Annotated in this window: 93 protein-coding genes, 3 tRNA genes and 1 other RNA gene (2 of these 97 cut by a window edge); 52 read left to right on the forward strand and 45 right to left on the reverse strand. The window is 40.4% G+C overall.

The annotated features are described in order from the left end of the window. From M3P07_RS07515 to M3P07_RS07545, 7 genes are all read left to right on the forward strand, one after another. Positions 1-3,426, forward strand: the 3' portion of a protein-coding gene (locus tag M3P07_RS07515) for a hybrid sensor histidine kinase/response regulator transcription factor (protein ID WP_249969281.1). 576 nt of this gene lie to the left of the window's left edge; only the last 3,426 of its 4,002 coding nucleotides appear in the window; its start codon lies beyond the left edge, outside the window; its stop codon occupies positions 3,424-3,426. Between the two features lie 268 nt (positions 3,427-3,694). Continuing rightward, on the forward strand, positions 3,695-6,856 hold the full coding sequence (locus tag M3P07_RS07520) for a SusC/RagA family TonB-linked outer membrane protein (protein ID WP_249969282.1): 3,162 nt from the start codon (positions 3,695-3,697) through the stop codon (positions 6,854-6,856). Between the two features lie 15 nt (positions 6,857-6,871). After that, on the forward strand, positions 6,872-8,371 hold the full coding sequence (locus M3P07_RS07525) for a RagB/SusD family nutrient uptake outer membrane protein (protein ID WP_249969283.1): 1,500 nt from the start codon (positions 6,872-6,874) through the stop codon (positions 8,369-8,371). Positions 8,372-8,389: 18 nt separating this feature from the next. Further along, positions 8,390-10,843, forward strand: coding sequence for a glycoside hydrolase family 53 protein (locus M3P07_RS07530; protein WP_249969284.1), 2,454 nt, complete (start codon positions 8,390-8,392; stop codon positions 10,841-10,843). A gap of 111 nt (positions 10,844-10,954) precedes the next feature. Beyond that, on the forward strand, positions 10,955-11,698 hold the full coding sequence (locus M3P07_RS07535; protein WP_249969285.1) for a GDSL-type esterase/lipase family protein: 744 nt from the start codon (positions 10,955-10,957) through the stop codon (positions 11,696-11,698). Between the two features lie 105 nt (positions 11,699-11,803). After that, positions 11,804-14,113 (forward strand): glycoside hydrolase family 2 protein, encoded by a 2,310-nt coding sequence (locus M3P07_RS07540; protein ID WP_249969286.1) that lies wholly within the window; start codon positions 11,804-11,806, stop codon positions 14,111-14,113. A gap of 34 nt (positions 14,114-14,147) precedes the next feature. Then, positions 14,148-16,763, forward strand: a complete 2,616-nt coding sequence (locus M3P07_RS07545) for a glycoside hydrolase 5 family protein (RefSeq protein WP_249969287.1) — start codon at positions 14,148-14,150, stop codon at positions 16,761-16,763. A gap of 253 nt (positions 16,764-17,016) precedes the next feature. Here M3P07_RS07545 and M3P07_RS07550 read toward each other — a convergent pair. The 3 genes from M3P07_RS07550 to M3P07_RS07560 form a co-directional block, all read right to left on the reverse strand. Next, a tRNA-Arg gene (locus M3P07_RS07550) sits at positions 17,017-17,093 on the reverse strand. A gap of 198 nt (positions 17,094-17,291) precedes the next feature. Then, positions 17,292-18,380 (reverse strand): serine hydrolase domain-containing protein, encoded by a 1,089-nt coding sequence (locus M3P07_RS07555; protein ID WP_249969288.1) that lies wholly within the window; start codon positions 18,378-18,380, stop codon positions 17,292-17,294. Continuing rightward, positions 18,377-19,813, reverse strand: a complete 1,437-nt coding sequence (locus tag M3P07_RS07560; RefSeq protein ID WP_249969289.1) for a S41 family peptidase — start codon at positions 19,811-19,813, stop codon at positions 18,377-18,379. The genes M3P07_RS07555 and M3P07_RS07560 overlap by 4 nt, the downstream gene beginning before the upstream one ends. A gap of 222 nt (positions 19,814-20,035) precedes the next feature. Between M3P07_RS07560 and M3P07_RS07565 the strand changes: the two genes are divergently transcribed. The 8 genes from M3P07_RS07565 to M3P07_RS07600 all read left to right on the forward strand — a co-directional run bounded on the left by M3P07_RS07565 (position 20,036) and on the right by M3P07_RS07600 (position 28,170). Next, complete coding sequence (locus tag M3P07_RS07565) at positions 20,036-21,091, forward strand: sensor histidine kinase (RefSeq protein WP_249969290.1); 1,056 nt, start codon at positions 20,036-20,038, stop codon at positions 21,089-21,091. 6 nt (positions 21,092-21,097) lie between these two features. Further along, entirely contained in the window at positions 21,098-21,820 is a 723-nt protein-coding gene (locus M3P07_RS17825; RefSeq protein ID WP_249969291.1) for a LytR/AlgR family response regulator transcription factor, read from the forward strand. Between the two features lie 194 nt (positions 21,821-22,014). Beyond that, a complete protein-coding gene (locus M3P07_RS07575) occupies positions 22,015-23,778 on the forward strand; it encodes a serine hydrolase domain-containing protein (RefSeq protein ID WP_249969292.1) in 1,764 nt (587 codons plus the stop codon). 11 nt (positions 23,779-23,789) lie between these two features. Further along, on the forward strand, positions 23,790-24,617 hold the full coding sequence (locus M3P07_RS07580) for a LytTR family DNA-binding domain-containing protein (protein WP_249969293.1): 828 nt from the start codon (positions 23,790-23,792) through the stop codon (positions 24,615-24,617). A 688-nt stretch (positions 24,618-25,305) separates the two neighbouring features. Continuing rightward, on the forward strand, positions 25,306-26,133 hold the full coding sequence (locus tag M3P07_RS07585; RefSeq protein WP_010519647.1) for an RteC domain-containing protein: 828 nt from the start codon (positions 25,306-25,308) through the stop codon (positions 26,131-26,133). A 116-nt stretch (positions 26,134-26,249) separates the two neighbouring features. Beyond that, on the forward strand, positions 26,250-26,537 hold the full coding sequence (locus M3P07_RS07590; protein ID WP_010519648.1) for a helix-turn-helix domain-containing protein: 288 nt from the start codon (positions 26,250-26,252) through the stop codon (positions 26,535-26,537). Then, a complete protein-coding gene (locus M3P07_RS07595; protein ID WP_249969294.1) occupies positions 26,534-27,649 on the forward strand; it encodes a hypothetical protein in 1,116 nt (371 codons plus the stop codon). The genes M3P07_RS07590 and M3P07_RS07595 overlap by 4 nt, the downstream gene beginning before the upstream one ends. Before the next feature lie 2 nt (positions 27,650-27,651). Then, positions 27,652-28,170 (forward strand): ORF6N domain-containing protein, encoded by a 519-nt coding sequence (locus tag M3P07_RS07600; protein WP_249969295.1) that lies wholly within the window; start codon positions 27,652-27,654, stop codon positions 28,168-28,170. 5 nt (positions 28,171-28,175) lie between these two features. On the opposite strand, the gene M3P07_RS07605 is transcribed toward M3P07_RS07600, so the two are convergent. Together M3P07_RS07605 and M3P07_RS07610 are read right to left on the reverse strand one after the other, a co-directional pair. After that, positions 28,176-28,613 (reverse strand): hypothetical protein, encoded by a 438-nt coding sequence (locus M3P07_RS07605; RefSeq protein ID WP_249969296.1) that lies wholly within the window; start codon positions 28,611-28,613, stop codon positions 28,176-28,178. 154 nt (positions 28,614-28,767) lie between these two features. Next, complete coding sequence (locus M3P07_RS07610) at positions 28,768-29,397, reverse strand: N-acetylmuramoyl-L-alanine amidase family protein (RefSeq protein WP_249969297.1); 630 nt, start codon at positions 29,395-29,397, stop codon at positions 28,768-28,770. Between the two features lie 203 nt (positions 29,398-29,600). On the opposite strand from M3P07_RS07610, the gene M3P07_RS07615 reads away from it, so the two are divergent. The 8 genes from M3P07_RS07615 to M3P07_RS07650 are packed head-to-tail and all read left to right on the forward strand — an operon-like array spanning position 29,601 to position 36,412. Continuing rightward, on the forward strand, positions 29,601-29,888 hold the full coding sequence (locus M3P07_RS07615) for a hypothetical protein (RefSeq protein ID WP_010519653.1): 288 nt from the start codon (positions 29,601-29,603) through the stop codon (positions 29,886-29,888). Between the two features lie 30 nt (positions 29,889-29,918). Continuing rightward, positions 29,919-30,203: a hypothetical protein gene (locus M3P07_RS07620; protein WP_249969298.1), complete on the forward strand. Its 285-nt coding sequence runs from the start codon at positions 29,919-29,921 to the stop codon at positions 30,201-30,203. Further along, positions 30,190-32,604, forward strand: a complete 2,415-nt coding sequence (locus M3P07_RS07625) for a TraG family conjugative transposon ATPase (protein ID WP_116185410.1) — start codon at positions 30,190-30,192, stop codon at positions 32,602-32,604. Before M3P07_RS07620 ends, M3P07_RS07625 begins: the two co-directional genes overlap by 14 nt. 14 nt (positions 32,605-32,618) lie before the next feature. Beyond that, on the forward strand, positions 32,619-33,179 hold the full coding sequence (locus tag M3P07_RS07630; RefSeq protein ID WP_470299675.1) for a TrbJ/VirB5 family protein: 561 nt from the start codon (positions 32,619-32,621) through the stop codon (positions 33,177-33,179). Between the two features lie 3 nt (positions 33,180-33,182). Continuing rightward, on the forward strand, positions 33,183-34,025 hold the full coding sequence (locus M3P07_RS07635; protein WP_116185408.1) for a hypothetical protein: 843 nt from the start codon (positions 33,183-33,185) through the stop codon (positions 34,023-34,025). A gap of 29 nt (positions 34,026-34,054) precedes the next feature. Further along, positions 34,055-34,672: a conjugal transfer protein TraK gene (locus tag M3P07_RS07640; protein WP_116185407.1), complete on the forward strand. Its 618-nt coding sequence runs from the start codon at positions 34,055-34,057 to the stop codon at positions 34,670-34,672. After that, positions 34,662-35,603: a conjugative transposon protein TraM gene (traM, locus tag M3P07_RS07645; RefSeq protein WP_116185406.1), complete on the forward strand. Its 942-nt coding sequence runs from the start codon at positions 34,662-34,664 to the stop codon at positions 35,601-35,603. Before M3P07_RS07640 ends, traM begins: the two co-directional genes overlap by 11 nt. Before the next feature lie 11 nt (positions 35,604-35,614). Continuing rightward, the gene (locus M3P07_RS07650; protein WP_181899530.1) at positions 35,615-36,412 is read left to right on the forward strand and encodes a DUF4138 domain-containing protein; all 798 of its coding nucleotides are present in this window, start codon (positions 35,615-35,617) and stop codon (positions 36,410-36,412) included. A 58-nt stretch (positions 36,413-36,470) separates the two neighbouring features. Here M3P07_RS07650 and M3P07_RS07655 read toward each other — a convergent pair whose 3' ends face one another. From M3P07_RS07655 to M3P07_RS07740, 18 genes are all read right to left on the reverse strand, one after another. Then, on the reverse strand, positions 36,471-36,683 hold the full coding sequence (locus tag M3P07_RS07655) for a GDCCVxC domain-containing (seleno)protein (protein ID WP_116185404.1): 213 nt from the start codon (positions 36,681-36,683) through the stop codon (positions 36,471-36,473). Continuing rightward, the gene (merTP, locus tag M3P07_RS07660) at positions 36,683-37,285 is read right to left on the reverse strand and encodes a mercuric transport protein MerTP (RefSeq protein ID WP_181899528.1); all 603 of its coding nucleotides are present in this window, start codon (positions 37,283-37,285) and stop codon (positions 36,683-36,685) included. Before merTP ends, M3P07_RS07655 begins: the two co-directional genes overlap by 1 nt. 1 nt (position 37,286) lies before the next feature. After that, positions 37,287-37,658: an ArsR/SmtB family transcription factor gene (locus tag M3P07_RS07665; RefSeq protein WP_116185403.1), complete on the reverse strand. Its 372-nt coding sequence runs from the start codon at positions 37,656-37,658 to the stop codon at positions 37,287-37,289. Positions 37,659-37,802: 144 nt separating this feature from the next. After that, positions 37,803-39,755, reverse strand: a complete 1,953-nt coding sequence (locus M3P07_RS07670) for a heavy metal translocating P-type ATPase (protein WP_116185402.1) — start codon at positions 39,753-39,755, stop codon at positions 37,803-37,805. Further along, positions 39,752-40,108, reverse strand: coding sequence for a DUF3703 domain-containing protein (locus M3P07_RS07675; protein ID WP_116185483.1), 357 nt, complete (start codon positions 40,106-40,108; stop codon positions 39,752-39,754). Before M3P07_RS07675 ends, M3P07_RS07670 begins: the two co-directional genes overlap by 4 nt. A 56-nt stretch (positions 40,109-40,164) precedes the next feature. Then, positions 40,165-40,578: a Fur family transcriptional regulator gene (locus M3P07_RS07680; RefSeq protein ID WP_116185401.1), complete on the reverse strand. Its 414-nt coding sequence runs from the start codon at positions 40,576-40,578 to the stop codon at positions 40,165-40,167. 1 nt (position 40,579) lies between these two features. Beyond that, positions 40,580-41,782 carry an efflux RND transporter periplasmic adaptor subunit gene (locus M3P07_RS07685; RefSeq protein ID WP_116185400.1) on the reverse strand — a complete coding sequence of 401 codons (1,203 nt, stop codon included), beginning with the start codon at positions 41,780-41,782 and terminating at the stop codon, positions 40,580-40,582. A gap of 1 nt (position 41,783) precedes the next feature. Beyond that, a complete protein-coding gene (locus M3P07_RS07690; protein ID WP_116185399.1) occupies positions 41,784-46,127 on the reverse strand; it encodes a CusA/CzcA family heavy metal efflux RND transporter in 4,344 nt (1,447 codons plus the stop codon). Between the two features lie 124 nt (positions 46,128-46,251). Then, a complete protein-coding gene (locus M3P07_RS17830) occupies positions 46,252-46,563 on the reverse strand; it encodes a DUF6660 family protein (RefSeq protein ID WP_319946565.1) in 312 nt (103 codons plus the stop codon). A gap of 41 nt (positions 46,564-46,604) precedes the next feature. After that, positions 46,605-48,371, reverse strand: coding sequence for an efflux RND transporter periplasmic adaptor subunit (locus M3P07_RS07700; protein ID WP_116185398.1), 1,767 nt, complete (start codon positions 48,369-48,371; stop codon positions 46,605-46,607). Continuing rightward, entirely contained in the window at positions 48,368-49,084 is a 717-nt protein-coding gene (locus M3P07_RS07705) for a PepSY domain-containing protein (RefSeq protein ID WP_116185397.1), read from the reverse strand. The genes M3P07_RS07700 and M3P07_RS07705 overlap by 4 nt, the downstream gene beginning before the upstream one ends. A 2-nt stretch (positions 49,085-49,086) precedes the next feature. Beyond that, positions 49,087-51,810, reverse strand: a complete 2,724-nt coding sequence (locus M3P07_RS07710; protein WP_249969299.1) for a heavy metal translocating P-type ATPase — start codon at positions 51,808-51,810, stop codon at positions 49,087-49,089. A gap of 77 nt (positions 51,811-51,887) precedes the next feature. Continuing rightward, positions 51,888-52,445, reverse strand: a complete 558-nt coding sequence (locus M3P07_RS07715; RefSeq protein ID WP_319946566.1) for a helix-turn-helix domain-containing protein — start codon at positions 52,443-52,445, stop codon at positions 51,888-51,890. Continuing rightward, a complete protein-coding gene (locus M3P07_RS07720; protein ID WP_249969300.1) occupies positions 52,442-53,164 on the reverse strand; it encodes an acetolactate decarboxylase in 723 nt (240 codons plus the stop codon). Before M3P07_RS07720 ends, M3P07_RS07715 begins: the two co-directional genes overlap by 4 nt. Before the next feature lie 6 nt (positions 53,165-53,170). After that, entirely contained in the window at positions 53,171-53,656 is a 486-nt protein-coding gene (locus tag M3P07_RS07725; RefSeq protein ID WP_249969301.1) for a DUF3347 domain-containing protein, read from the reverse strand. A gap of 44 nt (positions 53,657-53,700) precedes the next feature. After that, positions 53,701-54,918 (reverse strand): TolC family protein, encoded by a 1,218-nt coding sequence (locus M3P07_RS07730; RefSeq protein ID WP_249969302.1) that lies wholly within the window; start codon positions 54,916-54,918, stop codon positions 53,701-53,703. Further along, the gene (locus M3P07_RS07735; protein WP_249969303.1) at positions 54,915-58,694 is read right to left on the reverse strand and encodes an efflux RND transporter permease subunit; all 3,780 of its coding nucleotides are present in this window, start codon (positions 58,692-58,694) and stop codon (positions 54,915-54,917) included. Before M3P07_RS07735 ends, M3P07_RS07730 begins: the two co-directional genes overlap by 4 nt. A gap of 103 nt (positions 58,695-58,797) precedes the next feature. Further along, complete coding sequence (locus tag M3P07_RS07740; protein WP_249969304.1) at positions 58,798-59,220, reverse strand: HYC_CC_PP family protein; 423 nt, start codon at positions 59,218-59,220, stop codon at positions 58,798-58,800. Positions 59,221-59,678: 458 nt separating this feature from the next. Here M3P07_RS07740 and M3P07_RS07745 point away from each other — a divergent pair, with 458 nt between their 5' ends. The 10 genes from M3P07_RS07745 to M3P07_RS07790 all read left to right on the forward strand — a co-directional run bounded on the left by M3P07_RS07745 (position 59,679) and on the right by M3P07_RS07790 (position 72,718). Further along, entirely contained in the window at positions 59,679-60,182 is a 504-nt protein-coding gene (locus M3P07_RS07745; protein ID WP_249969305.1) for a single-stranded DNA-binding protein, read from the forward strand. A gap of 88 nt (positions 60,183-60,270) precedes the next feature. Then, positions 60,271-60,720, forward strand: coding sequence for a JAB domain-containing protein (locus tag M3P07_RS07750; protein ID WP_249969306.1), 450 nt, complete (start codon positions 60,271-60,273; stop codon positions 60,718-60,720). A 10-nt stretch (positions 60,721-60,730) separates the two neighbouring features. After that, positions 60,731-60,928 (forward strand): hypothetical protein, encoded by a 198-nt coding sequence (locus tag M3P07_RS07755; protein ID WP_249969307.1) that lies wholly within the window; start codon positions 60,731-60,733, stop codon positions 60,926-60,928. Positions 60,929-61,295: 367 nt separating this feature from the next. Next, positions 61,296-61,859 carry a BfmA/BtgA family mobilization protein gene (locus M3P07_RS07760; protein ID WP_249969308.1) on the forward strand — a complete coding sequence of 188 codons (564 nt, stop codon included), beginning with the start codon at positions 61,296-61,298 and terminating at the stop codon, positions 61,857-61,859. Beyond that, positions 61,859-62,938: a MobB family relaxase gene (mobB, locus tag M3P07_RS07765; protein ID WP_249969309.1), complete on the forward strand. Its 1,080-nt coding sequence runs from the start codon at positions 61,859-61,861 to the stop codon at positions 62,936-62,938. Before M3P07_RS07760 ends, mobB begins: the two co-directional genes overlap by 1 nt. Before the next feature lie 13 nt (positions 62,939-62,951). Continuing rightward, on the forward strand, positions 62,952-64,532 hold the full coding sequence (locus M3P07_RS07770) for a type IV secretory system conjugative DNA transfer family protein (protein ID WP_249969310.1): 1,581 nt from the start codon (positions 62,952-62,954) through the stop codon (positions 64,530-64,532). Positions 64,533-64,740: 208 nt separating this feature from the next. Continuing rightward, entirely contained in the window at positions 64,741-66,258 is a 1,518-nt protein-coding gene (locus M3P07_RS07775; protein WP_249969311.1) for a ComEC/Rec2 family competence protein, read from the forward strand. A 21-nt stretch (positions 66,259-66,279) separates the two neighbouring features. Continuing rightward, a complete protein-coding gene (locus M3P07_RS07780; protein ID WP_249969312.1) occupies positions 66,280-70,077 on the forward strand; it encodes an SEC-C metal-binding domain-containing protein in 3,798 nt (1,265 codons plus the stop codon). Between the two features lie 17 nt (positions 70,078-70,094). Further along, positions 70,095-72,239, forward strand: coding sequence for a KAP family P-loop NTPase fold protein (locus M3P07_RS07785; protein ID WP_249969313.1), 2,145 nt, complete (start codon positions 70,095-70,097; stop codon positions 72,237-72,239). Between the two features lie 110 nt (positions 72,240-72,349). Further along, positions 72,350-72,718, forward strand: coding sequence for a hypothetical protein (locus M3P07_RS07790; protein ID WP_249969314.1), 369 nt, complete (start codon positions 72,350-72,352; stop codon positions 72,716-72,718). A gap of 187 nt (positions 72,719-72,905) precedes the next feature. On the opposite strand, the gene M3P07_RS07795 is transcribed toward M3P07_RS07790, so the two are convergent. From M3P07_RS07795 to M3P07_RS07810, 4 genes are all read right to left on the reverse strand, one after another. Then, positions 72,906-74,138 carry a site-specific integrase gene (locus M3P07_RS07795; RefSeq protein ID WP_249969315.1) on the reverse strand — a complete coding sequence of 411 codons (1,233 nt, stop codon included), beginning with the start codon at positions 74,136-74,138 and terminating at the stop codon, positions 72,906-72,908. 236 nt (positions 74,139-74,374) lie between these two features. Then, positions 74,375-74,449, reverse strand: a tRNA-Pro gene (locus M3P07_RS07800). A gap of 370 nt (positions 74,450-74,819) precedes the next feature. Further along, positions 74,820-74,903: transfer RNA gene (locus M3P07_RS07805), tRNA-Ser, on the reverse strand. Positions 74,904-75,055: 152 nt separating this feature from the next. Beyond that, positions 75,056-77,092: an HD family phosphohydrolase gene (locus M3P07_RS07810; RefSeq protein WP_249969316.1), complete on the reverse strand. Its 2,037-nt coding sequence runs from the start codon at positions 77,090-77,092 to the stop codon at positions 75,056-75,058. 110 nt (positions 77,093-77,202) lie between these two features. Here M3P07_RS07810 and M3P07_RS07815 point away from each other — a divergent pair, with 110 nt between their 5' ends. Continuing rightward, positions 77,203-78,378, forward strand: a complete 1,176-nt coding sequence (locus M3P07_RS07815) for an acetyl-CoA C-acyltransferase (protein ID WP_249969317.1) — start codon at positions 77,203-77,205, stop codon at positions 78,376-78,378. A gap of 20 nt (positions 78,379-78,398) precedes the next feature. After that, on the forward strand, positions 78,399-79,148 hold the full coding sequence (locus M3P07_RS07820; RefSeq protein WP_249969318.1) for a C40 family peptidase: 750 nt from the start codon (positions 78,399-78,401) through the stop codon (positions 79,146-79,148). A gap of 49 nt (positions 79,149-79,197) precedes the next feature. Here M3P07_RS07820 and M3P07_RS07825 read toward each other — a convergent pair whose 3' ends face one another. Both M3P07_RS07825 and gyrA read right to left on the reverse strand, forming a co-directional pair. Next, positions 79,198-80,460, reverse strand: coding sequence for a tetratricopeptide repeat protein (locus M3P07_RS07825; RefSeq protein WP_249969319.1), 1,263 nt, complete (start codon positions 80,458-80,460; stop codon positions 79,198-79,200). Positions 80,461-80,488: 28 nt separating this feature from the next. Next, the gene (gene gyrA, locus M3P07_RS07830) at positions 80,489-83,020 is read right to left on the reverse strand and encodes a DNA gyrase subunit A (RefSeq protein WP_249969320.1); all 2,532 of its coding nucleotides are present in this window, start codon (positions 83,018-83,020) and stop codon (positions 80,489-80,491) included. Between the two features lie 261 nt (positions 83,021-83,281). Here gyrA and M3P07_RS07835 point away from each other — a divergent pair, with 261 nt between their 5' ends. Together M3P07_RS07835 and M3P07_RS07840 are read left to right on the forward strand one after the other, a co-directional pair. Continuing rightward, a complete protein-coding gene (locus M3P07_RS07835) occupies positions 83,282-85,837 on the forward strand; it encodes an ATP-dependent Clp protease ATP-binding subunit (protein WP_249969321.1) in 2,556 nt (851 codons plus the stop codon). A 155-nt stretch (positions 85,838-85,992) separates the two neighbouring features. Further along, positions 85,993-86,412 (forward strand): STAS/SEC14 domain-containing protein, encoded by a 420-nt coding sequence (locus M3P07_RS07840; RefSeq protein ID WP_249969322.1) that lies wholly within the window; start codon positions 85,993-85,995, stop codon positions 86,410-86,412. On the opposite strand, the gene M3P07_RS07845 is transcribed toward M3P07_RS07840, so the two are convergent. Then, positions 86,409-87,944, reverse strand: a complete 1,536-nt coding sequence (locus tag M3P07_RS07845; RefSeq protein WP_249969323.1) for an NAD(P)H-hydrate dehydratase — start codon at positions 87,942-87,944, stop codon at positions 86,409-86,411. The genes M3P07_RS07840 and M3P07_RS07845 overlap by 4 nt on opposite strands. Before the next feature lie 247 nt (positions 87,945-88,191). On the opposite strand from M3P07_RS07845, the gene thrA reads away from it, so the two are divergent. The 10 genes from thrA to M3P07_RS07895 all read left to right on the forward strand — a co-directional run bounded on the left by thrA (position 88,192) and on the right by M3P07_RS07895 (position 98,834). Continuing rightward, entirely contained in the window at positions 88,192-90,636 is a 2,445-nt protein-coding gene (gene thrA / locus M3P07_RS07850; RefSeq protein WP_249969324.1) for a bifunctional aspartate kinase/homoserine dehydrogenase I, read from the forward strand. 1 nt (position 90,637) lies between these two features. Further along, positions 90,638-91,558, forward strand: coding sequence for a homoserine kinase (locus M3P07_RS07855; protein ID WP_249969325.1), 921 nt, complete (start codon positions 90,638-90,640; stop codon positions 91,556-91,558). Between the two features lie 6 nt (positions 91,559-91,564). After that, on the forward strand, positions 91,565-92,860 hold the full coding sequence (gene thrC / locus M3P07_RS07860) for a threonine synthase (protein ID WP_249969326.1): 1,296 nt from the start codon (positions 91,565-91,567) through the stop codon (positions 92,858-92,860). 101 nt (positions 92,861-92,961) lie between these two features. Continuing rightward, a complete protein-coding gene (gene gcvT / locus M3P07_RS07865; RefSeq protein WP_249969327.1) occupies positions 92,962-94,047 on the forward strand; it encodes a glycine cleavage system aminomethyltransferase GcvT in 1,086 nt (361 codons plus the stop codon). After that, the gene (locus M3P07_RS07870) at positions 94,047-94,961 is read left to right on the forward strand and encodes a glutaminase (protein ID WP_249969328.1); all 915 of its coding nucleotides are present in this window, start codon (positions 94,047-94,049) and stop codon (positions 94,959-94,961) included. Before gcvT ends, M3P07_RS07870 begins: the two co-directional genes overlap by 1 nt. Before the next feature lie 3 nt (positions 94,962-94,964). Beyond that, on the forward strand, positions 94,965-95,786 hold the full coding sequence (locus tag M3P07_RS07875) for a sugar nucleotide-binding protein (protein WP_249969329.1): 822 nt from the start codon (positions 94,965-94,967) through the stop codon (positions 95,784-95,786). 295 nt (positions 95,787-96,081) lie between these two features. Continuing rightward, on the forward strand, positions 96,082-97,185 hold the full coding sequence (locus M3P07_RS07880; protein ID WP_249969330.1) for a serine hydrolase domain-containing protein: 1,104 nt from the start codon (positions 96,082-96,084) through the stop codon (positions 97,183-97,185). 35 nt (positions 97,186-97,220) lie between these two features. Next, positions 97,221-97,508: a 4a-hydroxytetrahydrobiopterin dehydratase gene (locus M3P07_RS07885; protein ID WP_249969331.1), complete on the forward strand. Its 288-nt coding sequence runs from the start codon at positions 97,221-97,223 to the stop codon at positions 97,506-97,508. Positions 97,509-97,556: 48 nt separating this feature from the next. Beyond that, the gene (locus M3P07_RS07890) at positions 97,557-98,267 is read left to right on the forward strand and encodes a YebC/PmpR family DNA-binding transcriptional regulator (RefSeq protein ID WP_249969332.1); all 711 of its coding nucleotides are present in this window, start codon (positions 97,557-97,559) and stop codon (positions 98,265-98,267) included. Positions 98,268-98,339: 72 nt separating this feature from the next. Then, complete coding sequence (locus M3P07_RS07895; RefSeq protein WP_249969333.1) at positions 98,340-98,834, forward strand: hypothetical protein; 495 nt, start codon at positions 98,340-98,342, stop codon at positions 98,832-98,834. Here M3P07_RS07895 and M3P07_RS07900 read toward each other — a convergent pair. Genes M3P07_RS07900 through M3P07_RS07925 form a run of 6 tightly spaced genes read right to left on the reverse strand, consistent with a single transcriptional unit; the run spans position 98,831 to position 104,011 of the window. Then, on the reverse strand, positions 98,831-99,370 hold the full coding sequence (locus M3P07_RS07900) for a 1-acyl-sn-glycerol-3-phosphate acyltransferase (RefSeq protein ID WP_249969334.1): 540 nt from the start codon (positions 99,368-99,370) through the stop codon (positions 98,831-98,833). The two genes, M3P07_RS07895 and M3P07_RS07900, sit on opposite strands and share 4 nt — an antisense overlap. Before the next feature lie 38 nt (positions 99,371-99,408). Next, positions 99,409-100,536 (reverse strand): iron-containing alcohol dehydrogenase family protein, encoded by a 1,128-nt coding sequence (locus tag M3P07_RS07905; RefSeq protein WP_249969335.1) that lies wholly within the window; start codon positions 100,534-100,536, stop codon positions 99,409-99,411. Beyond that, positions 100,536-101,240 carry an HAD family hydrolase gene (locus tag M3P07_RS07910; RefSeq protein ID WP_249969336.1) on the reverse strand — a complete coding sequence of 235 codons (705 nt, stop codon included), beginning with the start codon at positions 101,238-101,240 and terminating at the stop codon, positions 100,536-100,538. The genes M3P07_RS07905 and M3P07_RS07910 overlap by 1 nt, the downstream gene beginning before the upstream one ends. Next, complete coding sequence (gene kdsB / locus M3P07_RS07915; protein WP_249969455.1) at positions 101,231-101,944, reverse strand: 3-deoxy-manno-octulosonate cytidylyltransferase; 714 nt, start codon at positions 101,942-101,944, stop codon at positions 101,231-101,233. Before kdsB ends, M3P07_RS07910 begins: the two co-directional genes overlap by 10 nt. A 36-nt stretch (positions 101,945-101,980) precedes the next feature. Then, entirely contained in the window at positions 101,981-102,547 is a 567-nt protein-coding gene (locus tag M3P07_RS07920) for a DUF4126 domain-containing protein (RefSeq protein ID WP_249969337.1), read from the reverse strand. Between the two features lie 30 nt (positions 102,548-102,577). Continuing rightward, on the reverse strand, positions 102,578-104,011 hold the full coding sequence (locus tag M3P07_RS07925) for an ATP-dependent DNA helicase (RefSeq protein WP_249969338.1): 1,434 nt from the start codon (positions 104,009-104,011) through the stop codon (positions 102,578-102,580). 194 nt (positions 104,012-104,205) lie between these two features. Between M3P07_RS07925 and M3P07_RS07930 the strand changes: the two genes are divergently transcribed. From M3P07_RS07930 to M3P07_RS07940, 3 genes are read left to right on the forward strand one after another with little or no spacing between them, the layout of a single operon-like run. Beyond that, positions 104,206-104,850, forward strand: coding sequence for a hypothetical protein (locus tag M3P07_RS07930; protein ID WP_417952495.1), 645 nt, complete (start codon positions 104,206-104,208; stop codon positions 104,848-104,850). Beyond that, on the forward strand, positions 104,834-105,667 hold the full coding sequence (locus M3P07_RS07935) for a DUF3822 family protein (RefSeq protein WP_249969340.1): 834 nt from the start codon (positions 104,834-104,836) through the stop codon (positions 105,665-105,667). Before M3P07_RS07930 ends, M3P07_RS07935 begins: the two co-directional genes overlap by 17 nt. After that, positions 105,667-106,212 carry an RsmD family RNA methyltransferase gene (locus M3P07_RS07940; protein ID WP_249969341.1) on the forward strand — a complete coding sequence of 182 codons (546 nt, stop codon included), beginning with the start codon at positions 105,667-105,669 and terminating at the stop codon, positions 106,210-106,212. Before M3P07_RS07935 ends, M3P07_RS07940 begins: the two co-directional genes overlap by 1 nt. A 36-nt stretch (positions 106,213-106,248) precedes the next feature. Here M3P07_RS07940 and rnpB read toward each other — a convergent pair. Further along, positions 106,249-106,551: RNase P RNA component class A (rnpB, locus tag M3P07_RS07945), an RNA gene on the reverse strand. 108 nt (positions 106,552-106,659) lie between these two features. On the opposite strand from rnpB, the gene M3P07_RS07950 reads away from it, so the two are divergent. Then, positions 106,660-108,402 (forward strand): DNA polymerase III subunit gamma/tau, encoded by a 1,743-nt coding sequence (locus M3P07_RS07950; protein WP_249969342.1) that lies wholly within the window; start codon positions 106,660-106,662, stop codon positions 108,400-108,402. A gap of 68 nt (positions 108,403-108,470) precedes the next feature. After that, positions 108,471-109,052 carry a MiaE family protein gene (locus M3P07_RS07955; RefSeq protein ID WP_249969343.1) on the forward strand — a complete coding sequence of 194 codons (582 nt, stop codon included), beginning with the start codon at positions 108,471-108,473 and terminating at the stop codon, positions 109,050-109,052. Here M3P07_RS07955 and M3P07_RS07960 read toward each other — a convergent pair. The 8 genes from M3P07_RS07960 to M3P07_RS07995 all read right to left on the reverse strand — a co-directional run. After that, positions 109,049-109,936: a Ppx/GppA phosphatase family protein gene (locus M3P07_RS07960; protein ID WP_249969344.1), complete on the reverse strand. Its 888-nt coding sequence runs from the start codon at positions 109,934-109,936 to the stop codon at positions 109,049-109,051. The two genes, M3P07_RS07955 and M3P07_RS07960, sit on opposite strands and share 4 nt — an antisense overlap. An 11-nt stretch (positions 109,937-109,947) precedes the next feature. After that, entirely contained in the window at positions 109,948-112,029 is a 2,082-nt protein-coding gene (ppk1, locus tag M3P07_RS07965; protein WP_249969345.1) for a polyphosphate kinase 1, read from the reverse strand. After that, entirely contained in the window at positions 112,030-112,518 is a 489-nt protein-coding gene (locus M3P07_RS07970) for a SixA phosphatase family protein (protein WP_249969346.1), read from the reverse strand. An 11-nt stretch (positions 112,519-112,529) separates the two neighbouring features. Beyond that, the gene (pdxH, locus tag M3P07_RS07975; protein ID WP_249969347.1) at positions 112,530-113,177 is read right to left on the reverse strand and encodes a pyridoxamine 5'-phosphate oxidase; all 648 of its coding nucleotides are present in this window, start codon (positions 113,175-113,177) and stop codon (positions 112,530-112,532) included. A gap of 113 nt (positions 113,178-113,290) precedes the next feature. After that, the gene (locus M3P07_RS07980; RefSeq protein WP_249969348.1) at positions 113,291-114,196 is read right to left on the reverse strand and encodes a ribonuclease Z; all 906 of its coding nucleotides are present in this window, start codon (positions 114,194-114,196) and stop codon (positions 113,291-113,293) included. Between the two features lie 55 nt (positions 114,197-114,251). After that, entirely contained in the window at positions 114,252-114,608 is a 357-nt protein-coding gene (locus M3P07_RS07985; protein WP_249969349.1) for a four helix bundle protein, read from the reverse strand. A gap of 37 nt (positions 114,609-114,645) precedes the next feature. Continuing rightward, positions 114,646-114,978, reverse strand: coding sequence for a ribonuclease Z (locus M3P07_RS07990; RefSeq protein WP_249969350.1), 333 nt, complete (start codon positions 114,976-114,978; stop codon positions 114,646-114,648). Between the two features lie 4 nt (positions 114,979-114,982). Beyond that, positions 114,983-115,343, reverse strand: partial view of an aspartate carbamoyltransferase catalytic subunit gene (locus M3P07_RS07995; RefSeq protein WP_249969351.1) — the 3' portion only. It continues 563 nt past the right edge of the window; only the last 361 of its 924 coding nucleotides appear in the window; the start codon falls outside the window, past its right edge — the gene reads right to left on this strand; its stop codon occupies positions 114,983-114,985.

The raw sequence follows: 115,343 nt of genomic DNA on the forward strand, positions 1-115,343 counted from the left end.
TATAATCAAGAAAATCAGATTTTAGAGGATATTCTATGGGACAATGCAAATTTGAATTTTATACACACCATTGCAAAGTTCGATAATAATGAATTTTTGGTTGGCACAAGTGGTTCCGGCTTATTATTGTTAGATATTGAGGGAAAACGTGTCTCGGATTTTTTAGGGGATCAATTGAGCAATGAAAAAAGTGTCAAAATAATTCGAACAATCAGAAGGGATAAGGATGGAGATTTTTGGATTGGAACGGATGGCGATGGTCTAATGCGCATCAACAACCCCAATGGCGACAATCCCACGGTCGCAAGGTATGTTCACAATTCCCAAGTAGCATCTTCATTGTCTGGTAATGCCATTTTTGACATATTCATTGATGTTCAAACCAACATTTGGGTTGGTACCGCTTGGAATGGTATAAACTACTTGAGCAGAACCAATAACTTCAACATTATTCTAAGCGATATTGAGGGGGAGAGTACTTCTCCCGTGCTATCAATCTACAAAACATCTGATAAGTTACTAATGGGGCTTGATGGTAAGGGGTTGACCATACATGAAAGCCCATCCGGCACTACGCACTTACTTAAAGAAAATGATTTGGGTGCAAGCTACGTGCAGCATATTATGGAGGCTACAGACGGCACTTTATGGCTTGGGACTTTTACAAGGGGCTTGATAAATATTGATTCCAATGGAAGAATATTGAAAAGTTTTAATAATGAAAATGAGCATAGTGCATTAAAATATAATGACATCAGATATATCGTTGAAGACCATAGGAAAAACTTTTGGATTGCCTCTTGGGAAGGTGGATTGAGTTATCTGGATACTGAAACCAATGAATTTGCGCACTATACCAAACAAAGTGAAAAGATAAATTCTTTAAGCAGTAATAATATTGTTTCGTTAGCAAAGGACGGCCGGCATTTATGGATTGCAACCTTTGGGGGCGGCATCAATTTACTGGATACCAAAACAAAAAAATTCCGGCACTTTAGGTACGAAGAAAACAATGAAAACTCAATAAGCTCGGACAACACTTTCTCGCTTCTCAAGGATTCTAGGGGGTTTTTATGGATTGGAACGGCCGGGAATGGGGTCAACCGGTATGATCCCAAGGAAGACTGTATGGAAAGGTTTGATCATGACGAGGTAATTAGATATGCCTCAGTGGTGTCCATTGTTGAAGATAATCATGGTAAAATCTGGTTTGGTACCAAGGATGGTGTATTCAATTTTGATTATGATAAGTACAAATTCAGCAGCTTTCCAAGTTTACATGATGAATTCCATATAAATTCTTCTTTTGTGGATAGCACCGGGACGCTATATTTTGGTGGGCTACAAGGGGTCACATCATTCAACCCCGACGAAATTTCGAATACCTCTGCGTCACCGGAAATCGTCATAACCGATTTCAAATTATTCAATAAATCCCTTCCGATTGAACCATCCGGGGTTCTTGACAAAAGTATATTGTTAACTGATAAATTATCATTAAAATACAATCAGGATGTGGTGACTTTTAACTTTTCGGCTTTGCAATTCCCATTTGCTTCAAGAATGGAATATGCGATAAAAATGGAGAATTTCGATCCTGAATGGCGAAATATTGGGGAAGAACGCAGTGCCACTTATACTAACCTGAGGAGCGGGGACTATATTTTTAGGGTCATAGGAAGGGAGAAAGGAATGGATTGGGGGGATAATGAGGCTTCAATTGAAGTGGAAGTGCTCAAACCACTTTGGTTCGAGTGGTGGGCATATTTCCTATATGCTATGCTATTGCTGTTCATCCTTTATTGGCTAAGGCGGTATACGGTTGCCTGGGAGCGAATGAAAGCCAATTTAAGATTGGAACAGATTACCAATGAAAAAAATGAGGAAGTCCACAATATAAAACAGCGTTTTTTCATGAATATCTCACATGAAATACGAACCCCTTTGACATTGATTATGGGGGCCCTAAACGGACTTGGAAAAGAAGCTCTTTCCTTAAAGGACCAGAAGCGCCTCAAAACCGTTAATAAGAATGCGTCCAGATTGATGAACTTGATGGAAGAGTTGCTCAACTTTAGAAAGCTAGAATCCGGGTCCATAAATCTGGAAGTTTCCGAAAATGATGTTGTCGGCTTTATAAGAGAGATTTATCTGGCGTTTGGCCAGCAGGCGATAGACAACGCTATAGATTTCCAGTTTGTTGCCACAAACGACACAATATGGCTATGGTTTGATAAAAGGCAGTTGGAAAAGACCGTAGTAAACCTTGTTTCCAATGCATTCAAATTCACCCCAGTAAATGGAAAAATCAAAATAGAAATCAGTACCCAAAAAAAACAAGTGCGTATTAGAGTTTCTGACACTGGCGACGGTATTCCTGAAGAAAAATTGTCAAAGATATTTAACAGGTTTTATCAAAATAGTGTTACTGAGAAATCAGGTTTCGGTATAGGACTGTCAATTGCCTATGAAATCATCAAACTTCATAGTGGGGAGATAAAGGTTGATAGCATTGAGGGAAAGGGTAGCGAATTCACGATTTTACTTCCAACTGGGAGAAACCATTTTCCCAAGGAATCTATTGTGTTGCCCTCATCCCAACAACCTATATACTCATTGGAAGACCCGGAGGATATTGATGAATTGTTGGAGATGATGGATTCGGATCCAGTTGAAACTGTCCTGATTGTTGAAGATCATGAAGAATTGAGAGGGTACGTCCGCGGGGTTTTGGAAGCCCACTATAAGGTAATCGAAGCTTCCAATGGAGAAAATGGACTGAAAGTTGCTCTGAAGCAGATTCCCGATTTGATAATCAGTGATATTATGATGCCCGGAATGGATGGGATGAAATTTTGTAGATCATTGAAATCAAGTGTTGTGACAAGTCATATTCCCATTATTTTGCTCACAGCACTTAGCTCCATGGATGATAAACTAAGGGGCTATGAGATTGGTGCCGATGATTATGTTACAAAACCATTCAGTGAAGAACTGCTCTTGGCCAAAGTAAAAAGCCTTCTTCATAATAGGGAACTGATACGAAGGAAGTTCAACACGGATGGCTTGCTCCTGCCAAGAGACCTTGCATTGAACAGTACAGACCAAGGATTTTTGGAAAAACTCACAGAATTGATTGAAACGCATCTGGATGCCCCGGATTTTGGGGCAAATCAACTTTCTAGGGAAATGGGCATGAGCCATTCTGTTCTGTATAAAAAAATTAAGGCCCTCTCCGGCATGAATATGGTTGAATTTATCCGGGATTATAAATTGAGGATTGCGAAAAAACTTTTAGAAAACCAATCCAATTCCGTTACCGAAGTCTGTTACAAAGTAGGCTATTCAGACAGGAAATACTTCAGTAAACTTTTCAAGCAACGATTTGGCGTACCACCCTCCAGTTTTTTAAGAAAAACAGAATAACCTTCGCATTTCTCTTACATGAATTATTGTTGGCTCGCCATCAATAGGATCGTGTTATTCCAATAGATAAGGTTAGTATGGAGAAAATGAAATTGTACCCCCTATTAAACTGAATCTTTCCCCTCCTTAAATCTCATTTAGGGATTAATTGCAGCATAAGTTTTGAGTTAGTTAATTTTTGGAAAGGGAGCATTTCCTGACATAAATGTTCCCTTCTATTAACTACCCTGGGACTAAGCTCACTATTTACAAAAACTAACTGAACATTATGAAAAAAAACAAACTTAAAATTAATGGCTCAAATAGGCTGGAACCAAGGTTCTTGCCAATTTTATTTGCTGTTGGGCTAGCAATGCTTTTTGGACAATCAGCCATTGCCAACACCAAAAAGAATGCCCCTTTAGGGGAGCAAAAGTTACAGCAGGAGATTAATGGAGTGGTACTTGATGAAACTGGCAACCCTCTCCCCGGGGCTAGCGTTGTGGAAAAAGGAACTGCTAACGGAACACAAACGGATTTTGACGGAAACTTTTCTTTGAGGGTCGCCAATGATAATGCAACCTTAGTGATTTCATATATCGGATTTGAAACCAAAGAAGTATTATGGAATGGTCAGTCGAATGTTGCCATAACTCTTCAAGAAAGTACTTCACAACTGGATGAGGTAGTCATAATAGGGTACGGATCCACAACGCTAAAAGAATCTACCGGTGCAGTAGCCAATATTAAAGTTGAAGATATAAGACAAGCAGCAAATACCTCGGTAGATCAAATGCTACAAGGTAGAGTTGCGGGCTTGAATTTAGGCTTAAGCACGGCTCAACCAGGTGCTAGGGTAAGCGCCAACATTAGGGCGGATATCTCACCTAGAGGTAGCGGTGAACCCCTTTATGTGGTAGATGGTGTTCCCATTATTAACAGTTCTCCGGAACCAAGTCTAAATTCTTCTGATTTAGGTTTTTTTGGAGGTGTGGACCGAAGTCCTTTGTCAACAATAAATCCTGCGGATATTGAGTCTGTGGATGTGATAAAAGATGCAAGTACCACAGCAATATATGGTTCTGCAGCTGCTAATGGTGTAATTTTTATTACGACCAAGAAAGGGAGGGTAGGCAAGGCAACTGTTGACTACCGGGTGTCCACAACAGTCCAAACGCCGAAGGACTACTTAGAATTTCTTGATGCTGAAAACTTCATGCAGCAACATAATCGTCTTGCTTTTGACAGATACTTGTTTGATAACAAATTTGCTCCCTATGGCGCACAAAACGCTCCAGCTAATGGCTTTACTCCCTTTTTTACCCAGGGAGATATAGCAAATGCCGGTAGGGGAGTTGATTATGTAGGCGCATTGATCAAATCTGGGTTCATACAAGAACATAACCTTTCCATTAACGGTGGAACCGAGAATACACGGATTTATACCTCGTTTAATTATTACGATAATGAGGCAATTTTAAAGGGTTCGGACTTTCAAAGGTTCACCGCAAGATTCAATCTTACCCAAAAACTTGGAGAAAGATTTAATCTTAACTTAAAAACCAATCTTAGCCAGATTAACAGCAACAATGCTTCTACCGGAGCAAATTCAGGAGGTAGTGAAAAGTTTAACATGCTTCAATCGGCATACGCATTTGCTCCCACCATTCCCATTTTTGAAGAGGATGGCAGTTTTTCTAGAACATACAACACACTGATAGTTAACCCACTTGCCTTTCTTACCATTGATGATGAGTTACGCACGAATAGATTTTCAATTACACCAAAGTTGGATGTTCAACTGTTCAATGAGCTTACTTTGTCCTTGTTAGGAAGTATGGACAGGACCACATCCACTAGGAAATTCTTTATTCCTTCAATAGCAGAACATTCTCTTCTCCCAACTGGTATGGCACAGTTGGCCACAAACAGAAATGATGCATATACAGGGGAGGCGTATTTCACCTACACCAAATCGTTTGAAAATAGTACCATTTCTGCAGTATTGGGAGCAGGAGTTTATAAAACTTTGGGTGACGGTTTTAGTTTACAGGCAGTTGGATTTTTTACCGATGCACTGGGCTTTGATAACGTAGGGGTTGCAGATGAGCTCCTAAGGAACACCCAAGATTCATTTAGATTTGAAACCAATAGGCTTTCCCAATTTGCCAGAATCAATTATACAATCAATGGAAAGTATGTACTAAACGGAGTAGTTAGACGAGATGGGGCCAGCAATTTTGCGACCAACAACAAATGGGGCGTATTTCCCGGTATCTCTGCCGCATGGAGAATCAGTGAGGAACCATTTCTAAACAACTCCAAAGTATCAAATCTCAAACTTCGGGTAGGTTATGGAGAAGTTGGCAACGTTGTTTTAGCGGATAACGCATTACAACTATATGCGGTAAATGGAGAGTTTACCTTTGGAAATACGGTTCAACCCGGTGTAGTACTATCCCAGGTTGAGAATCCAGACTTTAGATGGGAAACAAATACCAGTATCGATATGGGTCTGGATTTTGGATTTTTCAACGACAGAATTAGCGGTAGCCTTGAAGTATATGAAAAGAAGGCAAAAGATCTAATCGACTTCGATCCATTACCTTCAAATAACGCTGTGGGACGTGTGGTAACCAATATTGGTTCCACTCGAGCACGGGGAATTGATATAGCCCTTAGAACCACCAACATATTGTCTGAAAATTTTGAATGGGGCACCAATTTTACCTTTACCTCTAGCAGGTCTGAATGGTTGGAACGCAATCCAAACGTTCCACTTCCCAGCTATATAGGACCAAATGATGATTTAAATGCTTTCTACGGATGGGAGACTGATGGATTAATACGATCGCTTGAAGAAGTGCCGAACCACATGGCAGGTGCTTTCCCGGGCAATGTCAGGTTCATTGACCAAAACAATGATGGATTATTGGATGAAAACGATGTTGTCAACTTAGGGACTTGGGGTCCCAGGGTCAATTTTGGTATTGGTACAAACCTTAGAATCAAGAACTTTACATTTAGTGCATTTGCCTATGGCAATGCAGGTGCCCCTAGAGGTTTTGGCTTTTTCCCAAATAGCTTCAGGCTGTCAAACTCTTCACCTTCAAATACGTTGACCAGCGCAAGGGATGTTTGGTCTTTTGACAATCCGGATGGAATTCTTCCGGGAATTGCTTCTAACCCATTCAGTGGTAACAATCCAACAGGGATAACCGACTTTTTATTAAAGAAATCGTGGTTTCTAAGGATCAAAAACATAAATCTTGGATATGACCTTCCCATTTCTGGGAATTCGGGGGTGCCCATCCAAAAAATGAGAATCTTTCTAGACTTTCAGAACGTGGCATTATTTTCAAATTTCGATGGATTCGACCCTGAACTTGATACTACCAACCCCTTTCCCCAGGCTCTTTCTTCCACCTTGGGGGTTGATATACAATTTTAACTCAAAAAAAATATTATGAAAAGCATATTAAAGAACACTCGATTTTTCGCACTCTTCCTGTTCCTGGTTCTAGCAATAACAGGTTGCGAGGATGAACTGGACTCTAAGGTATTTAGTGATTTAACACCTGAAAACTTCTTTCAAACGGATAAAGATTTCAATGCAGCCTTAGTTGCACTATACAGCTCATTTTCCATTGACTGGGGGGGTGAGGATCCAGGTATTGGTATTTGGTATACCTACCTGTTTAACGCAAATAACAGAACCTATCTTTTAAGAAGCGAACTTACTACCGACGAATTGTGGAATGACTGGGACGCCAACATTTTAAACTTTACTTGGGGACCTGCCACCTACTCCGGAACAGGAGCTTCTACCTATTCAAGGATTCGGTATGTGGCTAGAGCAACAGATGTAATTGATAAAATTGAAAATTCTTCAGTTGATGATGTGGTTAAAAATAGGTACTTGGGAGAAGCAAAGACCCTTCGGGCTTGGCTTATGTACATCATGTACGACTTCTTCGGACCTGTTAATGTCAAGGTGGACCCCTCTACATTGAGTGATACATCAATTACCCCAAGATTGTCCGTTGAAGAATACACTCGAATTATTGAACAAGATTTATTGGATGCAATTGCCACCGATGAATTACCGGAAAAATACAACGGGACAGCAGATTGGGGTAGGGTTTCCAAAGGTGTGGCCAGGATGTTACTGCTTAAGTTATACATGCATCAAAAGGAATGGGCAAAAGCCGAAGATATAGGCAAGGCCATTATAAGTTCTGGTTCTTACGGACTTCTTGCAAACTATGATGATGTTTTCATCCAAACCGGCAATGACGAACTTATCTATGCCATTGCAAGTAATGAGGCGGTCCCAAATTGGTATATGCAGCATTTGTTTCCAGGCAATTACGCCAAAGGATTTGCTGGAACCAAACTGATTGAACGAGGCGGTGGATGGTATGGATATTCCATGCCTTGGGAGTTTTATGACAAATTTGAGATTGGAGATTTAAGGACTAACACAATTATAACGGAGTTTGAGAGCGGAGGAGGAGCGCTCGTTGACCGGGACAATGGATTACGCGGGGCTATTCCATTAAAGTATACGAGTATAGAAGGACAAGGTAGTGGGCCAAGCTATTCAATTGATTGGGTAATATTTAGATATGCTGAGGTGTTACTGTCAGTAGCAGAGGCCATTAATGAACAGCGGGGGCCAGCTGATGCCTATCAATATGTGAATCAAGTACGAGAAAGGGCAGGCGTGACACCATGGAGCGGTTTAACCCAAGAAGAATTTAGAGATGCAATATTGGATGAAAGAGGACGCGAACTTTTTTGTGAAGGACATAGAAGACAAGATTTGGTACGCCACGGAAAATTTATTGAAAAGGCAATAGAACGTGGAGCCACGAGCGCAAGTTCTAAACACCTTCTTTTTCCCATACCTGCAGACGTTATTCTTGAGGGCGGAGGAACAATAGAACAAAATCCTGGATATTAATTTGTAAGCACCATTAAAATGAAAAAAGCAATAATTTATTTTTTTTCCTTCCTATTCCTAGGATTGTTTTTAGGATGTGAAGAAACATACGAGGTAGCCAATCTAGAAGAATTTGATATTGAGGAGGTCCGGAATCCATTTGAGCAACAATTTTATGCAGGTTCGGATCTTTCATACCTAAATGAAATGATAGACTGTGGAGCCAGTTATAATGGCTTGGCTGGAAGTAATGCAAATCCTTTTGAAATATTTAAAAATGCGGGTAATGATTTGGTAAGGGTACGATTGTGGAACGATCCATCAGAATGGACCGCATATTCCAATATTGAAGATGTAGAAAAAACCATAAGTAGCTCTAAGGAACAGGGTATGGATATATTGCTGGATTTCCACTATTCTGATACCTGGGCTGACCCTGGAAATCAAATAATACCCGCAGCTTGGCTGGATGTGGTAGACAATACGGAAGCACTGAGTCAAAGGCTTTATGATTATACATATGAAACCTTGGACAATCTAGCGGAGAAAGACCTGCTTCCTGAAATTGTTCAACTGGGCAATGAAATCAATGGGAATATTTTGAACAGGGAAAGTGGATGGTTTGAAATTGATTGGGAACGTAATGCATTCCTTATCAACCAGGGAATTCAAGCCGTTAGGGACATTTCCAAAAAACATGGGGCCAGAGTACAAATCATGCTTCATATTGCCCAACCAGAAAACGCCTTATGGTGGTTTGAACAGGCAAAAGAAAATGGGGTCGTCAATTATGATTGGATTGGGGTATCATATTATCCTGTTTGGTCAGAATACGAAGTAGCCGATATTTCGGATGCTGTCTCGGCGCTGGGATCAACTTACAACAAAAAAGTGATGATTGTTGAAACCGCTTATCCATTCACCACGGAAAATGCGGATGCCGCAAATAACATTCTTGGCAAGTCCGTATATCCTGCCAATCAGCAAGGGCAATTGGATTTCCTGCTGGATTTAAAACGCGAAATTAAAGAAGGGAATGGGTTTGGCTTGGTCTATTGGGAACCGGCATGGGTGTCAACTGCTTGTTCAACATTGTTCGGGGAAGGTTCGCACTGGGATAATGCTACCCTGTTCGACAATTCTGGCAATCCTACCCTTGGCATGAATATATTTAACGATAATTTTGACCCCGAATACCACTGTGAGTCCATATGGGCTCTAGGTGATGGTGTTCCAGATGCCTTGTGGAATTGGGATAACGCAATAGAAGTCTCTTGTGATGCCAATAAAAATGTTGTGGCGCTGAATCTGGCAGAAAATAAGTTCAGATTTTTTCAAACTGAAGGGGATTGGACATCTGGAATTGGTTATCAGTATTTCGTAAACCGGGGATATACCATAGATTCAAAATTGAAGGATGCCAATGATAATGATGATAATTTCGTTTTTGAGGGCACTCCTGGTCTTTATACTTTAGAGATTGATGGTGAAGGAAAAACCATTCAACTTAATCCGGTCATCTCAGAGACCTACTATGCTCTTGGTGATGCTTTGCCGGGCGGATGGAGTTTTGATGATGCTACTTTGGTGGAATCCCCAATTTTCGGAATTAGAAGGGCAACCGTAAATCTTTCTCCAGGCACTTTCAGGTTCTTTACACAAAAGGATGACTGGGCAAGCGGCCTCAATTATGCATACTTTGCCGATCAGGGATATACGATTGATTCCAATCTGGAAAATGCTGGTGATGGAGATCAGAACTTCAGGTTTGTGGGCAATACAGGAGAATATGTACTGGAGATAAATGATAATGATAAAACCATTACTTTACTTGGTTCAGGACCATTCCCTTCAATTTGGGCGGTTGGCGATGCAGTTCCTGGTGGATGGGGTTTCAATGATGATACTATTGAGTTCACTCAAACTTTTAGTGGAGTATGGACTGCGAATCTGGAGTTGAATGCTGGAGTCTTTCGTTTTTTCCAAACCTTTGGAACATGGGATACCAATAATAACTATGCCTATTATGCTGGTGAAGGCTTTGAGATAGATGCAAATCTTGAAAATGATGGAAGTGGCGATGAAAACTTTAGGTTTATTGGAGTACCAGGTGCCTATACCTTGACCATCAATGCGAATAGCAAAAGAATTACGTTGGAAGAGTATGAGACCCTACCCTCTCTTTGGGCAGTGGGTGATGCTGTTCCTGGGGGTTGGGGCTTTAACGACGATACGGTTGAGTTTATCCAGGTTACTGAAAATGTCTGGACCGCAGAAATAGCTTTGAACAATGGTGGTATTTTCCGCTTTTTCCAAATCTATGGTACTTGGGATACCAATAACAACTATGAATTTTATGCCGGTGAAGGTTATACCATAGATTCCAACTTTTCTGAACAGGATGCTGCTGACAAAAACTTTTTGTTTACAGGTTCTTCTGGCTCTTATGTTTTGACCATAAACGGGAATGATAAAACAATAACCTTGGAGTAATCAACATTTCAAATACTTATCGGGAAGGAATGTCTTGGTTCTTTCCCGATAATTAAATTAACCAGAAGTATTCAGTTTTCTGTAATTGTATGCTTTCCCTAAAAACATGTCATGTATAAATCTATGATTTCAGCAGTGCTGTTTTTAATCACCATTAATTTGTTTAATTCATGTAAAGAATCCAGTAAGGCTGCGGAAGAGAGGTTCAAACGGCCGATTCCAATGGCAACTTTGGAAAGCATATATCCATCTGGTGATTTGGTAATCCCATCCCATTCAGAATTCACCAAAGAACATTATCCTGAAAGAATTGCTGAGTTTATGAGCGACCCGCTCCAACCAAATGACATTGTTTTTATGGGGAATAGTATTACTGAACAAGGTGGCATGTGGAATGAAAAGCTCGACAAGCACAATGCGAAAAATAGAGGGATATCCGGCGACACATCGGAAGGGGTACTGGCAAGATTAGGGGAATTGGTTTATTTCAAACCATCCCAAGTTTTTATTTTAATAGGTATAAATGATCTTTTCCATAATGACATAAATCCCGAAAATGTATATGAAAACATCGTCAAAACTGTTGATAAATTAAACAAAGAAAGTCCACAAACCGAGATTTTTGTCCAAACAATATTACCAACCACTTCCGTCGATCTAGTTGAAAAAATTCAAATAACCAACCAACTTATAAAATCAAATGCAGGTAAAGTGGGTTATAACTTGATTGATTTATACCCCCTTTTTAGATCAAAATCCGAATTTTTGAATATGGATTATTCGTATGACGGAGTGCATTTGAACGAAAAAGGATATGCAGTTTGGGTTAATAAGGTAAAACCATTTGTTAAATAGAAATTCAGTGTGCCTATGGTATTGAAAGAATTAACTAAAAACAGTTTCAAAATATTTTTTTTAACCCTTTCATTATTAATGGTATTTGGATTGTTAGCCCATGTTTTGAAAAAGGAATCTAACACAACTTTCAACACTCCAGAAAGGATTGGCTTCAATAAGGATTGGGAATTTAGCCTTGATAGTACCTTTTCAAAAAGCGCTTCTATAAATGTGCCACATATTCCAAGAATAGAGCCCTTGGTTGTAAATAATCAATGGCAGGGAACCATGTGGTACAAAAAGGAATTTGAATGTGACATTCGTGGCAGCGAAAAGATCTTCTTAAAATTTGAAGGAGTCATGCACGAATCGGATGTATGGTTGAACGAAAAACATGTAGCGCATCATAAGGGGGGATATTTGCCTTTTACTATAGATATAACCAATCATCTTAATAATGGAAAGAATGTAATAAAGATGAAGGTGAGCAATACTGACAATCCAGTAATTCCACCAGGTAAACCATTAAAGGATTTAGACTTTAACTACTATGGCGGGATTTACAGAGACGTCGCATTGATTACTAAAAACAGCGTTTATATTTCGGACCCTTTGGAAGCTGATAAGATTGGTGGGGGCGGTATACATGCACATTTTTTAGAGGTAACCAAGAAATCTGCCAAATGTAATGTGAAAATTCACGTGGTGAATGAATCTGGAAAAGAGAAAGAAGTGTATGTCGAAGTTATGTTAACGGACCCTTGTGGAAAAACGGTTAGTCAAAAATCGACTGTCTTGTCAATTAACTCAGGCTACGATACTGAATTTACCATCTCCTTGGATGTGGACAGGCCAAAGTTATGGAGCACCACTATGCCACATTTATATGCTCTTACGGTAAAGTTGTTTGGCAACAGAGAAAAAGTGGATAGTGTAACCCAGACAGTTGGAATTAGAAAAATCGATCTTAATAAGGATGGTTTCTTCCTAAACGATGATAAACAGTTTATAAGGGGAACCAACAGGCACCAAGAATATCCCTATGTCGGATATGCCATTTCCAACGAGGCCAATTACAGGGATGCAGTCAAGATAAAACAGGCAGGATTTGACTTCGTTAGATTATCCCATTACCCCCAAGATGAATCCTTCTTGAATGCATGTGACGAGTTGGGGCTGTTGGTGATGAATGCAATTCCAGGTTGGCAGTTCTATCAAAAAGGTGAGTTTGAAAAGAACTCTTTTAAGGATATACGGGATATGATACGAAGAGATAGGAATCATCCAAGTGTTGTGTTTTGGGAAACATCCCTTAACGAGTCCGGTATGACCGAGGAATTCATGATAAGGGGAAATGAAATATTGAGGGAAGAACTTCCTTTTTCGGACACTTATAGTGCAGGATGGATAGACCATCCATCATTTGATCTTTATATTCCAGCTAGGCAACATGGCAAGCCACCAAATTATTGGACGGACTACGACAAGGGAAGTAGAAAAGTATTAATAGCGGAATATGGTGATTGGGAGTATTTTGCACAAAATGCTGGGTTCAACCAAAAAGAGTTCAAGGATCTAAAAGAAGAAGAAAGGACTAGCCGTCAATTGAGGGAACATGGAGAAAAGAGACTGTTGCAACAGGCACTCAACTTCCAGGAAGCAGCTAATTCCAATAGGCAAGGTGATAATACCATTGGACATGCAAATTGGGTTATGTTCGACTACAACCGGGGCTATGCGGATGATCTTGAAGCATCCGGAATCAGTGATATATTTAGGATTCCAAAGTTTGCCCAGTACTTTTATCAAAGTCAAAGACCGCCTGGCGAATCCATTAATTTTAGAGGAGTTCAAATTGGTGGACCCATGGTAAAAATTGCAAGTTTTTGGGGCAAAAATTCATCAACTGAAATAAAAGTTTATAGTAATTGTGAGGAGGTGGCCCTGTATCTTAACGGTAATTTAATTGACAAAAAAAAGCTGGAAATCGATTCTTACTCCTCCCACTTGGAACATCCACCTTTCCATTTTGAAGTTCCCAAATATATACCTGGAACATTGGTGGCCAAAGGGTACCTTGAAAACCAAGAGGTTGCCATTGATACGGTAGTAACTCCAGAAAAGGGTAAAAAAATAAAATTATTTGCTGATAAATCTGGTATAGGGATTGGGGAGTTTGGTGATGAAGACATTGTCATCCTCAACGCCAAGGTTTTGGATTCTTCCGGCAACTTGGTCTCAAGTGATAATTTTTCCAAAGTATTTTTTGAGATTGAAAGTGGAAATGCCGAGCTAATTGGAGAAAACCCAAGCATTTCTAAAGCAGGAATTGCCTCCATCCTTGTCAAAGTATCAAGTGTGGACAAACCTTTATACATCAGTTCGCACAACGAGTTGCTTGGAAAATACACTTTCGAAATCGCCCCAGAATAGAACTATCAATCAATTATTTAAAACGAGAACTAAGATGATTTTGGAAACAATGAAAACTTCGATGAAAAACAGGGTCTTTATTCTGTGTATAACGTTTTTACTCTCAAGCCAAGGTTTTACCCAGGAATTGAATTCCTCCAACGATGCATATGTTGATTCCCTTGGGGTTTTGCGCTGGAACACTGATAACAAAGAAATTAAAGGATTTGGGGTAAATTATACTCTCCCTTTTGCCCATGCATATCGAATGGCCAACAGATTTGGTTTAGACCCAAAAGAGATTATTGACAATGACGTTTACCATTTTACACGCCTAGGGTTTGACTTATATCGAGTTCATGTGTGGGACACTGAAATTTCAGATGCCAAGGGAAACCTTATTGAAAATGATCACTTGGACACTTTTGATTATCTCCTTGATGTTCTGGGCAAGAACAATATCAATTATGTTATAACACCAATTGCCTATTGGGGCAATGGCTGGCCTGAACCCAATGAGCCAACTTCTGGGTTTTCCCAAAAATTTGGAAAGGCAAATTGTTTAACCAATGTGGATTGTATTGAAGCCCAAAAGAAATATCTCTATCAATTTTTAAACCATGTCAACCCATATAATGGAAAAAAGTATGGGAACGATCCAAACCTTATTGCCTTTGAAGTAAGCAATGAACCCCACCACTGGGGCGAACCAAAAAAAGTTACTGAGTTTGTTGCAGGAATGGTAGACGCCATGAGAAAAGCAGGAACCAAAAAACCAATTTTTTACAATATAAGCCATGGTATTCATTTTGCGGATGCATACTTTGACGCAAAAATCCAAGGGGGCACATTTCAATGGTATCCAACCGGCCTGGTGTATCAAAAAGAAATTCCAGGCAATGTGCTTCCCAATGTGGATGATTACAATATTCCATTCAACGGAATTATAAAAGAACGAAAAGGGGCAAAACTAGTCTATGAATTTGATGCCGCTGATGTTGGAAGTTCCTATGTTTATCCGGCCATGGCAAGAAGTTTTAGGGCAGCGGGGATTCAAATAGCAACGCATTTTGCATATGACCCTACTTTTTTAGCTCCCTATAACACCGAATACAATACCCATTATATGAATTTGGCATATACTCCCAGTAAGGCCTTGGCACTAAAAATATGTTCAGAAATTTTCCATGAAATCCCTATGTATTCCGATTTTGGTAAATATCCTGACAACAAGACTTTCTCTGACATTTCTTTGGATAATGAGACTAATTTGGCTGTTTACAATACTGGACATAAGTTTATTTACACCAATGCAACCTCGATTAACCCTAAAAATGAAATTAATCTGAAACATGTGTCTGGGTATAAGAGTTCTCCAATCATAAAATACGAAGGAATGGGAGCTTATTTTCTGGATAAAATTGAAGAAGGTGTCTGGAGACTGGAATTAATGCCTGATGCCTTGCCCTTGACCGACCCCTATGGTAAAAATAGTGTTGACCGAAAGTTAACTGCAATCAAGTGGAATATACACAAGATGAGGGTGTTACTTAAAGAATTGGGTGCAAACTTCAATGTTGTCGCTATAAAGGAGGGTAACAGCTTAGTCTCAACTGCTAAACAAGGAGTATTTGATGCCTCTCCAGGAGTATATATTCTTAGTAATTCCGAAAATCGAGGAAAATGGTCGATTAATGATGACTTTGGTGCATATAAAATAGGGCATTATTATGCACCCAAACAAAATGTTGAATGGTTAACACTCATACATGAACCTATATCTGAAATATCTGATGAAAATTTCCTAAAGATAGAGGCCAAAATAGCGAGTCAAGATAATCCTAAGAGGGTCAATGTGGTTTTACAGGGTAAGGGAGGTGTCAAAACAATACAAATGGAATCCAAGGACAAGTTTCATTACGTTGCCACAATACCATCTCAAGAAGTGGAAGTAGGTATTCTAAATTACTATATAACCGTGACAATGGAAAATGGGGATAACTACACGTTTCCAGATAAACGAAAAGGTCTACCAAATGATTGGGATTTTGATGATAATAACAGGTTCAGAACTAGAGTAGTTCCGGCCTCTTTTCCCATACATCTCTTTGAAGCCTCCGAGGATTCCAAATTTTTAGTTCATCCTTGGAGAAAGAACGCCTTCAAATTACTGCCGACAGAGGAAAAAAATGAATCCATTTATGAAATTGAAATTGAAGAGTTGTTTGTTCCTAACAACGAGAATATAAATGCAACACCTATTTTTGATTTCAGTTTCAAACATTTCATTCTAGATAAGGTTAAGGGGCGAAAAAAAGATCTAGACAAGAAAGTCGAAATGATTGTAAAGGGACGAAGTACGAGGAAGAAAAATTGTAAAGTTCAAGTCGCTTTGGTTATGGTTAATGGATCTTCATTTGGTGCCACAATAGAGCTTTCTCCTGAAGAAAAGGAGTATAGAGTGAAGTTAAGTGATTTCATTCCTGTTAAAACAGTTTTATTGCCACGACCGTATCCTTCATTTTTACCTTACTATTTTAACAATGATAACAAGGCAAAATTTGATATTGAAAAAATTGAGGCCGTGCAATTCTCATTAGGCCCAAATATGTCTGAACCTGAATTAAAAGCCCCCCACGGGATAGGAATTATTTCAATTAGATTAGAATAAGGGTAGTAGAGTTAGAATAATTTCATTATTGTTAACCCGAATTAATTTGGTATTTGAGCCAGATTGATCGGTTTAGCTCACTTACTGTTTTTTAATACTGTTATTCAGTTTAACTAATATCTTCATAAAGGGTCGGAAAAAAGTCCGGAATAATTCCGTTTAAAGGCATGTTTAAGCGGAATTGGACCGTTTATTGAAGATGTAAAAAAATACTCGGAAATTAAAAAACCCCAGTAATACTGGGGTTTCGAGGTGGTGATCGCGGAAGGATTCGAACCTTCGACCGTCTGCTTAGAAGGCAGATGCTCTATCCAGCTGAGCTACGCGACCTTGCTATTTCATGTCGCGTGGCGAAGCTGCCAGTCCCGATTTATTTTTCGGGACGCTACACGACCTATTTTGCGGGTGCAAATATACAATTAACCTCAGTTAATTTCCAATATTTTCCAGCCAAATGCAAAATTGATCTAAAAACCTTTGTTCTCTATCTTTTCCGTAATTATCCACGAACAGCTTTTAGCCAGTACTTTAGACACCCGTAATTCGAAGTCTCCTCATTATTTCCGATGCCGTAGGCGGGTCATAATTGCACATCACAATGACCAAATGTTGGGTATCTGTATCAAAAAAGACGGTGGAATTGATACCATAACTGCCTCCTCTTACCGCATAAACAGCATTCCTGGTCTTGGCTTCTCTAAAATGATTGATGACCATATCGGTGGATGCTTTGGACAACAATTGATTTGACGTCAGTGCTTTTACAAATTTTCGCAGGTCGTCCAAAGTTGAATATCCCCCTCCCGCGGCGGTACCCTTAACCGGAGACCTATCATTCACGTTGTAAATAAATGGCTTGTTCTTTTTCTCATCCGTACCTGGCCCCATTGGTTCCCCGTTTTTGTACTTCGAATACCCATGGGCCCTGTTGGGTACCTCCATATCCCTTTCAAAAGCATCTGTATCCTTCATCCCTGCTTTATGATATACGTTTTCACGAACATAATCATAGTAATTCTGACCTATTACCCGCTGCACCAGCACTCCCAAAAGTTCATAACTGGAATTGCTATAGGCCCGTTGGGTACCCGGTTTTGAATTCAACTGGTATTCTGCAATGATCGGAACGTAGTCCTCCATGTCCTTTAAAGTGGCGTATGCAGCCAAAAACCGCTCTGAATCCCAATAGGAACCCAATCCGGATTTCATTTCCAACAAATTCATTACAGTGATTTCATCGGCCATATCCATTTGCAACTCTGGAATGTAGTCCACAATCTTGTCCGTTAATTTTATCTTTTGAGCATCCACCAGTTGCATTACGGACACCGCTGTAAATGCTTTGTTGATAGATCCAAGATTAATCTTGGTATCTGTTTTCATAGGAGTTTGGTATTCCACATCTGCCATCCCATAGGCTTCCTTGGTGAGTTCCTTACCGTATCGTTCTACCAAAACAGCTCCAGAGAACTGTCCTTCCGCCTCCTGAGATTCAAGGAAAGATTTGGCCGCCTCGTAACTTTCAAACGGTACTGAAGGCTTAAAGGGTCGCATCTGACCCAAAAGGGATGTGTTGATCCCCATTACAATCACACAGGTAAATAGCAATTTTTTCATTTTGTACGTTTTATTTGTTTATCCTTTTTTGGATAATAATCCCAGATGATATTTGCAATGCTCCACGTATCATTCAATCTACAGAGATGGATATATTCTATCCATTCCATCCTACCAGGGTATCCCGTTGCCACTCTAACTGTTGCCGTATTGTGGAACACATCCAAAATCTCAATCGCATGCTGTTGTTTGTCCTTGGGAAAGGGCGGCTTTCTTTGAAGCATTGCCGTAAGTTGTTCCCTCGTAATATCCTCAAAGAACAAGGTTGATTCTCCCCGCTTTTTCGAAATACCCCGTTTTGCCAATTGTGGGTGCAGGTACTTGAACATTTCTTCCGTGTTGTTTTCAAAAAAGTTTTCCAAATACCCTAACACGGTTTGCTCAATATCGGACTTATCCCCTTTTCTGAGTGCTACCTCTGGCTGTCCAATTTTGGAAATCAAGGTTGCATACTTTTCATCCCTTTCAGGATATTTGGCTTGAAGGTTAAGCAATGCGTTAATATGGGCCTGATCCAAGGCATTGTGTTCAGGTGTAATCAAATTGGGCTGTACCCCAACCCCTTGAAATTGCTTGCCGTTTGGCGTTACAGAATTTCGGACAGATACGGAAAGGTCAAAGTGCTCCCCAATTGGAAAAAACTCATTGGAACGCCCTCCTCCAGCACTGGACTTCCCAACCACGGAAATCCTATCCAATTGCTGTAGATAAAAGGCAAATCCCTCAGCTGCTGAACCTGTCCGGTTTCCAACCAATACATAAACCTCCTTGTCCTTGTTGATTTTTCCATGTTTGGTCTCAAAAGAAAAAAGCTCGTCAGAACCTTCTTGGCTGTAGTAGGTGGTCAGGTGTGCTGACTTTGGCATAAACCCCCCGGCCAGATAAGCCAAGGTCTCACCATAACCTCCAGGGCACTCCCGTACATCTACAATTAAGGCATCGGCATCAAGACTCAGTTCCAAAAAACTATCGATATCCGCCTTTACATAATCCAATGGTCCAAACAAGGGAACCTTCAAATACGCGATGTTACCTTCCAACATTTCATAGGTCAATAAACCTTTAAAGGCTTCCGGATCTGGAGCACTACGCATCATCTGCCTTCTAGGTCTTGCATTCACTTGCTCATCTTTACTTTTTGCCACTAGGTATAAATGGAAGTCATCGCTCAGGCTCCGTAGATCGTTGGTCAGGCTTTTGGCTAGATCCCGCCGGTTTACAAACTGATTGTATTTCCCAGCTTCATGACTATTCCTTAATCCGGTTATTACCTTTTCCTTGATTTTTGGAACGATATAATTCCGATCAATGGTTTTGATGGATTCCAAAACCACCTTGTCAATATCTGCTTTCGATAATTCCTGTGCATCTACCGTATTAAACCCCAAACAACAGAGCAATAGATAAAGAAAGATGTTTACATACTGTTTCATTTTTTGATTTGTTTTGTTTTTGGGTCAAATGAACTTGATTGGAGTTCAGATTTCAAACCAAATGTTTAAAACTGGATACTTCCTTTTCAAGTAAGCCGAATCTCGATTTGAATCCATTTACATAGGAAATGATATAACACACATAACAAATTTGAAGTTTGGTCAATTAAAATTTGGACGCGTCAGCTATTTTCTACCTTTGGCTATGGCAAGTGCAACCGAATGAAAAAATACATTGAACCCTTTTTGCATATCCTTTTCTGGATTCTTGTATTATACATTACCTATACCAACTTTGGGGTTAAGGTGAGGATGATCAAGGTAGGGGCTGACTTGGAGTACACCAAAGAATACAACCCTGTATTTTTTGCCCTCATATCTGTCTATATCGGTTTGGCCATGATATTGTTCTATGGGAACCTAGGGCTGCTTTTACCCAAATGGATTAAATCTAACAACAAGAAAAATGCAACTGTAGCAATTGCAGCTCTCTTTGTCACTACGCTCGCCTTGTCCCTGCTTATCAATTACTTTATAGCCAAGGAGTATTTTGCATATGAAATGCACAAAGGAACCGCGCTGATAGCGTACAGTGTTTTTCTTCATTTTTTATTTCTGTTCCTTTCCATTGGCTATAGACTGACCAAGGATTGGTACAAAAATGAAATTATCAGAAAACAAATACTTCAGGAGAAATTGGAGACCGAGCTCAACTTTCTAAAGGCCCAAATCAATCCGCATTTTCTGTTCAATACCCTGAACAATCTCTATGCGGAATCCAGAAAACATGAGGACAAAAAGGTGGCCAACGGAATAGCCAAATTATCTCACATGATGCGTTATATGATCTATGACAGCAATGTGGAACTGGTGAGCTTGGACAAGGAAATTAATTATTTGGAAAGCTATGTAGAACTTCAAAAACTCCGTGTCTCGGAGAATGACCCCTTGGATCTTAAGGTAGACATAGGCCCTGTTGACACAAGTTTCCAGATTGCACCTATCCTTTTCATCCCATTTGTTGAAAATGCATTTAAGTATGGTATCCATCTGGAACAGGCATGTTTTATACATATACAGCTCAGCACTTCCAATAATGAACTTTTATTTACCATCTCCAATAGCAAATTCAACAATGTCAGTATAAATGAGCATTCCGGGGTGGGACTTAGTAACGTAAAAAGAAGATTGTCTTTGTTATACCCCAATCAACATGAATTGCGTATTGTGGATGGGGATGACCATTACGATCTATCTTTGAAAATACAATTGAATTAGAAGGGTGTGGAACTAAAGTGTATCATAGTTGATGATGAGCCAAGGGCCATTGAGGTCATGAAGGAATATGTGGAGCAAATTTCCACTCTAAGTTTGGTCAACACCTTTAGAAACCCGCTCAAGGCATTCGATTTTATTAAACAGCACGAAGTTGACCTTGTTTTTTTGGATATCAACATGCCCCATCTTTCAGGGATACAATTCATCAAATCCCTCTCCAATAAGCCTTTTGTTGTATTAACCACAGCATATTCCGAATACGCAGTGGAAAGTTACCAATTGGATGTGGTGGACTATCTGTTAAAGCCCATTGAGTTTGAACGCTTCATAATCTGTATGAACAAGGTGTATGATAAAATAAAACAAAGAAATGCGTCTTATTCCTCTAGTGGTTCAGATAATGAAAGTAAGCCTATTCCCAAGGAATACATTTTTGTGAAAAACGGCACCAAAATTGATCGCATCGATTTTAACGACATCCTTTATATTGAAGGTTCCGGAAACTATGTCTCCTACCAATTGAAAGGTCGTAAAATCATGTCCTTAGGTAAAATGAGTGAAGTAATCAAGCTTTTGCCCCAGGATAGATTTGCCCGAATCCATAAGTCCCATATTGTCCAGATCAATCAGATAAATGTCATAGAAAACAATAGGGTGCATATTGGTGATGTCCAGTTGTCCATTAGCCAAACCTACAAAGCAGCTTTTTACCACTTGATCGATTCCTAAACCAGTCATACAATCTGAATTACCCTCGAATATTCCAATATGTTTAGCCTGTCAAAACCTATCGCGAAATTCTACTATTGCGATTGGACCTAAATTTTATAGCGATTCACTTTGTTTTGAATGGTTTTATGCGATTCTGCCATCGAATCACTACTACTTTCGCCCAACATTTAATCAAAAAACGAATTAGAATCATGAAAAATTATCAAAACACCTTATTAGTGCTTGGGATGCTTTTTTTAGGAACCCTGAATGCCCAAAAAAAGTTTTCACAAGAGGAACTGTCCAGCTTTAAACAAGATTTCAAAAAGCACATCCTCAAAAAAATGAAAAAGCACGATGTTACCGGTGTAAGCATTGCCATGGAAATTGAAAATCAGTTGGTCTTGTCGGAAGGATTTGGATTCTCGGACAAATCCAAAAATACCAAGGCAACCAAGGACACTGAATACCCCATTGGCTCGGTATCCAAAATTATTACCTCCACTGCTGTACTAAAACTGTGCACCGATGGGCTTGTCGATTTAGATCAGGCGTATTCCCATTACGTGACAGATTTTGCCATGAAATCCCACTTTGGCAAGGACAGTGAAATCACCATTAGGCATATGCTTTCCCATTATGCTGGCCTGCCTCGGTTACGTGCAAAAGGATTCATGAAGAAAGAGCCGGAACCATTAGAGCATCTTTTACAAAATTCCAAGGACGAATATCTGATTTCCACACCAGGGAGGGTTTATCAATATTCCGATTGGGGGGTTGACCTATTGGCTTTGCTTATAGAACGTGTCTCGGGAATGCCCTTTGAGGATTATGTTGAAAACAACATTTTTAAACCGCTGCAGATGACACATTCCTATTTTGGCCCAGCTAAAAACACAAAGGGTTATGTTCGTGAGGTAGAAACGGATACCTACAAATACAGCTATTCTGGGTCAGATGGGGTAACATCCAGCGCTGCCGATATGCTCAAAATAGCCCGGTTGTACACCAAAACAGGAAGGAAAAGCACACACGGATTTCTTAGCAATGCCGTGGTTGAGGATGCACTCCACAAGCAGTTTACCAATGCTCCATTGGCCTTTGACACAGGAATAGGACTGATGTGGGAACTGCTGCCCTTAAAATCCGGGCATACCCGAGTTAAAAAAGCTGGAGTCCACGAACCTTTTTATTCTTACATCTTTTTCATCCCAGAACTGGATACTTCCATAGTGATATGCAGCAACTCCAATTCCAGTAGCGCAATACATTGGGACAGCTGGGGAAAGTTATATGCCTTTATGGGTAAAAAGTACAAGGCCTCCAAATTCAATAATGTGAAAAAACCAAAGGTTAACTATAAAAAAGTTACCCTTAGCGCAGAGGATTTCAAAAAAATTGAAGGCTCCTATAGCACCTCCATTGGAATATTAAATTTCAAGAGAAATGGTGATGCGTTTGATGTTGACCTCAAAGCGGAGAACAAAAAAGGGGTGGGTGTGCCCTACTCCAATGGGCTTATCAAGTTATATGTAAAAGTCATGGGGGTAAAAATTCATGCTATGGATGTTTTTTGGAAAGAATCCGAAGGAGAGATGATCATTGGTGAACAATTTGAAAGTGGAACTCGGCATGTGTTGGGTTCCAAAATACAGGCCAAAACCATACCCAATTCGTGGAAAAAAGCGATAGGCACCTACACTGTGGCCAATTATAGTGATAATGACTACCAAACCTTTGACAAGCTTCAGTTGCTTATTAATTCAGAAAATGTCTTGGAGATTCAAGGAACCGCCAAATATCCAAGGGAAATGGGAATTCAATTAGGTTTATCACCTGTATCGGAAGAGCTGGCCATAATTCCTGGCTATAATTTTGATTTCTTTGGCGGAGAAACTGTTAAATTGAAAAAAGAATCGGACGGTACTTCTTCACTGTATCTATCTGGATATCGATTTAAGCGCATTGGTAAATGATGCATAAGAACATGAGAGAGGCAACAAAAACAAACCAGGATTTGCTTTTTAAACGACCCTACATTTGGATCGTTACCCTATCTGTTACCTCTCTCAATTTTCTGATTACCTACAATTTTGAAAACTTGGATGTGCAACATATCTACTATTATCTGGTAGATGTGTTGACCACCTATTTGTGCATTGAATTTTATGCAATGGGTATTCACTGGATGAACAAACGGGTACCGCTGTATAAAGATTTTGTAAAAAGGGTGACCTTTCAGCTTACCCTTCACACGTTGAGTGTTATCATATGCACACTATTGTTGAACGAGTTGTTCGATCATCTCTTTTTTGAGGGGCAACGGCTTTCTCTATCTTTTGTTTTTTATACTAAGGATACCCTTGTTGCCCTACTGTTTATCCTGCTTTTGCATATGATTTACTTTGGTTTGTTCTTACTGTCGAACAAACAAAACCAGGAATCTTTGCATCTTGCTCCAGATACCCGAATCAAGCTGAAGGATGCCTTTACCTTTAAGTTGTTGGACCAGAAGGAAATCATTGGAGTTTACTCCTTGCTGGGGATTACCTATGTGGTGGATACCGGATACAACAAATTTTCTTCGGAATTGACCTTGAAGGAAATGGAAGCCCTATTGGGCAATCGTTTTTTTAGGGCGAATAGGAAGTTTATACTATCCAAAACGATTATAGATGCTTTTGAAAGTGGAAGCTATGGCAAAATTGAAGTTTCCCTTAAAACCCACAATATCGTTGACCTACCTCAAAAAATAGTGGTAAGTAGGGACAAGGCTGCACAATTCAGGACTTGGATAAGTGGAGATTCTTATTAGTTTTCAGAAACATCGTGATTTTTGAGGTCCCACTAATTTTTAGTGGGATTCTTAAAGACACCGAAATATGAAAGTTACCCTCTAGGTGGCCTTTTTGTCCATTGAAATTACTCTGTGGCCAGAAGGGTAATAATCCATTATCATCATATTTTAGGTGATCCGAATGAGTCCCGCAGCGCTACCAAAGGTTGGGCATGATGCCTAAAACCTAAATTTTCAGACTCGAATTGAACATTCAAGGGTACTTAATAAAAAAAGCACCGTCAATCGATTGACAGTGCTTTTATATCCATTTGAAAATGGTTTGTCGGGGTGGCAGGACGGAAACCCTGTCACGCTATCCCTTCAAATTCAATACCTTATAAGTTTTTCAACTTTGTAGGTAACCGAATAGGTAACTTTTTATTTGATCTAACTTGCGTTAAATTGGGGGCAAAGATATACAAAGCGGAAATCTAAAGCAACTGAATTTTCGAATAAAAATGCAACGATAACTCACTGAAGTTGGTGCTACGCTCAATACCACTTTCAACTTTCCTTCAATTGAATTAGATTATACTATTAACAAGAATTAAGGCACAATAATTGCAGTTAATTTTGGTATATGGTCTGACCTCTAAATAAAGCGTAGCCCCAATTCAATATTCGCTTTGACCTACAATGGTAACTAACGCTCAAAGGTCAGCTTATGGAACTACATTTACTATCTCAAGAACTTTCGGAAGAATTAGCAAGAATTGAATCAATCACAAAGGATGTCGTCAAAAAAAGTGATCTGTCCATTGTGCTCTGTAGAAACCTGCTGACCAAACTAAAAAGATTTATCTCAAAAAAGAAATTTGAATCACCCGCCAAAGAAATTCTTTTTTTCAAATACACCAAACAGGTACCCCTGTCGAACCTGGTCTATTTCTTTGAGCTCAAATCCTTTGAAATTCATTATCCCAAAGGGGATGGCTCAACCAAAAGGAAATACACCACAAGGAAGTTGAAAAAGTTAAATGATTTTTTTTCTCGAAACCTTGATTTCATTCAATATATAGACCAAGGAAAGACCTATTTGGATACCCATTATTTTACCCGGGAATACTTTAATGAATTCAATATCACCCATGCGAGATACTACTTTCGAGATCCCGATTTCAGTACCTCACATGATTTGTTGTTGGCAAAACTAAGTGCGAATCGAAGATTGATTACTTATCTGGACCATCGATTGAAAAATATTGATCGACCCAACGGACATCCATTCATCCCCTTGACCCAACTCAATTGGACGGCGAGCAAGACCGACATGACGGAATTGGCCTATGCACTAAAAAGTAGTCGTGCCGTAAATGACGGTAAAGTAAGTATTCGCGAAATTATTAAAACGCTTGAACAGGCGTTTCGCTTTAAGAGCGGCGATCCTTACCGAAACTACGGGGAGATTCGAATACGGAAAAAAAGCCGTACAAAATTCTTGGATGATTTGACCACCAGTTTGCTCTTTGATTTGGAAAAAGGAGACGAATAAAAAGGTGTTATTCCCTCTTAAAGAGGTTGTTAAAATTTCCCCTTACCTAGGGAAACCTTGTGAATTTATTTTTCATCATCGACTCATATTTGCTGTATAATATTAAAACTAAGGATATGCCAGCAAATATTATTACCGCAGATGACCTGCAGGAGTTTAAGGAAGAACTTATCTCAGATATTAAGGAACTCTTGACAAACTATGAAAGGGTCACCATTGACAAATGGATAAAATCAAATATCGTAATGAAGAAATTGGGCATCAGTCCTGGAACATTGCAAAACTTTCGCATCAATGAAACCATCCCTTTCTCAAAATTGGGAGGTATTATTTACTACGATGAAGAAGAAATCGATGAGATTCTTAAAAACAACAAGAATTTCTTTCTAAAGAAACAGCTATGATCATTGCAACCTATAACATCCAGAATATCTTCCATAGGGACAGAGCGCTAATAAAAAAATACCGTGAAGAAAATCGGGAACTTTGGATTGAAGAATTTGAACGGCTTATGGTCATGGGGATGCGCACCAATAAGGAATTCAATAGACTCAGAACACTATCAAAACTTTTGGGTTTTGAAGATGCCCAGAACGGTCCTTACCTCACCATGGTACATAAAGCCGGACAACTATTCCTAAAAAAGGATGCAGCCTCAGAGGCCAATAAAGCAAGCCCTTTAACCAATTGGAACGGGTGGGTCAGATTAAACTCAACCCCCATAAATGAAGTGGCCATAGCAAACAAAGCGAAGGTCGTTGAGGAAGTTTCACCAGATATACTGATCTTATTGGAGGTCGAGGACAGGTCATCGCTACTGGAATTTAACAAGAGTTTTTTATCTGACACCTATACCCATATCCTGTATTTGGAGACCAATGACCTGTACGGTAGAGGTATCGGGTTGTTGACCAAATCCGGTTATGAAGTACTTGCAATGAAATCCCATGTCAATGATTTTGATGAAAATGGCAATCCCATTTTTGATATGGACCTACAGGAATATAAAATCAGTACCCCCAATGGTAAAATCGTAAGCATACTGTCAACGTGCTTTTTGGATAACTTGGAACACCATAAGGATGCTAAAAGCAAAATTGAAGTTCAATCCAAAAAGATAGCAGAAGTATATAAGGATAAAGATGGTCCCAATGAATTGATCGCTGTTGTAGGCACACTAAATGTCCCGTCCTACAGTAAACTTCTTGCGCCGTTAACCCTAGGAACCGATTTAAAGGATATTTCAAAACATCACACTTTTGAAGTGGATTTGGACAAAGGAAAAGACTCAAAATATTATCGTTTGGGAGCCTATAAAATGGGCGTTAACTTGAAGCAAAGCGACTATTTGATGCTTTCCAGCAAATTGTACAGAACGGTAAAGGCCGGTGGATTGATAAGAAAAGGGATTTGGTTTAAAAAAAGGCCTCAATGGAATATCCTAAAAAGCATCAAAAATGAACTGCATAGTGCCAGTGAACATCCCATGGTATGGTCGGAACTAAAAATCCGTTAAAAATGGAGTTACAGACAATACAAAACAGGATTTATGAAATACGTGGACAAAGAGTACTCTTAGATTTTGACCTGGCTTTACTTTATGAAACCGAAACTAAACGCCTTAAAGAAGCGGTACGGCGCAATAAAGACCGTTTTCCATCAGATTTTATGTTTGAATTGACAAACGAAGAATACAACTCTTTAAGGACGCAATTTGCGACCTTAGAAAATACAGGTAGAGGAAAACACAGTAAATACAATCCTTTTGCATTTACCGAACAGGGCATTGCAATGTTGGCCAGTGTGTTGCGAACCTCCAAGGCCATAGAAGTCAATATACAGATTGTTCGTGCCTTTGTTTTTCTTAGAAAATATGCTTTATCACATACGGAGTTAACCCAAAAGTTACAGGAGCTGGAAACTAAATACAACCAACAATTTACCGACATTTTTGAGGCCATTAATTACTTGCTGCAAAAAGATAAAAAGCAACTTGCGCAAAGCAAAAGAAAACCTATCGGATATAAGAAGGAATAAGAGAATTAACCAACTAACTCGTAAACAAATTTACTCTTTGCATCACCGATCTTCTGCATCAATTCCAATTTGTTCGGCAATATAATACTAGGTATACGATCCAATCCCTGTAAGTATTCTCCCAATTCTTTTTTGTTTTCAAAAATAGTCCGTATTCCATTCTTACCATATTTCTGAAGTCTGGAAATCGTTTCGCCTCCAACACTCGCCGATGATACCAGAGGTATGTTGAAATAAACATCACAACTTATAGCTACGTGCTCTTGGTCAGCCAAACTAAAGTCTTTACTAATTGCACTTCTGAGCATGGCACAATGCGTTAGTAGTACATCTAAAAATTTACCGCCTACATCAGCCTTAATTGGCTTTAGGGCAACTTTTAGTTGTCTAAAATTATCCAATTGTCTCAATGGACTTGGTTTTGATTCAATTCTAAATTTCATAATCTATCGTTTTTATATTACTAATTCTTTTGACGAAACTTCTTTTTTTAGCCTTATTTAAAGTTGTTTTACGAATACCAACAATTCTTTACCGACTGCAATAACAATTTCTTTTAGTACTTTATACAGGTTCACAAATAACGCTTTCATCATCCTACATTTTAATTGACATGAGCACAGCCAGTGCTAGGGCCATACTATTGTTTTCTATTTCCAAATAGGCTGCCTCATCATGATTTGACAGGAAACCCAACTCCACCAAAATTGCTGGGCATACCGCTATCGATTCGCGTAGTACTTGAAAGTTTGCTCTTTTAAGCCCCCTACTTCTATATCCCAATTTTTGAGTAAGCGTTTCTACTATGGATTGGCCCAAGCGCATTGATTCCACTTGGTTTTTGGTCGTTATGCTTGTTTTGCTATGCAGGTAAATTTCAACGCCCGTAGCCCTTTCATTTTTAGCATGATTGCAATGCAACGATATAAAAAGGTCGGGTTGAATTGCCTTTACCAGTTTAGTCCGATGCCGCAGTGAAATAAGTGTGTCCGTGTATCTTGTCAAATACAAATCATATTCATTATTGAGGACTTTCCTATTAAACTCTAGCATTGCTTTTGCAATGGCCAGTGTGATATCTTTCTCTTTTATATGATTGGTTCCTATAGCTCCAGAATCCATTCCACCATGTCCGGCATCAATTATGATTACCTTTTTATGTTGTGCTACGGGCATATGTAAAGGCATCAAAAAAAGTAGCGTTATCAACAGTTTTACTGGTTCCATATTTACTTGCATTTAGGTAACTATCCATTGCACAATTTTTAAAGATTTCAACCAATGCATAACTATACTTCAAAATTTAACGCTGATTACCGTTAATATTTTCAGTTTTTCTCCCTTTCCATGCATTCCCTTATAGATTTCGTAAAAAGTTATTTCAAACAGGTTCCCTAAGCGCATTGGAGAACCATAAAAACGTAAGCGTTATGAAAAAAACAGTTTATCCTTTGTGGGCCATGCTCCTAATGAGCCTACCCACATTTGCACAAATCGGAGGTATTGAAGATTCGGTAAATGATGTTTCCGATACCATTAGGTCTATTTTCCCTCTACTATTGGGGGTCATTTTCCTCATCGGATTCTTATTTAATGCAGGTCATTTCTTCGGCGAAAATGCAGACCTCAAAAAGGGAATTACCCGTGTTTTGGTTTTTGTACTCATAGCAGGGGCGGTAGTGGGCATCTTTACCTATCTCATTGGAATAGTAGTCTAAGGTCGATAATCGACATTAAAAAACTATACAATGAAAAGGTATGAAGTTTATAAAAACATTCGCAAAGGGGCAATGATATGGGGGCTTCCCATATCCCTCTTTGCAATGATGATGCTCTTAATACTGGGATCCCTGCTGATAATCATTTTTTCATTCAGCCTTTGGGTCATCATCGGAGCATTCTTACTAAACGGTACATTCTATATCGTTCTGACCAAAATTGCCCGTAAAGCAATAACCCTAAACATCGTTAAGATATTTCCTAAAATCATAAGCAACAAGAAAGAAAACATACAATACTATGTCGATTATTAATACAGCATCATATAACCCCATCATAGAAATACGGGATAATTTAATATTTGCCAACAATGGCAATATCATAGCCTGTTATCGTGGAGAACTCCCTGAGATCTATTCTTTATCGGAAAAGGATTTCGAGGACTTACACAGTATTTGGTTTCAAGCACTAAAGTCTTTGCCCGTTGGTTCCGTTATTCATAAGCAAGATGTTTACCTTAAGAAAGGGTTTAGCTCGGAATACCTACCCAATAATACTTTTCTTGGAAAAGCAACACACGACCATTTCAAAGGAAGGGAATACATAGAACATCGTTGCTATCTATTCCTCACATTGGCAGGAAACAAAACATTTAACAACCCCAAATATGTAAACCCATTTCGGAAAATAAGTAAAGGGATTTACCAAGAATTAAATCAGAACGTTCACAGTTTCATTGGTTCGGTAAATGATTCCATTTCCTATATCAACAATAGCCGCAAAGTTCAATTTCTACCTTTAAAGGAATCCGAAATACTCAATTTTTCACAAACCTTTTTTAACGGTTTCAATCTCAATTTTGATACCGATATGCTTTTGGAGAAATCCAAAATTACCATAGGCAATAATCATTTTGACGTATTGGCCATCAATAGTGAATCCTGTTTTGGCGAAAACGTACAAACAAGTAAAATCAACGAACGTTTTACTTCGGATGATTTTGTATTTCATCAAGGGTATATCGATGGTTTGGGACTTTCCCTGAATGAAAATCATATCGTTAATCAAATCCTTTATTTAGATGATAAACAGAAATGGCGAAAACTCTTAGAAAAGAAGATTGAGGAACTTAAAAAGAGTTCGAATTTTGGTACGCAGAACAAAGTCATTCTTAAAAAAATTGAGCATATCGTTGACCAAATCAACAATGATGATAGCGCAAGAATCATAAGAGGACATTTGAATATTGTCTATTGGGACCGGGAAGCCCAACAGCTGGAAAGCATAGGCTCACAAATAAAATCGGAATTTAAGGAACTGGATATTACTCCATACTATCCAAGGGGTGAGGAACGTAAAAATTATATTCTAAATAGCCATCCCTGTTTTTCTTCCAATTTTTCAAATGAGGATTTGTACGTGACCGATTTGAAACATGCGCTTTGCCTTTTCATAAACAACACCAGCTACAGGACGGATAGGCAAGGAATTATATTCAATGATAGGGAACATAACATCCCCGTGTTAAAGGATGTTTGGGACGAGAAAAAGAAACGTATCAAAGCGAGGAACTTTGCCATTTTTGCGCCTACGGGAGAGGGGAAATCCTTTTTGGCAAACAACATATTACGGCAGTATTTTGAAATGGGTGTGCGCCTTGTCATTATTGACTTGGGAGGTTCCTACACCAAGTTTGCCAGTCTGTATCCCGAACAATATACTGTACTGCGCTATGAAAGCGGCAAGAGCCTTGGTATCAATCCCTTCTTTATAACAAAAGGTGACGATGTCACCCCAGAGCGGTTAGAGGATCTATCTGTATTCCTATTTGAACTGATTGGGGAAGGCACCAAGCCAAAAAAGGAACAGTCCGTAGCCCTCAAGAAAATATTACACGCTTATTATAAAAAAAATGCAGAGGGGCATTCCCTCGATAGTTTTTATACCTATATCGAATCGCAACGGGAAAATCTATTGACCCAACTGCATATTCATTCTGATTACTTCAATATTGAAGGGTTCTTGCATATCCTATCTGAGTATGTACGTGATGGATTGTATAGTTTTTTATTTGAAACAAGTGAAGACCAATCCTATAAGATTGAGGACAAGCGATTGATTGTATTTGAACTGGATGAGGTAAAGGACAATAAAGAAATTCTTTCCGTAATGCTCAAACTGATCAAAACAGCAATACAACGAACCATTTGGCAAAATAAAGAAGAAAAGGGTATTATCCTTTTTGATGAGTTCGCCAAACAATTAAAATTCGATAACGTGCTGGAATCGGTGGAATTCTATTACCAAGCTATCCGAAAACAAGAGGGAGCAATCGGCATCATACTACAGTCCATTAATCAATTGCCAGACAATTCCACTTCGGCAAGTATTCTGGAAAATACACAGGTCATTTACAGCCTTAACAATGAAAAGGGCTATAAAGAATTAAAAAATAGGCTTAGCCTGTCCAGTCACGACCTGAATCAATTAAAATCCATCAAAAATAACTTATCAGGGAAACGTAAGTACACAGAGATTTTTATCAAAATCGGAAAGGAAAGCAACATTTTCAGACTGGAAGTACCCCAAGAAGTTTTCGCTGCTTATCTCACTGATGGCGCCGATAACGAGGCCATAATGGCCTTTTATAAAGAAAGTGGCTGCATGGAGATGGCCATTAAACAATTTGTTCAATTAAAATCAAAAGAGTTATGAGAAGATTCATTTTTATGTGCCTTTTGGCACTCGGATTATTATTGTTGCCCGCACGTACTGCGTGCCAGGGAATGCCCGTGTATGATAACACCAATTTTATCACTCTGGGAAAACAAATTATTGAAGCCGCCAAACAAACAGAAAACCTGATAAAAACGGTGGAGTTTATGAAGCAGCAAAAAGACCGTATCGAGAAGGTCAGCAATGTTGTAAAACAGTTAAAAGCGGTTCGGGAACTTGCCCGAAACAACCAACGTCTTTTTGAAGTGGTAAGGGGTGACGTGAGGAATATTTTGAATTCCCCATATATCAAACCCGAAGAAATTACAAGAGTATCGCAATCCTTTGAAAATATTATCGAAAACTCTTTGGAGGATTTGGATTTTGTACAACAAATCCTATCCAGTGACTATTTAAAAATGACCGATGCAGAAAGGGCTGCTGTATTAAAGGACCGGGAAACAAGCTCCAAAGAAATGGTCGCTGAAATAGAGCGTAAGACCAAGCGATACAATGACATCATTTCCTTTCGGGAAATGCAAGACAGAATTAATAGCAGGGCAACAAATTATTAGGCTATGCAGTTGGCTATCCCATTAATCGGAGGATTGGAATATGTAGACACTGTTTTTCAAACAATTAAAGACAGTGATTTTCTACAGTATACCATTGTAGGTATGAAAGCCCTTGCCATCCTATTCTTCCTAATCAACGTCTTAAAAAAGTACAATGAAGGAGTCGCCAATAGGGATGGATATACGTGGGGGCTTACCCCAACCGAACTGATAAAGAATTTCATCATAGTGATTCTGGTCATTTTTTCAAGTCAGGTACTTGAGGTATTTGATAGTATCCTGGTGGCCATTGAAGGACAGTACAGAAATACCGCACCATCACTTTTGCCACTACAATTACAAGATGTGGAAATTGAGGATGATGTAAGTGGACTGGAAGCCGCTAGCAAGGGGTTGGCTTTATTATATGAGGCATTGACCACACCACTATATGGATTAAAGATATTAGCATTTATATTGAGTGTTTTTCTTTGGTTGTTAGACCTCTTTATTTACCCCCTGTTCTTGGCGGAACGATTCTTTTTGCTGGGGATAATGCAAGCCTTTTTTCCCTTGGTCATAAGCCTTGCCGTGTTTGAAAAGTTTCGGTCAATGGCTTATACTTTTTTCAAATTATACGCGGCTGTTTATATGTTGGTTCCTGCCTTTTTTCTGGTGAATGTATTCGTGAATGCACTCTACACAGAGTTCACTACCAATTTTTGGGTAAACCTTTTCGGCTTTGATTTTGGAAGTTCATTTTTTGCACCCATTATCGAGTTGGGCACCATAGGCTTTATCGTCTTTTTGAAATTCAAATTGTACAAACGGGCAACCTCATTCACCTTCAAACTATTTAGTGCCTAAGGCTCTTTTAATTAAAAAAGTAATGAAAAATGAAAACACCATATAAAAACATATACGAGGTCCTGAAAACGAACCGGTTTATAGTTCTGACCGTTGTTACAATGGCGATGCTGTCCACGATTGCTTCAAGTATCATTTCCTTTAAGATGTACCACAAGTCATTGGATGGTTCTTTTGCCATCGGTAAGAATGGCGAAGTGATACCCCTGCAATGGGTACAGCAAAAAGAGAATTTAAAGGTAGAAACCTTAGAACATTTGCGTCTATTTCATACCTATTTCTACGATATAGATGCTACTAATTTTGAAATGAATATTGAAAAAGCCTTATGGCTTGGAAATAGTACAGTGGATAACGTATACAGACAGAAAAAAGCCGATGGTGTGTATAACAGATTGATGCAATACTCCTTAGTTCAAAAGGTAATCAGTATCGATTCTGAAATAGACCTTAAAGCAGAACCCTATCCCTTTAGAACAACTACAGTTTTTCAAGTCAATAGGGGGTCGATAATCGACACTTATGAATTGGTGACTACGGGTAAAATTTTACATCTGGAAAAACGAAACTTCCCGAAGAACACGCACGGGCTTTTGATTACGGATTACTTTGAGAACACTTTAAAAAAAATAGACTATGAAAATTGATAAGAAGAAAATCACTTTTGCCGTAGTCATTGGAGCGGTGGTAATTTTCATTGTTGCCTATTCCATATTGACTTTTGGCGGTGATAAAGACGAACAAGATGAACTGCTACAACCCTTAGTACCCACATTAGAAACGGTAAAAGATGATTATACATCTAGGCTTGATGCTGTGGACGATTTAAAGGAAATTAGGGAAACCAACGCACCAAGTATCTATGATGAGAAGTATTTGGATTCAACGGGAGTCTATGACCCTGATTTTATAGAAAAGAAGAAAATGCGTCTTGTCGATAGTATCTACTCCAATAGTCAAATTGATTATAGCACCGGTGCATTTAGAAAACGCACCTCCAATGTAGATAATGCCATAAAGGGTATTATAGGTAAAAAAGTAGAAGAGCCTGAAGATGACAAGAGCAAGTCTACAGCAATCTTAGCAAAAGAAATGGCTTTGGAACAACAATTGTTTTTTGCTTCCAACCCTTTACCGAATTCGGCTGCGGAATCAATACCCAGCGTAAATGTAGTTGTCGATTCCAAAGAAGTTATAAAAGCAAATGACCGTTTGGAAATGCGTACCCAAAACGATGTTACCATCAAGGGGTATTTCATTCCAAGAAACACCCTTCTTTTTGGTATTGTCAGCTTTCAGCCGAATCGAGTTTTATTGAAAATAGAGAACATTAGAAACATCCCACTAGCTTTTAAAGCCTATGACTACAGAGATAATTTAGAAGGAATCTATATCAAGAATAGTTTTCGGGAAGAACTGAGACAACAAGTACTTGGAGATGTTATAAACGAAGTTAATGTACCTGGCATTCCACAGGTTAGGGGGGTAAAGAGAATATTTCAACGTTCTAACCGTCAGGTAAAAGTAACGGTAAACAATAATTATGTGCTGACCTTAAAGGTCGAGACAGAACAATAAAAATGAATACTATGAAAAAGTTAATAGTCATGATGAGTCTAGGGCTTATGCTATCAGCTCATGCAAAAAATAAAATTCAGTTAGATACTCTATATGCTAATTCAACAATGACAATGGCGTTGTTTTTCCCTACGGATATTAAACAGGGCATCACAGGATCGGACAATTTTGTTTTTACCTACGATAGAGAAAAAGAACAGAATCTGGGTTTATTAAAAGCGGTAAAAGGAGACCTTAGTAACTTATTGGTAATTACCGCAGATGGCACAGTGTATTCCTATATTTTGAAATATTCGGAACATCTGGAGAACCCCAATCGTTTTATAACAAAGAATGAAAGCATTGGAAACGTCAAGCAAGTTCAAACTGAGCGGACAATTACAAAACAGAGCTTTTCAGTTAAAGATTCGCTGGGACTACTGCGCAGATCTTGTGAATCATTATTAAAACTTCCTGAAGAAAAGAATATCAAGACGAAAATGAGTGATATAAAGTTGAGCCTTAAAAACTTCAAATATCACGGAGATAATGTTTATCTACAGTTTGAGATTGAAAATAAATCCGGTGTACGATTCGATTTTGATTATCTCAATGTTTTTAAGGTAAATAGAAATAAAAAGCGGAATGCATCCTATCAGGAAATTCCCTTAAACCCTATTTATGTTCACAACAAACCCTATCAAATATTACCCAATACAAAAGCGAAGTTGGTTTATGTTGTTCCGAAATTTACTATTGGTGACAGTGAAAAGATGGAGGTAAGGTTACAGGAATTAAACACGACAAGAGCTGTGAATTTAATTTGGTGATAATAAAAAAAGCCCTGATTCCATTATCAGGGCTTTTTTATACGCTCTTATATGTTTCCTAATTATTGCAGCAATCTTTGTTTTGTTGAATAGGTGGGCAAGCCACCGTGCCATACGAACAGAATACACAGCAATCTCCCTCTTTAGGGCGTAATACTTCTTTACAATTTTCACAATCATAAAAGAACTGGCAAGCTGTTGTTGGCATTTCTTCTTCTTTCCTATGTCCACAGTTTGGACACCTAATTGTAGATTCTAAAATAGCTTCCATCACTCTATGATTTTATATCCTGTTTTTCCAATAGCGCCTACTATCTCATTAGCAGTTACTCTACTTTTATCAAACTTCACAAAAGCTTTGGATGTTTCATAATTTGCATCTACCTCCAAAATGCCTTCTAGTTTATTTACCTCGTTTTCAATATGGGCTTCGCAACCTGCACACGTCATTCCCTGTATGGAATAGTTCACTTCACTTACGTTACTTTCAGATACATAAACGACTTGCTTTTCAGCATTTGAGTTGGGGTAAAACATATGCGAGAAATATGGAAATGCCAACATTATACCTGCAAAAATAGTCACCAAAAAAAGAAATTTTTTGGATTGTATAAATTTAGGTTTGTCATCTTCACAGTCGCAATCAATATCCTGTGTACGTGGTTTTAATTTTTGATACCAAGCAAAACCAAGAATCAAAACGGTCAAACCTATCAAAATAGGCCTATAGGGTTCTACCCAAGAAAAAGTAGAGGCAATTCCTGTAGTTCCCGAAATCAAGGCCAACACAGGAGTAATACAACATAGAGATGCTGCGATAGCTGAAAACAATCCGGCATAAGCAGTTCGATTAGAGGTCATTGTTTTTTTCATCCTATGCAATTTTTCTTTCAGATGTTACATTACTTAAAATAGCAGTTAAAAAATCTTCATTTTTCTTCGAAATACGATAAAAGATGGTTTGACCATCTCTACGGGTAGTAATTACATTTACATCCTTCATCTTGCGTAAATGTTGGGAAATAGCAGGAACACTCATTTCTAAAATATCAGCAAAGTCACAAGGGCACAATTCGGTTTCCCTCTTCAACAAAAACAATATTTTAAAACGGACTTCATTACCAGCCAGTGCCATAATTTTACTTATGCCTTCAATGGAAGTTGATACCATATTCAAATCTTCTTTACAACGAAGTATTTGGGTGTGGTCGGCCTCTGCCCTGATACAGCTAGTTTCAAGTTTCATATAACTTATTTTGGTCAAAAATATAGATATGTAATTATTTAAGCAAATACTTAAATAAAAACTTGAGTTAAAATAAGTTTGACTCTGAAGATTTGAAAATAAAGAAAGGAATGCCTACTGATAAAAAACAGCTTGGTTTACAGGCTATGACCAATTCATTCTTTGTAACCGTATAGCATTCAAGATAGCCAATAGGGCTACGCCAACATCAGCAAAAACAGCTTCCCACATTGTGGCCAGACCGCCTGCTCCTAAAATCAAAACGATAACTTTAACGCCAAATGCTAATATGATATTCTGCCAAACAATTTTACGTGTGGAACGACTTATTTTAATGGCTCTAACTACTTTTGAAGGTTGGTCGGTTTGTATGATAACGTCTGCTGTTTCTATTGCGACATCACTACCTAGGCCACCCATCGCAATACCAACGTTACTTGCTGCTAAAACTGGTGCATCATTAATACCATCACCAATAAAGGCTACTTTGTTTTCAGAATTTTGTTTTAAAGTTTCTACCTCGTTTAATTTATCTTCTGGTAGTAAACCACCTTTAGCATTTTCAATATTTAACTCCTTGGCGACTTGTTGGGTAATAGAATCTTTGTCACCAGAAAGCATCATAATATTTTTAATGCCTACTTTGTGTAAATCTATAATTGTTTCTTTTGCATCCTCCTTTAATTCATCTGCTATCACGACATAACCAGCAAATTGATTATCGATTGCCACTAAAACTATCGATTCTACAATAGATTCCGTTTCAGTTGGAACATCAATATTATTGGCAGTCATTAAGGCTTTATTTCCTACTAAAACCGTTTTGCCATTGACAATGCCTTTTAATCCTTTGCCTGCGATTTCAGAAACGTCTTGTGCTTCAAAATCTTCTCCATTTTCTTTATACTCCATTATGGCTTTTGCAATGGGATGTGTGGATTGCTCTTCCATAGCCATTAGGTATTTCATAAACTCGGATTCTTCCCAACCAATAGCTTTTATGTTTTTGATTTTAAAAACACCTTTAGTCACGGTTCCTGTTTTATCCATTACCAATGTATTTATTTTGGTCATTGCATCTAAAAATGAAGCCCCTTTAAACAAAATTCCATTTTTTGAAGCTGCCCCCAATCCACCGAAATAACCCAAAGGAATAGAAATCACCAACGCACAAGGGCAAGAAATAACCAGAAAAATTAAGGCTCTGTACAACCAATCCCTAAGGACATAATCTTCCACAAAAAAGTATGGTAGGAATGTAACGCCAATAGCCAAAAACACAACAATTGGTGTATAGATACGTGCGAACTGCCTGATGAAAAGTTCTGTTTTTGATTTACGCGCTGTTGCATTTTGAACCAAGTCCAATATTCTTGCAATAGAACTATTTTCAAAGGAATTGGTAACTTCTACTTCAATGACACTTTCTAAATTGATACTTCCTGCGTAAACTTTGGATTCTTTCAATATAGAATCGGGTTTACTCTCGCCTGTCAAAGCAGCAGTATTTAATGATGCTTTTTCAGATAATAAAATACCATCCAAAGGAATTTTTTCACCTACTCGGACTTGAATTTTTTCTCCAATCAATACATCTTCTGGTGATACGCTTATGTAATTACCATCACGGAAAACAGTAGCTTCTTTTGGACGAACATCCAACAATGCTTTTATATTTCCCTTTGCTCTGTTGACTGCTGCATTTTGGAATAATTCACCAACAGCATAAAACAACATAACAGCAACACCTTCAGGATATTCCTTAATAACAAATGCCCCAATTGTGGCGATGGACATTAACAGAAATTCAGTAAAGAAATCTCCTCGTACAATACTTTTCCAACCTTCTTTTATTACGGGAAAACCTACAGGTAAATAGGCAATACTGTACCAAATAATGCGAATCCAATCCTTAAAAAAGGCAACATCAAAGTAGTCTAATGCTATTCCAGTAATTAGCATTACAAAGCTTATCAGTGCAGGAATGTATGTTTTAAATGCACTTCCATCTCCGTGGTCGTGATTGTGACCATCATCGCGAGTATGTTCCTCAGAATTTGGTTTTAAGTCTTTTAAGTTTACTTTCTTTTTTTTCATCTAATCAATCCTTTAATATCCTCTGGAATAGGCATACGTTTTAATGGAGGCACGTTTGCGCCACCGGTATTACCAAGCGGTACGTGATTAATAAACGATTTCCAACCTCCGACAACTAGCCTTAGTATTTGCCCAATAACTTCTTTGGTATCTTTTTGTCTAAATCCAAATTTTAGCATTAGCCAATGGGAATAGGTATGTTCTATCGGGTAAGACTGACCTAAAATATGACTCCGTTCCAAATGATTCCAAGCATTATCATATTCCTTTTTTAAAAGGTAATGTCTATAATATTTTAACTCCGAATTATAAGCTTCTTTTAGATGTCTCGGTATTTTTACATTAAACTTCATATCCATCTATTTTGGATAAAAGTAGCTTAATCGTTCGTGCAACGGAAGTGCATTTATTAGGCACTGCATTTATCACAAATACCTTTTATCACCAAGTTTACATTTTCTGAAACAAAACCATCAGGGACTTTTATTTGCGGGATTTTATGTTCAGTTAAACACACGGTTTCCCCACAATTGTTACAATGAAAATGAAGGTGTAAATCCCGTTCCATTTCACAATTACAACCTTCTTCACACATCGCATATTTAGTAATGCCCGTGCCATCATCGATTTGATGTACAATAGCTTTTTCCTCAAATGTTTTAAGAGTTCTATAAAGGGTGGTTCTATCTGCTTTCGCGAAAGCATTTTCTATATCACTCAAAGTAACTGCCATCTTTTTTTCCGCAAGGAATTTGGATATCAACAGACGCATGGCGGTAATTCGAATTCCCTTTGATTCTAATAATTCTTCTATAGTTTTCATATTAATGTTCGTCTTCTTCAGATTCGCCTTTTTTCATTTCTGCCATTAAATAGTAGGCATTGTTAAAGGCGTATTCTGCATTTAATTTTTGTTCTGTTAGGAAGTCAATGGCAATCCATTCACCATCTTGGGTACTCTTTATAATTTCATAGGGTATAAAAGTCCAATTTTCCTTCTCCTTTTCAGCAGAGAAAACATAGAACCTGTCGCCGTCAGAAGCTATAGCACTTTCGGGCATTGCCAATATTTTGGAATTGTCAGTTTGGATGCGCCCTTCGATATACATTCCGGGGATCAGGTTACCCTCCTTATTTTCAATTTCAGCGTGTATATGTATTGCTTTTGGATTCTGTTCAAAAGTCTTTCCCACGGAATAGATTTCTGCGATAAGTTCCTTGCCAGGAATGGATTGGACATTGAAAATCACTTTTTGCCCTTCCTTTACCTTGTATACATCTTTTTCAAAGACCATTAAATCAGCGTGTACGTGGTGTGTATCTACAATATCCATTAGGTCTGTCTGTGGTTGTACATACTGTCCTGTTTTAATCTCTACCTTTTGTACAAATCCTTCAATCGGACTTCTGAGTGCTACGCGTTGATAAATCGTTCCATTTCTAACTCCAGCAGCATTAATGCTCAATTGTTTTAGTTGTGCTTGAAGACCATTTGCCATACTTCTGGATGCCTGATATTCCGCTTCTGCTTTTTGAAAATTAGCACCGCTACCAACGCCAGCATCGTATAATGTTTTTTGTCGTTCATATTCCTTTTTAAGAAACTGGCTGTTGCTATATGCATTAAGGTATTCTGTCTGTTTCTCAATGATATTAGGATGTGAGAGATAAGCAACCGTTTGTCCCTTCTTAACCTTATCGCCTTCGATAACCTCAATAGATACCACATTGGCACCTACTACGGTCGTGATGGTCGCTTCGTTTTGTGGTGGAACTTCCAGCTGACCGTTAGCTTTCACGTACCCACTCATATTTCGCATTTGCAAAGTGTCTATTTGCATTTGTAATGCATCAAACTGCTTTTCGGTCAATAGTACTTCCTCAGCTTCACCTTCGGAATGTTCTTCTTTCATTTCGGAGTCTACCGCTTTCACCTCTGAAGCACCATTCTTAGAATCGCCACAAGAAGACAACCCTAATAGTACTATTAACAGTGCGATAGCTTTATATTCAGATAGATTTTTCATTTTATTGCTTAAAATATTGTAGTTCAAAAACTGATTTTAGATAATTGTCAAGCGTTTCCAACGCATCCATTTCGGTCTGTATGGCATCCCGTATAATTTGAGTAAAAGCAGCATAATCAACTGCCCCTTCTTTATAGGCTAACAATGCTCCCCGTCGCTGTTCTTCTGCAAGTGGCAAGGCTTTGTATTTATAAAATTGCCAAGATGCTTCCCATTTTTGATACGCTTGTACAGCTTGTTGATATGTTGATAGTAATTGACGTTTTACATAGTCTGCATTAATCTCGGCAATTTCACTGTCTATTTTAGCAGATTTGGCTTGACTGCGTTTTGTGCCAGAGAGTAGCGGAACGGATATTCCTGCCTGATAGGTGTAGAACCCTTCACTTCCGTTTACTTGCTGTAATCCCCCTTGAAGGCTAAAGTTGGGCAGCAAATTAGAACGAGCGGCTTTGTAGCTAGCTTTTGCTTCCTCGATTCGCTTTTGTGAAAGTTCCAGTTCAGGGTGAACGTTTATAGTTTCAGGAATTCCCAATATGGTAATTTCACTTTCATCCAACGTGTCGGGAACCGCGTAATACGTATCTGAGACCAACCACAAATTAAGCTTTTGTAAAGCAATAGCATAGTCGCTCTCGGCTTGTTGCAGTTTATTATTGATTTGCAACGCCTGATTGGTTGCAGATGAATATTCCAATCGTGAAATAGCCTCTACTTTGAAATTGAGTTCGATTGCTTTTTCAAACTGTGAATAGATAGAATCCAGTTCACGGTAGAGCATAAATTTTTGTCGTTGCTGATAGGCTTGCGACCACGCCTTTTTCAATTCTTGTTCCACTTGCAGTCCAGAAAGGTCAAGAGCAGTTTCTGCCAGAGCAATGCGCTGTTGCTGCAAACGTTTCCTTGCACCAATACTGAAAAGATTGATGTTCTGCTGACCTACACCCACCAAAGTGTAGATGCCTTGACCATCGTTTATTTCTTCACCGCCCGTGAATACTTGGGTATTCCCTAAGTCATACGCCGTCCCTTTGAGAACGTTCTGTTTTTGGATTTCCAATTGTTTTGTTTTCAATAATGGATAATTTTTCTTCGAAATCTCCACTGCCTGTTCTAACGATACAATTGGTAATACATCACTATTTTGAACTTGTTGCGCTTTTGCGAAAGTTGAGGTCAGCAGCAAACAAACTGCCGCTGTTGCCGTCACGATTTTAGGATTGAACTTCAAGTTACGTTCCGAACGCTTTTCTACCCATTGATAAAAGATGGGAAGGATAAAAAGGGTCAATAATGTAGAAGTCAATAATCCACCTATAACAACGGTTGCCAATGGTCGCTGTACTTCCGCTCCTGCGGATGCAGAAATTGCCATTGGCAGAAAACCAAGAATATCGGTAAATGCGGTAAGCATAATGGGACGTACCCTGCGTTTAGTTCCCTCTAAAATGCGGTCTTTGAGATTAGTAACACCTTCCTCCTTTAACTCATTAAGTCCACTAATCATTACCAAGCCATTCAATACCGCAACACCAAATAATACAATAAAGCCGACCCCTGCGGAAATACTAAAGGGCATACCCCTAAGCCATAAGGCAAACACCCCGCCTATGGTCGCCATAGGTATAGCCAAATAAATCATCAAGGTTTGCGGAAAAGATTTTAGGGCAAAATAAATCAGGATGAATATGAGCAATAATGCAATAGGAACAACAGTCTGCAATCGGTTACTTGCCCTTTCTAGGTTTTCGAATGCACCACCATAACGAATAAAGTAGCCTGGCGGTAAATCAAGGTTTGCATCAAGTTTACCCTTAATCTCATTAACCAATGATTCTACATCACGTCCACGTACATTAACACCTACATAAGTTCTACGATTGGTATTGTCTCGGCTTATTTGCATCGGTCCTGGTGTGTATTCGATACTCGCCAATTCTTGAAGTGGAATCTGCGAACCGTTTGACAAATTGATATATAGGTTTTTGATGTCATTGATGTCCGTGCGATTCTGCTCATCCAGTCTAACAACCAAGTCGAAACGCTTTTCACCCTCAAAGATGACACCCGCATAACCACCTGCAAAAGCAGATTGAACTATCCTATTGAGCTGGTCAATGCTCACACCGTATTGTGCCAGTTTACTGCGATTATACCTAATGGTCATCTGTGGTAGACCTGAAGTGGCTTCCGCCCTCATATCTCCTACACCCTCAGTTCCCGCGATGATTTTGGTAATCTCATCCGCTTTGGCAGCTAGTACATTGATATCCTCACCATAGATTTTAATGGCAACATCTTCACGAATACCTTCCAACAATTCATTGAACCTCATTTCGATAGGTTGCGAGAACTCATAGTTGACACCTGGTATTATGCTCACAGCATCTTTTATTTTGTCGATAAGTTCATCCTTGGATGTTGCGGACACCCATTCGTCCTGTGGTTTCAGAATAACAAACACATCGGCAAAGTCCATTGGCATTGGGTCGGTAGGTACTTCGGCAACACCGATACGACTCACAATTTTTTCCACTTCAGGAAATTCTGCCTTTATAATACGCTCTACTTTGGTTGTGGTTTCAATAGTTTCACTGAGCGAGCTACCAGGTTTAAGAATCGTATGGAAGGCTATATCGCCTTCGTCCAATTGTGGGATAAACTCACCGCCCATTTTAGAAAATGCAAATACGGCTATTCCAAATGTGACAACAGCACTTCCCACGACCCACTTTCCATTTGCCAAGGCTTGTATTAAAAGTGGTTCATACTTTCTTTGTACCCAATGCACAAAACGGTCGCCCCAAGATTTTTTTTCCTTTTCGGGTGGTTTTAAAAATAAGGCTGACATCATAGGTACATAGGTGAGACACAGAATCATTGCCCCTATCATAGCAAATATGAATGTTAGTGCCATTGGCTTGAACATCTTTCCTTCTACACCTTCCAATGCTAAGATGGGCAGGAAGACAATTAGAATTATCAATTGCCCGAAAAAAGCAGCGTTCATCATTTTTTTGGATGCATTGGCAGCGATTGCGTCCCGGTCTTCACTTTTTAAAGTTTTCTTTTTGAGGATATAGCCGCCCATAACAAATACGCTAGCTTCCACAATGATGACCGCCCCGTCTACGATGATTCCGAAGTCGATTGCACCCAAACTCATCAGGTTTGCCCATACATCAAAAACATTCATCAATATAAATGCGAACAATAAGGATAGGGGAATAGTCGAAGCCACAATTAACCCACCGCGCCAGTTACCTAGAAGGAAAACCAGAACAAAAATTACGATGAGTGCCCCCTCAAGTAGATTGTTGCGCACTGTTCCCGTGGTTTCACTAATAAGCTTACTTCTATCCAATAAAGGCTGAATGACAACCCCTTCTGGAAGCGATTTCTGGATTTCTACCATTCTATCCTTAACAAGACCAATAACCTCGTTTGAGTTTGCTCCTTTAAGCATCATTACCAATCCTCCAACGACTTCGCCTTCGCCATCCTGTGTCAATGCTCCATAGCGAACGGCTGAACCATAACGTACATCGGCAACATCACTTACAGTAATTGGCAGCCCATTCTCGTTCTTGATAATGATTTGTTCAATATCCTCAAGACTGCGTACCAAACCTTCGCCACGGATAAAGTTGGCTTGGTGGTTTTTTTCGATATAAGCACCCCCCGTATTTTTATTGTTGGCCTCCAAAGCCTCAAAAACATCTGTAATTGTAAGACCAATAGCCTTCAGCTCATTAGGGTCAACAGCTACCTCATATTGCTTTATTTTTCCGCCAATGGCATTGATTTCAACAACGCCTGGAACCATTGCCATTTGGCGTTGTACAATCCAGTCTTGAATCGTACGCAAATCGGACAAGGAATAAGTGTCTTTGAACTCTGGTTGTACTTTTAAGGTGTATTGATACACCTCACCGAGACCTGTTGAAATAGGTCCCATAGATGGGCTACCTAGTCCTTCGGGAATCTGCTCACGCACTTCAGTCAGTTTCTCGGAAACGAGCTGACGAGGTAAGTAAGTTCCCATATCATCCTCAAATACAACCGTAACCACGGAAAGTCCAAATCGTGAAATCGAACGGATTTCTTTTACTTTAGGTAGGTTGCTCATGGCAATTTCTACAGGATAGGTTATGAATTGCTCAATATCCTCCGTACCCAGATTGGGTGATTGTGTGATGACCTGTACTTGATTATTGGTAATATCTGGCACGGCATCAATGGGAACTTGGGTCATACTGTAGATCCCTGCACCAATGAGTGCCAACGTTAGCAGCCCAATTATAAATTTATTATTGATTGAAAAATCAATGATTTTGTTAATCATAGATAAGGGTATTAATTCAGTTAAAATTTGCGTCAAGTGCATTGGCTAAAAGGCAATGCACGACATTGAAGTATCAAATATTGGATACATCGAAACAGGATATAGCTATCCTATGAAAACTGAATTATGCCCGAGGTGGCTGTAAAAGGGAAAGTGAAATATCCTTGCCCAAACTGTCGACGTGGGCAAAATTTTCTAGCGAAATGGTGGGCTGGATCGGTTCAAAAATAGCCAACTGGAAATCGATGGTATGCGAATGACAGCAGTGGCATTGGCAGAAAGGGGAACACAGTTCACAGTCTTGGCCGTGTTCGCCATCAAAATCCATTACAGAAACGACCTCTGTGCCTTCATCAACACAGCTGGCATCGCTACAAGGCACAAAATTGAGTGCCAAAAAGTAGATGGATAATATGGTTGCCAAAAATTTCACCACACAAAGATAAAAAGATTTTCGTGCAACTGGGTTGCAAATAACTATCGCAATGAATCAATGACACTCCCGCAAGTCAACATAGCATCCCCGTAATAGGGATTGCGAATCTCTTTTTCAGCACTTAACCAAACCGCGCCATTATTACTGTTTGCCATAGGACATTGCTGCACATAAAGTGTATTACCCAAATCCTTTAGCTCACCTGCAATAGCGACCATATTCGCATTAAGAATTACGAAATGGGAACGTTGGTCTTCTAATTTTCCCGCTGTAGTGATAGCTTCCAACATTTCAATACTCTTGTCCAAATGTCCTCTTTCCATTGTACCCAAGTCAGAAAAATTTGGCCTTTGCCATATTTCCAAAGTAGCTTTTGCATGTATTGCTGCCTGCTTTGAATTACTGGCCACCAATGCATCTTTTAATTTTAAATAGGCTGGAAATCCTTTTTCAAACTCCTTTTGAAAGGTGTCCGGCAATGTCATTTTCATCTGGTCTTCCGAACTATTGGAATCTTCCTGAGGTTGCATTCCCAGATGGCCTTCATGACCCGTCATCGTCTTGCCGCCAGCTTTGTTCATCATACTTTTTTTACCCTGTAATTGTGCAGCCGCATCAACTGAAAAAGTTCCATTGGCCACAATTTCTTCGCCTGAATTAAGGCCAGAAATAACTTCCAATTGTTCTCCATTTCTTACCCCTAACATTACCTCCCTCATTTCAAAGACTGGCTCATCTGGTTTGACTTTTATATAGACCAAAGAACGTTCTCCTGTCCACATCACAGCTGAGGAAGGTACCCACAGTTTCGATTCATAACTAAAATTTTTATCATTCTGAATCTTCCCAGTTACGAACATCCCAGGCTTGAATTGTTCATTTTGATTTGCAAGTGTTGCACGCACTGTTACGGTTCTAGTAGCATTGTTAAGTACAGGGTCCACAAATGAAATTTTACCATTAAACGTTTTATTTGGATAGGCATTGGTGGTTATGCTTATTCTTTGCCCTTTTTTTAGTTGTGACAACTGAGTTTCATAGGCATCAAACTCGGCCCAAACCGTGTTTAAATTACTCACCTTTACAATAGGCTGCCCTTTCTTTACATAATCACCTTCCGCGCTCATGACCTCCGAAACCGTACCGGAAACCGTTGCATAAACAGGAAAGTATTCCGTCACCTTAGTGGAGCTTTCTATGGCGTTGATTTGATTTTCCGATAATTTCCAGAGCTTCAATTTGTTACGGACAGCTTGGTACAATTGCGGTTGCGACTGCTTTAAAGATACCGTGGTCAATAGTTCTTGCTGTGCCGCTACCAGTTCAGGAGAATAGATAGTTCCCAGTAATTGTCCTTTTCGAACTTCTTGCCCTTCATAATTAACGTTCAATCGCTCAATCCTTCCGTCAAAATAACTGGCCTGTACGGCAACAGCTTCTTCGTTTACTGCAATTTTACCCGATAGGGAAATGGAATTGTCGTCACCTGCGGATTTAGTGCCGACCACAATGGTCTGTACATTCGCCAAGGCAAGCGCATTATCCGTCATTGAGAATTGTTCAGGCGAAAGACCTCCAGTACCGACTTCAGCAGGAATCAGGTCCATTCCACAAATAGGACAGTCACCCGGTTCAGGCTGCATGATCTGGGGATGCATGGAGCATGTCCACATTTGGTCTTCTGATGCTGTTGTATGGTCATGCACCGTAGCTTCCATAGTATCGGCATCGGATGTCCCAAAAAGAACATACCCTACTCCCAATCCAATAATAGCCGCGACTACAATTAAAATTATGCGTTGTTTCATTTCTTTATTTTTAATCGTTTTTTTAATGTAATAATTGAAGGCGAACTGATATACCAGAGGAGAAATCCACTTAATACCGTAATCAGACCTAAAAGTGAAAATGCTCTCAAAACTGTTGTATTGAAGTTATCCCTACCTTCATAATCCATAGTGTGGGTCATCCATAGAAAATCGAAAATTCGCCAATCCCTATGGCGAACCGTTTGAAATTTTCCATCACTAACGGAAACATAGGCCTTTAAGGCTTCATCTGTTTTGTATGAAATGACATAAGCAGGTAATAACTTTTCGCGATATTCGTGGTGCTTTCCAGTTTCAGTAATCTGCTCAATAGATTCCACGATCAAATCATTTCTCATACGGTTTTTGGCTATAGATAGTGCTTCATCCTTCGTAATACTGTTCTTTGGTTTTCCATTAATGGCACTGTACAATTGTTTGTTATTTATCCAGTAATAGGGTCTATTGCCAATATCCCTCAATTCAATGGTTTTAACTCCATTTGCAACATCAAGTTGGGATGGGCTTATTAAATCTCTATAAGGTTTAGTTTGATGCTCCAAATTTTTAAAATGGTCACCGTGTATTTCATCGATGTCTGTCCAACTAAAGTATAAACCACTAATGGTCCAAAACAGGAACTGAATGCCTAAAAAGAGACCCAAATACCTGTGCGTTTTTCTGATTTTTAAAGCTGTATTCCTGCTTACCATAATTATATCGTTTTGCTTCTTAAACGTAGTGCGTTTGCTATTACCGAAACAGAGCTAAAACTCATTGCTAAAGCTGCTATCATTGGTGAGAGTAATATTCCAAAAATTGGGAATAAGACCCCTGCGGCGATAGGTATACCTAAGGTGTTATATATCAATGCAAAAAATAGGTTTTGCTTAATGTTTTTCATTACAGAATCGCTTAGATTCCTTGCTTTTACAATTCCGTTTAAATCACCTTTTACCAAGGTTATCATTGCACTTTCTATGGCTACGTCCGTTCCCGTCCCCATTGCTATTCCAACATCGCTTTTTGCCAAAGCCGGTGCATCATTTATGCCATCACCTGCCATTGCCACTACTTTCCCATTTTCTTGTAGCTTTTCTACTTGTTTGAGCTTGTCTTCTGGTAGCATGCTGGCCTTAAAATCTGCCAGAGCCAATTCAGATGCCACCGCCTGAGCGGTATCATGATTATCGCCTGTTAGCATTATGACATTAATATTTTTGTCTTGTAATGCTTTGATAGCTTTGGCACTTGTTTTCTTGATTTTATCGCCTATAACAACATATCCTACGACTTTTCCCTTGATGGCCAGGTACGAAACCGTTTTACCTTGCTTTTGATAGGATTGAGCTTCGTTTTCCATTACCTTGGATAGTGCCGCATTAGCCTGTTCCATCATTTTAGAATTCCCCAGATATACTTTCTTTTGATTTACATCGCCTTCAACACCCTTGCCTGTAATTGCGCTAAACCCATCAGCTTTTAAAAATTCCGTTTGTTGTTCCTTCCCGTATTTAACTGTAGCTTCAGCCAATGGATGTTCACTCTGATTGTTCAAGGAAACGATATATCGTAGCACTTCATTTTCGCTAAAACCGTTATTAAAAGAACCTACTTTTTCTACAGTAGGTTTTCCTTCTGTGATTGTTCCTGTCTTGTCAACAATGAGTGTGTCTACCTTATCCATTTTTTCGAGAGCTTCCGCATTTTTGATAAGCACACCATTCTGCGCACCTTTTCCAACGCCTACCATAACAGACATTGGTGTAGCTAATCCCAAAGCACAAGGGCAAGCGATTATCAATACGGCAATGGCATTGACCAAAGCATAGACGTAAGCTGGTTCTGGTCCCCATATTGCCCAAACCGCACAGGTTATCAAGGCAATGATTACCACAACAGGAACGAAGTACCCCGAAACCTTATCCGCCAAATTCTGGATTGGTGCGCGACTACGACTAGCATCATTTACCATATGGATGATTTGGGACAATAACGTGTCCGAACCCACTTTTTTAGCTTTCATTAAAAACGACTGATTGCCATTGATGGTTCCACTACTCACCTTATCATCTATAGATTTGTTTACTGGAATAGGTTCACCCGTAATCATCGATTCGTCAATACTCGTATTGCCTTCTGTGATGATACCATCTACAGGAATTTTATCGCCTGGTTTTACCATTAGAATATCATTGAGTGCTATCTCGTCAATACTGACTTCAACTTCTTCACCATCTACAATTTTTATGGCTTTATTGGGTGCTAATTTCAACAGTTCTTTTACTGCCGAATTGGTTTTACTATGCGCACGAGCCTCTAATAATTGACCTAAAAGCACTAAGGTTAGAATTACCGTTGCTGCTTCAAAGTAAACGTGAACAGTACCTGCTTCGGTCTTAAACTGGTCTGGGAAAAAATCGGGTGCGAGCATACCTATTACGCTGAATAACCATGCGACACCAGCACCAATGCCTATGAGCGTAAACATATTGAGGTTCCAGGTTTTTATACTGCGGTAGGCACGTTCAAAAAACATCCAAGTAGCATAAAACACTACTGGAATGGAAAGCACGAACTGAATCCAGTTCCAATAATTCTGTTCCAGAATATCGTATAAGGGATTGTTGGTCAGCATTTCAGACATTGCAATTATGAAAATGGGCAATGTAAATACGACTGCAATCCAGAATTTTTTGAGTAGTGTTTTATAGGTCTTTTCCTCTGCGGACAGGTCGGGTTCCATCGGTACTAAATCCATCCCACAAATTGGACAGCTTCCCGCTTCGTCCTTAATAATTTCAGGATGCATTGGGCAAGTGTATTGCGTATTGGTAGTAGCTGAAAGATTTACTTCCTCAACCAAATCCATTCCGCAGACTGGACAATCACCCGCCTGATTGTAGGTTGTGTCGCCTTCACAATGCATCGGGCAATAGAAAGTTCCCGTCCCTTTGCCTTTAGGTTTCTGTTTCTTTTCTTCAGTTTTTTCGGGGCGCTGACCTGATTTGTAAATACTGTAAGTACCGCCATCTTTTTCTAGTATGCCCTGAAATTTTTCTATTGGTATATCTGATTTCATGTCAATGATAGCCTCAGCTTTTTCCAAGCTCACAGAAACTTTTACAACACCATCCACTTTTGAAAGTGTTTTTTCAACGTGCGACTTACAGCCGTTACAGGTCATTCCATTTATAGGATAGGTGCGTGTTTTTATGCCATCTGGTTTGACGGGATGTATATGATATTTACTTTTCTTTTGCTGTACGGCTTCTTCAAATTTGTCTATCGGGATATGATTTTGCATTTCTATCGTCGCAGTTGATGCTTCCAAATCAATAGCAACGTTGATGACATCCGGAACTTCGTTCAAAGCCGACTTCACACTTCTCAGACAACCTTTACAGGTCATTCCTTCTATTTGATATGTATGTTTCATCTTTAAAACTATTTAGTGTTAGACCGGACAAAATATGAAGCCTTTATACCACAGGCTTGAACAATTCGGGTTGAAGCTTATACAATTTTGTCTAAGTTTTTTCTGTTCCAGTTTTGTACTTTTTTATATGCTGTCATTGACATGCCAGTATTATTTTTGAACTGCTTTGCAAGATGGCTTCCACTACTGTAATCCAGTGAATAAGCAATCTCAGCGAAAGTCATATTGCTCATTTGCAAAAGTTCTTTAGCCTTTTCAACCTTCAGACGGATGAGATATTTTTCAATCGTAATTCCAGCAGTAGCACTAAAGGATTTACTGATTATCGAATATTCCGTCCTTAATTCCCTGGACAAAATTACCGATAGGTTTTCCTGTAACCCTTTTAAGGAATCGAGGCTTTTAATCAAAATTGACTTCACGTTCTCAACCAAAATTGAATTTTGGTCATCAATGATTTCAAAACCGTTACGTTCAGCGATCTCCTTGAGAATACCTTTGCTTACATCCGCCTCATCCATCACAGTTAATTCGCCAAGCTCAATTGATAACACATTTATTCCAGCATTGTCTAGTTCTTGTTTTAGAACGGTCTTACAGCGGTCACAAACCATATTTTTAAGTTTAACTTTCACGGTATGGGCAGCTTTAATGTTGCTTTTTGACCTAATGACAAATCATCAACATGGCCGGCAATCTCATTATTATCTGTTTTAAAATGCATATGTAAGAACGTAGAATGATGGGTAAATACCGCCTTGTGCGACTTCGAAAAAAAACCGATAATTTCAACTTCTTTATTTTCTTCAACACCATTTAAACCTGATTCCTTGTGCTTTTGATGTGTGTGAACGGTATCGCTATCTTTCCAATTAATGACATGCCAATGCAATGATTGGGCGTTTCCTTCAATTAAAAAGGGAATTGGCTTTTCAGTATTAATCCCTAATGCTTTTGCCTGTTCTTCTATGAATCCCTCCAGTTTAATGGAAGAATCAATTTCATTTGGCATTTCTATGTTCTGCCAATTGGAGACTTGGGCATAAACGATTAGTGCCGCCTTTTTATCAAAAGTGGTATCGAAAACAACTTTTTCAGATGCTACGGACGTGTTGAATGCCCTACCATTAAAAATCTGAATCTCACCTTTTAAGTTCTCAAAAGCACCGAGCGCATATAGGTTTTTCCTTTTTGAAAGCGTATCCAATGCAGCCGTTGCTTCCAAGTTACCGGACATCATTGTACGTAAAGCTCCTGCATATTTTACTTCTCCATTCTGAGCCTCTAGAATACAGCTAACCAGTAATAAGGTCAGTGATACCATGGCAAGGATCTGTTTTAAAGAAGCGGTCATTCTTGTTTATTTTATGGTTTCTGTCACTTTACCACATTTTAGCATTTTATCCCCAAAGTAAGGGTTACGAATTTCTTCTTCGGTTGAAAGCCAGTAACCACCTTGGTTGTTAAAGGCCATTGGGCAAAATTGTTGATACACCTCACCAGAAGAAATAGATGCACCTACTATTGCCGTCATCTTTTCGGTAACATTGGAAAATACCGTGCGCTGTGCTTCGATATCACCTGTTTCGGAAATTTTGGAAAGCAAACCTTTTAAGGCTGCGTCGTCTGTATTTTCCATGAGCATTTTCGCCCCAGATTGTGCCTCTTCTGCATTTGAGTTTACCAATGCGGTCTTTACATGGATGTAGTGTTGAAATTGCTTGCTAACATTGTCATCACTAAAAGATAGCCCTACTATCTTGGTCGTTTCAGTGTTGGAATCCGATGTACTGGTGTTGTCCTTTGTTTCATTTTTACACGAAACCAAACTTGCAAAAGCAAGCATTACTATTGTTGTTTTAAAGCGTGTTTTCATCTTTGAATTTTAAATTATTGATTTATTAAATAGTTGATAATAGCTGATTGTACATAGTACAGCTGCACCGATTGGATTTTATTTATCTGGAACTTTAATTGTAGTTCCTGAATGTCAAGTACATCATTGAAATCTATGGTGCCGGTTTCATAATTCTTAACCAAAATCTGTTCGGCATCCTTGGCCTGTTTCAGGTTTTTTGATTGGGTATCGTAGGCTATACGGGCCTCATTTCGTTGTGCTATCGCTTTGGCAAAAGCGGACTCCAATACATTCAAGCGTTCTTGTTTTTGAAATGTAATTTCCTCCTTACGAAGTTCGTTCTGCTTGGTTTTTGAAGTATACCGCTTATTGAAAATTGGAATGGAAAGTGAGACCATGGGCATTACAATGTCTTTGCCATTATCGCTAAAGCTCATATCGGGTCGCTCTTGTACGGGAACATAGTCCAACCCAAACCCTAACATTGGTGCTCCTTCTTTTTGATTGAGCAATTCCGCCTGGGTCACCGATTCGTACATTTTATCAAAACGAAGAAGTTCAGGATTCAACTCAAGACTGTCCATAGTGACAGGGTCTCTATCAGGGATGTCCATAGCTACGGTCAAATCAACTGTGAGGTCTCTATCTCGATTCAATAGATTATTGAAATTGACCTGCTCTCCCTTAAATTGCTCCATGAGCATTTGCTTTTGTTGCTCCAATTCGTTCTGACGAATTTGCAGGCGCAACACATCCACAGCACTTGCCTTGCCCACTTCCACCGAAGTCAAGGCCAAGGTCTCATAGGTGTGGAGCAGTTCAATGTTAGTGTCCAAGACCCCTTGTTTGGCCCATAAGCTATAGAGTTCGTAGTACGATTCGGCCACGGCCAGTGCCAATTTTCGTTTTGCAACGACATAGTCTACATAATCTGTTTCGGCCATTGCAGAGGCGTACTTTTGGCGTGTAGCAACTGTCCCGAACCAAGGCAGCATTTGTTTGGCGGAAAAACGGGCAACCTGCGCCCCCGTCCTGGTTTCTGGTTCACTGACAAAATACCCCGCCCCGAATTCGGTATTGGGTAGCCAGTTGGCCTCGTTTTCCTTTTCCCTAGCAATCGTATATCGCAGTTCGTAGGCTTGAATTTTCGGATTATTGGCCTGTGCCTCCGCAATGTATGACTGCAATCCTTGTGCATTTCCCATAGCGGAAACCAACAAAAGACCGATAATAATTTTCAGCTTGTTCATTTGCTTACCTTTTTAAGTTGAACTTCCTTCCGCCATCCAAATAGCACGGGGACGACAAAGAGCGTAATCAAGGCAATGAGCATTCCCCCAAACGATGGAATGGCCATTGGTATCATAATATCACTTCCCCTCCCCGTGGTTGTTAGGATTGGTAACAAGGCCAGTATCGTGGTCGCCGTGGTCATCAAACAAGGCCGAATACGCTTTTCACCGGCCTCAACCACGGAATCATGGACCCCTTTTAAATCCATCGGTCTATTTCTATCGAAAGTCTGTGTCAGATAAGTAGCCATGACCACCCCGTCATCAGTGGCTATGCCAAAGAGGGCGATAAAACCTACCCATACCGCCACGCTCAAATTGATGACATCCATCTGAAAAAGATCTCGCCAATTCTCACCAAACAGATTGAAATTGAAGAACCAATCCTGTCCATATAGCCAAATCATAATAAATCCACCTGCAAAAGCAACGGCGATCCCGGTAAATACCATCAACGAAGTGGCCACACTCCTAAACTGGAAATACAGAATCAGAAAGATGATGACCAGTGCCAAGGGCACCACGACACCCAGCGTCTTTTCAGCCCGTAGCTGATTTTCATAAGTACCTGTGAAAGCATAGTTTATCCCTTTAGGGACAAGGAGTTCGCCACTATCAATCTTCACCTGGATCGCGGCTTGTGCATTTTCAACCACATCTACTTCCGCGTAACCGTCCAGCTTATCGAACAACACATAGCCCACAAGAAATGTATCCTCACTTTTGATGACCTGTGGACCTTGCTCGTAACGTATGGTAACCAGTTCATCTAGCGGTACCGGACTCCCTTTGGAAACGGGCACATAGATATTTTTTAAATCATCTGGATTGGCACGTAAATCCCTTGGATAACGAACTCTGACCGCGTAACGTTCCCTACCCTCCACGGTTTGGGTCAAAGGCATTCCACCCACCGCAATCGACAATACGCTTTGCACGTCTTCAATGGTAATGCCGTAACGTGCCAATTGTTCCCTATCTATATCAATAAGCAGATATGGTTTTCCTACAATACGATCGGCAAAAACGGCCTGTTCCTTTACACCTTCAGCTGTTTTTAATATCCCTTCCAATTGTAGGCCAAAAGCCTCTATTTCACTTAAGTCCTGTCCCTTTACCTTGATGCCCATAGGTGCGCGCATTCCAGTCTGAAGCATGACAAGTCGGGTTTCTATCGGTTGCAGTTTAGGTGCGGAGGTAACCCCGGGCAACTTGGTCACCCTTACGATTTCATTCCAAATATCATCGGGTGATTCAATTTCAGGCCTCCAATTGCGAAAGTATTCCCCATCCTCATCTGCAATCAATTGACTTCGTTCAATCCGATAGGGATCCGTTACTTTGGTTTCGGAATAAGTAGCGTTCTCGGCAAACGCTAGGTTGGGATTGGCTGCCAACTTGCCGTTCTGCAGTTCAAACAGACCGTCTTTGTTTACCTTAAAGCGCTGTGGTTCGCCCTCCCCGTTTAATTCATATTCCGAACGATATTGGATAACATTCTCATACATGGATAGCGGCGCAGGGTCAAGGGCAGATTCGGTTCGTCCAGCCTTCCCCACCACAGTTTTGATTTCTGGGATACTGGCTACTGCCATATCGAGCTGCTGCAAGACCCTTTTGTTTTCAGCTACACCAGAATGCGGCAATGACGTGGGCATTAATAAAAAAGAGCCCTCATTGAGGGAAGGCATAAATTCCTTTCCCGTATTGTTCATAATGAGGACACCACAAACCACAATCACAGTAGGGATGGAAAGAAATAAAAGCTTGTTCCCCAATGCCCAACGGAGTATTCGGGTGTAATACATTCTAAATACCCAAAAAGTGCCCAAAAGAGTGAAACTAATTATTCCCACAAAAAGCAGGTTCATCGGCACACTTCTATCAAATCCCAAAGGTCGCCAGTAAGTGGCCAAAAGGAAGATGATAGCTGTTGCTGAAATAATAATGTTTAGACGTGTCGCCTGTTTTTCAGAAAGCGAAAATCCATTGAACAGACGAGAGGCCAGTTCTTTGTTCTTTAGGGATGTTATGGTTCCAAAGGCTATTAACACCAAGCCTAACCAATAACCATAGAAAACAGCCGCTACTCCTGTAATAATCAATACTGCACAAGAAACATACCCCACGATACTTTTGCTTCTTCTTTTTTTGAAGAAAATGGCGGCAAAAGGTGGTATCAAGAAAAGGGCAACGATTATGGATGCAGTCAACGCCATGGTCTTGGTAAATGCCAATGGGCGAAATAATTTCCCTTCAGCACCCACCATCGTAAACACGGGGATAAAACTGATGATAGTGGTGAGTACGGCTGTCAGAATGGCTCCTGAAACTTCGGCAGTGGCATTGTAGACCACATCATTGGTGTGTAACCGTTCATTTTCTGGTTTAGTATCGTTCTCGTCCAGATGACGAATGATATTTTCTGAAAGTATGACCCCAACATCGACCATGGTACCTATGGCAATGGCAATACCTGAAAGGGCAACAATATTGGCATCGACCCCAAACAATTTCATGGAAATAAAAACCATTAGCACGGCAACGGGCAACAAACCTGAAATCAAAATGGAAGCCCGTAAATTGAATACCATGACAATGATGACCAATATGGTAATCAGAATTTCAAGGGTAAGTGCCTCATTGAGGGTTCCCAAGGTCTCTTGTATAAGTTCGGTTCGGTCGTAAAATGGAACAATAGTTACCTGAGAGGTTCGTCCATCTGACAACTGTTTTGAAGGGAGGCCCGAAGAAAGCTCCGCAATCTGGTCTTTGACATTATTGATGACCTCCATGGGATTTGCACCGTATCGGGCTACCACCACACCACCGACCACTTCGGCACCTTCTTTGTCCAATAGGCCACGACGGGTCGCTGGACCCAAACTCACTTTGGCAACGTCCTTTATACGGATGGAAGTATAGTTCTCCGCATCGACAACCGCATTCTCAATATCCCCAATCGATTTTACATAGCCCAAGCCACGGACCAAATACTCCGCCTGGTTCATTTCCAGGGTTTGTGCCCCAATATCTTGGTTGGATTGCTTTACTGCTTTTACGATATGGTGAAGGCCAATATTATATTGGCGCATCAACTCAGGATTGACATCAATTTGGTATTCCTGAACATATCCACCGATAGAGGCCACCTCAGAGACCCCACTTGCTGATGACAGCGCATACTTCACATAGTAGTCTTGAATGCTTCGCAGTTCGTGTAAGTCCCAACCTCCGGTGACGTTTCCGTCTTCATCGCGACCTTCAAGGGTATACCAAAATATTTGTCCAAGACCCGTGGCATCAGGACCCAATGAAGGATTCACCCCATTGGGCAACAGTCCAGCGGGAAGTGAATTCAGTTTTTCGAGAATCCTGCTTCGTGACCAGTAGAATTCCACATCTTCCTCAAAGATGATATAGATACTTGAAAAACCGAACATTGAGGAACTTCTAATGGTTTTTACACCCGGTATTCCCAATAATGATGTGGTAAGCGGATAGGTAATCTGATCTTCAATATCCTGAGGGGAGCGGCCATCCCATTTGGTAAAGACGATTTGTTGATTCTCACCAATATCGGGTATGGCATCCACCGCAATTGGATTGCTCGGCAAAAAACCTGTGTCCCATTTAAAGGGGGCATGTACCATTCCCCAGCCCACAAAAAGGACCAGTAGCAAGATGGCTACTAATTTGTTTTCGATTAAGAATTTGATCGCTTTGTTCAGCATATAATTCGAGTATTAGATAATTACAAGTACTTCGCGGAAATAGTGCATAGCACGTTTGGCCCAATGCGGTAAATCGCCGGGCACATTTGTAGTTATCTAAAAATCAAATTAAAAAGGTCTGGTGCAATAGCTGCACATCCCGTATCAGAGGGGGAGGGGAATACTCTTTAAAGGGGATTATTGTATCATCATATCCTTCAAAAAGGTTGATATAGGTGTAGATGAAAGAGGCAACGAAGAGTTGCTGGTCGAAGGTGAGTTGGTCAAAGGATACCTTTAAATCGTCCTGACCCTCCAAAACAATTTGAACATCGGTACAACAATCCATCTTCATCTCCATCACCGCACATTCTGTTGATGATTTGGACATCTCTGCCTTCATCATACAGCTAGCTGCACTATCGGAAAAACTGAAATCAACTAAGTGGTCACCACAATAGTGCATATCCACTGTAAAAGACATCGTGGACAGCAACACAATTGCTGATAGTGCAAGGGCCGATATTTTATGAAACAAGTCCTTCATTGAACAACACAAAAGTATTCAATTTTAACATATAACGATAAACTATAACATTTATTTAATTGAGCCGTAACTGCTTCCATTGCAGGAGTACTCTTCTCCAATGCATTTAAATCGACTTCCTTTTAACCGTCACCATTCCCTTTTTGGATAGGCAAAAAAACAATAGCAAAACCTTGCATTGCGGCATAAAGCCGTTTCGTTTCCTTCACTTTTTATACGCCCTCCAAGGCCTTGCTATTGTATCGAGAATAGCATCAAAAAAGGTAACAGCGACGGCACTATGGGAAGTAAATCATTTAAAATAAATCCAATGAAATCATACCAAAACAATAAAACGGAAGCGATACAGCAGTTAAAAAATCAAAAAAGGGAAAACGCTCTGGATATAATAAGTAAATCAGTTTTAAAGGCCTTATGAAAAAGGCAAAATCAATAGTAACATTTTAAATTTTTAAGTTATGAGTACATTAAGAAACAAAGTTCAGTTGATCGGAAACATTGGCAATGAGCCAAAAATCACCAACCTTGAAAGCGGTAACAAAGTGGCCCGTTTTTCCATGGCAACCAATGAGTATTACCGAAATGCACAAGGGGAAAAAATACAATCCACACAATGGCACTATGTAGTCGCCTGGGATAAAAAAGCGGACATCATAGAACAGTACACCCATAAAGGGAAAGAAGTGGCCATAGAGGGTAAATTAATCTCCCGAAGCTATACCAATGAAATGGGCATTAAATGCTATGTGACCGAAATTGTGGCCACAGAAATCTTACTCTTGGGATCTAAAAATGAACCTACCCCTCTAAATGAAATGGAGGTTACCGCAGATGAAGTAAACGGAAAACCTTCTATGGATGATACTTCAGCCAATGGGAAAACTACAGAAGCCCAACAAGGAAAAAAACCACAGGGAAGCACAAGAAAAAGAACTCCAAAAAGTAACCAGAAAGTTGCCTAACGCTAGGTACTTCTTCAAAAGTAAAGAGGGCACACACTAACCACAGGTTTGCCCTCTTTTTCATTATAAATCCTATTAAGATAATACAATGAGAACGCAAATTAATGAAATAAAAATAAGCTACAAAGACCGCATCTTATCCGATAAATGGGTGAAGCTGAACAGCTCTCAAAGTGCAGCGGAATTCATATACAAACAATGGGACAAAAACACCATAGCCTTGCACGAAACTTTTAAGGTGGTGTTACTTAACAACGGCAACAAAGCCAAAGGAATATTTGAGGTATCCAAAGGCAGTATTACGGGTACATTGGTGGATATAAGGGTATTACTGGCCGTGGCCTTAAAAAGCCTTTCCGTGGGCATGATATTGACCCATAATCACCCAAGCGGAACGCTAATGCCAAGTGCATCCGATAAGCAAATCACTAAAAAGATAAAGGATGCTGCAACCCTTTTGGACATCAAAGTATTGGATCATATCATCATTACCCCCAATGCCGACTATTTCAGTTTTGCCGATGAAGGCCTAATCTAAAATTTGAGTAATGATCTATTTGAATTTTACAAATTTGGACGAAGAAACGCAGCAACAGCTAATGACGGTTTCTAAAAAAGATATCGAACGAAAATTTGGTCTAGACTTAAAACGATACGCCAAAAGAAACAATGTTGATTACCAATCACTTTTGGAAACAGAGGCACAACGAAACCTATATACTTTCAAGTATGTATTTAAGATTTAAATAGAATCGATATACTATTGGAAAGGGCAGTTTTTAAACTGTCCTTTTTCTTTTGATGGATATACAGTGAAAAGAAATATCCGCTAACAATACCTTAAAAGTGCGTTTGCAACTTTCTTAAAATCTCCTGTTATACCTCAAAAACAAGCCCCTGCGAATACCTTGGTATTTGTATGGATTTTCGAACGCTTGCGGGCGAAAAGGAATAGCAAGAGGGTAGCGCGCCAAGGCGACGCTACGAATGTGATTTGCTTCGCAAAAGCCCATAAAAACTGGTGTTTCTAGAAGTTTACTGAATAGCAGATGTATTGAAGGATTGTGACAAATCAAATTGGAAGCCCCATAAACAGGGAAAAATATTGTGACAATGGATGGATTCAAATCGATACGCTTTAAGGAAAGCACTGTGAAAAGGTTTAGGGCATTCTCCAAGAAAATGGCGAAGTCCTATTCTGAATGTCTGGAATCCATCATGGACTTTTTTGAGTGGCACGGGTTGGACCCCAATAATAAATTCGGCAAGAGTATCATTCAGGAAATTTTAAAGAACAGGCAACGCACAGAGACCTCCATCAAACGGAACGAGGCCACCATCGCCATCATTCGAGACATCGAAATCAATCAGACCAAGCCCAACAATGCGATGCTCTTGGCCCTCTTTGGGGAGGATGCCAAGACCAAAAAGCCCATCCGAAAAGAACGAAAACAACTTGAAAAGAAACCGAAACCCGATACAGAAATCGAAGTGACAGTTCCCAAGATTCGCTATGAACGCCTCGTTGAAAAATTGGAAAAAATCAGACAGGATTATAGTAACGTACTGAATCGTGTAGAACTGGTCAAAGGAAGTTTTGGTAAGCCCTTTTTTAAACTGGAACTAACCCCAGCGGAGTTGGAAAGATTCAAGAGAACCCTCAAAAACAATTCGTAATGCACATCAATATCACGCCACAAAAAATCGGTCCGCAACATGAAACCTACAACAGTAGCGTGACGGATTATGTCAACTATCTGGAGAAGGAAAACGAAGGCAAACACCCGGAGCTACAAGAGCATTTCTTTGACCAGAACAATGACCAAGTCAGCCCCGAGACCGTCATTTCTGAAATCGATGGAAACACCAAAAAACTGAAGAAACGTGATCCGAAATTCTATTCCATCGTGGTCAGTCCCAGTGCCAAGGAACTCAAGCACATCAACAATGATCCTGCCCTACTCCGTGCCTATACCCGTGAACTGATGAAGGACTATGCGGCTTCCTTTTATCGTGATAGAACCGTCACCGTTGATGATATCAAATACTACGCAAAGATTGAACATGAACGCTCCTTTCGGGGTTTTGAAAATAGGGTTCAAGAGAATGCGCCCTACCGCAAACAGATTGCCAAACTACAAAACGATATGGCCAAGGTTCGGCGTGGAGAACTGGAGGGCGACCTCAAAAAAATCCAACAGAAAATTGACCGATTGGTAGCCGAAGCACCCCATAAGATCAATGGAAAGTTGGTGACCGAGGGCACAAAAAAGGAAGGGTTTCAGACGCATGTGCACATCATTGTAAGCCGTAAGGATGTCACCAATACCTATAGTCTCTCCCCCAATGCCCAGCACAAAAAGAACGTGACCATCCTTAATGGGAAAGAGCAGAAACAAGGCTTTGACCGAAACCAATTCTTTGACGCGGCGGAGCAACGCTTTGATAAACTCTTTGGGTATCAGCGGAATTTTATTGACCGATACAACAATAAAAATCTTTACCAAAAAGACCCAATAAAGTTCTTTGCCTTGGTCGCAGGGCTGCCCACCAACCAACGGGGGCTGGCTTTAAAATCCCTGTACAAAATGGGCATTCCCACCAATCAAAAGGGCGTCGCCTTGAAACTGTTCCATAAGTCAGGGCTCAATGTTCCCAACATCCCCACCAATAAGGTACAACTGGCCATGAAAGCCTTTAACCAACTCAAAAAAGGAATGAAACGTGCCGTGGAAGCAAGCTCCATTGGCGTTTAAAAACTATGGTAATATGGAAAATGTAATAGGATTGATCGTATTGTTTTTGATTGGGGTTGCCCTTGAATATCTGCTGATCCGCTTTCTGAAAAAGGGTTTTTATGTGGTACTATTGCTCTTGGTACTATTGGCAGGAACATTCTATTATTATTTGCCGATTACATTGTTTCTGAAAATGGTTTTGTATGGGGGACTCCCCCTCCTATTCGTGGCCATCCTTCTCTTTGTATTCGTGGCCAAAGAAGAAACCCCGACCAATATCAATGAAAAATATAAAGCCATTCTCCAAACCAAAGGGTATCGTTTGATGCTGGGTAATATCCGTCGTGGCATCTCCATAATTGGCTCCGCAGGGAGCGGAAAAACGGAAAGTGTCGTCTATAGTTTGTTCCAACATTTAGGGGTGCATGGGTTCTGTGGGGTGATGCACGATTACAAGAATTTTGAGATTACCGAGATGGCCTATCCCATCTTTAAAGCGACCAATAGGGACTTCTATATCATTTCCTTTGGACCGATTTACCACCGGGTGAATCCCATTGCACCGCGATATATTCCCGATGAGGAAAGTGTCCATGAAATCTCACGCGTCCTTTTGGATAACCTTTTGGAGCTTAAAGAAAGTGGAAGTACTGGGACCTCCAAGTTTTTTAATGATGCCGTTGAAGGGTTGATTGGTGGATTGATCTGGAGGTTGAAGGTTGACTATCCCGATTATTGCACCATTCCCCACATGATTGCATTGTACCAACACTTGACCACGGAAGAACTGATGGAGTTTTTAAGTGCCAATACCACCTCAAAAGCCATGGCCGATGCCTTTATCAGTGGTGTGGATTCGGATCGCCAGACCGCAGGGGTTAAGAGCACCTTGGCCAATGCTTTTAAAAAGATAAGTACACAAAAAATCTTTATGGTGTTGTCCGCGGATGAAGTGCCCTTGAACTGCAATTACCCTGAAAATCCCTCTATCATTTCAGTGGTCAACGACCCTAAAAAGGAAACTTCCCTTTCCCCTGTCATTGCCACTATCATCCACTCTATCACCAAACAAATGAGCGAACGAAATCGCTTATCTTCTTTTCTTTTGATGGAGGAAGCGGCGACCTTGCGACTCTTGAACATGCACCGTATTCCTGCCACTCTACGGAGCTATGATATTGCAACCATTTATGTTTTACAGGACAAAGTACAGAACGATATGATGTATGGGGATAAGGCCAGTAAGGCCATCTTGAGCAACCTATCCTATCAGTTTTTTGGGAAGGCCAATGACCCCGATACCGCCAAATACTACGAGCGTTTCTTTGAGATTGTAAAGAAGGAAACCCGTAGCATTAGTAAAGGAAATTCCTTGAATTTTGATACCCGAGTGACCCAAGGGGAAAAGGAAGTGGCCAAGCGAAGGGCGGATGCTTTTTATGGGCTAAAGCAAGGGGAATTTGTGGTGTTCTTTGATGGAAAGGATAAAAAGGTACGGTTTAAAATGCCCCAAATTAAAAGAGAGTTGCCTAAACCCATGTCAATTGATGAAGATGAATTGAGAGCGAATTTTGAAAGGGTTCATCGAGAGGTGAAATCAATTTTTAGATAATGCATATAATAACGAATTGGGTAAAAACCCTATAAAAATTGGGGTTTTTCTATAATGGTATTTCTTAATCAATTTCTATATTAAAGGTCTCCAAATAATTGACTTTCCTCCTCTGCTATTCCCCCCAAGAAATAACTGTTAGTGGGTATTTATACTCCTTGATGGAATTTATATAATCGTTGGAAATAAACACTAAAACAATTCTAAAATGAAAATCAAATATGTCCGGAAAAACACGGCTAAGTTTTTGAAAAAACAATTTGATGGGAAATTTGTCAAAATTGAACTCTTATGGGGTGACCGAATCGAGGTTGTTGAAAGCAATAAAAATGCGGATGGTTGGATAAAGTGTAAGGCACGTGGAAATGAAGGGTATATTGAACCAAATTCTTATGGGGATGAGTCTTTACTGGAAATATATATCTGTGATGTAGGTCAAGGTGATGGTATGCTGATAAAATGCCCTGACAATGATGACAAAACCTTAGGGCGTCATATCATGATTGATGGGGGTTATTTACGAAGGAAGCAACCAACAAACAAAAATGCAGCTGACTTTGTCGACTGGAAATTCAGCAAGGAATATGGGGCAGACAAAATAGAGTTGGATGAAATGATAATATCCCATTGTGATGCCGATCATTATGGCGGTTTATGGGATCTTGTAAATCCTTCACCAGAATCTAAAGAAGAGCTTGACCTAGATGAAGTCAAAGTATCTAATTTTTATCACGCAGGGGTATCATGGGTAACACTATCCAAGGGAAAAAGGCGTTCTTTAGGCGTTCGAAAGAATGGTAAACTAAAAACAGTATTTACGGATAAAAAGAGTTTTGAAAATGCACTCCAAAGCAATAAATATCCAAAGTTGCAGGGAGAGTGGGGTGGTTTTATTCGCAATCTTATAGATAGTAATTCCGTCAAAAACATCGATATACTGGGTTATGATGTAAATCAAGGTGGTGATCAATACATGAAAAACTACGAACCTGATAACTCAGATGTCGTAATCAAAGTTTTAGGTCCAATTTTAGACAAAAAAAGTAACGGTAAAATTGAACTCTTTGATTTAAAAAGCAATTCCCAAAATACGAATGGAAATAGTATTGTTCTCAATCTGAAATATAAGGGCTTTAAAATATTGCTTACAGGCGACCTTAACAAAGCCAGTCAAGATTTACTTCGTAAACATCATGATAAAAAAGAGTTTGCCTCAGACGTAGCCAAGGCTTGTCATCATGGAAGCCAGGATATTTCATATACATTCTTAGAACAGATTAATGCAGCAGCGACAATAATTTCTAGCGGAGATAATGAGTCCCACGCCCATCCTAGGCCTAATATGATATCAATGTCAGCTATAACGGGATTTAGAACAACTGATGGGGATAGTCTAAAAACCCCGCTCATATACTCCACAGAATTAGCAAGAAGCATTAAGGTAGGGATTCCATACGCTGCCAATATTAATAATCCAAAGGATGATGTGATTGATAATAATTTGTTTATCAATGACCTCAGCGAAGTTTGGGTGAACTATAAAAGCACGGATGCGGGTGACCTTAGTCCTGCAGATAAAACGAGAACACTGAATCGCTTAAATGTTATTGACGGAGTTATTTATGGTTTAGTGAATGTCCGAACTGATGGAAAAAAAATAATGACTGCTGTAAGAAGTGAAAAAGGTCATAAATGGGATTATGAAACTTTTAATTCAAGGTTTTAAATTCTAAACTGGTCAAACCGAATGAAGATTGGAAGGAACGAGAAATGTCCATGTGGTAGTGGATTAAAATATAAAAAGTGTTGTCTAAAAAAAGAGATTGACGATGAACCTCCTATTGATTTTGCTGATTTTCAGAAACTATTCCAAAACGAAATAAAAGACAAGGAATACAACAAAACTGATGATTTCATCAAAAACAATGACTACAGAGAAACTTTAAAGGTTATAGCTTTCTTACAAACACTACCTCAAAACCATACAAAAAATGTTAGGCTAGAATTACTAATACATAATATTCTTTCGTCAAATGATTTACTTGAAAATGACGAATGGGATTTAGAAGAATTTGGAAAATTACTGACTGAAGAATACCCCAATCATGTATTTGAAGACCCCGCAGAAGGTTTTTTTACGGAAAATCTAATTTTCATTAATGGCAATAATGTTGTTTATAGTGGGATTGCTAACGACACATGTAATGTAGTACAAACACTTTTAACCGCATGCCTTTCCCCAATCTTTCCCAAAGAATTTACAAAAGATGTAGTTAATGGCAGCCTTTTTATTTTGGACATTCATAATGCTATTGCAAAAGAACTGGGTCATACTCATAGGATGTTCGAGGAAATTGAAGACAACCTGATATATTTACCAAATCCGCATCTAATCCAGGAAAACTCAAGTCTTTTCAGTTATACTCAAGAAGAAATCGATGAGATTTGCACGAAATTGGGTGTTGGCAATAATATTATTCATCAATTTATATGTCAAGAACCTATACATGACTATTTTGATTATGAAAATGAGGAAAGTCCTTTATTGGCCAAACCGTTCCTTAAAATAGGAGAATTATATTATTTGATCTTACCGACGGCCGAGTTATTTTGTTTAAATGAGTTCATAATTTCAAAAGCCAAGGAGTATCAGTGCTTGGAAAAGCTCCTAAGAATTTTTGCCGAGCAACAATCCGAAGTAGCTTTTACATGGCTACATAAGTGTAGTTGGAAAAGAAAAGATTTGCCTGTAGAGGGTAAAACGAAAAACAACAGTTCTTACCTTGTATATAAAGAGATTTATCAAATCGATGAAAATAAGTTAGCACTTGCTATTTTCATCAATGAGTCAGGGTCCGAGAAATACTCTGTTAAAGATATTGATGCCATCACTAAGTTTAGTAACGAACTGATTTTAGGTATCAAAAAAACTCATCCTAATTACAAAGTATTTCTATTAGTATTATTTCAAAAATATAGAATGTTGAAAAAAACCATTTTTGGTTTAGGGAATAATTCTATATCAGATTTGGCACTCTGTATGTTCATGTCTTCTTTTCAAGTTTTGATTAATCTATGGGATTTTGACACTCTAACCTTATGGAAATATGCTAGGCAATATGAAGCTGTTTCCAAGAATGACCTGTTTACGAATTTTAACAATCATCTATCAAAAATGGATTGGTATATGCGCTACCACCACTCCTTCCAACATCCTGATGATGCCATGCCTAATAGTATGATTTTTGATTTATCGACAGAGGGTAGTGTAAAAAGAAGGGGATTGGAAAAAATCGATGAATTTGGAATTCCAATTTTCTTGAACGAAACATTGGGCTTTTTACCTTGTATTAAAAAAGATGATAATATACCTGTTTACATATCATATGAATTTGTCCACGGCATTATCCGTGAATGCTTATTGAGCTATACATTCCCAATTTGGATAAAAGCCAAGAAGGGGATTGATAAAAAAGCTAACACCTATATAAACGCAATTTTTTATTGGCTCAATGAAATTCAACCTTCCCTGAAAAATTTCATGCCTGAAGTTGATGCACCTATTCAGTTAATAATCGAATTGGACAATAAGATTTATGAGCTTGAATCTTTATCCGAGCTAAAAAATGAGCGAGTAAAGTTTTCATATTCGCTCGATTTAAAAACAGCCACAATCAATTTTAAAATACCATTCGAATTAATTGATTCCTTAAGCACTGCCAATAATGAAGGCGAAAGAATTTTAGTGGCATTTATTATTGATGTACTAAGTGATTTTATGAATAAAGCTGGGAAAAGTCAGAAAATTAGCATCCCTGCAAGAAACAAGATTATCAATACTCATATACCTCAAGGCAATAAAAAAATGATTTTAATGCCTACTGGAGGGGATAGACACGGTATGTTACTTGCGAACATAGATATTGAAGAACCTAGGTTTTTGCAAAAGGCAGAAAGGTCATTTATACTTGAAAATCAGCTAAAATGGTATGGTAAAGAGGTTTCTGAAGAGACTATAGAATTAGATAAAAACAGTTTCTTAAATGAGCTTTCATTTTTACATCTAAAAAGGGCTATTAGTTTAATAAAAGAGTTTAACATATCAGACCTTCTACCTTATATTATTAAAAAGCATGAATCGTTAATTCAAAATAAGTTCTTTCGCCATGTATATTATCCCGCTCGACTCTTATGTTACGATAAATATATAGACGTAAGAAAAGAGTTTTATGATTCTGAAAAGGAACATATCGAGACCTCTCTGATTTATAGAATCTTGATTGAGTTTGTTATAGCTGAAAACCCTACAGGAACTAAATCTCCTAATAAAGAAGATTTAGATTTGGTTTTGTCCTATCTATCCCAAGTGAATAATTATGCCCTGCTTAGTGACGAGATAAGGTATGGTTTCCAAAACCCGAGAATTTACATATTGCCATCTGGAAGAGTAGGCATTGTGAAAGAGTCGTTGGATGCATTCAATGACGCATTAACAAGTGTCATGTATGGAGATGATTTTGACTCACATTTAGAGAATTTTGAAGACAATTTCTATGAAAGAGAAATAATTGAAACAAACATTCAGAAGGAGAATGATTTAACAGAAACTAGCAAAAAGGATATTGAGGAAATTGAAATCGGATTTCTTAAAGATTGGGGAATTAGTTTGTTCGATGTTTATAACATAGGAGAATTTCTATGTGAGTATAGCTTACTAGAAGGAACTTCATTTTGTAAGATTAGCTCTGAAGAATTTTTCAATAAAACATCAAAAGAATTTGACAAGCAAACAATGAAGGCTTTTATTAAGGTAATGGCTTCAAAAAGTAGAAATGGGATTTTAAACTTTCCAACTGGAGAGCGCAAAGAAGAGTTTTATCCTTGGAGGTATAATAGGAAATTTTCCTATTTATATCGACCGCTCATTGAACTTAAAGAAGGTCAAAAGGTTTATTATGCGTGGGGAGCAAGGCATATGCTCAATTCTGTTTCCAATCTATTACATAGCTTTTATGATGGAACTTTAAAGGCCGAAAATTCACCTAATATCAACAACTTAACGGCCAAAAGATTGGTCCAAAAAGGTTCAGAATTCAATGAAGAAGTATATGATTGGTTGAAGACTAATTCTGACTTAGAGGTAGTTGGGAAAGATATATGGATAAAACCCAAAGGTTTTTTCAGTGCAGATGAAAATTATGGTGATATAGATATATTGGGAATTAATCACGCAAAAAAAACAATCTATTCAATGGAATGTAAAAATACAGTCCAGTCCAAACTGCCTTATGAATACCATACAGAAATAATGAAATACTTTGGTAAAGAAGGGGATGAGGAAAAAGGATTAATAAGAAAGCATATTAAACGTGACAAATGGTTAAAAGTCAATCAAAAACTCGTGCATTCGAAATTAAATTTGACTGAGAAATATTCTATAGAATCCATAATCATAACATCAAATTTTCTTCCCGCTACGCTTATTAAGAAGCCTTCTCTTAAAACACATTCTTTTAGGGAGCTTAAACGAGATATTAAACTTTAAAAGTAATTAAGTAGCCAATGAGTAATAAAAGCGTAATCTTAAACGAAATAGCTGTAAAATCAAGAAATGACGATTTACTTAGTTACTACCCCTTTGCGGAAAAAATAAAAGAAATAATTCAAGGCTATGCAAGTAATCCTGAACCATTGACTATTGGAATATATGGAAAGTGGGGAGCCGGTAAAACTTCTTTGTTAAACCTGATAGAAAAGAACATTGAGATTTTTCAAAAGAATAAAGAAGATAAGCCATACATAAAGTTTCACTACAATCCTTGGTTATATCAAACCAAGGATGAAATGCTCTTTGATTTCTTCTATACCCTTAGCAATAAGCTTAAATTTCAAAAAAATCAAAGCCTACAAAAAGCTGGCAAATTAATTCTGAAATATAGTCGATATCTAAAATCCATTAAATTATCTGTTTCTGGTGGGATACCTAAAACTTTTAATGCTGGACTAAAAATAGAGCCTCACGAGATTTTCAAAGCATTGGGGGAGGATTTACAAGGAGCGCAGAAAAGCATTGATGAACTTAAAAATGAAGTCAATGATGAACTTGCTAGTTCGGATAAAAAGGTCATAATCTTCATTGACGATATCGATCGACTTGATCGTGAGGAAATTTACACCTTGCTAAAACTTATTAAAATCAATGCTGATTTTAAAAACCTAGTATTTATACTATGCTTAGATCCAGAACATGTCGCCAAGGCAATTCATGGCAGATATGGTCCTGATGTTAAATCTGGTAAGGATTTTCTTGAAAAAATTATTAATATCCCTTTGGAACTCCCATTGGTTGAAAAAGCTGATTTAGACCTGTACATTAGAAAGAAACTGAATTCTGTGATAGGCAAAAGGTTAATCCGTGAAGATTTGTTAGAAGAACTAAATCGAAGCCTTAATGTTAGTTATTTTGATTCTCCAAGAGAAGTCATAAGAATTCTTAATTCTTTTTCCATTTCATTGTATGCGATTGGTGATGAAGTAAACATACATGATCTTTTTTGGGTTGAATATTTGAAACTGAAGTATCCCAAAGCTTATGAGGTTTTGAAAACTTATGGTAAAGACAATGTTGCATCTCATGTTTTTAATCCGGTTATTACGTTGAATAACGATGTTAGTGAGATCAAAAGTGAAAGTGGAAAAAGGCTAGTTTTAAAAAAAGAGCATCCTGAGGCATATAAAATAATTGATTTTGTATTTCCAATGGATAGAACCAATACTGTATCGGCTTATCAGTCCAAGGGGTTAAAACCTGCAACAGAATTGGATAAAGGACTAAGAATAAATCATATTTCTCATTTTGAGAAGTACTTTTCATATCATACTAAAGGAAAAGTATCTGAAATAGAATTTTCCACATTTAAATCATTTCTTCAAGATAATGACGAGGAGAATGCCTCAGAAAGTCTTGAAAAGATATTATCCAACTCCAATGAGTACAAAGTTGTTTATCGATTAAGTGCGGAATTAGATGAAATAAACAAGCAGGATTATGGGAAGTTCATTTCCTTTTTGATAAAAAATATTGATCAATTCAAGGAAGAAATAGATGGACACCTGAATTCTATCGAATTAATTCAAAACATTGGAGAAAAGCTCAGGGAAAACCACTCAAATGTAAGCTCCGAGACCGCAATAAACATAGCTGAAAATATGAATTATTTTCAATTAAGTTATTTTGTTGGTAGACTCCAAGAGAATCCTAGTATAAGTTATTTAGAAGATTTAGAGCTAATATTAATTGATAAGGTCAAGCTTGATCAACCGGAGCCATTTTATACTAAAAGGGAGGTATCAAAATTGATTATGGAAACTTGGTCTCGAAGAAATAATAAAGAGTTTCAAGAATTCTTGAATAAAAGCTTATCCTCTAAGGAGAACGTATTTAGCTTTTTACAATGTTTTCCTTATTTGTGGAATAATCATATTCAAGGAGTTTTTAAACACGAAGATTTTGTTTTTATAAAAGAGCAATTGAAAATCAACGTTGATATAATTTTCAACAAAATCAAAGACTTTGTTTTCCAGGAGTTCAATCTTGAAAGTTTAGAAAGAGACTTCAAAAAATGGGATGATAAGCGAAAGAATACAAAAATGGACAATGTAAATCAGTTTGTTTACTGGTATTTAAAGGACAAGCAAGTGACATAGCTTTTTATTTATTCAATAGAGCAGTAGAAAACATAAAAATGCAACCCACCAGAATAGAGTTTTTTTAAAACTCAAAATCTATCTATAATATAGCTGTAAAAAGCCTTAGAATGATAAAGGAGAAACTATTTTGGCCCTCGAACTACCTTTTTAAAGTTGAGTACTTCAAAAAAGGAAAGCTAAAAGGAAAAAGAAGTAACCAGACCTATGCCAATTCTTATAGGGATGTACTTTATGAATTTTTACTAAAAGAGCTTTGTGAAAAAGTACATGGTCATGATTGGTGGAACTTAGCTTTAAACGACAAAGATATTATCTGTCATAAGGAAAGTAATGTATCGGCTTTCTATACAATAATCTTTAAAGAAGGAGGTAAAGTATTATGTGAATACGAAGTGGAAATGGAGGTAATAGGGTGCCATAATGATATTGTCGATAACCCTGATACATCTCCAATTAGAAGAATAGAAAATTGTTAAGGTTATTGCCTGATTTTTGCAGCAAAAAAAAGACTACTATTGACTTTCATTGCAACAATAGTCTTCTTTAGACGTGATTTAACTTCAAAATCAAATTACCCTTTAGTAACTGCATCAATTTTTCTCTGGTAAGCTTTAACAGGCTTTTAGAAAGATTTTTTAATAATACGCAAAGTATCCGAACTTATCATGCACTTTCTCTATCGCTGTTTAGTGTATTCTGTAGCTTGTTCATGTCATCTTGCAACTTCCTTTCCACGACATTCGCATAAATTTGTGTGGTAGAAAGCTTGGCGTGACCCAATAATTTTGATACTGTGGCAATGGGCACTCCATTTGAGAGGGTAACTGTTGTGGCAAATGTATGTCTGGCCACATGGCAAGTTACCTTAAAATCTATACTGCAAAGAGTAGCAATTTCCTTTAAATAGGCATTCATTTTTTGATTGGAACAAACGGGAAGTAACCTATTGGAATTCTCAAAACAATCATATTTATCCAAGATAGCTTTTGCCTTATCCAAAATTGGGATTTTAACGGGCTGGGCACTTTTTTCTCGGTACAGGAATAACCACATGTTACCATCAATTCCCATAACTATGTTTTCATCTGTAAGCATCTTTACATCAATATAGGCTAATCCTGTATAACAACAGAATACGAATACATCTCGGACCCTAACGAGTTTTGAATCATTTAATTCTATATTTTCAAAGGCCTCCAATTGGTTTTTGGTTAGGAAACCACTTTTGTACTTGGTATAACTCAGCTGGTATTTTTCAAAAGGGTGCTTTACTATCCAATCCAATTTCTCTGCAAATCCCATAAGTTTATTGAGCCGTTCGATATGCTTCATAATCCCATTATTTTTTAAGGGTTTGGCCTTATCTAAATGGTTCTCGGGATTTCTTAGAAACAACTCAAAATCCACTATGAAGCTATATTGTATGTACGTCAGTGGTATGTCTGAGGCTTTGAATTTTTTAGCTAAAAAGTGTTCTAAATACTTTTTGGTGGAACCGTAATTCTTTAAAGTCCCAGGAGCTAATTTGAACTGGTTTTTATCGTAGTGGTAATTGTACAAGCCAAATAACGTTTCATTATTATGGTCCGTTCCCAAATACCTTGCCTTGACCGATTGTGCCGTAACGAACCTTCCCTCTTTTTTTAATTGTTTGTAACAGTCCGCAAGTTCTGTGTAAATGGTATCTAAATCTTGGTTTAAGGCACGTGCTTCTACCGTTCTACCTTCGGCCCGACTCATTTTTCGATTCCAAGAATCCATGGGAAATTGTATTCCTAAACTAATTTCCGCCCGTTTACCATCGACCGTTATTCGAGCATAAATCGGGGCGATGCCCCGCTTCTTTTTGGCAATTTTCTGCCAAAACAAAATGGTGAATGTTTTTGAAGTCCTCATATCTTTCGTTTTAGGTAACCGAATAGGTAACCGATTAAAATCCGTAAACGAAAGTCAAATCACGTTGAAAGCCTTGCTCTCATTGAAAAGTTACAAAAAAAAGAGGTAACCGATTAGGTAACCGAATAGGTCACTTTTTTAATAAAAAAATAGCTAACCAAATGATATCAAAAAAAATTAAATTCTTGATAATCATAAAGTTAGCTATTCTATGACCTCGAATAAAATGAGGTTCGTCGGGGTGGCAGGATTCGAACCTGCGACCTCCTGCTCCCAAAGCAGGCGCGATAACCGGGCTACGCTACACCCCGTGAACAGCTTTCGCTGCAATTTTCAAAAAACAATTTCCAAAACCCAACTACCTATAATCAGTAGACCGGTTCCGGGCGGAGTTTATCCTCGCATGTAATGCGGGGGCTACACCCCGTAAACAGCTTTCGCTGTAATTTTCAAAAAACAATTTCCAAAACCCAACTACCTAATCAGTAGACCGGTTCCGGGCGGAGTTTATCCTCGCATGAAATGCGGGGACTACACCCCGTGAACAGCTTTCGCTGCAATTTTCAAAAAACAATTTCCAAAACCCAAATCATCTATGACTAATAGATTGGTTTTGGGTAGAGTCCATCTTCAAATAAATTTGAAAACTTTAACTCCAATATTTCCATGTAAAAGAAATAGCGGAGAGACCGGGACTCGAACCCGGGCAGCACTTACGCGCTGACAGATTAGCAATCTGCTCCGTTACCACTCCGGCACCTCTCCTAAACATTTTTATTATGAACATGCGCTCTAAAAACGCCAACCTGTCCAACACAGAGTACCATGTCATTCAAGCGGGTGCAAATGTACCTCTTCATCTGAAAGAACGCAACTATTTTTTTATTTTTTTGAAGTAGTTATGGAAGTTTAGGAGCTTACTCCGGGTACTCCACCCGTAAGTGGTAAATATTGGTAAGTTTTTGCTTTAAAACCTTCTTCACCATTTCTATTTCTTTCAGGGTGATGTTCGCATTTAAAAATTGATTGGCCTGCATTTGCCCTTTTACAATTTTTTCCACAAACTCATCAATCATCATAAAAGTGGGGTTCTTTAAACTTTTGGAGGCTGCTTCAACGGCATCGGACATCATTAAAATTGCCGTTTCCTTCGAAAATGGGATGGGTCCAGGGTACCTAAAATCCTGCTCTACTACATTTTCCTCAATCTCTTGTTGCTTCTTAAAAAAGTAAAATACCAAAGTGGTTCCGTGATGGGTCCTCAAAAAGTCTATCACCCTATCTGGAACCTTATTTTTTCTTGCAATCTCTATCCCCTTGATAACGTGGTCGACTATAATCTTTGCACTCTCCTTAGGTGGTAAATCATCATGCGGATTAACATTCGTAATCTGATTTTCCGTAAAAAAGGTCGGGTTCTCCATTTTACCAATATCATGATACAAGGCCCCCACCCTAACCAACATGGCATTCGCGCCAATTTCATTGGCAGCCGCCTCGGCCAAATTGGCCACCTGAAGGGAGTGGTGGAAGGTTCCAGGTGCCTTATCGGAAAGTTCCTTAAGCAATTTTGAATTGGTATCTGACAATTCCAAGAGGGACACATCGGAAATCAATCCGAAGATTTTCTCATAGATATAGATCAAGGGTTGCGCAAACAACGTAAGCAAACCATTCAGGATAAAAATCCCGAACAAAACCCATTCTATGTTCTCCAGATTACCTTCATGGATAATATGGAAGGCAAAATACCCCAGGATATAGATAAGGGTAATCTGCCCCACCGAAATAAAGAGGTTGGCCCTTTTATACAATTCGGAGGCCGTGAGTATGGTCACAATACCAGCAATGGTCTGCAAAAAGATGTATTCAAAACTATTGGGAACAACAAACCCCAAAATGAGTACGGTCAGCACGTGCACGAACAATCCCAATCTGGCGTCAAAGAAGTTCTTGAGCACCAAGGGCAATATACAAAGCGGTACTACATATACGTAGTTTTCATTGTTTTTCACCATCAAAGTGGTTGCCAAAACCATCAGTAGAATATTGACGAAAATGAAGGTGACTTTGTTATTGTTCTTGAAAATCTCGCTTCGGTATCTTTTTAGAAAGAGAAAGAGCATAATAAGGACCAAAGCCACCAATATGGTGTATCCCAAGAGAATAAAATAATAGTTGTTGCCTCTCCAAAGTTCAGATTCGTATTCCTCCTTCAGGGAATCCAAAATTTTAAAATTCTCGGCCTCGACCACTTCACCCTTGGCAATGATCAACCGACCCTCGGAAACTTCTCCCCTTGTAAACGATATTTTAGAAAGTTCTTCCGCTAAAGCCCGTTCCGTGAATACCTCATCATAGCTAACGTTGGCTTCGATGGATTTACCAATAACATCTTCCAAGATTTCGTCCCCAACCAGGTTGACCGCACCTAGCAGTTCTGATGCCAAATCCATCGCCCGGTTTTTATTGAGAAATCCGCTGCTCACCACAGCTCGGGCCTCATTGTTTTTGACGACCCTAACGCTGTTGGTCGCTGGTAACTCCTGAAAAACTCCAATATGGTATACGCTGTCCAATACACTGGATGCCCAATTAAGCAGCGCGTTTTGCTGTCTTGTAGTTAGATTGTTTGTGCTGAAAGAACTTCGTATGTCGGTCTCCACATTTTGTTTGACCTGGTTCAGAATCGCAGCATCGAATGCATAATAATCCGTCTTGTTGTCCCGAAGGGACTGTTGTTCCGATGCAATCTCTTCCGCGGTCTTTTTGATGGAGAAATCAATGGGAGCGTAGAGATTTTCGTATTGCCAAGGTTTTGCTTTCTGAAATTCGTATTTGAACTTCCCTCCCTTCGGGAAAAAGAATACGATCAGGGCCACGGATACCACATAAAGAAAATACTTGTAGGCCAGTGATTGATGCCTGTAAACGTTATCCAAAGTTTTTCCCATTCTCTGCGGTATTGCTTCAAAAATAGAAATAATAAATAAGAACTTGGGAGAAGCCGGGGCTAGAGCTTTGCATTTAAATTTAGTATTTTCGCATCAGTAAAAATGCATATATGAACAAAGTTGTCATCGTTTCTGTTGCCCGTACCCCAATTGGAAGTTTTATGGGTTCACTTTCTACAATTCCCGCCCCTAGATTGGGTGCTGTGGCCATAAAAGGTGCCCTGGAAAAAATTGGTTTGAAACCTGAAGAAGTTGATGAGGTTTTGATGGGAAATGTGGTTCAAGCAGGAACTGGGCAGGCTCCCGCGCGACAAGCTGCGATCTTTGCAGGAATTCCCGATTCGGTTCCCTGTACTACCGTGAACAAGGTATGCGCCTCTGGGATGAAGGCCATTACCCAAGGGGCCCAGTCCATTGCCTTAGGTGAGAACTCCATTGTGGTTGCCGGGGGGATGGAAAACATGAGTTTGATTCCGCATTATGCATATTTAAGAAACGGAAAGAAATTTGGTCCTACCAGTTTTGAAGACGGCATGCAGCGCGATGGACTCGTAGATGCCTATGACGAGAATGCTATGGGTGTCTGTGCAGATGCATGTGCAGTGGAACACGGATTTAGCCGAGAAGACCAAGATGCCTTTGCAATACAATCGTATGAACGATCAGCCGCCGCTTGGAAGGCTGGGAAATTCGACGACGAAGTGGTTCCCGTTGAAGTTCCACAGCGCCGGGGAGAACCCCTTGTGGTAAAGGAGGATGAGGAATACAAAAACGTGAAAATGGAAAAAATCCCGGCACTTCGACCTGCCTTTACCAAAGAAGGTACGGTGACTGCCGCCAATGCGTCCACTATTAATGATGGGGCCGCAGCAGTAGTGTTGATGAGTGCGGAAAAAGCAGCCAAGCTCAACCTAAAACCCTTGGCCACTATAAAAGCTTATGCCGACGCTGCCCAAGAACCCGAATGGTTCACCACGGCTCCAGCAAAAGCCCTGCCCAAAGCCTTGGCTAGAGCAGGGGTATCCATGGACGATATCGATTTTTTTGAAGTTAATGAGGCCTTCTCTGTAGTGGGACTGGCGAACATGAAACTCTTGGGACTTGACGATTCCAAAGTCAACGTGAATGGAGGTGCTGTGTCCTTGGGGCATCCACTGGGCTGCTCAGGAGCAAGAATCACCATTACCTTGGTAAATGTCCTGAATCAAAACAACGCAAAATTAGGTGCGGCCGGTATTTGCAACGGAGGTGGTGGGGCTTCTGCCATCATTTTGGAAAGAGAATAATTTCCCTAGTAGGCCTGCACATGCAATATGGAATCTGCCATCTTAGCATTGTTCCCATAAGAACAAATCCTGATGACACCACTGAAATGGTATCACAACTGCTCTATGGGGAGCATTTTAAGGTGCTGGAAATCCGGAAAAAATGGAGTAGGATTCGAGTTGCTTATGACAGTTACGAGGGTTGGGTTTCCAATAACCAATTTTGCTGGATTTCAGAGGAAGACCACCAAAAATTGGAAGGGAGCAAACCAGATTTGGCATCGGACATTGTTTCCCATATTTGCACTTCGGATGGTATGCTTCTTCCAGTGCTTTTGGGTTCCGTAATTTCTATTACAGATATCCTACAGCATACTTTCGAAGGACAGCTCGTAAACGGACAACAGTCCAAGGCCAATTTGGTGGAAACTGCACTACTATATTTGAATACTCCGTATCAGTGGGGAGGAAAATCGCCTTTTGGGATAGATTGTTCAGGTTTAACCCAAATGGTCTATAAAATCAACGGGTACTCGCTCAAAAGGGATGCGGAAGAACAATCCGGGCAAGGAGAGCCCTTAAGTTTTATCGAGGAAAGTGAACCAGGTGATTTGGCCTTTTTTGATAACAACGAAGGGGTAATCGATCATGTTGGAATTATTTTGAAGGACAATTATATCATCCATGCCCATGGACATGTCCGAATAGATCGTTTGGATCATACCGGGATATTCAACACCGAGGAAAAATTATATACCCACAAACTACGGGTCATAAAGAAGATTATATAAAAAAAGCCTCGATGTTATCGAGGCTTTTTTCTTGAGATTTTAGTTATTCCTATTCTCCCAATAGTTTTTTAACGCGCATAAAGTTCTCGGTATCCCCAAGTGCTCCATAGATGTTCTTCAACTGTGTAAGAACACTTTGGTTATCGGGATTGTTTTGCAACGCATCCTCCAAAATTTTAGCCCCTTCCAGGAAAAGGTCATCCTTCTGTTGCTTAAGCTCATCATATCTGGCAATATCCGCCCTGGAGCTTCCCAATGCGTTCATTTCATCAATTAGTCCGTTACCTTCGTTCACATAAGTAGTGGAAAGGTTCAAGAGAGCATTGATATACCCAGGATCCACGGCTAAAGCCTTTTTATAGGAGGCACGTGCTTCCTCAAGGTTACCCTGCTCCATGTTGATTACCCCAATATTGTATAACAAATCGGCGTTGTCAGGAGCCATCGAAGAAGCTTCGGACATTAATTCCTTGAATTTGTCCTTATCGCCCATGGCGTAGTAAAGGTTTGCCTCTCCAAGTACCAAGTTTACATCATCCGAATTCTCTGCTCTTGCATCTGAGTAAGCGGCCAAAGCCTTGTCATTGTCACCCAATTGTTGGTAAATAAGGGCTACATTTTTAACAATCTCGGCTCTTTTGGATGGTGTTTTTTCATCCTTGGGATCCTTGTGGGTACCTGCCTTTACATAAAGGTTACGGGTAGTTTCATCCATGGTCTCCACTTCACCAGTCTGTACATTTACAGCGGTAAATGTGGTACCACTTCCATCGTATCCAATTTCCTTGAGTTCATTATAATGGGATAATGCTTTTTCGTAGTGGTTACCATTCACCGCGCTACTAGCCGCATAGTACAAGTAAATCGTGTCTGTCGGGCTCAATTTAAAGCTTAGGTACAACTTATCGGCTGCGGATTCAAAATCCTTATTTCCATTGTCTTCTACCGCGGCATTAACCAAATCAGCGGTAATTTGCGCCAAACTTTGGGTGGCTACGGTGGTATACTTTTCCTTTCCGCTGGCTTCCTCAACTGAAACCACCTTTCTAAAGGCATCTATTGCAGTTTGAAATGCCTCATCATCTCCTTTTTTGGCCAAGTCGGAATAAATATTTCCCTTAACCGCATAATACTGGGCTTGGAGTCTTGGGTCGGCACTGTCAATAAGTGATGCCGCACCTTCCAAAGCCGATTTTGCCCCATCGGTATCCCCAACTTTAAGGGCCTTTTCTGCTGCTTTGATCTCGTTCTTCTGCGAGAAACCTATTGCCGAAACCCCAAGGGCAATTAATATTAAAACTTTAGTTTTCATTTTTAATTCAATTATTAGTGTTTATTGATTACTCTTTATTATCCTCGGTATTGTTATCAATTGCTGTGCCATCTTCTCCATTTACCTCAATATCAAGTATATCGGCTTCATCCATGGCGTCCTCATCCTTCATTACCTTAGCTACCGCGGCGATAGAATCATTGCCTTTTAGGTTGATTAGTCTTACCCCTTGGGTGGCCCTTCCCATTACTCTAAGATCCTCCACACTCATGCGAATGGCAATCCCAGATTTATTAATGATCATCAAATCATCTGTATCGGAAACATTTTTAATGGCCACCAAACCGCCGGTCTTATCCGTTATGGAAATGGTTTTTACACCTTTACCTCCACGGTTGGTAATCCTATAATCATCGATGGTTGATCGCTTTCCATATCCATTTTCTGAAACAACAAGGATGTCATCTTCAAAATTATGGACCGAGACCATTCCTATAACCTCATCATCATCGTTGGCCAATCGTATTCCTCTAACTCCTGCGGCATTCCTACCCATAGGGCGAGTCTTGCTTTCTTCAAACCGGATGGCTTTTCCTGACTTCAAACCTAAGAAAATTTGACTGGTTCCCGTGGTCAGTTTTGCTTCCAGTAGCTCATCTTCATCCCTAATGGTAATCGCATTGATACCATTCTGACGAGGTCTTGAATATTGCTCCAAGGAAGTTTTCTTGACCGTACCTTTTTTCGTGGCCATGATCACGTAATGGGTGTTTACATAATCTTCGTCCTTTAGATCTTGGGTACAGATAAAGGCTTTCACCTTGTCCTCCTGCTCAATATTGATCAAGTTTTGGATGGCCCTACCCTTGGAAGTCCTACTACCTTCAGGGATTTCATAGACCCTCATCCAGAAACATTTTCCTTTTTGGGTAAAGAACAACATATATTGGTGGTTGGTTCCCACGAACAGGTGCTCTAAGAAATCCTCATTTCGGGTGGAGGACGCTTTCTGCCCCACTCCCCCTCTATTTTGTGTCTTATATTCGGTAAGCGGGGTCCTTTTGATATAACCAGCATGGGAAATGGTAATCACCACTTGCTCATCGGGAATCATATCCTCAATGCTCAAGTCACCTCCCGCGAAGTTAATCTCAGATCTTCGCTCATCCCCATATTTCTCCTTTACCTCAAGAAGTTCTTCCTTGATAATATCCATTCTTCGCTCCTTCTTGTCAAGAATGTCCTTCAAGTCTTCAATGGTCTTTAACAACGCATCATACTCTTCGCGAAGCTTGTCTTGTTCAAGACCGGTAAGCTGTCGCAAACGCATCTCAACGATGGCCTTCGCTTGAACTTCGGTAAGCTTGAAGCGTTCCATTAAGCTGCTTCTGGCCTCATCGACATTGGAAGAACCTCGGATAATGGCAATTACTTCGTCAATATTGTCCGAAGCAATGATCAATCCTTCAAGAATATGGGCCCTGTCTTCCGCCTTTTTCAGCTCAAACTTGGTCCTACGGACAACCACTTCATGTCTGTGGTCCACAAAATGACCAATGATCTCCTTTAAGTTCAGCAATTTTGGTCTTCCTTTGACCAAGGCAATATTGTTCACACTAAAGGAAGACTGGAGCGCCGTGTACTTGTATAACATGTTCAGCACAATGTTCGGAATCGCATCACGCTTCAGGATATATACAATACGCATCCCTTTTCTATCCGATTCATCCCGGATGGTCGAGATGCCCTCTATCTTTTTATCATTGACCAAGTCGGCGGTTTTCTTGATCATATCTGCCTTATTGACCTGATAAGGAATTTCGGTAACGATTATGCACTCTCGGCCTTGTACCTCTTCAAAAGTGGCTTTTGCACGCATTACAACGCGCCCCCTACCGGTATGGAAGGCCTCCTTAACCCCATCGTAACCATAGATGATTCCCCCTGTTGGAAAATCAGGTGCCTTTATATGGGTAATGAGTTCATCAATTTCTATATCCTTATTGTCGATATACGCCACAGTACCGTCCACCACCTCAGAAAGGTTGTGCGGAGGCATATTTGTGGCCATACCTACGGCAATACCAGAAGCTCCGTTGACCAACAAGTTTGGAATACGGGCTGGAAGTACGGTAGGCTCTTTTAGAGAGTCATCAAAATTCAGCTGATGGTCTACGGTATCCTTATCGATATCTGCCAACATATCGTCGGCAATCTTACGCATCCGTGCCTCGGTATAACGCATTGCTGCAGGGCTATCGCCATCTACGGAACCAAAGTTACCCTGTCCATCGATCAACATATACCTAAGGCTCCATTCCTGGGCCATCCGTACCATGGTGTCATAAACGGAGGTATCCCCGTGAGGGTGGTACTTACCAAGAACCTCACCCACAATACGTGCCGATTTCTTATGTGCACTGGTAGATCTTACCCCAAGTTCGTGCATTCCAAAAAGTACTCTTCTATGAACAGGCTTAAGTCCGTCCCTGACATCCGGCAGGGCACGTGACACAATGACCGACATTGAATAATCAATGTAGGCAGATTTCATCTCATCCTCAATGTTGATAGGAATTAACTTTTCTCCTTCCGCCATGCTAAAATCTCGTTGTTTTTTGTGGTTAAATTATCACGGCAATATACACAAAATCGCCCCTTTCAAAACGCTTGTGGTCTACTTTATTAAAAAAATTATCAACAGAACAATCCTTGGTTCAATCTATATGATAAACCTATGTTAAACCGTTAATAAAATGAGCTTTATTTCGACTTTTAATACAAGTTTATCGAATATGGGTACGGTATTTGACTACGGTAATGATACTTTTATTAATTTTAATTGCTGAAAAGGAAGCCTATGGATGATAATTTTTCCCCAAGAGTAAAGGACGTAATAGCATATAGTAAGGAAGAGGCCCTAAGATTGGGCCATGATTTTATAGGTACCGAACACTTAATGCTAGGTCTTTTACGCGATGGTAATGGCAAAGCCATTAACATACTGGACGCCTTGGATGTTGACTTGGACCACTTGAGACGTAAAGTGGAAATCCTTAGCCCCGCAAATCCAAATACGGGAACAACCCAAAAGGACAAAAAGAACCTACATTTAACGCGACAAGCCGAACGGGCCCTTAAGACCACGTTCTTGGAAGCCAAGCTTTTCCAAAGCTCTTCCATAAATACAGCACACCTTCTACTGTGCATTCTTAGAAACGAAAACGACCCCACCACAAAACTTTTACACAAGCTAAAGGTGGATTATGATAATGTAAAGGAGCAGTTTAAATCCATGATCACCAGCGATGATGATTATCTGGATACACCACAAGCGGAGTCCTTCCCCAGTGATCCGGAGGAAACCGGGGAATCCAAGGAAAGTAGCTTTGGTTCCAGTTCCGCACAAAAAGGGAGCAAAAAGTCCAAGACCCCAGTTTTGGACAATTTTGGACGTGACCTTACCCGCCTGGCCGAGGAGAATAAATTGGATCCCGTGGTGGGAAGGGAAAAAGAGATCGAGCGTGTATCCCAGATATTGAGCCGAAGAAAAAAGAACAATCCACTCCTTATTGGTGAACCCGGAGTGGGTAAAAGTGCCATTGCCGAAGGTTTGGCCCTCCGAATTATCAATAAAAAAGTATCCCGAATTCTTTACAATAAAAGAGTGGTGACGCTTGATTTGGCATCTTTAGTTGCAGGAACAAAATACCGCGGACAGTTCGAGGAGCGGATGAAAGCAGTGATGAACGAGTTGGAAAAGAACGACGACATCATCCTGTTTATTGATGAGATCCATACCATTGTTGGTGCCGGTGGGGCTACAGGAAGCTTGGATGCTTCCAATATGTTCAAACCTGCCTTGGCAAGGGGTGAAATCCAATGTATTGGAGCCACAACCCTTGACGAGTACAGACAGTATATTGAGAAAGACGGGGCTTTGGAGCGTCGTTTCCAAAAGGTGATGGTAGAACCTACCACCGTTGAGGAAACTATCGAGATCTTGATGAACATCAAGAGCAAATATGAAGACCATCATAACGTCAATTACACTGATGACGCCATTGTGGCTTGCGTGAAGTTGACCAATAGATATATGACCGATCGCTTCTTACCAGACAAGGCCATCGATGCCCTGGATGAAGCAGGTTCGCGAGTACACATTGTGAATATGGATGTGCCCAAACAAATTTTGGAGTTGGAAAACCAACTTGAAGATGTGCGGGAACTGAAAAACAGTGTAGTCAAGAAGCAGAAGTACGAAGAAGCTGCTAAGCTTCGTGATGATGAGAAGCGGCTTGAAAAGGAATTGGCTTCCGCCCAAGAACGATGGGAAGAAGAAAGTAAACTTCATAGGGAAACGGTATCTGAGGACAATGTTGCCGATGTGGTTTCCATGATGAGCGGTATCCCTGTCAATAGAATAGCACAAACCGAAAGCAATAAACTGGCAGAATTGCCTGAATTGATCAAAGGATTTGTAATCGGGCAGGATGAGGCCGTTGCCAAAGTTGCCAAAGCCATTCAACGTAACAGGGCTGGATTAAAGGATCCCAACAAACCTATTGGTTCGTTTATCTTTTTAGGTCAGACCGGGGTTGGAAAGACACAGTTGGCCAAAATTTTGGCCAAGGAGCTTTTTGATTCGGAAGATGCCCTTATTCGAATCGATATGAGCGAGTACATGGAAAAATTCGCCATTTCGAGATTGGTAGGTGCACCTCCCGGTTATGTCGGCTATGAGGAAGGTGGGCAATTGACCGAAAAAGTTCGAAGAAAACCGTACTCGGTGATTCTTCTGGACGAGGTGGAAAAAGCGCACCCTGATGTGTTCAATATGTTATTGCAAGTTTTGGACGATGGTTATTTGACCGATAGTCTGGGCCGAAAAATAGACTTTAGGAACACCATCATTATCATGACCTCCAATATAGGAGCACGTCAATTGAAGGATTTTGGTCAAGGTGTAGGATTTGGCACCGCGGCCAAAAAAGCCCAAGCGGATAGCCATCAGAAAAGCGTTATCGAAAATGCGCTTAAAAAGGCATTTGCCCCGGAATTCCTGAATAGGATTGACGATGTTATCGTGTTCAATCCATTGGAAAGAGAAGATATCCACAAGATTATCGATATCGAGTTGGATAAGCTATTCTCCCGCATCAAGGATATAGGTTATGATTTGAAGCTTTCCAAAAAAGCCAAGGACTATATAGCCGAAAAAGGTTTTGACAAGCAGTATGGAGCCCGTCCACTAAAGCGTGCCATCCAGAAGTATATCGAGGATGCACTGGCAGAGGAAATCGTGAACTCCAAGTTGGAAGAAGGCGATAGCATTTTCATGGATTTGGACACCAAAAAGGAAGAGCTTACTATTAAAATCAAAAAGCAGGAAAAGTCTCCGGAAGCGGAACAATAAAGTAATACAAACCAAGCGAAGGAGCTCCGTAGTACGGGGCTCTTTTTGTATCCAATGTTACCGTACACACGATATTTACGCGTTTAATCTAAATTTTTTCTGCCCAGTGGACGTTCCCCATACCTTCGTAGGGAGAGACACTATAATTTTGGGGAATGAGAATTGCTTCTAATAAGAAGGCTATTATTGTACGCGAGTACCAGTTGGATATTGGAATTGTTCAAGTATTTGACGATTACATGGTCGCAACGTTTGAAGAAGGGGCCACCATGACGCTGGAACGCGCTTATCAGATTATCGGAATTTCAGAAATACACTTCAGGGAAAAGGACTTTGGGTATATAAGCCTAAGAAAAAACTCCTATGCCGTAGATCCCACCATTTACAACTACTTGAGGGGCATGCAAAACTTAAAAGCCTTTGCCATCGTTTCCAAAAAAGAAATTGATATGCACAATTTCAAAATAGAGAAACTCTTCTATAAAGGAAATATGGAGTTCTTTATTGAATTCGACAACGCTTTGGCCTGGGTCAAGAAAAGACTCAAAAAGACCAAGAAAAGGAACTCTGCTTAAGCTCCCTTTCCTTCTTCAGGTTCCGGACTTTTAAAAAGTTCCATATAGGCCTTTCCAATATTTTTTATCAATGTGGTTGCTTTGAGCGCATCATAGCTTTCAATTGCAGCACCAATATCTCCGGCAAGTCCATGGAGGAATACACCGAACACCGCCGATTGGATGGGGGTATATCCCATAGCCATCAATCCAGTGATCATTCCTGTTAATACATCTCCGCTACCCGCGGTCGCCATTCCCGGGTTTCCAGTACTGTTCACATAGCCTCTGCCGCCATAGAGCGTTATGGTATGTGCCCCTTTTATTACTAATATGATATCGTGTTTGGCCCCAAAAGCTTTGGCCTTCTTCAGTTTATCAAAATCGTCTTTCCACTCCCCTACCAATCGTTCCAACTCCTTCGGATGCGGGGTTAAAATGGATTGTTTGGGAACTTCCTTGAGTAAATTGGGATGTTGCGACAAGATGTTCAGTCCATCGGCGTCTATCACCACAGGAAAATCAATTTCCTTTAAGAATTTTTCAAAAGCTTGGACCGTTTCTTCATTGGTTCCCAACCCCATGCCTATTCCGACAGCATCAGGTTTGAACGGAATTTTGACCTCCGTGATTCGGTCATCCTCCTCGTCGGTGATTACCATCACCTCTGGAAGCGCAGTTTGCAAGGAATGGTATCCGCAATCTGGCACAAAGGCGGTTACCAATCCACTTCCTACGGTCAAACAAGCATCTGCAGCCATTTGTACGGCCCCTACTTTTCCATGGCTCCCGCCAACAATTACTGCATGACCGTAGCTTCCCTTGTGTGAGAATTTCAGTCGCGGACGGTAGATGGGTTGAACATCCAACTTCGTCATAAACTCAAATTCCACAGCCTCCTTGGCCAAAAACTCGCCATCCAATCCAATGTCCAACAACTCCCACTGATTTTGGTAAACTCCGGTTTCCGGTAAGAAGAAAACCAATTTGGGAACCTGAAAACTAAGTACATAGCTAGCTCGTATTACGTGGGCCGGATTCCAAGGCAGTTGATTGCTTGGTAATCCCGATGGGATATCCACCGAAAGCACAAAGGCTTGTGAAGCATTGATATGCTCAATTAATTTGCCCACCCAATCACTGGGTGCCCTGTTCAGACCAATCCCAAAAATGGCATCAACGATAATATCGTTGGGAGATATTTCTGGCATTTCGCAATCGTCATTTAAAAACTCGGGCCAAATTTTGCGGTCCTTCAACCGTTCCAAATTCAATAGAAAATCCTTGGAACGCTTTTCACTATAGTTCACTACGTGGACCTTAATGTTGTAATTCGCTTCTTTGAGCAATCGAGCTAAAGCAATTCCATCTCCCCCATTGTTACCTATACCACAAAACAACTGAATCGTGACCTCGGCGCCCTGTAACCGGGAGTGTATCCATTCAAAAAGTTGGGTTGCAGCCCTTTCCATCAGGGAATCACTCGGAATTTGCTGCTTTTCTATTGTGAATTTGTCAGCTTGATAGATTTGGTTCGCGGTAAAAATTTTCATTCAACAAGAAAAATTAACAATTGCTACGGATTTCGTAAAAATTTTAGAATCATTTGAGGAAGCTACCAAAAGTACTACTTTTGAACCTGATTCCTGTACAATGCAATTTAGACAAACGGATATTGAACGCTGCAAGATGAACACTGCTTCATCCATCTTCACTTTGACTACCATCACCCCTTTGGGGTAATCTGCTATTTTCCGTCCGTCCTTAAATTAATTTCAACATTTTACAATCAAATTCATCATGAAAGTCCTAAAATTTGGTGGTACTTCAGTCGCCAATCCAGAGAATATAAACAAGGTTAAGTCCATTGTCCAAAGCAGTTCCAAAGATAAACTGGCTGTTGTGGTCTCCGCCTTTGGTGGCATTACCGATGTTTTGCTCAACACCCTGCAACAAGCTTCAGAACAGGATGACGCCTATAAATCGGGCTTGGAGTTGATAGAACAACGCCATATCGATGCCATTAAGGAATTGATTCCGGTGCAAAACCAAAGTACCATCCTTAGCAAGGTCAAAAGTGACCTCAATATTTTGGAAACCCTCTTGGAAGGTTCCTTTCTCATTGGGGAAATCACCCCAAAACTGTCCGACAAAATTGTGAGTTATGGGGAATTACTGTCCTCTTACATCATTAGCGAATTTTTTAAGGCCGAAGGTCTTAATGCCACTTTTAAGGACAGTCGGGAACTGATCATTACCGATAGCTCTTATGGCAAGGCCGTGGTCAATTTTGAGAAGACCGATGCCAATTGCAAGGAATACCTTGAAAATGACAAACATCAAATCCATATTCTGCCCGGCTTCGTGGCTTCCAGCAATGATGGAAATTCCACAACCTTGGGTCGTGGGGGTTCTGACTTCACGGCGGCGATTGTGGCTGCAGCAGTGGATGCTTCCCTTCTAGAGATTTGGACAGATGTGAGCGGAATGTATACCGCCAATCCAAAGTTGGTGAAGCAGGCCAAATGTGTTTCCCACATTAGCTATGAAGAAGCCATGGAACTTTCCCATTTTGGTGCCAAAGTGCTATACCCTCCAACCATACAACCGGTGTTGGGCAAGGAAATTCCCATCGTTATCAAGAATACGTTTAGTCCTAATGATGAAGGAACTTTGATTACCAAGAACACCAATAGAGGCGGAAAAACGGTCCGGGGCATTAGTCATGTAGGCAACATTAGCCTGTTGTCCCTCGAAGGCCCCGGTATGATTGGTATCCCAGGAATTTCCAAACGCTTTTTTGAAACCCTTTCCTTGGAACATATCAGCGTGGTTTTGATTACCCAAGCATCCTCAGAGCATTCTATCTGTGTTGGTATTGCTGATGAAGATGTAGACCGTGCTGTTGAGGCGGTCAGCAAAGCCTTTGAATATGAAATGGCCCGTAAAAAAATCAAGCCCGTCATTGTTGAAAAGGATCTGACCATTGTTGCCTTGGTTGGTGATAATATGAAAAGTCATCAAGGATTAAGTGGAAAGATGTTCAGCACTTTAGGGAAAAACAATGTGAACATTCGGGCAATTGCCCAGGGAGCATCGGAAAGAAACATTTCCGCGGTCATCAAGAAGGCTGATGTTAAAAAAGCACTGAACTCACTTCATGAAGAGTTTTTTGAGGAGAACATCAAGCAGCTAAACCTTTTTGTGATGGGGGTTGGAAATGTGGGTTCCAGGTTCCTAGCTCAAATCCGTCAGCAGAAAAAATACTTGAAAGACGAACTACAGCTCAATCTTCGGGTAATTGGAATCAGTAATTCCAGAACCATGGCCTTTGACGAAAATGGGATTGATCTCGAAGCATGGGAATCGATACTTTCTAAGGGTGAAAAAGCGAATAAAGAAAAATTCTTTGATACCGTTGCCCACCTCAATTTTAGGAACAGCGTATTTGTGGATAACACAGCAAGTGCTGAAGTGGCCAATAGTTATCCCAACTACCTAAAAAACAGCATCTCCGTGGTGACCTGCAATAAGATAGCTTGTTCTTCGGATTATGCTTTGTACAAGGATTTGAAGCAATTGGCCAAAAAATATAATGCGCCATTCTTGTTCGAGACCAATGTTGGAGCTGGTCTTCCCATTATCGATACACTGAAAAACTTGATTGCATCCGGGGATAAGGTCAATAAGATTCAGGCCGTACTTTCCGGCAGTTTAAACTTTGTCTTCAACAATTTCAATGACGAAGTCACCTTCCACGATGTGGTAAAACAAGCACAGGAAGAAGGCTATACCGAACCCGACCCTACCATCGACCTCAGCGGAATTGACGTGATGCGAAAGATTTTGATTTTAGCCCGAGAAAGTGGTAATCAGTTGGATATTGAACAAATTGAGAACGAATCCTTTTTACCCCAAGAAAGCCTGGACACCAATTCCAATGAGGCCTTCTTTGAATCCTTGAAAAAACACGAGGACGGGTTCCAAGAACTTTTCAAGGAAGCTAAAGATACCGACAGCAAACTCAAATATGTAGCCCAGTTTGAAAATGGGAAAGCCAAGGTGGGCCTGCAGCAAATTCCGAAAGGACATGATTTCTATAATCTCGAAGGGAGCGATAACATTGTGCTGTTCTTTACGGAGCGTTATCCCAACCAACCTATGATCATAAAAGGTGCTGGTGCGGGAGCAGATGTAACGGCTTCCGGTATCTTTGCGGATATTATCAGAATTGGAAACTTTTAACATGGAAGATATCAAAGTTTTTTGCCCTGCCACCATTGCCAATGTTTCCTGTGGATTTGACGTGTTGGGATTGGCATTGGATTCCGTTGGCGACGAGATGATCGTTCGGAAAACAGCTGAAAAAGGCGTCAAAATCACCAAGATATTGGGTCAAGACTTACCTCTGGAAACAGAAAAGAATGTTTCGGGCGTGGCAGGATTGGCCTTGCTTGCAAAAAGTGACTATGATGGTGGTTTCGAGATAGAAATCGACAAACGGATCAAACCGGGAAGTGGCATTGGCAGCAGTGCAGCCAGTTCTGCTGGTGCAGTATGGGCCATGAACGAATTATTGGGAAAGCCCTTTTCCAATTTGGAGTTGACCCAATTTGCCATGCAGGGAGAAAAGCTGGCAAGCAATGTGGCTCATGCTGATAATGTGGCCCCAGCCATTTATGGGGGCTTCACCTTGGTACGCAGCTATGACCCCTTAGACATTGTTTCAATTCCCACTCCGAATGAATTGTTTGCCACGGTAATCCATCCACAAATTGAAGTAAAGACCTCTGATTCGCGAAAAATATTGAAGACCAAACTCACTTTGGAAACCGGAATTCGGCAGTGGGGGAATCTAGGGGGCTTGGTTGCCGGGCTGTTCCAAAACGATTACGACCTAATTGGTCGTTCCTTGGAAGATCATGTGGTGGAGCCTATCCGCTCCATTTTAATTCCCGGGTTCGAAGCAATCCGGGCCAATGCGATTAAGGCTGGTGCCCTAGGTTGTGGAATTTCAGGTTCCGGTCCATCCATTTTTGCCTTGAGCAAAGGGGAAGTAACCGCCAAAAATGTGGCCGAGGTCATGCGGGAAACCTACAGCTCAATTGGCATCGATTTCGACATCCATGTATCCAAAGTCAACACCCAGGGGGTAAAACCACTCTAACTTTCTATGAAGTTCTATAGTTTAAACAATTCGGAAAATCAGGCTAGTTTTAAAGAAGCTGTTATAGCTGGGATAGCGCCAGACAAAGGCCTGTACTTTCCAGAGAAAATAGAAGCTTTACCAGCTGATTTTTTTGACCAAATAGAGACCTTGTCCAACCACGAGATTGCCTTCCGGGCAATTCATCAGTTCGTAAAAGATGACATTGAAGATGACGCATTAAGGAAAATCATTGCCAACGTGCTTGATTTTGATTTTCCTGTGGTGGAAGTCGAGGAAAATGTGGCCACCTTGGAACTTTTTCATGGCCCAACCATGGCCTTTAAGGACGTGGGTGCCCGATTTATGGCCAACTGTTTGGGACATTTCTCCAAGGGAGAAAAAACGGAGGTAACCGTTTTGGTGGCCACTTCCGGGGATACCGGAGGTGCGGTGGCCAATGGATTTTTGGGGGTTGATGGGGTGAACGTCGTCATCCTCTTCCCTAGCGGAAAAGTATCGGATATCCAAGAACGTCAATTAACCACCTTGGGACAGAACATTGTGGCCATGGAAGTGAACGGGGTGTTTGATGATTGCCAAAGTATGGTAAAAACCGCCTTTTTGGATACTGAGATTACCGACCACAAAAAATTGACCTCGGCCAATAGCATCAATGTTGCACGTTGGTTGCCACAGCTTTTTTATTTTTTGTTTGCTTATAAACAGGCTAAATCCCAAGGCAAACAAATCGTGTTCTCCGTTCCCTCCGGAAATTTTGGAAACATCTGTGCTGGAATGGTGGCCCAAAAATTGGGCATGCCTGTGAAGCATTTTGTTGCTGCTACCAATGCCAATAAAGTGGTGCCCAACTTCCTCGAAAACGGGATATACGAGCCGCTACCTTCGGTAGCTACTATTTCCAATGCCATGGATGTGGGCGACCCCAGTAATTTTGTTCGGATTCGTCATTTATATCAGGATGAGTTGGAAAATTTACGAAGCAACCTCTCCTCCTATTCCTTTTCTGATGATGCTACCAGGGAAACCATGAAGTCCATCCATGAAAATTCGGGATATGTTGCCGACCCCCATGGAGCTGTGGGGTATTTGGGATTGAAGGAATACCAAAAAGCCAATCCGGATACCTATGGTATCTTCTTGGAAACAGCCCATCCCGTAAAGTTTTTGGATGTGGTTGAAGAAACCCTAGGCCTAACACCTGATATTCCTGCACAAATCCAAAAGGTGATGGACAAGCAGAAAAAATCCATCAAAATAGATAATTACGAAGGACTAAAATCCTATCTACTGGGCAACTAGCTATCCCTTTCGTCAGTTAACAACATATTGTTTAAAAGATTCGGATTTTTTAGGCGTTTCTTTGTCGAATTCGAATAAATTTACCCCATAAACTGGACGTTATGAAATCTACAGCATTGACTGAAACCCATATCGCACTGGGCGCCAAAATGGTTCCCTTTGCAGGTTATAATATGCCCGTTTCTTACGAAGGGGTAAACGCGGAACACGAAACGGTACGTAAGGCCGTTGGGGTGTTCGATGTTTCCCATATGGGTGAATTTTTAATTGAGGGGCCAAAAGCGCTCGAGCTAATCCAAAAAGTAAGTTCCAACGATGCTAGTAAACTCACCATAGGAAAAGCACAATATAGTTGCATGCCCAACGAGACCGGCGGCGTTGTGGACGATTTGATCATCTATCGCATTAAGGAAGAGACCTATCTGCTTGTGGTCAACGCCAGTAATATTGATAAGGATTGGGATCATATTTCAAAATATAATGCCACAATTGGAGCTGAGATGCGTAACATTTCGGACGACTATTCCCTTTTGGCGATTCAAGGACCTAAAGCGGTTGAGGCCATGCAGTCCTTGTCTTCCATTGACCTAGCCGAAATCAAATTCTACAATTTTGTGGTTGGGGATTTTGCAGGAATAGACCATGTGATCATCTCCGCTACGGGTTACACAGGTTCCGGCGGATTCGAAATCTATTGTAAGAATTCCGAAGTACAACAAGTATGGGACAAGGTGCTGGAGGCGGGAGCTGATTTTGGCATCAAACCTATTGGCCTGGCTGCCAGGGATACGCTCCGATTGGAAATGGGCTATTGCCTGTACGGAAACGATATTGACAATACTACCTCGCCCTTGGAGGCTGGTTTGGGTTGGATCACCAAGTTCACTAAGGATTTTGTGAACAGCGAAGCTCTGGCAACACAAAAAGAAGCAGGAATCACTCGAAAACTGATAGCGTTCGAACTTCAAGAGCGTGGCATTCCGCGTCAAGGGTATGCCATTGTGGATGCAGCTGGCAACGAAATTGGAAAAGTGACTTCCGGGACTATGTCCCCTTCACTTTCCAAAGGGATAGGATTGGGGTATGTTCCCAAAGAACTTTCCCAAGTGGATACCGAAATCTTTATCCAAATCCGGAAAGCCCAGGTAAAGGCAACCGTCGTAAAACTTCCATTTTATAAGGGATAATGACAGATTTTCAGCCCATTTTGGACCAAATCCATAAGAACATCAAGCGATGTTACGATAAGGGTCGGGTGGCTGATTATATACCGGAACTTTCCAAAGTGGACCCCAACAAATTTGGTATTTCCATTTTGGACAACAATGCCCAACAATTTTCAGCGGGTGATGCGCAAGAGCGGTTTTCTATCCAGAGTGTGTCCAAGGTTCTTTTACTCTCCATGGCCTTTGCCAAGGTGGGAGATGCGCTTTGGGAACAGGTAGATGTAGAACCTTCGGGAGATCCCTTCAACCATTTATCGCTATTGGAAATGGAAAATGGCATTCCCAGAAATCCCCTGATCAATGCAGGGGCCATTGTGGTCTGTGATGTATTGTTGTCCCAACTCAAAAATCCTAAGGAAGAATTTATACAATACATCAGGGATATAGCCGGGGATGATTCCATTGAATACAATTTGGAGGTTGCGAAATCCGAAAAAAGAACAGGATTCAGAAACTATGCCGCGGCCAACTTGATAAAGTCATTTGGAAATTTAGAACATGAGGTGGAGGACATTTTGGACTTCTATTTCCATTCCTGTGCCATTGCCATGAGCTGCGAGCAGTTGGTGAAGGTGTTCTATATTTTTATGAACCGGGGCAAATGTATGGCCAACAACCATTATTTGGAGCTATCGCAGGTAAAACGTATCAATGCCCTAATGCTCACCTGTGGATTTTATGACGAGGCCGGGGAGTTTGCCTTTGAAGTAGGCCTGCCCGGCAAGAGCGGTGTTGGCGGTGGTATTGTGGCCCTGTTACCCAATGAATTCTGCGTAGCAACATGGTCACCGGGACTCAATGAAAAAGGAAATTCCAAGCTGGGAATGCTGGCGTTGGAGCAATTAACGACCGAAACCGGTTTGTCAATTTTTTAATGTTTGGATAAAAAGAAGATACTCATACTAGGGGCCAGTGGCTTTATCGGCAATGCCATTTATAAGGAGCTCTGCAACTATTTCAACACCTTTGGCACCTATTGTCACACAACTATCTACAGCGATAATGGGCAATTTCTCAGGTACGATATGCGGGAGGACGATATTGTTCAATTGTTGGAAAAAGTGCGTCCCGATTTTATTATTTCGGCTCTGCGCGGGGAGTTTGGCGCCCAGGTACAGGCCCACGAACATATGATGGAATACCTTATCAAAAATGAGGCGAAACTCTATTTTATTTCCTCTGCCAATGTTTTTGATGCCTATAGTAAATTCCCTTCGTACGAATACGACAAAACCCTTTCGGAAAGTGTGTATGGTCGTCTCAAAATCAAAATTGAGAACATGATGATGCGCCTGCCCAAAGAAAAGACCGCCATCCTTCGGGTGCCCATGGTCTTTGGGAATGCGTCGCCCCGTGTAAAGGAAATCAAAATGCATTTAGAGGCCAATGAGCCCATCGAAGTATTCCCCAACCTTATCGTAAATGTGACCAACGACGACCGGTTGACCCAGCAAATCCATTACCTTATCAACAGGGACAAAACGGGCATTTTCCACTTGGGAAGCAAGGATCTTATCCAACACGAGGAATTTATCAAGGAGATAATCAAGCAAATCGGGAATTTCCATCCTATTTTAAAGCGGGTGTTCACTACCAACGAAGACCGTTATCTAGCCGCTTTACCTAAGCATAACAAACTTCCTAAGAACCTACGGATAAAGTATCAGGAGATTATTGATCATCATATACCGGTGGATTGAATTTTAAATGTTGAGGTTATCAATGTTAAATGTGAAGTTCTAAATGTTGAATTGAAAATTGAAAATTGAAAATTGAACTTGAGTTTGAACTTGAACTTGTTTTTAGCTGAATGATAAAAGTTCTGACAACTGAAGTTTGATTTCTGATTTTCAATGTCAGATTCTAAATTTTAAATCGAAATCCATTCAACATTAAGCACTTAGACTTAAAAATCTCTATTCCTCAAAACTAGACCGCTCGTTTCATATTTTGGTCATATCTTCATGCTAAATCCTCATTTTCGAAATCAGTTTTATGAAACACCTCCTTTTTACTTTCATATTCCTTTTGGTATTCAGTATTGGAAATGTGCGGGCGCAACAAGCTAAAAATCCATTGAAGGATCAAGGGCATAAAATCACAAAAGTACAGTCCAAATTAATATTTGAAAAAGCTAAAAGACTTCCGGAAAACGCACAGCTTTCCATCGCCATTATCCAAAATGGAAAAGTCAATTATTTTGGGGTCAAAAAGGTCAAGGATTCCCTTGAAACCATCCAAAACCACCAAAAGGTGTTCGAAATTGGGTCAATCACCAAAGTATTTACCGCTACCCTTCTTGCAGATTTTGTCACCGACGAAAAATTACATCTAGAAGATTACATCAACGATTATATTGACTTTCCTATAAAGGACGATATCCAATTTTCCTTTAAGCAACTTGCCACCCATACTTCTGGACTTCCGCGCGTGCCAGAAAGTTTGAGCTCCCCAACCCTTGATCTCACAAATCCCTACAAGGATTATGATGAGGAGAAATTGAAGCGATATCTTTCGGAAAAGCTGGTACTCTCGGCAAATCCCGGAGAAAAATCCGAATATTCAAATCTTGGTGTTGGCTTGCTCGGGTTTATCCTAGGTGAAATTGACAATTCGTCCTACATGGATTTGGTACAAACCAAGATATTTGACCGATACGATATGGCCAATTCAACTACGCTACGATCCAGAGTAGCAGACAAGCTGGTTATTGGCCTAAATGACAATGGGGAGGAAGTTTCCCATTGGGATTTGGCTGTACTCATGGGGGCCGGGGGTATTTTATCCACTACGGAAGATTTGACCAAGTTTGCCCTTGCCCAGTTTAATAGAAACGATAAAGTACTTGCTATGACCAGAATGCCGTTTCACAAGATATCGGATGACTTTGCCACGGGATTGGCCTGGGCCATTGTAAAAACTGAAACAGATAACACTTGGTATTGGCACAATGGCGGAACAGGCGGCTACACCTCGGCTATGATCATAGATACGGAAAGCAAAATTGGGGTTATTGTTCTCTCGAATATATCCGCCTTGGGCAAATTGACCAACGAAGTAATCAAGCTTTGTCCGGAGCTAATGGTAACACTTGAATAAGTAAGGTATAAAAACAAAGATAGTTCGAATAAAAAATGAAAAAACTAACCACTAACCAAATCGAAGAATTACTAAAAAGCTTAGATGGGTGGACCTATGAAAATGGGAGCATTTGCAAGTCCTTTGTGTTCAAGGATTTTAAGGAGGCTTTCTCGGTCATGACCCGCATTGCTTTTGAAGCGGAACAACAAAACCACCATCCCAATTGGGAAAATGTCTACAACCAACTAACCATTAAACTCAACACCCACGATGTTGGGGGCATCACCCAAAACGATTTTGACCTTGCAACTGCGATTGAGCAAATCGTAAAGACGGGTTGACAAAGGGGCATTTTTTTTTAAATTTGTCGCTGTCCAAAATCAAAATATATGGGAAGAGCATTTGAATTCAGAAAGGCACGGAAAATGAAGCGCTGGGCAGCTATGTCCAAAGCGTTTACCCGCATTGGCAAAGACATTGTCATTGCAGTTAAAGAAGGTGGCCCAGATCCTGATTCGAATGCCAGACTACGCGCCGTAATTCAGAATGCCAAAGCGGCGAACATGCCCAAGGACAATATTGAGCGGGCCATTAAACGGGCCTCCGACAAAAGTCAGGGGGATTTTAAAGAAGTGCTGTTTGAGGGGTATGCTCCCCATGGCATTGCTATTCTCATAGAGACCGCAACGGATAATAACACACGAACTGTGGCCAACATCCGCAGTTATTTCAACAAGTGTAACGGAAGTTTGGGCACTTCAGGCTCCGTGGAGTTTATGTTTGACCATACCTGTAATTTTACGATAAACGGAGAAGACCTAGATCCCGAAGAATTGGAATTGGAATTCATTGATTTTGGGGCAGAAGAGGTTTTTGTAGATGAGGATGGCATTCACATCTACGCCTCTTTTGAAAGTTTTGGGGCTATCCAAAAGGAATTGGAATCCCGCGAAATAGAAATTATCTCTTCTGGATTTGAGCGAATTCCACAGGTCACCAAGGAGCTTAATGAAGAACAAGTGGTCGATGTGGAAAAACTTCTCGAAAAAATCGAAGAGGACGACGATGTCCAAAACGTTTACCACACGATGAAGGAGTAATTCCCGGCCAAAAATCCGGTAAAATGTAAAGAGGGTTATAAATTTTCGACCAAACCACAAACATCCTTGGTTATGCGCAGCCTTTTACTCTCTACCCTTACTTTTCTGTATGTTGGAGTTCTTTCTGCCCAAGAAATGAATTCCGCCAAACTATTGGAAATTATTAAACAAGAGGCAGACACTGTGCAGGTATCTGGTAATTCTTATCGGTTTTTATTTAATGAGGCCATGTTGATCTGCGTTTTTGATGAAAATGCCAACCGCATGCGGATCATTTCACCCATTGTGGAGCGGGAGAAGCTTGGGGAAGAGGAACTCCTGAATGCGTTGGTTGCCAATTTTCATTCGGCATTGGACGTAAAATATGCATTGAGCGACGAGATCATTTGGTCTGTCTATACGCATCCATTAAAAGAACTTTCGGAGCATCAGGTGGTGGATGCCATTCAACAAGTGTATGCAGCAGCCCTAACGTTTGGCAGTAGTTATTCCAGCACCAATCTGGTATTCCCAGGCAACAAGAAAAAGGTGGAAAAACCCAAGACCAAACCGCTTAAAAAAACCTAGTAGCTGTATTCCGGAATCTTACCTTTTACATCTTTAAAAAAGGCTCGAATTTTTTTAAAATCCTGCTGAATATCGTCTGTAGGTAAAAATGGTTCAGCAACCTTTACCTGTTTGTTGCCAAAATCAAAGGCCACCATTACAATGGGAACTTGGGCTTTCTGGGCTATGTGGTAAAATCCAGTTTTAAGTGCCTTAACCTTCTTGCGGGTTCCCTCTGGCGCCAAGGCAAATCGGAACACTTTCCTTTCTTTAAAAATCTGGGCAACACTGTCCACGGTGTTGGAACTCTTGGTGCGATCAATCGGGGTACCCCCTGTCCACCTAAAAAACCAGCCGAACGGAGGTTTAAACAAACTTTTCTTTCCGATATAGTGCATCTCCTTATTGATTACTTTTCGAACCAAAAGACCGAGAAAGAAATCCATCCAATGCGTGTGCGGAACCACAATGATCACACATTTGTCCAAATCGGGAAAGGATCCCACCAATTTCCAGCGCAAAACTTTGAAATATAAAAATTTGGCCAATTGATGCATGGTGTCCTACTACGTTTTAAATGGTAAATATTGCCAATCTAAATTTTGGCATATAATTCCTGAAGCCGCTCTGGGGTCATAATGCTTCTCCAATCTGGCCCAAGGGCATTTTCCCATAAAGGCTCCATCCCCAACGCTACATGCACCATAGTATCAAAATCACTTTGGGTCAGGTTGGCACAGATTCCTTTGGGCATCTGAATGTTCTGCTTTTCCAACATCTGCTTAAATAGATGCACTCCCTCTGGATAAAACTCTCCCAAATGCTGGAACACAAGACAATTTCCTATTCCATGCTTGGTTCCCAATAAATAGGAAAGTCCATAACTCATGGCATGCGCAATCCCCACTTGGGAATAGGCAATGCTCATCCCCCCATGCCAAGAAGCCATCATCAGTTGATCCCTGGACTCCTCCTCCGAAATATCCGTTAAGAAAACTTCCTTACATAATTCCAGGGCCTTTTCCCCATAGCTTTTGCTGAATGCGTTAAGATAGGTTCCATTTAGGGATTCTATACAATGGATAAAGCAATCCATTCCAGTGTAGAACCATTGTTCTTTGGGTACGGTCAGGGTCAAATCTGGATCCAGTACCACTTGATCAAACGTGGTGAAATCGGAATTAATACCCAATTTCTTCTCTGGGCCAAGCAATACTGTTGTTCTTGAAACTTCGGCACCCGTACCGCTAATTGTGGGCACTCCCACGTGATAAACGGAAGGTCTGTCCACCAAATCCCATCCCTGGTAGTCCTGTGCAAGTCCTTCGTTGTTCAACATAATGGCAACGGCTTTTGCAAGATCTAGAAGTGTTCCACCTCCAATGCCCACAATCCCGGAAGGAAGTTCGTCAAATTGCTCCCGTATACGGGCCACAAGGGCATCCACTTGCTGGGTCTTGGGTTCTTCTAATGCAGATATAAAAATAAGTTCGTCTTTGAACATTAGAGGAACCTTTTGGGCTAACTGATGGTCTTCAAAGAAATCGTCCACCAAAAAGATAAAGGGTGCTTCAGAACTTCTCCGCTTGGGCAACAGAATTTCACCCAATTGGGAAAAACTACCCTTGCCAAAAATCACCCGGGGCACCATGGGAAAATTACGGTACGAGGTATTCTTATTCGATATGGTCTCTTTACTCTTCAAATTGTAATCCGTCTTCATTAATTGTCCAAATACTTCAGAACATCCTTGAGGTTGTTCAATTTCAAGTGATTGTTAATTTGTTCTTCTTCTGAAACGAGCTCATGCGCCCAAGTGGTATGAAAGGGTACGTGGATGGCTTTGGCCCCAATATTCAAAATGGGCAAAACATCCGATTTTAGCGAGTTCCCGATCATCAGGAATTCCTCTACCTGGATTTCCAAATGTTCCAGCAATCTGCTGTAGTTGCTTTCCTTTTTATCACTGAGCACTTCAACATGGTGGAAATATTTTGATATGCCAGATTTTTCCAACTTTCGCTCTTGGTCCAACAAGTCTCCCTTGGTTAGAACGATAAGCCTGTACTTGTTTTCCAATTGGGACAAGACCTCTTCCACCCCATCCAATAGCTCTACGGGATGGGAAATCATCTTTTTGCCCAGTGCCAATATTTCCAATATGGTTTCTTGTGGAATTTTACCGTTGGATAGATCAAGTGCTGTTTCTATCATGGACAGCACAAACCCTTTCACCCCATAGCCATAGAGTTCCAAGTTTTTCATTTCAACCTTAAAGAGCTCCTGGTCCACCTTGTTTTTGGTCTCGTAACCTTCCAACAACTCGGCAAAGCGCTCCTCGGTCTCCCTAAAATAGGTCTCGTTGACCCATAGGGTATCGTCGGCATCAAAGCCTACGACCTTTATGTCCTTAAAATCTATGTCCATGCTTTTTTGGCTCGTTCAAGGTCTTCGGGGGTATCAATTTCTATGCCGGACACATGCGTCTCCACCATTTTTATTTTTTTTCCATATTCCAGGAATCTAATGGCCTCGATTTTTTCCTTGGCCTCCAAGGGAAGCATAGGTAATCGCTGAAAATCCATCAAGGCGCGTTTCCTGAAGGCATATATGCCTTTGTGTTTATAATATTTGGCGTCCACCTGTTCATCCCTGGGATAAGGGATCGGGGAACGTGAAAAATACAAGGCAAAATCCTCGTTATCCACAATGACCTTAACCGTGTTGGGATTGGCAATTTCTTCCCAATCTGTGATGGGGGTCATTAATGAAGCGAGATCTATCTCCTTGGCTTCATCATTTTTGAATACCTCAATCACCTTGGTTAAACTCTCCTTATCAATGAAGGGTTCATCACCCTGTACATTGATCACAATGTCCACCGCCATATCCTCCACGGCTTCTGCGATGCGGTCGCTACCACTTTCGTGTTCCTGTTTGCTCCTGAGGGCCTTCCCTCCTATTCCAGAGATAACATCGAAAATGATATCGCTATCGGTCACAACCAAGACCTCGTCGAACAAACCTGTTTCAACGGCGGCCTCATAGGTACGCACGATAACTGGTTTCCCCTTCAGGTCCTGCATTAACTTGGCAGGAAATCTGGAGGCCTGGTACCGGGCCGGTATCATGGAAATAATCTTCACCTACGTCACTTAAGGGTTAATCTAACTGCTTTTGGGCCGCAATTTGCGATAAATTCTGAAAATGACGACCAAAATAATAATAACTAAAATAGCGGCAATGGGTGGCACCAAAATTGAAGCTGTGGAAACTGCGACTGCCGTTCCCGTCTCGATTGTGGATACCACGGGGTTCGCCATCCCGCCGGTGGTTGCTGTTGAAGTTAATCTTCCTGCTGCATTGGCCCCTTTTATTGCAGTGGCGGTTCCACCGCCAGCAATGATGGCCAAAGACCAGGTTACCACGGGATCAAGATTGGCCACTGTGGATACCACAACGGCCGTGCCCGCAATGGCGGCCAAAGGTACCGCCAAACTGTCCAAGGCATTGTCTACCCAAGGAATAAAATAGGCGAAAATCTCTACCAAAGTAGCTACGCCCAGGGTTATTAATGCGGCAAGACTGCCTATCCATTCCCAATTTTCATTGAGTTCCCAGACTCCAAGATAAGCGGCCAAACTTAGCGCAAAGAGGGGTAAAAACACCCTAAACCCAACCGATGCGGCCAGGCCTATGCCTAAGAAAATGCTAATTATTGTGTCAGGTGTCATGCCCATGATCTTGTCTAAAATAGAATATTCCTAGTCAAGAAAAAAATCATCCTTAAAACCTATTAAAAATAGTTTTTCCTTGGCCCGGGTTACCGCGGTATACAGCCATCGGAGGTAATCTTTATCGACCCCGTTGGGAAGATAGGGCTGTTCCACAAAAACGTTGTTCCACTGTCCTCCCTGCGATTTATGACAGGTAATCGCATACGAAAACTTCACCTGGAGGGCATTGAAGAACTTGTTGTTCTTAACACCCAAAAACTTTTTATACTTGGATTTTTCATGGGCATAGTCCTTCATTACTTCTTGGTATAGCCTATTGCCATCCTCATACGGGAGCGATGGAGTTTCTGCCTTTATGGTATCCAACAGCAAAACCGTCTCGAAAGGTCTTTGGTTGGGGTAATCCACCATTTTCACCTTAACCTCAGCAAAGGAAAATCCATACAATTCCTTTATGGAAAAGAGCTCAAGAATCTCAATAATATCCCCATTTGCTATAAAACCGGCTTCGGAATTGGGGCGCAGCCAGAAGTAATTGTTCTTTACCACCATCATATAGTCACCAACGGCAATTTCGTTGTCCAAAAACAGGATGCGTTCCCTTATATTCTGATTGTACAGGTTGGCCCTTTTGTTGGAACGAACCACAATGGCCGTTTCTTCCTTGCCGTCGTTGGAATACGAGGAATCAATCGCCTCCTGGATTTCTGTGCCATCCACCAAACGGACAATATCCGTAAAGTGTCCCAAATCAAATTTGAAGCCATCGTAAAATTGGGTTTGTAATTGCTCCCTTAATTGTGTCGCGTTGAAAAGGATACCGGAATCCTGTGTTTGCCGCATCACCTCATCCAATTCCATACATTCCACTTCCTTATTATAGTTGAGGGCAATCCGGTCTTCTTCCAGGGCCGGACTCAAATCCAATTTAACAGGGGGCAACTGGGCGGTATCCCCAATCAACAATAACTTGCAATGATGTCCGGAGTACACATAGTACATAAGGTCGTCCAGCAAGGAACCATTTTCGAACAGTTTGGAATCGGCAGGCGTATCAGGAATCATGGAGGCCTCATCCACAATAAAAAGTGTATTTCGATGCTTATTGGGTGCCAATACAAACTGTATACCTCCACCTGACTGCTTTTTGGGATAATATATTTTCTTGTGGATGGTAAAAGCCTTGTTCCCAGAATACACCGACATAACTTTGGCGGCCCTTCCGGTGGGAGCCATTAATACCGACCCCATTCTTATTTTCCACAAACTGTTTACCACAGTACCAACCAAGGTGGTCTTTCCTGTTCCGGCAAAACCTTTAAGAAGGAAAACCTTCTCCTCTTTTCCCCCAAAAACAAACTTGGATAACTTCTCCAAAGCAAGCTGTTGTTTTAGGGTAGGTTCGTGTGGAAATTTTTGCGATAGAATCTCTAAAAATCCAGTAGGTGTAGGGTCTGTCATAGGCTGTTTTGAATGCTGTGGATTTTTAAAGCAAAAAGTTTCGTGATTAAAAAAAAATTGTAGATTTGTCAGTAACCGCTAAATTAACTAAGAAAGACAATATTCGTATGTTAAACTTAATTCTTATTGTTGTTGCTATTTGCCTTGTGACCATAGGCCTTGTATTTCTGATCGACAGATATTTACCTCAAAAAATCAAGCCTATTTTGGTGCTTGTGTTTGGACTTTTGAGCATTTTTCTAGGATATAAGATCTATCAGTCCATCAATGCCCCCATTGAATTTAAGAAGGTAAGAAAAGAAAGATTTTCGCAAGTAATAGCCAAGTTAAAAGATATTAGAAATTCGCAAGAAGCCTACAAAACTGTTAATGGTAGATTCGCCAGTAATTTTAACAGTTTGGTTCAATTTGTGGATACAGGGAGCTATACCATCACTCAGCAAAAGGATTCTTCCTTTATGCGATACAACAGGGTCTATCAAATTGACCTTCAGGTGGACACCATTGTCATAGATACCCTAGGTTTTGTAAAAGTGAAGGACTCTTTGTTTAAAAATGACGACCGCTACAAAACCATGATGAATGTTCCCTTTGCGGAAGGTGATGCCAAGTTTGAAATGAAGTCCGAAATTATCGACAAGCAGGGTTATAAAGCTCCTGTATTTGAAGCCAAGGTAAAAAAGGATTTAATTCTCTTTGACCAACCAACAGATTTGTTGGCCAGGGAAAACGCCCACCAGAGTGTTGAAGAGGTTAATGGAACTGAAATTAAGGTTGGTTCACTTACGGATGTAAGTACAAACGGGAACTGGCCTCCAATTTATGACAGAAAAGACTAATAATATACAGGAACAAAATTCCGAAAACACCTTTAAGAAACTGTCCATTCAAGTTGGTTTGAATGGACTTTCTTTTTGTGTGGTGGATACCATTTCCAACCAGATTCTGGCATTCGAAAAGGTAAGTTTCAAAACATCTTCCACACCCTATTTGGTGCTCAAGGAACTTAAAGCCGTACTCAACAAGAACAGTACAGTCGGCACTCAGTTTTCCGAAGTGGTGGTCATCCACAAAAATGGATTGTTCAGTCTGGTTCCCAAAACCCTTTTTAAAAAGGAAGAATTGGCCAATTACTTGAAGTTCAATACCAAGATTATGGCCAATGACCATATCGCATACGATGAGATTGCCAATCATGACATGGTCAACGTGTATGTTCCCTTTGCCAACGTAAACAATCACATTTTCGACCTCTTCGGCGAATTTGAATTTAAGCATACAGGAACGGTTTTGATTTCAACCCTCTTAAACCAGACCCGCACCAACAATCAGCCCGTATGCTATGTGCACGTTGCGGAAAAGGAAATGGAGATTGTCGTCATTTCAGAAAGAAAACTACTCTTCTACAACCATTTTGAATACAAAACCAAGGAAGACTTTTTATATTATCTCCTTTTTAGCTTGGAGCAATTGCAAATGGACTTGGAAAAGGTACATCTTAAGCTGTTTGGTTTGGTGGAAGAGGGCGATGCCATTTTTGAACTTTGCTATACGTATATAAAAACCGTTTCGGTTTTTGTGCCTACCGACGCCAACTACCCGTTGGAACAATTGGAGAGTCAAGCCATCGATTTCACTTCCATCAGTAAGTTATAATGCGAATTATCTCCGGAAAGTACAAGGGCAAAAGGCTGGTGGCTCCCAAAAAACTTCCTGTCAGGCCCACCACCGATATGGCCAAGGAAGCCCTTTTCAACATTCTGAACAATCGCTATTATTTGGATGAATCCAAGGTACTGGATTTGTTTGCGGGTACGGGTAATATCAGTTTTGAGTTTGGTTCAAGGGGGGCATCGGGGGTAACTGCAGTGGACAGTTTTGTAGGATGTGTACAGTTTATTTCCAAAACTGCAAGGGAGTTGGATTTTCCCATTATCGCGGTAAAATCGGATGTGTTCCAATTTTTAGAACGAACCAAGGAACAAGCCCAAATTATCTTTGCAGACCCACCTTATGATTTCTCGCAGGAACAGTTTTTGAAAATTGCTGATTTGGTCTTCGAAAATGGACTTTTGCTAGACGATGGGCTGTTGGTCATCGAACACTCTGATCAAACGGACCTATCGCAACATCAACATTATAGCGAACATCGAAAATACGGCAGTAGTGTTTTTAGCTTCTTCGAAGCTATTTCCGATTAGATCGGTAGTTCTGAATCCTATTTTTCAAACAATTCAATAAAAAGCAGGCCGTAAGCCGGATTCTGTATGTCCTTATCATTTATCTAGGCTTTTGGTTACCCAAAAGCTCCAACCGCCTACCCTCCAATTCGGGCGTGCAGCCCTCAAACACTGGTTTACGTGGCGTTTCACCGCATAGAGTTTACCTGATTTCACTACAGCCGAACTGTACTTGCTTTCTGTTGCACTGGTCCTCGTTTTTCAACGGACGGGCGTTACCCGCTATGCCGCACTGTGGTGTCCGGACTTTCCTCCCCAACCCCAATTAAATGGGATTGCGGCGATAAGGTGGCCTGCTGGCGGCAAAGGTAACCCAATTGTTAATAAAAAAAAGCTTTGAAGTCCTTGCCCCTGTTTCTTTGCAGCTTCCTATTTTTATATTTGTAGTAGCGCAAAACCTTTCCCATTTTGGAACCATTTATAGTATCCGCAAGAAAATACAGACCCCAGACTTTTAAGGATGTCGTGGGACAGGGTGCTATAACCAATACCCTGCTTAATGCCATCGAGAACGATCATCTGGCTCAGGCCCTATTGTTTTGTGGCCCACGGGGGGTAGGTAAAACCACTTGTGCCCGTATTTTGGCAAAGCAAATCAACCAAGATGGCACCGAAAGGGAAGATGAGGATTTCGCCTTTAACATCTTTGAGCTCGATGCAGCATCCAACAATTCTGTGGACGATATCCGTAGCTTGATCGATCAAGTGAGGATTCCACCACAAGTGGGTAAGTACAAGGTCTATATCATAGACGAGGTACACATGCTATCCCAATCGGCCTTTAATGCATTTCTAAAGACCTTGGAGGAACCTCCAAAGCATGCCATCTTTATTTTGGCCACCACGGAAAAGCACAAGATAATACCGACCATACTATCTCGTTGTCAAATTTTTGATTTCAAAAGAATTACGGTCAAAGATGCTGCTGAATACTTAAAGTATATTGCCAAAGAACAAGGTATTGAGGCAGAGGAAAGTGCCTTGCACATCATTGCCCAAAAAGCGGACGGTGCCATGAGAGATGCCCTATCCATTTTTGATAGGGTAGTCAGTTTTTCCGGTAAACAACTGACCCGAAAGGCGGTTACCGAAAATTTGAATGTACTGGATTACGATATCTATTTCAGTGCTACGGACCTAATTCTGGACAACAATATTCCAGATTTACTGCTCTTGTTCAATAAAACCTTGTCCCTCGGGTTCGATGGGCATCATTTTATTATCGGACTTGCATCCCATTTTAGGGATTTGATGGTTTGTCAACACCAGGACACCCATGCTTTATTGGAGGTCGGGGAAGATGTGAAACAACAGTACAAGGACCAAGCCAACAAGGTAAACAAGCAGTTTTTGCTCGAAGCCTTGGAAAAGGCAAATGCATGTGACCTCAATTACAAGACCAGCAAAAACCAAAGGCTTTTGGTTGAACTTACTTTAATGAAATTGGCCTCCATCACTTTTGATGGAGAAAAAAAAAACCTTGATTTTATAATTCCCGCGTCTTTCTTCAAAACCATTGAAGAAAAAATTGATGCCCCAACACCCCAAAATACTCCGGCTAAGCCGATAGTTGAGGAAGAAGTGGTCCAAAAACAACCACTTGCTCCAGCAAACCCGGTTACAGCCTCTGAGGAAAAGATATCCGAAGCCCAGCCCATACCGGTACCCAAAATTCAAATTAAATCTTCTGAAAAACGGGTTTCGGGCTTGTCTTTGAGCAGCATACAGGCTAAAAAGAGGCATGAAAACACCAAGGCTCCTTCCATAAACCAAGAAGACCTTCCTAAGGAAAACTTTGCCGAGGAAACTATGCAACAGCATTGGAACGATTTTGTCCAACAATTGGAAGACCTAGGTAGAAAAATTTTGGCAAGCAATCTCCAGGCCGACGTTCCCAAGCTTAAGGAAGAAAACGTTATTTGGATTGAATTGCCCAATAGCACCATGAAAAAAGAGGTGGAACGCGAACAAAGTCTAATGATGGACTACCTCAAACAAAAGCTGAACAATCATTTCATTAGTTTGCAGATTACTGTGAATGAAGAGGTCGCCAAGAAATTCGCTTTTACCCCAGAAGAAAAATATGAGAAGCTACGGGAAAAGAATCCTGCTCTTGATATGCTCAGAAAGGAATTTGACCTGGATTTCTAATCCAATTTCCACCCAATTCCGAAAGTGGAATACGCTATCTTTACCGTCTAAAACATAATTACCAAACAATGCTGGGATTAAAACTGCCAACAGACCCAAGATGGGTAAACATTGTAGAGAAGAACATTGAAGAAATTCTTACCGATCATGCCTATTGCGAGCAAAAGGCTGCAAGTATGGCCATCTCCCTGATTATTGGGTTTCCTGAAAAATCTGATTTGGTTAAGGAAATGACCGCTTTGGCAAGAGAGGAAATGGGCCATTTTAATATGGTTCATGACAAAATTCTAAAAAGAGGCTGGGTTCTTGGTAGGGAACGCAAGGATGAGTATGTGATTGAACTTATGAAGTTCTTCCCAAAGGGAGGTAGCAGGGAAACCCACCTAATACATAAGCTACTCTACGCGGCCATGATCGAGGCAAGAAGTTGTGAGCGTTTTAGATTGCTTTCCGAAGAAATCAACGATGCGGAGCTCTCCGAGTTTTATCGCAGTCTTATGGCCAGTGAAGCCAATCACTACACCATGTTCCTGAAGTTTGCACGTAAATACGGAGAACGTGGGGAAGTGGATAAAAAATGGGAGCAACTATTGGAATATGAGGCGCAACTCATGAAAAATCTGGGTAAAAAGGAAACCATGCACGGTTAGTCCTTTAGGTAATAAAGAGTTTTGATCATTCCGTCTGCCAATCCAATTTTGGGAACATGAATTTTTTTGGCACCGCTCCATTTGGCCGCAGAGAGAAATATTTTGGCGGCAGGAATAATCACATCAGCCCTGTCTTGATTCAGTCCGAGTTCCGAAACCCTATCTTCATAATCCATACTGTTCAAGAAATGATATTGCGCATTGAGCCATATATAGGACAAGGGTTGGCCCACTTTCCTGCCGGACATTTTATGTAGTTTGTTGATGTTCCCCCCAGAACCAATAATTTCCACTTTGGCATCTTCCTGAAGATTGCCCCTAATCCAATCTTGTACATCGTCCCAAACCTGTTCGGTGACCAAACCCTTTAAGATCCTAACAGTCCCTATTCTAAACGACTTGGAAGCTTTTAGTACCCCTTTGCTGAATACAGTAAACTCCGTACTTCCCCCACCCACATCCACATACAAATAGGAGCGGTCTTTTTTGATCAATTCCTGCAAATCGGTCGAAGCAATAATCTCTGCCTCCCTTTTTCCATCAATTATTTCAATGCCTATTCCGGACTCCTGGAGAATGCGGTCCACTACCTCCTGCCCATTGTTGGCTTCCCTAAGGGCAGAAGTTGCGGTGGCCATGTATTTTTCCACCCCATACACCTGCATCAGTAACTCAAAGGATTGCATGGTCTGGATAAGTCGCTGCAAACTGGTTTCGGAAATCGCCCCTTTGGTAAACGCATCTTCTCCCAAACGAACCGGGACCCTGATCAAAGCGCTTTTCTTAAAAGATGGCGGTTTGTCTTCGTGTTCAATAACATTATTGACCAACAACCGAACCGCGTTGGAACCAATATCAATAGCAGCAAATTTTCTAACAACCAATTTGGGTGGAATTAGGATTCCAATTTCTCTTTGTAATAATCGTAAAGGGCGAACTGAGATCTAATTGCTGGGGCATCTGCTTCTTTTTCCCGATAGGCATTATCCTGATTTTCCGAGAAAATACGTGCTTTTAGATTATCCTTCCATGAAATATTGAAAGTGTCCAGTAGTTCCTGTTTAATATCGTCTTGGTAAATAGGACATCCAACCTCTACCCTAAAGTCTAGGTTACGGGTCATCCAATCTGCAGAAGAAATGTAAATATTGGGATTTCCTTGGTTTCCAAAAATAAAAAGTCTGGGATGCTCCAAAAATTTGTCCACAACACTTATGGCCTCAATGTTCTCGCTCATGCCAACAACTCCCGGCACCAAACAGCACACCCCCCTAACAATAAGTTGCACCTTAACCCCGGCCCTACTGGCCTCATACAGCTTATCTACCATCTTATAGGAAGTAAGACTGTTCATCTTGATCTTGATATAGGCTTCCTTGCCTGCCTGGGCGTTGGCTATCTCGTTGTCTATGAGTTTGATAAATGTGGATTTGGTATAGTGGGGAGAAACCACTAGATGCTTGTATTTATGGATCTTGTAGTTGGTTTCAAAAAAGTCGAAGACCTTGCCCATTTCCTTCAATATGCCCTCATGGGCGGTGAACAAGGTGTAATCCGTATAAATTTTGGCAGTAGATTCATTAAAGTTACCAGTGCTTATAAATCCATATCTTTTGATACCTTCTTGCTCATCGCGTTCCACTAGACAGATCTTACTATGGACTTTGAGTCCCGGAACACCAAAAATCAATCGTATGCCCTCTGCCTGAAGCTGGTTGGCATATTTAATATTGGCCTGCTCATCAAACCTGGCCTGCAGCTCGATTTGGACAGTTACCTGCTTTCCATTCTTCACTGCATTGATCAGGGCAGACGCTATTTGGCTGTCATTGGCCAATCGGTACACGGTAATTTTTATCGTGCGCACCTTGGGGTCCAAGGCTGCTTCCCGCAAAAACTTGGTCAAATACGAAAATGTATGATAGGGCGTATAGATCATATAATCCCTTTGGGCAATTAGTTCCAAGAGACTTCCATTCATACTAAAACCCTTTACCGGTAAAGGTTCAATTTTTTTGTACATGAGGTCGTTCCTACCCAAGCTAGGAAAGCCCATATAATCCCGCCTGTTGTGGTAGCGTCCTCCTGGGATGACGCTATCGGTATCCACAATGTTCATTTTGTCTTTAAGGAACTGTAGCGTATCCTTGTCGATACTCTTATCGTACACAAAACGCACTGGGTCGCTAATCTTCCTATGCTCTACGCTAGACGAAATCTTTTGGATAAAACTCTTGGTAAGATCATTATCAATGTCCAATTCCGCATCCCGGGTTATTTTGATCATGTGGGCCGAAATCGACTCAAATTCGAACATGGTAAAGATGCTGTCCAAACAAAACCGGATCAAGTCGTCAAGAACGATGATGTAGTTCTTATCCCCATCCTTGGGTAATACAATAAACCTATCGATGCCTTTGGGAATCTCTATCAAGGCATAGCGGTTCTTGCTATTGACCCCTCCATTTTCAGCCTCCGACATCACAATTTTCACAGCCAAATAAGCAGCGGTATCCTTTAACAATGGAAATTCGGTGAGGTCGTTGAGGATAATGGTCATCAACTCCTGGTTCACTTTTTTGAAAAAGTACTCCCGGATAAACTCGGCTTGGTTTTCGTTGATCTCGGTTTCATTTATGATGAAAATGTTCTTCGTTTTCAACTCTTCTTCAATGCTTTCAAGGATTTCCTGGCTACGGGCCTGTTGCTCAATCACAATTTTGGTGATTTCCTCCAGTAAATCCTTGGCCTTTTCGCCCCCCAGTACACTTTTCCCTTTTTTACCGGCGTCCACAATACGTTTAACGGTGGCATACCGTACCTTAAAAAATTCGTCCAGATTATTGCTAAAAATTCCCAAGAACCTTAACCGGTCAATCAGCGGAACCCTTTTGTCTACGCTTTCTTGAAGTACCCTGGCGTTAAAATGCAACCAACTGATTTCCCTGTTTACGTATTCGTTCTTTACTTTAATCATCTATTGTTTGAGGTGTTTTGGAAAAATAACTGTTTCTGAAGTTCCCTTTGTCACATTTTCCCAACTATTTTGGTTGAATTTAATGTGGACCAATCCCGATGTCGGAACGTTTTCAATATACTGATCTCCCCATGTATTTGCAAGTGTTGTGAAGGCATAATTATGGCCAAAAACCATAACGGTGTCCAGTTGGTTATCCAGACCCTTGACAAAATTGCCCACACTCTTGCCTGAAAAATCATAGAGCGCTTCCGTAACTTTAAATCTGTCTAGGTTGTACCCCATGTTCCGTAAAAAAATCATGCTGGTGTGCAATGCCCGATTTGCCGGACTTGCAAATGCAAAGTCGATGGAGACACCCAATGCCGAAAATTTTTTGGAAACCAAAATTGCATCGTTTATCCCTCGTTCCTTAAGTGGCCTATCTTTATCGGAAACATCGTATTCCCAAGAGGATTTACCGTGCCTAACCAAAACTATCTGCTTCATTTTTTTGTGAATTATGGTGCCAATCGCTCAATTTTCCAATCAAAGTCTTCTTGTAGGGTATACCTGATCCTATCATGGAGCCTATTGGGTCTTCCCTGCCAGAATTCAATAGATATGGGCCTCACCAAGTAACCGCCCCAATGTTTGGGTCTTTCAATTTCCCTATCCCCTAGTGAACTTTCCAATGCTTTCAACTTTGCTTCCAAAGCCTCCCGAGAGTTAATTACCTCGCTTTGGTTGGACACTATGGCCCCCAATTGACTTCCAACTGGTCTAGATTCAAAATAACCATCGGATAGATTTTCAGCGATTTTTTCCGCCTTGCCCTTAATGATCACCTGACGTTCGAGATTGGCCCAAAAAAATGAAAGGCAAACAGCCGGATTTTCCAAAATGGCCTTCCCCTTTTCGCTTTCGTAGTTGGTATAAAAAACAAACCCTTCGTGTGTGTACTTTTTCATCAGTACTACACGGTTCTTTGGGTACCCATCCAGACCTATGGTGGATATGGTCATGGCGTTGGGTTCATCCGGACCACCAGCCTCTTCCACCTCATAGAACCATTTCTGGAACTGCTCCAAGGGGTTTTCCTTGATGGTATCTTCGGTCAGGGAACTTTTCTCGTATGATTTCCTGTAGTTGCTTAAATCTTTCTGCATAGCCAACTGGGTCTACACAAATTTCAACAAAAGAAAGCAGATTAAAAAGATTAAAGCGGTTTGTTTAAAGCGCTTGATCAAAGGACAAAAATCCACGAAGTATTTGGTGTGGCCTAAATCTCGAATGATTTTCCATCATCCGCCAATTCAACATGGGGAAAAACCTTGGAAGCCTCTTCTTTAAACAGGTCAATGGACTTGTATCGGGTGGAATAATGCCCTAAAATGAGTTTCCCCACATTGGCTTTTTCCGCAATTTGGGCTGCTTGGGTGGCTGTAGCATGCTTAGTTTTTGTTCCCAAATGGGCCTCAGATTCCAAAAATGTGGATTCGTGATAGAGAAGGTCCACATTTTCGATTATGGGCAATACCTCCTCGTTGTATGCTGTATCGCTGCAAAAAGCATAGCTTTTTGGTTTTGGGGGATCTTGGGTAAGCTTGGCATTGGGAACTTCCATACCATTTTTCGACACCCCGTTTTTCCCGTTTTTTATATTGTTGAATTGACTCCGGTCTATGTTATGGGCATTCGCGGCACCTACATCCAATTTTCTTTGGGCGGGTTTTTCCTTAAAAAGGAAACCGTTGGTATAGACCCGATGGTCCAACGGAATAGTCTGGACGCTCACGGTCTCATCCTCAAACAGCAGTTCGGAGCTTTTGGATTCCAATTCATGAAAAATCAAGGGGTAGTTGGTCCAAGAATCCCCTAGTTTTAAAAACAGGGTCACAGCTTCTTTGATTCCCTTGGGGCCATAAATGTGCAGTTCCGATTCTCTTCCCAACAATCTGAAGGTCGAAATAAGGCCTGGTAAACCAAAAAAATGATCCCCATGCAGGTGGGAAATGAAAATATGTTTGATTCTGGAAAACTTGATCTTGTTTTTCCTCAATTGTACCTGGGTTCCTTCGCCACAATCGATCAAGAATAGATGATTTCGAATCTCAAGGACCTGGGAGGTAGGATTGGTAAAGGTACGTGGGGTGGCGGAATAGCATCCTAGTATGGTAAGTTTCATTCAATTGAAAATTGCAAGTGTAAAATTGAAAATGGAATATAGATTTTCTTAATCATTAGGAGTTCAACTTGGAGGATTTTACAATTGCCGCCAACAGCTTTATTATTTGGGTTACCAGGTCATTCAATCTATTATAATCCTGATTTTCCATAGAGTCGGAATTGATTAATAAATCTAACCAATACCTAGTTTCATTGGCCTCTTTTAAGGAAATTGACATTTTATGGATAAAGTCTTTTTTACTTTCGTCATGTTCTGCTTCCCTGACTAATGCTCCAATGGAAGTCCCTGATCTTAGAATCTGTTTCGACAATACAAATTCTTTCCTTTCTTTTTCCAGCCTTTTCGCTAGTTCTATAATTTCCAAGGCAAATCGAAAACTCTTCTCCTCAACAACATTCCTTCTCCGCACAACCGAGTATTTTCAATTTTTAATTTTCCATTTTGAATTAGATACCCAAATCCCTTTCTATCTCCTCCATTTCGATGATATCCTTGGCTTCTTGTAGGGTTGGCACCACATTTATCTCATCAGGAATTTCATCATAGGAGACTTTATTGGTAACCAAGATGAAGGATTTATTGGAGTTCCGGTGGGTCCTTGAAATTTCCAAAAATTCCAGTACATCCCCTGCAGTTAATTTATTGAACGAAAATAGGTTGACGATGATATTATCGTGTTTGATCTTGGGGTACCCTTTATTCAAATTTTCCAGGAAGGTTTGAAGGGAGGTCTTTTCCTGGAAAACAATCGTTGTTGTTCCTTCCTTATTAAAAATCATGGTATTATTTTTTTGCAGCTAACAAATAGATGACCGCCATACGGATGGCGACCCCATTCTCAACTTGCTCTAAGATAATGGATTGATTTGAATCTGCCACATCGCTTGTAATTTCCACACCCCTGTTGATTGGGCCTGGATGCATGATCACAATCTGTTTGTCCAAACTATTGAGCAGCGCTTTGTTGACCCCAAATTGTTGGGTATATTCCCTGGTGGACGGGAAGTAGCTGATATCCATCCGCTCGTTCTGCACACGGAGCATATTGGCCACATCACACCATTCCAAAGCTCTTCTAAGATTGGTCTCCACCTGTACCCCTAAAGCCTCAATATGCTTGGGAATCAAGGTTTTTGGACCACAG

Source organism: Flagellimonas myxillae, from assembly GCF_023502235.1.
GTDB classification, from domain to species: domain Bacteria; phylum Bacteroidota; class Bacteroidia; order Flavobacteriales; family Flavobacteriaceae; genus Flagellimonas; species Flagellimonas myxillae.

Excerpts from the sequence above, each read along its gene's own strand:
- M3P07_RS07970 (WP_249969346.1), bottom strand. The coding sequence starts at position 112,518 with ATGAAGCAGATAGTTTTGGTTAGGCACGGTAAATCCTCTTGGGAATAC.
- M3P07_RS07820 (WP_249969318.1), top strand. The coding sequence starts at position 78,399 with ATGCAATATGGAATCTGCCATCTTAGCATTGTTCCCATAAGAACAAAT.
- M3P07_RS07650 (WP_181899530.1), top strand. The coding sequence starts at position 35,615 with ATGAAAAAGTTAATAGTCATGATGAGTCTAGGGCTTATGCTATCAGCT.
- M3P07_RS07925 (WP_249969338.1), bottom strand. The coding sequence starts at position 104,011 with ATGACAGACCCTACACCTACTGGATTTTTAGAGATTCTATCGCAAAAA.
- M3P07_RS07840 (WP_249969322.1), top strand. The coding sequence starts at position 85,993 with ATGAGAATTGCTTCTAATAAGAAGGCTATTATTGTACGCGAGTACCAG.
- M3P07_RS07590 (WP_010519648.1), top strand. The coding sequence starts at position 26,250 with ATGCCAGCAAATATTATTACCGCAGATGACCTGCAGGAGTTTAAGGAA.
- M3P07_RS07790 (WP_249969314.1), top strand. The coding sequence starts at position 72,350 with ATGATAAAGGAGAAACTATTTTGGCCCTCGAACTACCTTTTTAAAGTT.
- M3P07_RS07675 (WP_116185483.1), bottom strand. The coding sequence starts at position 40,108 with ATGAAGTTTAATGTAAAAATACCGAGACATCTAAAAGAAGCTTATAAT.
- thrC (WP_249969326.1), top strand. The coding sequence starts at position 91,565 with ATGAAGTTCTATAGTTTAAACAATTCGGAAAATCAGGCTAGTTTTAAA.
- mobB (WP_249969309.1), top strand. The coding sequence starts at position 61,859 with ATGCACATCAATATCACGCCACAAAAAATCGGTCCGCAACATGAAACC.
- gcvT (WP_249969327.1), top strand. The coding sequence starts at position 92,962 with ATGAAATCTACAGCATTGACTGAAACCCATATCGCACTGGGCGCCAAA.
- M3P07_RS07630 (WP_470299675.1), top strand. The coding sequence starts at position 32,619 with ATGTGCCTTTTGGCACTCGGATTATTATTGTTGCCCGCACGTACTGCG.
- M3P07_RS07595 (WP_249969294.1), top strand. The coding sequence starts at position 26,534 with ATGATCATTGCAACCTATAACATCCAGAATATCTTCCATAGGGACAGA.
- M3P07_RS07910 (WP_249969336.1), bottom strand. The coding sequence starts at position 101,240 with ATGGACATAGATTTTAAGGACATAAAGGTCGTAGGCTTTGATGCCGAC.
- M3P07_RS07585 (WP_010519647.1), top strand. The coding sequence starts at position 25,306 with ATGGAACTACATTTACTATCTCAAGAACTTTCGGAAGAATTAGCAAGA.
- M3P07_RS07690 (WP_116185399.1), bottom strand. The coding sequence starts at position 46,127 with ATGATTAACAAAATCATTGATTTTTCAATCAATAATAAATTTATAATT.
- M3P07_RS07855 (WP_249969325.1), top strand. The coding sequence starts at position 90,638 with ATGGAAGATATCAAAGTTTTTTGCCCTGCCACCATTGCCAATGTTTCC.
- M3P07_RS07685 (WP_116185400.1), bottom strand. The coding sequence starts at position 41,782 with ATGAAAAATCTATCTGAATATAAAGCTATCGCACTGTTAATAGTACTA.
- M3P07_RS07635 (WP_116185408.1), top strand. The coding sequence starts at position 33,183 with ATGCAGTTGGCTATCCCATTAATCGGAGGATTGGAATATGTAGACACT.
- ppk1 (WP_249969345.1), bottom strand. The coding sequence starts at position 112,029 with ATGATTAAAGTAAAGAACGAATACGTAAACAGGGAAATCAGTTGGTTG.
- M3P07_RS07900 (WP_249969334.1), bottom strand. The coding sequence starts at position 99,370 with ATGCATCAATTGGCCAAATTTTTATATTTCAAAGTTTTGCGCTGGAAA.
- M3P07_RS07560 (WP_249969289.1), bottom strand. The coding sequence starts at position 19,813 with ATGAAACAGTATGTAAACATCTTTCTTTATCTATTGCTCTGTTGTTTG.
- M3P07_RS07825 (WP_249969319.1), bottom strand. The coding sequence starts at position 80,460 with ATGAAAACTAAAGTTTTAATATTAATTGCCCTTGGGGTTTCGGCAATA.
- M3P07_RS07750 (WP_249969306.1), top strand. The coding sequence starts at position 60,271 with ATGAGAACGCAAATTAATGAAATAAAAATAAGCTACAAAGACCGCATC.
- M3P07_RS07895 (WP_249969333.1), top strand. The coding sequence starts at position 98,340 with ATGCGCAGCCTTTTACTCTCTACCCTTACTTTTCTGTATGTTGGAGTT.
- M3P07_RS07545 (WP_249969287.1), top strand. The coding sequence starts at position 14,148 with ATGATTTTGGAAACAATGAAAACTTCGATGAAAAACAGGGTCTTTATT.
- M3P07_RS07600 (WP_249969295.1), top strand. The coding sequence starts at position 27,652 with ATGGAGTTACAGACAATACAAAACAGGATTTATGAAATACGTGGACAA.
- M3P07_RS07940 (WP_249969341.1), top strand. The coding sequence starts at position 105,667 with ATGCGAATTATCTCCGGAAAGTACAAGGGCAAAAGGCTGGTGGCTCCC.
- M3P07_RS07680 (WP_116185401.1), bottom strand. The coding sequence starts at position 40,578 with ATGAAAACTATAGAAGAATTATTAGAATCAAAGGGAATTCGAATTACC.
- M3P07_RS07580 (WP_249969293.1), top strand. The coding sequence starts at position 23,790 with ATGAGAGAGGCAACAAAAACAAACCAGGATTTGCTTTTTAAACGACCC.
- M3P07_RS07935 (WP_249969340.1), top strand. The coding sequence starts at position 104,834 with ATGACAGAAAAGACTAATAATATACAGGAACAAAATTCCGAAAACACC.
- thrA (WP_249969324.1), top strand. The coding sequence starts at position 88,192 with ATGAAAGTCCTAAAATTTGGTGGTACTTCAGTCGCCAATCCAGAGAAT.
- M3P07_RS07740 (WP_249969304.1), bottom strand. The coding sequence starts at position 59,220 with ATGAAGGACTTGTTTCATAAAATATCGGCCCTTGCACTATCAGCAATT.
- M3P07_RS07665 (WP_116185403.1), bottom strand. The coding sequence starts at position 37,658 with ATGAAACTTGAAACTAGCTGTATCAGGGCAGAGGCCGACCACACCCAA.
- M3P07_RS07700 (WP_116185398.1), bottom strand. The coding sequence starts at position 48,371 with ATGAAACAACGCATAATTTTAATTGTAGTCGCGGCTATTATTGGATTG.
- M3P07_RS07530 (WP_249969284.1), top strand. The coding sequence starts at position 8,390 with ATGAAAAAAGCAATAATTTATTTTTTTTCCTTCCTATTCCTAGGATTG.
- M3P07_RS07880 (WP_249969330.1), top strand. The coding sequence starts at position 96,082 with ATGAAACACCTCCTTTTTACTTTCATATTCCTTTTGGTATTCAGTATT.
- M3P07_RS07535 (WP_249969285.1), top strand. The coding sequence starts at position 10,955 with ATGTATAAATCTATGATTTCAGCAGTGCTGTTTTTAATCACCATTAAT.
- M3P07_RS07755 (WP_249969307.1), top strand. The coding sequence starts at position 60,731 with ATGATCTATTTGAATTTTACAAATTTGGACGAAGAAACGCAGCAACAG.
- M3P07_RS07845 (WP_249969323.1), bottom strand. The coding sequence starts at position 87,944 with ATGAAAATTTTTACCGCGAACCAAATCTATCAAGCTGACAAATTCACA.
- gyrA (WP_249969320.1), bottom strand. The coding sequence starts at position 83,020 with ATGGCGGAAGGAGAAAAGTTAATTCCTATCAACATTGAGGATGAGATG.
- M3P07_RS07555 (WP_249969288.1), bottom strand. The coding sequence starts at position 18,380 with ATGAAAAAATTGCTATTTACCTGTGTGATTGTAATGGGGATCAACACA.
- M3P07_RS07870 (WP_249969328.1), top strand. The coding sequence starts at position 94,047 with ATGACAGATTTTCAGCCCATTTTGGACCAAATCCATAAGAACATCAAG.
- M3P07_RS07710 (WP_249969299.1), bottom strand. The coding sequence starts at position 51,810 with ATGAAACATACATATCAAATAGAAGGAATGACCTGTAAAGGTTGTCTG.
- M3P07_RS07760 (WP_249969308.1), top strand. The coding sequence starts at position 61,296 with ATGGATGGATTCAAATCGATACGCTTTAAGGAAAGCACTGTGAAAAGG.
- M3P07_RS07565 (WP_249969290.1), top strand. The coding sequence starts at position 20,036 with ATGAAAAAATACATTGAACCCTTTTTGCATATCCTTTTCTGGATTCTT.
- M3P07_RS07775 (WP_249969311.1), top strand. The coding sequence starts at position 64,741 with ATGAAAATCAAATATGTCCGGAAAAACACGGCTAAGTTTTTGAAAAAA.
- M3P07_RS07955 (WP_249969343.1), top strand. The coding sequence starts at position 108,471 with ATGCTGGGATTAAAACTGCCAACAGACCCAAGATGGGTAAACATTGTA.
- M3P07_RS07615 (WP_010519653.1), top strand. The coding sequence starts at position 29,601 with ATGAAAAAAACAGTTTATCCTTTGTGGGCCATGCTCCTAATGAGCCTA.
- M3P07_RS07980 (WP_249969348.1), bottom strand. The coding sequence starts at position 114,196 with ATGAAACTTACCATACTAGGATGCTATTCCGCCACCCCACGTACCTTT.
- M3P07_RS07655 (WP_116185404.1), bottom strand. The coding sequence starts at position 36,683 with ATGGAAGCTATTTTAGAATCTACAATTAGGTGTCCAAACTGTGGACAT.
- M3P07_RS07780 (WP_249969312.1), top strand. The coding sequence starts at position 66,280 with ATGAAGATTGGAAGGAACGAGAAATGTCCATGTGGTAGTGGATTAAAA.
- M3P07_RS07885 (WP_249969331.1), top strand. The coding sequence starts at position 97,221 with ATGAAAAAACTAACCACTAACCAAATCGAAGAATTACTAAAAAGCTTA.
- M3P07_RS07770 (WP_249969310.1), top strand. The coding sequence starts at position 62,952 with ATGGAAAATGTAATAGGATTGATCGTATTGTTTTTGATTGGGGTTGCC.
- M3P07_RS07785 (WP_249969313.1), top strand. The coding sequence starts at position 70,095 with ATGAGTAATAAAAGCGTAATCTTAAACGAAATAGCTGTAAAATCAAGA.
- M3P07_RS07705 (WP_116185397.1), bottom strand. The coding sequence starts at position 49,084 with ATGGTAAGCAGGAATACAGCTTTAAAAATCAGAAAAACGCACAGGTAT.
- M3P07_RS07810 (WP_249969316.1), bottom strand. The coding sequence starts at position 77,092 with ATGGGAAAAACTTTGGATAACGTTTACAGGCATCAATCACTGGCCTAC.
- M3P07_RS07525 (WP_249969283.1), top strand. The coding sequence starts at position 6,872 with ATGAAAAGCATATTAAAGAACACTCGATTTTTCGCACTCTTCCTGTTC.
- M3P07_RS07890 (WP_249969332.1), top strand. The coding sequence starts at position 97,557 with ATGGGAAGAGCATTTGAATTCAGAAAGGCACGGAAAATGAAGCGCTGG.
- M3P07_RS07795 (WP_249969315.1), bottom strand. The coding sequence starts at position 74,138 with ATGAGGACTTCAAAAACATTCACCATTTTGTTTTGGCAGAAAATTGCC.
- M3P07_RS07605 (WP_249969296.1), bottom strand. The coding sequence starts at position 28,613 with ATGAAATTTAGAATTGAATCAAAACCAAGTCCATTGAGACAATTGGAT.
- M3P07_RS07625 (WP_116185410.1), top strand. The coding sequence starts at position 30,190 with ATGTCGATTATTAATACAGCATCATATAACCCCATCATAGAAATACGG.
- M3P07_RS07610 (WP_249969297.1), bottom strand. The coding sequence starts at position 29,397 with ATGGAACCAGTAAAACTGTTGATAACGCTACTTTTTTTGATGCCTTTA.
- M3P07_RS07640 (WP_116185407.1), top strand. The coding sequence starts at position 34,055 with ATGAAAACACCATATAAAAACATATACGAGGTCCTGAAAACGAACCGG.
- M3P07_RS07670 (WP_116185402.1), bottom strand. The coding sequence starts at position 39,755 with ATGAAAAAAAAGAAAGTAAACTTAAAAGACTTAAAACCAAATTCTGAG.
- M3P07_RS07735 (WP_249969303.1), bottom strand. The coding sequence starts at position 58,694 with ATGCTGAACAAAGCGATCAAATTCTTAATCGAAAACAAATTAGTAGCC.
- pdxH (WP_249969347.1), bottom strand. The coding sequence starts at position 113,177 with ATGCAGAAAGATTTAAGCAACTACAGGAAATCATACGAGAAAAGTTCC.
- M3P07_RS07745 (WP_249969305.1), top strand. The coding sequence starts at position 59,679 with ATGAGTACATTAAGAAACAAAGTTCAGTTGATCGGAAACATTGGCAAT.
- traM (WP_116185406.1), top strand. The coding sequence starts at position 34,662 with ATGAAAATTGATAAGAAGAAAATCACTTTTGCCGTAGTCATTGGAGCG.
- M3P07_RS07720 (WP_249969300.1), bottom strand. The coding sequence starts at position 53,164 with ATGACCGCTTCTTTAAAACAGATCCTTGCCATGGTATCACTGACCTTA.
- kdsB (WP_249969455.1), bottom strand. The coding sequence starts at position 101,944 with ATGATACCGGCCCGGTACCAGGCCTCCAGATTTCCTGCCAAGTTAATG.
- M3P07_RS07815 (WP_249969317.1), top strand. The coding sequence starts at position 77,203 with ATGAACAAAGTTGTCATCGTTTCTGTTGCCCGTACCCCAATTGGAAGT.
- M3P07_RS07920 (WP_249969337.1), bottom strand. The coding sequence starts at position 102,547 with ATGACACCTGACACAATAATTAGCATTTTCTTAGGCATAGGCCTGGCC.
- M3P07_RS07905 (WP_249969335.1), bottom strand. The coding sequence starts at position 100,536 with ATGAAGACGGATTACAATTTGAAGAGTAAAGAGACCATATCGAATAAG.
- M3P07_RS07520 (WP_249969282.1), top strand. The coding sequence starts at position 3,695 with ATGAAAAAAAACAAACTTAAAATTAATGGCTCAAATAGGCTGGAACCA.
- M3P07_RS07725 (WP_249969301.1), bottom strand. The coding sequence starts at position 53,656 with ATGCTTGCTTTTGCAAGTTTGGTTTCGTGTAAAAATGAAACAAAGGAC.
- M3P07_RS07990 (WP_249969350.1), bottom strand. The coding sequence starts at position 114,978 with ATGATTTTTAATAAGGAAGGAACAACAACGATTGTTTTCCAGGAAAAG.
- M3P07_RS07835 (WP_249969321.1), top strand. The coding sequence starts at position 83,282 with ATGGATGATAATTTTTCCCCAAGAGTAAAGGACGTAATAGCATATAGT.
- M3P07_RS07730 (WP_249969302.1), bottom strand. The coding sequence starts at position 54,918 with ATGAACAAGCTGAAAATTATTATCGGTCTTTTGTTGGTTTCCGCTATG.
- M3P07_RS07620 (WP_249969298.1), top strand. The coding sequence starts at position 29,919 with ATGAAAAGGTATGAAGTTTATAAAAACATTCGCAAAGGGGCAATGATA.
- M3P07_RS07575 (WP_249969292.1), top strand. The coding sequence starts at position 22,015 with ATGAAAAATTATCAAAACACCTTATTAGTGCTTGGGATGCTTTTTTTA.
- merTP (WP_181899528.1), bottom strand. The coding sequence starts at position 37,285 with ATGAAAAAAACAATGACCTCTAATCGAACTGCTTATGCCGGATTGTTT.